The sequence below is a fragment of the Oceaniferula flava genome, from assembly GCF_016811075.1.
Lineage (GTDB): Bacteria > Verrucomicrobiota > Verrucomicrobiia > Verrucomicrobiales > Akkermansiaceae > Oceaniferula > Oceaniferula flava.
Genome location: NZ_JAFBGL010000007.1, coordinates 173,014 through 265,618, shown reverse-complemented (window position 1 = coordinate 265,618; position 92,605 = coordinate 173,014). Strand labels below are relative to the sequence as shown.

Here is a 92,605-nt window from a genome sequence, read left to right as displayed (position 1 = left end):
CGTATTGATCCCCTCGGATCTAACAAGTCATTGCGGCCGACCGGATACCGTCCCTAGTCCGAGAAACATTCTACACGCATGGGACATTCTACATACTCGACCATTGATTTATCGGCGGCCGAATTATACGTTCGGCTATAATAAGAATAATATGACTCGCGGATCTGCGATATTATCCCATTTTTTAGCATGGTTCCCTTTGGTGGCTATGCTTTTGACCTTTGGCTACATGAAATGGTTTAGTTTATCTCAACGTGGTCTTGAAGTCATTGTATTCAATCAGTATGTATTGCCCTTCGTAGTCGGCTCATTAGTATCAGCTATCTGTTTGGTCATCAGTTTTTTCAGATCCAGCCCTAGATCAAGGTCAGTGTGGTTCGTGCAATTCGGGTTCTGGTATCAGGGTTGTTTGGTTCTACTGGCAGTAGTCGCGTTCTTAGTGGTGCGTGCACATAGCTGAAGGATGTTGCCGAACAAGTCATTGCCATCGACCGTTAACCGTTCGCAGTCCGAAGACGTTTTACAGTTAAACCCATGAGTGGTTGGCGAGTGTTTTACACGCGGCCATGGAATTTTACGTTCGACAATAATAATGAAGATTGATGTAGAGTTTCGAGGTGAGGTGATAGGTAGCATCGATAATGCCATATCTGATATGTGGTATTACAGCGGTGAATGGGTTAGTAACGATTCTGGTTTCGCTGCTGAATTCACATCGCTCGCAAGCTCATTAAATGGCACTCAGGTAATGCAAGATATAGAACGGGGCATTATCATTAGGTATCGCGAAGGCGACGAGAACTACTTTCATTTTGGTGTAGCTGTTTGCCTAATCGATGGGGATTTATGTTTTCGTATGATGGGTTCAGGTGAAGCACTAGAATGGGCGTCTAAGCGGTATATAAAGTCTTGAAGAATGTGGTCGAACAAGGCGCTTCATCCGACGCGATACCGTTCGTTGTCCGAGGAAGTTGCAGAGCTAAAAACGTGTATGGTGCGAATCTATTTTACACGGCGCGGTTGAGCTTTACGTTAGGCAAAATAATAATAATGAACTACAAACGCATGGGCCTACTTCAAGCAATCATAGTGGTGATTGGCTTCGGTGGCTTTTGCGTTGCATATCTGTATAAATGGTTTTTCGGTGCTGGATTTAGTCTCGAATATACAAACAGCGTATATTATGGCCCCATTTTGGGCGTTGAGATATTAATATTTTTAGGCATGGCGATATATACCATTGGTGCGATAATTGCACTGCGGTCATATATACGAGATTGGTTGGAGAGGCGTAAGTTTCCTGAATCGAGTGATGACCTTGATTGAATTAATCGAAAAAAATTGGCCTAACAAGTCGTTGCCATCGACCGTTAACCGTTCGTAGTCTGCGGATTATCTATAGTTAAAACCTTGAATGATTGGCAGCTGTTTTACACGCGGCCATGGAACTTTACGTTCGAGCAAGAATAAGAATATTGAGATCCGGCGTTCACTTGCTGTGAGGCTTATAGTTTTAGCGTAAGGCGGCCCAGGCTTAAGCCTCTCTCATGTATTGGAGCGATTCTTTGGCATTGCCGGGTGCTCAGCAGGGGATCTTCATTCGTTGAGTGCTTGTGTGCTTGGGTTGATTACTCAAGAATGTCGTCGAACAAGCCGGAGCACACGACCGTTAACCGTCCTTGGTGCGCAGGCGTTTTACAGTTAAGAATTCACTTGGATTATCACCGGTTTACACGCGGCGGTTGTCCTCTACGTTCGGCAATAATACTAAGACTATGGCAGGTGAATCTGAGAGCGAGACGTTTTTCTCGATCATCGCGTTACTCTCCAAGCATTCTCCGTTACCTGAGTTGGAGCTTGTTGAGTGTCTCGACGTGTATTCAGATGGCAAGTTTAGTCGAGAGGAACCTGGGCATTTTTATGCAGCAGTTATTCCTGAACTTCAGTATTTGGTGTTCATGAAGGGATGCGGTTTGACCATCCACAACTACGCACATCAGTATTTTGATGGACCAGAGGTGGCGACGCATATCTCAGATTCTTCCTTAGCGAATGCTGTTGCTCATCACACTGGATGGATATCGGTAGATTGGACGCACGGAGAGGCGGAAGTGAAGGATAAGTGGGATACAATAGGTAATGTCCTTGCCCATTTGCCGCTAGATCATTGCATTGGGATATTCATTCCGGATGAGGGAATCGTAATGCCGATTCATGAAGGAGTCAGGGCAGCCTTGGGTGGATCTGATGTAATGAGTGATCTGGGCTTTAGCTAATAATGTGGCCGAACAAGTCGAAGCATCCGACCGTTAACCGTCCTTAGTCCGAGTCCGTTTTAGACATAAATCCATGAATGATTTGCGGCGTTTTTACACGCGGCGGTTGTTCTTTACGTTCGATATAATGAATACAAGGAAATCACTAATCACAGTCTCTCTGGTGATATCCGTAGCGTTCTTTTGTATTGGGTGGTCGCTATTTGATCCGATGTTAAGTTACGTTGGGTCCAAGGGCGGTATAGTTTTTTCAGCGCTCAGCCCGCAAGAAGGATTTATGTATAGAATGCATCTAGGATTATCCTTAGCTATAATTGGGCTTGTTGCCGGTATCTCAACGATGGTTAGCGCTAAGTTTGCGTCACGGTGCAACTATGCTCCAAGATTCATATGCATTACAGCTGTTGGTGTGATCACGGCTTGGTTAACAATCTACATTACTTCGATATGTTTGGCTGACATTTCGGAACACATAGATTCATTACGCATTAGCAATTCTACAGATGACCTTCTGTGGTCTGTTTCCATGGTGCCTCTGTATCGCATGGGGTTATACGCTTCTATGGTGTGTTTATCTATAGGGTGGGGAGCATTTTTATGGAATCGCAAGAATATATAAAACTTATCGAACAAGACGAAGCATCCGACAGCTAACCGTTCGGCAGTCAGTGATGTGTAACGATTTAAGATTTCGATCAAGCGCTGTCCTTTTGTGAGGGCTGTCGGTTGTTCTCTACGTTCGGTAATATAATGAAGATACTATCAGCCACTATAATAAGTATAATTGCGTTCTTTGTATATTATGCCGGAAGCAGGTCTCCGTCTTTAGCTCATGTCGGTGTGGGCTTAGGACTGTTCATTGGTTTTTTCGTGCCTGCGATGTTTATCCGAAGCAGAAAGCAGATGGTTGGGCGTAAATATATTATAACAGTTTTAGTGATATTGGGAACTGCTGTTACTGGTGCGTATAAGGCCGAATCCTCTATTAAGATAAATTTTTGGAATATGTTTATGTTTATTCTGCCTTTCGGATACGCAGTATTGGTTCTGGGATTGTTGGCACATGTGCTCTTCGTTGAATGGATAGACGGAATGATAAAAAAACCGAACAATTCGCTGCATCCGACCGTTAACCGTTCGTAGTCCGGAGACTTTTTACAGTTGAGACCATCCTTGGTTTTTGACCTTTGACCCACCGGCGGTTGAGCTTTACGTTCGATAAGAATAAGAAAAATTGACGATACCGAATTCTAGAGTAAAATTATGACCATGAGCACCATCGAGGCCATAGAAGAAGCAGTAGAGCGACTCAGCAAGAATGAGCTTGCTGCGTTTCGTGATTGGTTTTCCACTTACGAGGCAGCGACGTGGGATGCTCAGATCGAGAGAGATATCGTGAGTGGCAAGCTAGAAGGCTTGGCATCAGAAGCCTTGGCAGATTTTAGATCTGGGCGCACTAAGGAGCTATGAAGCACGTAGCGACTTCAAAATTTTGGAAGGCATACAATTCTTTGCCAGCGTCTGTGCAGAAGGTTGCAGATCGTAATTTTGAACTACTGAAGGGCGATCCTTTTCATCCTTCCCTGCATTTTAAGAAGGTGGGGAGTTACTGGTCTGTGAGAGCAGGTATCCATTATCGCGCTCTAGGCATCCAAGATGGAGATGCAATGGTATGGTTTTGGATAGGTAACCATGGCGAATACGACAGGCTGATATCGTAGCAAAAATTTGATCGAACAATTCGCTGCACCCGACCGTTAACCGTTCGTAGTCAGCAGACTTTTTACAGTTGAAACCATCCTAGGTTTTTGACCTTTGACCCACCGGCGGTTGAGCTTTACGTTCGACAAGAATATAGAATATGAGCCCACAAGCGAAAGAGTTAATCCAGATTGTACAGAATGCCGCTTTAAGACATAGCATTTTTCAAAAGCGAGGTCCTGGTGAGGGGAATCGAGTAACTAATGCTGTTATGGGCGATGCGAATAAACAAGTTCGATTGATATTCGGTGATTCAGCAGTTGAGCAGGCATTTGTCCCAGGTGTTAGACAATCGATTGATTATTATTTAGAAGAGACGGCTGAGGCAATTGAGGTAGAATTTTCATTGCCTAATCCGTATCCGTGTCTTGAGAAAGACTCCTTTAAGGTGCTTCTCGCACGCGAAAGAGGAATTAACGTTAAGAGGTTGATTCTAGTTGGCCCACCTGGATCAAGATCACGACTTTCGGCACCGGCACCAACGGCGATCATTGCGTATTTACGTGATGAACACGATCTTGAGGTTACGGTGTGTGAACTAAATAATGTGGTCTAACAAGGCGCTTCATCCGACGCGATACCGTTCGTTGTCCGTGGAAGCTGTAGTGCTAAAATCGTGAATGGTGCGAAACTGTTTTACACGGCGCGGTTGAGCTCTACGTTAGGTAATATAATAAGAAGAGTGAGCAATAACGATCCAGATTGGTCAACCTTTGATACATATAAGGGCCCAGACGAAGACCCTAGATTACCCCGCTGGTTATTGGTGATGTTTCACTACTTCATGATCGCTGTTATTCTTGTGATCATATTTACGATAGGTGGATTCATAGGGTTCATTCTGGCCTACGATAGAAGGGCTCGTATCGTTGACTTCATCATGGCAGAGACGCCCGAACAAGCGTGGACTAGGTTTATTATAGGCGGTTTAGTCGCAGTGTCTTTAGTGCTATATTGGCGTTTCCGGCGAATCAAATAATGGACCTAACAAGCCGGTGCTGACGACCGTTAACCGTTCGTAGTCCGCAAGCATTCGACAGCTATAAATACACTCGGTTTGCTCACGTTCTACACGCTGCGGCAGACCTCTACGTTCTGCAAAAAATGAAACGCAACCCATGTAAAAAAGTCATAATTGCGGTATGCACTGTTATCAGCTTTGTTCTTATTTATGCATTTCACGCTAATAGGAGACCATTTGTAGCGAATAATGATTTCTCAGTGATAGCCACAGTTGATGGTCAGGCTGTTGAAGCTAAGTTATTCAAGCCGATGAAGATGGAAGATGTTTATTATATCCATCTCGAGGATAATTCTGAAGGGAGGTATTCATGGTTTGTATTTTCACCACGCCGTCAAATGGTAGCAGATCCCATAGGTGTATATCATTCATGGTTAGGCTATTCCTACACTCATGCAGATCAAGCTTCTGGAATTTGGCTCATAGATGCTAAACTTGAAGATAACTGGAAGGTTGTTTTTGATGGAGATCGTATTGACTTTAGTAATTCAGATTATCAGGTCGAAATAATTCGTAAGTAACAACTAGCAGAACAAGCCGGATCATCATCGTTCTACACGCTGCGGCAGACTTCTACGTTCGGTATAATCATGAAGAAAAGAGCCAAGCATATTTCTTACACGGTATTATCTCTTGTGCTCGTTTTGGCTGTTATCGGTCTGCTCGTATTCTTCCAGTTATTTCGGCCACATCTTCGGTTTGCGGCGGAATCGGATAAGGCACAGATGGGAGACAGTTCTCTTTCGCAGACTGAATGGCGAGATCTGTGTCATGACTGCATTCGTTGGAGAGATCATCATGATGCCTACCTTCGGCTAATCGAGGTGGGAGACGATACTTCGATTCCTTACCTTATCGATGGGTTGAATAGACTTGGAGACACGCAGATGTGTAGCAGGTCACATTGCATCGACGCTCTAGAGACTATCTCTGGTGAGAAGTTCGGTGGCGATGTCAGTGCTTGGGAGAATTGGTATGCAGATCGATAAACTTGCCAAACCATCCATTGCTGGCGACCGTTATCCGTTCGTTGTGGCGAGACATTTGACAGTTGAGAGCCTTCTAGGTTTTCGTTCCTTGAGCCACCGGCGGTTGAACTCTTTTTTCGGTCATCAAAACTAAAAATGATTTATTTCAAAGATTTTAGGCCTGCCATCACAGGTCAGGAGAAGGTTCTGTTTATGACGGTGTCCAACTATGATGGGATCTCTGAGGTCATGCCGAAAGTGAATGAGTGGGTTGCCCGGAACAAGATTGAGCCGATCAATATTGAGACTGTCGTGTTGCCGAATATCGACCTCGAGGAGGGTAGGAACGATTCTCATTTACGTGCATCAGGGGAGATGTCGACGCATTGGTTTCAGGTGGTTCGTGTTTGGTATCAGGTAGAAGATGGTAGGCCTATTCCATCAGGCTAGCAGAATACCAAACAGACCGGTCAAGCGCGTCTAGGCGACATTCTCCGGCGTCCTACTTTTCTTGGGCCTGAAGTTTTGACGCCAGGTTATTCGCCTCGTTGCTGGGGCTCTGTCGAGGTGCTCAAGATTCTGCCATCTGATCAATGCTCAGATGTGGCACTTTCCGCAGGTGATGGATGTCACCAAGTCGTGAATAGTTCCATTGATGATTATTATAATGCCACTAGCGTGACCTTTGGAGCCGGCTATTACTATGACGGTGACAGCTCCGGTCGTTGTACGCGTAGTGGTGATCTGCAATTTGACATCAGTGGTCTCACGAGACGGTGAGTTCGGCGACCCTCAGCTTCTTCGTCGTTTCTCATGCTCGCCCTCGGAGCTCTTGGGCTGGCGTTGAGGAGCTCGCGGAAATAAAAATGATGGCTGCTTGCGTGGCTGTCGATTGTGCATCGATTGCAGCAAGCGGAGATGATTAGAAAAATCATGTCGGACGGTCTCGAGTTCCGGTTTCTATCAAAATGGCCGCCGTCCGACTCGTCTCTCTCATTCGCTGACGGGGCCGCTATTTTCCTGCGCCTCGGCGTTGGCTTGTTCGAGGTGGATCGCGTCGATGATTGCGCTTAGCGGACTGCCTGATTTGCGCAATGCCATTTGGTAGTGCTGTTCATCGTAGCATTGGTGGTTTTGCCAGCAGCGGTAGACGATGCGAATCCACTTGTATGCCAGGCCGCGGAGGATGGCATTGTGCGCTTGTCCTTTGGCTTTTTGCTGCCGTTGGTAGGCCTTGGCCTAGGTGGACTTATTGATCGTTTGTCCGGCCCATTCGACGAATGTTTGGTGGGCAAACTTGGGGCAGGAATAACGCCGGTGCACCACCCGGTGCTGGCCGCTTTGCTTGGTGACGGGCGAGATGCCACTGTGGTCGAGCACCGCGTTGACGTTGCGGTATTTGCTGCGGTCGTTGCCGAAAAAGGCGAGCAGGCGCGCGCTTAACTGGTCGCCAGCTCCGGGCAGCGATTGGAAAATGTAGGCGTCCGGGTGGGAGTCGACGGTTGCGCTGATCATCTTGTCGAAAGCCTGGATGTTTTTGCTGATGGTGCTGAGCTGCTCGGCGAAGGCGACCGTGAGAGCTGAGTAGGGCTCGATGATGCTGGGGTCGTCGGTGATGGAGATGGCTTGGTCGATGAGCTTGAGGCGTCTCTCGATCAGATAGGGTCGGCGGCTCGAGTGCTGGATGTAGAAGCGTTCAATGGATGCCGGCGTGGCTTTTTGGATGGCTTGCAGTGATGGCCACTTTTTTAAAAAGGCGCAAGCGAGTGGAGCGTAGATGGTTTTGCCGTAGAGCTCGAAGGCCTGGGGGTAGTAGTCCTTGAGCAGCTGGATCAATTTGTTGGAGATGCTGCCACGTTGCACGACGAGTTGCCTGCGCTTCTCGGTGAGCACGGCGAGCTTGGCGGCAGTGGGATCGCCCGCGTGCCAGGGTTTCAATACGTTGTGTTTCTCGAAGAGCAACTTCGCGAGGTGGTGGGCGTCTTTTTTATCGTCCTTGGCCTTGGAGATGTTGAATGTTTCCCGGTAGCGTTTGAGGATCATCGGGTTGATCAGGTAGAGCTTGAACGAGGGGAATCGACGGAAAAATCCGGTGAGGTTGATACACGGTTGCTCGATGCAGAGGGCGGCGCTGGTGCCTGCCGGTAGCAGATCGAGGATCTCGTTGGCCCAAGCGGTGAGCGAGTGCGGGTCGGTCAGGATTTGGGCGTGACTGTGGTCGTTGCCCTGTTGGTCGAGCAGGTGGACATCGATGCATTTGTCCGAGCGGTCGATGCCGATGAATAGGCTGATCATGGTGACGGTTTTGGCTGTGGAGCTGGCTGGGCTATGGCATGTGCCATGCCCCCGCAGCCTGACAACTTGTTGATGTTCATCTTACTGAATGACGGTGCTAAGTCATGATCTGCGGAGGCATGGCGGTTCGTGCATGGCAACGTTGCGAAGGCTTTTTAGTGCAAATTCTAACCGAATCACTGCCAAAACATCACCAGGTGGCGACTTTTTCATGACCGTGGGAAATAGGCGCCGCTGACCAGCTGCCAGCAGGCGGATCGAGTGGGGTGTCGTGGCGCGAAGCAGACCAAAGTCCGGACTAACGATCCGGGCTTTTTTTGTTTGAGCTAACGGAGGGCTTGGCGGATGATGCATCACTTCTTCGGGAGATCGTTTGGAATGCTTCCCGAGGTCGGAAAAATCACAAAATCATGAGCTGGAAATTACACAACGCGATGTGGCCTGGATTGGTCGGTAAGGAAGAGGGATCGGCCGAACCGCCTATTTCCTTCGAGAAAATGTTAGGCATGACGGCTGCGGCCGAGGTCAACGGTGGCGGATATGACGGCATCGATATGTTCCTCTATTTCCCACACTTGGACATCGATGCTCCCGAGGATGAGATCAGAAAATTGGCCGACAGCATTGCCGAGAAGAACCTGAAGGTCGGCACCGTGGTGGCTCCGATCTGGCAGGAAACGGGCGGTGGCAGCTCGATTGGTGGCCGCGAGGAGCGCGCACGCTTTGTCGGTTCCGTGGCCAAGGCCTGTCGTTATACCGGCATCCTGAGAGAGCACGGTGTGCGCAGTTACGGATCGATCCGGATTGACTCCGCCGTGGGGGTGAAAGACTGGGCCGACAATCCGGCGGCGAATACCCGACTGATGGCCAAGACCTTCCAGGAATGTGGCAAGGTGGCGGCGGACCACGACGAGGTGCTGGTGGCTGAGGGCGAGATTTGCTGGGGCGGCATGCACTCGTGGAAGGACATGCTCGACCTGCTGGAAGAGACCGGCATGCCGGGCCGGGTGGGATTCCAGGCGGACCTGGCACACACCTACCTCTACCTGCTGGGGTATAATGCCCCTGAGCATGCTCTGCTGAGCGACTCCCACAGTGACGATGAATTCTGGTCGGCCTACCAAGCGATGACCGACAAACTTCGCCCGTGGACTTACGATTTCCACGTGGCGCAGAACGATGGCACGGTGCACGGTTCAGGATCGCACGATAAAACAGGCCGCCACTGCCCCGCCGATGATCCGAATGGCAAGCTCGATGTGCCGCGCTGTTCTGGCTACTGGCTGCTGGATGAAAATGGCAAGCAGCGTGAGGAAATTCAGCACATTTGCTGGGACGGCTGCATGTTTTCCAATGAGGTATTGCTCAAGCAGGAGACCTGGAATACGATCCTCGGCACCATGCAGCAGGTGAACGGCCTGTAGGCGCTAAAACGATAGCTAACCTTCTCTAACACAGTCTTTATGAAAATAGGAATGAACATGCATCTCTGGTCCACCAACGTGACCAGTGAGCACTTTGCCGATATTGAAAAACTCAAGGAAATCGGATACGACGGGATCGAGATCTTCCTCGCTGAGCCGGAGCGCGCGAACTACGAGGAGGTGGGTGCCTTTTTGAAATCCATCGACCTCGAAGTGAACGGCTGTCTTGGCCTGGGGGCCGAGCAGAACCCGATCTCCGAGGACGCCGCGGTGCGTCAGGCCGGGCTGGATAAGATCAAGGAGGCCATCGACAACATGCATGCCGCAGGAGGCAAAAACATCTGCGGGCCATTCCACTCTGCCTTCGCCACCTTCTCGCGCAATTCTCCCCAGGAAGAGGAATACAAGCGCAGTGCCGAGGTGCTGCATGCCGCCGCCGAACACGCAGCTCAGGCAGGCATCACGCTGACGCCTGAGGCGCTGAACCGATTCGAATGTTATCTGGTCAACACCATGGCGCAGCTGAAGAAGCTGGTGGACATGGTCGATCACCCGAACTTGCGCGGCATGTTCGATCCGCACCACGCGAACATCGAGGAGAAATCCTTCGCCGACGCCATCGAAACCATCGCGCCGGTGATGACTCACGTGCACATCAGTGAAAACGACCGGGGCACACCCGGCAGCGGCAACGTCGCCTGGGACGAGGTCTTCGGAAGCATTGCCAAGACCGGTTACGATGGCTGGTATTACATCGAGGCCTTCTCGCGCGACGACCTCGACTTTGCCAATGCCATCAACGTCTGGCGGGAGTTCAATCCACGCATGGACATCTGCCGCGACGGCTATGCCTTTACCAAGGCGATGATTGAAAAACACGCACTCTAACCCACAGACAACGATGAGATTTGGCAATGAATGTTACACCTGGTTCATGAAGGAATCAGGGGCTTACTGGGACAACCAGCTGGCGCACATGATCGAAGTCACCGCCAAGGCGGGCATGGAAGGGATCGAGCCGATTTTCCCATGGATGGGTGATCTGGCCGATGCCGATAAGCTGGAAGCCTGCCTGGATCAACACGGCATCGAGCTCGCTGCCATCGCCTTTGTGCAGGACTGGAATCATCCGGAGGAAACGGCGCAGGAAAAGGAAGACGCCGAGCGTGCGATCAAGCTGCTTAAGCGCTTCCCGGAGGCTGTGCTCTGCACCGTGCAGATGCCGACCGGTCGTCACGATCTCGAACAGCGCCGCCAGAACCTGGTCAATAATGTCAACGCCGTCTCCCGCCGCGCCGCGGATGCCGGCATCACCTGCAGTTTTCACCCGAACTCACCGGAGACCTCGATCAATCGCACCGAGGACGACTACTCGTTCATCATCGAGCGCCTGGACTCCACCGTCACCGGTTGGACCCCGGACGTCGGTCACATCATCAACGGCGGCATGGACCCGCTGACCAAGATGAAGGACTACTCGGAACTCATCAACCACGTGCACTACAAGGACTGGGACGGAAATCCCGAGTTCGCACTGATGGGCGAGGGCAAGGTGGATCTCGAGGGCGTGACGCAGTGGCTCTACGAGGAGGACTACGATGGCTGGATCATCTGCGAGGACGAAGCACCGCAAGCGGTCGATGATCCTGATGGTGTCACCTTGCACGATGGCAAGTGGATCGAAGAAACGCTCATGCCGCTTCTGGACTAACTGAAAAAGCTGATGCCTGACTTTGTAAACAACGGGTTCAAGATGCACTACGAGGTGCATGGTGAGGGCGAGCCGGTGCTCTGTATCATGGGCATTACCGCGCCGAATGCGGTGTGGGAAGAGCACGTCAAGGTGTGGAGCCAGTCGTTCCAATGCATCACGCTGGATAACCGCGGCGTCGGCGAGAGCGATCAGCCGGAAGGCGATTACACCTCCGCGATGATGGCCGATGACTGCGCGGCTCTGCTCGATGAAGTGGGCGTGGAAAAGGCTCACATTGTCGGCTGTTCGATGGGTAGCATCATTGGCCAGCAGCTCGCCTTGCGCCATCCGGAGAAGGTCAAGAGTTTGGTGCTGATGTGCTCCTGGGCACGATGTGACGCCTACGCCACCGCCACCTTCGAGCACATGAAGCAGTGCAAAGAGCATCTCTCGCCAGCCGCCTTCATGGAGTGGATTCAGCTGCTGATTTTCAACAAACGCAGCTGGGACGACCCGGAGGTTTACCAATCGATGTTAGAAGCCCGTCAGGATGCCGAGGAGGCGGAAAATCCGCAGCCGCTGCACGGACTGAAGGGACAGGCCGCGGCCTGCATTTCCCACAATACCTTGGACCAGCTGAAAGGCATCGAGCTGCCGGCCCTGGTGATTGGTGGCGAGGACGATATCTTCACGCCGCGATGGATGGCGGAGGAAATTCACGCCGAGCTGCCGAACAGCACGCTGCATCTCTACCCGCAGTCAGGTCACGCCTTCCACTGGGAGAACTTGGACGATTTCAATCAGCGCGTGGCTGACTTTATCTCTACGAACTGTTAGTCATGTCACACTACGCCATCGGTCTCGACTACGGGACGAACTCCTGCCGTTCGCTCATTGTGGATCTCAGCAATGGCCGTGAGCTTGGCTCCGTGGTCTATGCCTATCCATCCGGCGAGCAGGGGATTCTCACCGATCCCTCGGACCCCCACGTAGCACGCCAGAACCCGCAGGATTATCTCGATGGCTGCGTGCACATCATCCGCGGTGCCATCGAACAAGCGGTGGAAAATGACGCCAGTTTCTCCCCGGCAGACATCATCGCCATCGGCGTGGACACCACCGGGTCGACGGTTATTCCCGTCGATCAGTCCGGCACGCCACTCGCCCTAACAGAGAAGTGGCGGGATAACCTGAACGCCCACGTCTGGCTCTGGAAAGATCACACCGCCCACCAAGAAGCCGCGCGGATCACCGAGCTGGCAACGGAGATGCGGCCGGAGTATCTGGCGAAGTGCGGCGGCGTCTATTCCTCCGAATGGTGGTGGTCGAAAATCCTCCACCTGAAGAACATCGATGCCGAAGTCTTTGACGCCGCGTTTTCCTACGTCGAGCACTGCGATTGGATACCGGCGGTGCTGTCGGGAAATACCAAACCGTTAGAAATGAAACGCTCGATCTGCGCGGCCGGCCACAAGGCGATGTTCAATGCCGATTGGGGCGGACTGCCGGATGCCGACTTTCTCAATGCCCTCGACCCCGCGCTTGGCGACCTTCGCAGTCGGCTCTTCAGCGAAGCCCACGCCTCGGACAGCCTCGCCGGCACACTCTGCCCCGAGTGGGCGGAAAAGCTCGGCCTGCCGGAAGGCATTGGCATCGCGGTGGGCGCATTTGACTGCCACATGGGGGCAGTCGGTGCCGGGGTGAAAAAAGGAACTTTGGTGAAGGTCTTAGGAACCTCCACCTGCGACATCACTGTGGCCGATAAGGATGTGGCCGATGTGCCAGGCCTCTGCGGCCAAGTCGACTCGTCGGTCATTCCCGGCATGGTGGGCATCGAAGCCGGGCAGTCGGCTGTGGGTGATATCTTCCTCTGGCTGGCGAACAACCTCGTGCCGGACAGCTACGGTGCCGACCTCGGTGCCAAGTTCTCTGCCATGGAGGAAAAAATGAGCCAGCAGGCACCCGGAGCCAGCGGGCTGTTAGCGCTCGATTGGAACAACGGCAACCGCACCATCCTCACCGATGTGCGACTCAGCGGTCTGGTGCTGGGGCAAACCCTGCACACCCGCGCCGATGAAATTTACCGCGCCTACATCGAAGCCACCGCCTTCGGTGCGCTGACCATCATCAACCGCATGGAAGAGCATGGAGTGACCATTTCCGAGGTGGTGAACACCGGTGGGCTGTCACTGAAAAATGCCACCCTGATGCAGATTTACGCCGATGTCTTGGGCAGGCCGATGAAGGTCTCCCGCAGCGAGCAGACCTGCGCGCTCGGCGCCGCCATCCTCGCCGCTGCCGCCACAGGCCATGCCGATATCGCGACCCTGCAGCAGAACATCGTCAGCTACACCGACACCATTTACCGCCCGATCCCAGAGAACCAGAAAGTCTATCAGCAGCTATACGCTCTGTATAAAACGCTGCATGACGCCTTCGGCACGCAAGACTGGTCGGGCAATCTCGAACACGTCATGAAGGACCTCATCGATCTCCGCGAACAACAACGAAGCGCATGAAACAAGAGCTCAAACAACAAGTGGTGGAAGCCAACCAGCGATTGGTCAGCTCCGGTCTCGTCGCCCTGACCTGGGGCAATGTCAGCGCCATCGACCGCGAGTCAGGCCTGGTCGCCATCAAACCCAGCGGCGTGGATTATGCCGCGCTGACGCCTGAAAATTTGGTGGTGGTGAACCTCGCCGGCGAAGTGGTGGAGGGAGACCTCCGGCCATCGTCTGACACCAAAACCCACCTCGAGCTCTACCGCAGTTTTCCGAACATCGGTGCCGTGGTTCACACCCATAGCTCCTGCGCCACCGCCTTTTCCCAGGCCGGCGTGGCGCTGCCATGTCTCGGCACCACCCACGCTGATCACTTCTACGGCGATGTCCCCGTTGCCCGAGCGCTCACGCCCGAGGAGGTGGAGAGCGATTACGAACACGCCACCGGAGTCAGCATTGTGGAGCTGTTTCAGCAGCAAAACCTGAACCCGTTAGAAATGCCCGCCGTCTTGCTCAAGCACCACGCTCCCTTCACCTGGGGCAAGGATCCGGTCAAGGCCGTGGACAACAGCATCGCCCTGGAAATGTGCGCCAAGATGGCCTTGATGACCTGGCAACTCCAGCCGGACGCCGGCGAAATGCCACGCCACATCCTGGAAAAACACTACCAGCGTAAACACGGCAAGGACGCCTACTACGGGCAAAATTGAGGGATTTGATATCTCAGCCTATGAGCACAAGTGACTCCTCACCGGGTCGCTTTTTTTGTGGCTGGAAACATCAATCGGACTCGATGTCGAGGTCTGGGATGTGGCCGAAGGAGATCCGCATCGGGGCGTTTTCCATCGCGCCGTGGGAGCCTCCGAGGTAGAGCGATTGCCTACCGAACTTGCCGACGATTTGATCCATCGCCGCAGTGACCGCCTGTTTTTTGATCGGATCCGTCGCCTCCGGATCGGGGGTTTCATCTTCCTCTTCCATCAGGGTGGAAAACAGGGAAGGGGTATGGTTTCCCGCATGGGTGAGTCGACCTAACACCATGGAGATTTTCAACAGCGATTCGGCATGATGCGGGCGCATGCGCCAGAGCTGGCTGGCGATGCGTGCCAGCGACAAGGCGTCATCGGTGGCCTCGATCTTGACCTCCTCCACCCAGTGACCGCCGCGCAGATACTGCAGGGAGAGCTGAAAGCTGCGCGCCAGCATGCCGTGGCTGCGCAGTCGTTGCCCGGCCTTCTGGGTGAGTTTGTGTAGAATCGTCAGCGCTGGATCGGGCGCGCGTTTGTCCGGTGGCAGCACGTGGCTGTGGCCAATGCTGCGACGCGTGGTCTCAGAGTCCGGCACCTCGTGACCACGGAGTTGGAGCCAGAGCCGATCCCCCTCGATGCCGCCCCAGGCGGTGTGCAGTCGGTGCCGATCCAGCTGGCAGAGACTGCGCACATCGTGGATGCCGTGGGCATGCAGGCGCAGTTCCATGCCGCGTCCCAAGCCGTGCAGATCGCGCAGATCGAGCTCGTAGAGGATTTCCGGCAGGTCGCTGGCGTGGATCACTAACAGCCCGTTCGGCTTGCGCATTTTCGAGGCCATCTTGGCGAGCCAGCGGTTCGGTGCCACGCCGATCGAGCCGTTGATCCACGGACCGACTTGCCCGAGAATGGCGGCCTTGATGTTGGCGGCGATCTTGAGCACGGTCTCGGTTTCCCGTAGGTTGTAGGGCAGCCAGCACCACATCTCATCGATGGAGAGCACGGCCTCGACGTGGATGCAGCTTTCCACCGCGGCGACGAGGCGGTGGTGCAGCTCGACATAGCGCGCCGGTTGCGCCTCGACAATCTGGATGCCGGGGCAGAGCTTGCGGGCATCGCTGACGCGGGTGCCGGTTTTGATTCCGTGTGCCTTCGCCTCGTAACTGGCGGCAATGCAGCAAGAGCTCTCCGCCAGCACCGGCGCCACGCCCACCGGCAGGCCGCGAAGCTGCGGGTTCATGTGCTGCTCCGCCGAGGCGAAGTAGGCATCGAAATCAACAAATAGTGCGCTCAAATCCATATACGTTCACATGAACAGTATTGGTAAATGAGGCAGCTAGCAAGTGAAAATGCTGAGTGGATATCTGGGGATGCCCCCAGGCGGGTGTGATTTTCCCCCGCGGGGAGGTGGCTGGTCAGCTTGCGCGCTTGTTTCGGTGACTATCCCAAGCGCTTAATAGCGGGGAATCAGCAGGCTTTTGCCGATTCTGAGATTGGTGCCTTTCAAGCCGTTGGCGCGCTGGATGGCGGTGACGCTGGTGCCGTATTTGCGTGAGAGACCGTAGAGGGTGTCGCCTTTTTTGATCACGTGACGGATCGGTGGTTTGCTCTTGGGTTTGGTGCGAGCCACCGGTTTCGGTTTTGGCTTGGGTTTGGAAACAACCGCCGGTCTGGGGCGCGGTGTGGGGGTCGGGCGAGAGGTGCCAACGGGTGGGCGTGGCTGATACGTGGGGCGTGAGGCGGCGGCAGGACTTGGGGTGACATTGGAGGCAATGACCGGAGGGGCCACGGCGGGTGTGGTCGGTTTCTTGGTCTCCGTTTTCGCCACGGCGGACTCCCTGACGCTGGAGCTACGCCACCAGCGGCCTTTACTTTTGTCATCGGCCCATTTTTCGACGTAATTACCCCGACTGTCGAAGGGGCCAACGCCCGGGTTGAAGCCGCGGTTGGATCGGTTCTCAGAGACACTGCCGCCACCACTGCTGCCGCAGCTGTTGAGTAACAAGGGAAGCAGGGCCGTGGCGGCCATCGCTAAAATCACAGATCCTTTCATGCGCGGCAGTATGTCACACGGGTGGTGCTTGGCAAAAACTTAGTGTCATGATGCACAGATTTTCCACTTCCTGCGGAGGATCTGGTGAGGATTTACCCATTCTTAACAAAAGAACACGAGACTGCAGCCAGCGTGGATGGTTTATAAATGATGATGAAAACAGCAATGATCAAATTCACCGCCGTGCTGGCATTGACCGGTGCGGCATGTGCCCAAGGGCCGAGACCGATGGATCTGGGGGCGAGTCAGCAGGAAATGGGAAGCTCCGGCGTGATGTGGTATGCCACCTGGGATACGGCAGTGGCCGAGGCAAAACGCAGCCAGCGCCCGATCTTCTTCATGGCCGCCGCCGCGCAGTGCGATGGCATTTCCGGCGTGTTCTGACCGGGCTACTCGAAAACGCAGAACAGTTTGTTCGCAACCCAAGCATTTATCGCCGCCTCCCGCGCCTTCGTCTGTGTGCGCATTGAGTCATTCGAGAGCAAGGAGAACCAGGACATGGTGCGCAAGTTCCTCAATGGTCGCTTTGAAAATACCGCCTTCTGTGTGCTGGCACCCGATGGGAAAACGCAGCTCTCACGCACTGGCAGAAGTCCGCAGATGGGCTTCGGCATCCGTGGTCGGCCTGAGGCTGGCGGTGCCGAGGAGAAGGCACAAAATGCTGCCGTGCTGGCCGCCATGACCAAGATTGCCAAGCAATACCCGGCCAAAGCCAGTGCCGAACATGCCGTGGTGGAAGATTTCAATAGCTTCAAGCAGGGGCTGAATATCAGCTCGGGCGATCAGCGCTTGTTCGTCTTCACCGTGGCTCCTCTGAAGCAGCGCGAGGCACTGAAGAAAAGCATGCAAAAGGTCGCCAACCACAAGGAAGTCATCGGGAAATACCACTTCGATTTTGCCGACAAGGTGGACGCCGAGTGGAGCAAGGTGATCGAGGGCGACAAAAACAAAACCGGCATCTTCATCATCCAGTCCGGCGAGTTCGGGCAGACCGGCAAGGTGCTCGCCGAGCTTCCCTTGGACACGAAGGCGGAGAAAATCAGAGCGGCCTTAGGCAAGGCGAACCAGGCCTTTGCCTCCTCGGAAAAACGCAAGGTCTACGCCACTCACGTGCGCAAGGGGCGGGCCGAGGGGGTGAAGTATGAGGACAACATGCCCTGGGGCGAAGACCGCGACGGTGACGGAAAAATCGACGAGCGCCCGCAACGGAGAAGGCGCTAATCGATGGAAGCTTCAAGATAATGGCGATCGTGAATGCGCGGTCGCCATTATTTTTTGTGTCCGCCCGGCTTCAGCGAGAGAATGGCGTCCACCATCTGGCTGACCTGCTCTTCGTTGTATTGGGGGTTCGGTGGCATCGGGACTTTGCCCCAGGCGCCGACGCCGCCTTTCATGACCTTCTGCGTCAGTAAATCAGCGGCGTTTTCTTTGTCGCGATAGAGATCGGCGACATCGGAGTAGCTCGGACCGACGGACTTTTCCTGCGTCTGGTGGCAGGACAGGCAGGTCGACTTCGCCAGCAGCTGGGTGCCGGGGTGGTCTTTCTTGAGACCTTCGAGTCGAGGGTCCAGGCCATCGTTTTTCACCACCTGATCACCGGCCTTGGTGAAGGTGACACGCTTGAGTTTGCCGTTCTTGCCGTTGTACCATTTCGAGCCGTATTCCAGCACATACATGCTGCCATCCGGGCCGAGTTCGACATCTGACGGGTGGATGAATTTCTTGCTGTGCAGCCAGTCTTCCTTCCACTCCATGTTGCCCTCCTTGTCCAGCTTGGTGAGCTGCATCCGGCCGTTGTTCCAATCGTAGGTGATCAGGCAGCCGTCGAGTCCGCGGGGCAGTTTTGCGGCGGAGTTGCTGAAGTCATCGTAGTAATACACCGGGCCGGCGCAGTAGCAGGACCGTGGCTGGAACCACAGCGGCTCTTGGGCGGCCGGCAGGGTTTTCAGTCCGGTGTTCAGGCGGGATTCGTTTTCCGGCGCGGTGGCGATGAATTTGTCGCCGGTCTTCTTGCTTTCAAAATCGTAGCGCGCGTAAGCCTGGTTATCGGCGACGAAGTAGGGCCAGCCGAAGTTGCCGGGTTCCTTCGCTTGGTTGATCTCACAGTAACCGCGTGGACCACGGCTGGTATTCTTGCGGGCATCCGGGCCGACTTCGCCCCAGTAGAGGTAGTCGGTGCGCTGGTCGACGCCGATCCGCCACGGGTTCCGACAGCCCATCGCGTAGATTTCCGGCCGTGTCTTGGCAGTGCCTTTGGCAAAGAGGTTACCGGACGGGATGCTGTAGCCACCGTTGGCGGTCGGGCGGATGCGTAGCACCTTGCCGCGCAGGTCGTTGCTGTTGCTGGCGCTGCGTTGGGAGTTTTCGTGTTCGTGTCCCTTGCGCTCGTCGAGCGGTGGGTAACCTTTGGCGGGGAATGGCGCGGCGTTGTCGCCGGTGGAGAGGAAGAGATTGCCTTTGCTGTCGAAAGCCAACGATCCGCCTTCGTGGCAGACGCCTTCTTTACGCGACTGGGGGATTTCCAGCATCCGCTTTTCGTCCTTCACCTTGCCCTGGCTGAAGGTGAAGCGCGACAGGCGGTGCACCTCGGGGCTTTTCGGTGAGTAATACACGTAGAACCATCCGTTTTTCATGAAATTGGGATCGGCGGTGATGCCGAGCAAGCCGGTCTCACGCGAGGTGCCTTTCTTGGTTTTCACCGAGACCTCGAACTTCTTGATTTCCTTGGTCTCACCGGTCTTCGGAGAATACCATTTCAGCGCTCCGGTCCGCTCGGCAATAAAGACATCACCGGTCGGCAGCACGGTGATCTCCATGGCGTCCACCAGGCCCTCAACCAGGGTTTCGACTTTGAAAAATTCATCTTTCGGAACGGAGGGGGCGCAGATCCCCTTGATCGACAGGGCGAGAGCAAGAGCTAAGTGTGGGATTTTCATAAAGTTACCCAAGCAGCCTAACGGAGGTTCCGCCGGCTGAGAACTCAAGTTTGTGACATGGAAACTTCCTTTGAAACCGAGAGGAAGAGAGCTTGGCAAGCTCTCGGCTGGCCCCGTGTGCGCATCACGCGGCCAGGCATGCCCTACTTCGCCAGCAGCTCGTTGAAGGCGGCTTCGTCGAGCACGGCGACGCCGAGGTCCTCGGCCTTGGTGCGCTTGGAGCCGGCTTTTTCACCGGCCAAGAGGTAGTCGGTTTTGCCGGAGATGGAGCCGGAGACCTTGCCTCCCTCGGCCTCGATGATCTTTTTGAACTCGGGGCGAGGTTTCGACAGGGTGCCGGTGATGACGAAGGTTTTGCCCGCGATGGCGGAGTCGGCGTGCTCCAGCGCGGATTTCTCCGGATCGTAGTTATCCGACGTGGGATTGAGTCCGTGCGCTTGCAGTTTTTCAATCACCAGCTTGCCGCCTTCGCTATGGAAAAAGGCGGTGATGTGTTGGGCGGAAACGGGGCCGAGCTCGGACTCGATCTGATACTTGGCCAGGCGCGGATGGTTTTCCTTTTTACGTTTGGAAACAGAGAGTTCTTCGAAGTCAGGGAGCTCGGCGAGGTCTTGCAGGATCGGCGAGCTGGCAACTTCGCGGAGGTCCTTGTGCAGTCGGGCAATCTCGCGCGCGGCCGATTCCCCAATGTGCGGAATCCCCATGGCGTAGATCCAGCGCGAGAGCGGTGCCTTGCGCGCATCGTTCAGCGAGCTGGTGATGAGGGCGGCTTTTTTCTCACCGAGACGGCGCGGTTTGCTATCGCCGAATTCGAGTTTGGCGGGGTCTAACAAAAGGTCGGCCAACGAGTCGGCTTCGAGGTCGAAAAGGTCGAGCGTGGTGCTGACGATTTGGTTTTCCACCAGCTTCTCTGCCACCGCAGTTCCCAGTCCATCGATGTCCAGCGCCTTGCGTGAGGCGAAGTGTTTGATGCGGGTGACCGCTTGCGCCGGGCAGGCGAAGTTGACACAGCGCCAAGCGACAAATCCCTCCTCCTGCTCGATCGGTCCGTGGCAGGACGGGCACTGGCCGTCGACGTAATCGTAGAGAGAGAACGGCTTGCTGTCGGCGGCGCGTTTGGCGGTGATGACCTTGACCACGGCGGGGATGATTTCGCCGGCTTTTTCGATGATGACGGTGTCGCCCAGGCGGATGTCCTTGCGATCGATCTCGTCCTGATTGTGCAGGGTGGCGCGGGAAACCGTGGTGCCGGAGACAAAGACCGGTTCGAGCTCGGCCACGGGGGTGAGCACGCCGGTCCGCCCGACCTGAACGGTGACTGACTTCAGCAGGGTCTCTTTTTGCTCCGGCAGAAACTTGTAGGCACAGGCCCACTTCGGGTGCTTCGAGGTGGCACCGAGCTGGGCGTGCAGGGCGAGATCATCCACCTTGATCACCGCGCCATCGGTGGCGTAGGGGAAGTCGTGGCGATCCTGATCGAGCTTCTGAATGCACTCTAACAATTCATCCATGGTCGACGGCTGGTGGAACCAATGCGTGCTCTTCAGGCCGTATTCTTTGAGGGTCTTTTGGAACTCGCTGACGCTGCTGTAGGGCGCGTCCTCGACCAGGCCGTAGGAGTGGAAAATGCAGTCGAGCGGTCGGCTGGCGACCAGTTTGGGATCGAGCTGCTTGAGGGTGCCGGCGGTGGCGTTGCGTGGATTGACAAAGGCAGGCTCGCCATTTTCATCGCGCTGCTGGTTCAGTTTGGCAAAGGCGGCGTTCGGCATGAACACCTCACCGCGAACCTCGAAGAGGGCGGGAGCGCCGGCGGGCAGACGCAGGGGGATCGATTGAATCGTCTTAATATTCTGAGTGATATCGTCGCCGGTGGCACCATCGCCGCGGGTGACCGCGTAGTCCAACACCCCATCGCGGTAAACGCAGGAAACGGCAACGCCATCGATCTTGGGTTCGATGGTGAGACGGACATCGGAGTGGCCGAGCGATCGCTGAAAGCGCTTGAACCACTCGCGCAAATTCTCGGCCCGGGTGGCCGCAGGCTTGGTGGCTTGCAGCTCCTCCAGCTCTTCCGGTTTCAGCTCGTGAATATCCTCGATGGAAAGCATCGGCACCAGGTGCTGGCGCTGCTCAAATCCTTCCAAGGGAGCGCCGCCCACACGCTGGGTCGGAGAGTCCGGCTTCGCCAGGGACGGGTGCTCTTTCTCCAGTTGCTTCAGCTCGCCCATCAGGGCATCATACTCGGCATCCGAGATTTCCGGCTCGGCTTCTTGGTAGTAGAGCTGGTTATGGTGCTCCAGCTGACGAGTCAGCTCTGCGATGCGCTTGTCTGGCGCTGGTTGTGAAAAGAGATCGTCCATGGAGAGAAAAAGGTCGTCTAGGTCTTATCAGTCCTATGATTTAGTCGAGAAACTTCCCAGGGTTTAGAATGTTCGTAGGGTCTAAGGCTTTCTTAACCGCAAGGTGGGTTTGGATAGAAACCTCCCCCAGTGCTTGGCGAATCCAGGGTTTCTTGGCCAGGCCGATGCCGTGCTCGCCGGAGATGACGCCGCCATTTTCGATGACCCAGGTGAATAGTCGGTCCAGCGCGGCGTCGGCGACTTTTTTGGTCGCTGGATCCGCATAGTTGTCGACCATGATGTTGGTGTGGATGTTGCCATCGCCGGCGTGGCCGAAACAGGCGACCGGGATGCCGGTGTCCGCCTGCAGCTGCTGGGCGAAGTTCACCAGATCGACCAATTTGGAACGTGGCACCACGATGTCTTCGTTGAGCTTGGTCAGGCCGGTGTGTTTCAGGGAGTAGGAAAAGTCACGGCGGAGCTGCCAGATGCGTTCGCAGGAGGGTTCGTCCGGTGCGGTATCGATCCGTAGGGCTTGGTGCTCCAGCAGGAAATCGTGCAGGGCCGGCAGCTCGCGGGCGACGGTCTCGACGTTGCCATCGATCTCGATCATCAGGTAGGCGTCACCGGGCGGTAATTTATCGGCTCCGAGATAATCGCGGGCGGCGGCCATGGTGAAGCCGTCGGTGATTTCCAGCGCGGAAGGAAGGGTGCCGGAGTCGAGAATGGCCTGCACGGCGGCAGCGGCGGCGGTGAAATCGGGGAACGAGGCACCGAGCATGGCGCGGGTCTGCGGGTGCGGGATCAGTCGCACGGTGATCTCGGTGACGATGCCTAACATGCCTTCGCAGCCGACGATCAAAGAGGTCAGGTCAAAGCCGGTGGAGTTCTTGTGACAGCGACCGCCGGTTTTCAAAATCTCACCTGACGCCAGCACCACGGTGAGGCCGAGCACATACTGCTTAGTGACGCCGTATTTCAGGCAGCGCGGGCCGCCGGCGTTGGTAGCGATGTTACCGCCGATGCTGCACTCCTTGAGCGATGCCGGATCGGGCGGGTAATACCAGCCGTGTTCGCGGACGGCATTTTGCAGCTCGCCGGTGATGACTCCCGGCTGGGTGACGCAGACTCCGTCGGACGGATTGATTTCCAAAATCCGATTCATCCGCATCACGGAGAGCAGGATACCGCCGTGGACCGGCACGCAGCCGCCGGTGTGACCGGTGCCGGCAGCGCGGGTGTAGACCGGGATCTTATTTTCAGAAGCAAACTTCATCACCGCCACCACGTCCTCGGTGGACTCGGCGAAGACGACGACGTCCGGGAGCGCGGAGGCATGCCACTTGTCGGTGCCGTGTTCGGCCCGAACCTCATCGGCGGTGGAAATCTGATCGGCGCGTAGAAGCGTGCCGAGGCGGGTGCTTAGCTCATGACTGGTCACGTGGATTTTTTAACCACGGACGCGACGGAATACACGGAAGATTTTAGAGAAATCAGCGAACTAGCGCCGACGTCTGAGCAGTAAGCCCATGGCACCGAGGCCGAGCAGGGTGATGCTGGATGGTTCCGGCACAGGATACTGGCTGAAAACAATGCCACTGACGCTGCCGCTGGAGTTGTCGAACTTGATGTCCACTTGGCTCAGTTTCTCACCCGTGCTGAGGGAGAGTTCGGGCAGAGAGTTGATGAAATTGTCGCCACCAACGATGCTGGCATCATATCGGGGGTTGGTGGGATCAGTGAAATCGGAAAAGCTGTATGTCTCAATGGTGCCATTGATGCCGTAGAGGGTGGTGGAATAGCTCAGGCCGTCCTCTTCAAAGTCCGCAAGGGTGACGCTGAAGTAGTGGTAGTCGAAGAGGTTTTCGTTGATGTCGAAGGAGATGGTGCCGCCGCTGGCGTTATCGTCCGGATTGTAGTTGCTCGCAGAAGTGATTTGGTTTTCCCCAGAGCCATAGGTTGGAGCGCTGGCTAGGGCGGCATTTTCCTGAATGATTAGCAGGCCGCCGGCATTGTAGTCGGTGCCCAGGTTACCACCATCCCAGCCGGTGGGGTTGCCCGCGCTTGAGAGGCGTTCGAGATCATTGTCCGCACCATCGATCTTGTCTCCATTGATGCCACCGAGTTCAGAATCGTAGACGATGCCGATGTTCTGGCCGCCATTGACGCTGATGGTGATACCGAGCGGTGCGTATTGCTCATCAATGACTGTGCCGTGCGCGTAGCTGAAATCCAGGTTCGCAACACTCTGAGCCAACAGACAAGGCGCAGAGATAAGTGCAAGCAGTAAGGGTAAGGTGTGTGTGGACATGCAGGCGCACAATTATGTAAAAGTTAATTATTGTCAATAATTCCTGATATTCAAGCTCTTCAAATGTAACCTTAATGTAACTGTTTGGTGGTTTTTTATAAAAAATCACCTATCTCATGACGACCCTTGTCCGGGTTTTGTTTAGCGCAATAGCAGCGGCTCGAGCCAGAGCCCCCAGTCTTGCCCGGTGCCATCGCCACTGTCATCGGTGATGAGTTCAATTTGCTTCACGCCACTGAGATCGATGGAGAATTTAGGATTCTGGCCTGCTTTCACGGTTTTGGACTGCCAGACGACCTTGCCATCGGCTTTGATGAAGAATTTCACCGAGCCTCCCATGCCTGCGGCCAGACCACAGGTTCCGGTGAGCTTTTTCCATCGACCATCGAGAGAGTAAGTATGCCTGGCGGGGGCGTGAGCGTAGATTCCGTGCTCGTAGATCTGGTTACCCGAGTTCAGCAGGACATCGGCATTGGGGAGGCGATTGTAGGTGGGGTGGAAATAGCCGACCTTGGCTGCTGTGGGGGTGGTATCGGCGAGTGGGATATGGGTGAGATCATGGGCGATCTTGTCCGGCGTGCTGTGGCGCTGGTGTTTCCCGAGTAGGCGCTGGGCGATTTTGGCGAGTTTCTGGTCTTCGCCACGGCTGAGTCGTTCGAGCTGCTGGGTGACCTCGGCCTGATTCCGCTGCTGCATGGCTTGTTTGACCGCGGCGAAGTGTGTGATCTGATGCAGGGTGCTGAGATCCGGCTGTCCGTCTTTTCCCACGGTGTAAGGGTAGGTGTAGGGGCTGTGGCTACCGATGTGCGAGGTGGCATCGCCATTGGCGTAGAGAATGATCAGTCGGAGCGAGGCGGATTTGCCCGCTTTGAGATCGGTGCAATTGAGCGTGAAGTGGCCGTGGCTGTCTGGCACGGCAGTGGCGGTGGTGGCATCGTAGTTGCTGCCGCCGGATGGATCGGTGTAGGCGATCACACCGTGAACCGGCGGGCTGTCAGCTGCGGTTACGACTTTTCCACTGATGGCGATGGCGCGGTCTTTGGCAGTGAATTGAAGCTCTTCCAGGTGGGCTTTCCCCGGCAGGTGCATGCCTTTGATCGAGCCGGTGAACATCGGGTGTGAGGCGCAGCGAAGGGCGCTGGCGAGGGTGAGGAAAGACGGTTGGCCCTCGCCGCGAAGATCGCGCCCGAAGGTGCGGTTGCCATTTCCCATCAGGGCGATGCCATGCGCTGCACGCTCGTCGGCACGCTCGCAGTTGTGGGGTAGTCCAAGTGCGTGGCCCAGCTCGTGAGCGACACCGCCAACGAAGATCGAGTTGTATTTCCCAACAGAGATCTTGCCGTATTGGCCATCGTGGATGATGGGGGATTTTTTAGCGAGTAAATCGGAATCCAGCAGGGCGGAATCCACCTGCCAGGCGGTTCCTCGTCGATGATCACCACCCGCGTAATACGGGCTGTTCTGGCTCATGCGCAGCTTTTTAGAGTCCCAGTTCGACATGTTGCAGAAGATGACAACGGTCTCCTGGTCCGCATAGATGCCGGCTTTTTCCAGCGTCGGCAGGCATTCCTTGCGGATGCGTTGACCATCTGCGGGGCCATAGTCGGCGTAAGGTTTGGGGGCTTTGATGAGGTGGATTTTCAGCAGCTTGTCATCCTCATAGGTGAGGTTCACCGTCTGGGCACCGAAGCCAATGGTGTTCATTTCCTGCGCGTAGAATTTCTGCACCGACTCCATTACCCTGGTCAGGCGCTCGCGATATTGCGGTGCCGGTTCGCGGTCGGCCGGGGTCCAGTAAACGATGTGCAGGATGCGTTCGGCATCGGTGGGTTCACCTTTCTGCCACGACTCGATGATGCTTCTGGCCTCAGCGGCTTGATTTGCGGCGAGGTCTTTGGGGGGAGTGGCTGCGGGCAGTAGCGATGTGCCGAGAATGGAAGCAGTGAAAATCAGAGACAACTTCATATGAGAAACCTATACGTCGCGGCTAAGCCTGGCGTATCACGGAAATGGCTTCAGCCATGTCTGGGGCTTTGAAGGTGGAGGATCCGGCGACAAAGACATTGGCTCCGGCGGCGGCCGCGACAGGAGCGGTGCTGGCATCCACGCCGCCATCCACTTCGATGTGGTAGGCCAGGCCGTGCTCGTCACGATAGCTGGCAGCGGATTCCACTTTCTCCATCATCTCATGCATAAACGACTGCCCACCGAAACCGGGCACGACGGTCATGACCAGAAGCATGTCGATTTGGTCGAGATAAGGCAGGGTATCGATGAATGGCGTGGCGGGATTGATCGCCAGACCAGCCTTGCAGCCTGCTTCGCGGATGCGTTTCAGGGTTTCAGCCACATCGTGTTCAGCTTCGAGGTGCACGGTGATCATATCCGCTCCGGCTTCGACAAAGCGTGAGAGGAAGTGATCGGGACGGGAAATCATCAGGTGCACGTCGAGGAAGACGTCATTGGTATCATGGATAGCCTGAATGATGGCGGGACCGAAGGAAATGTTATCGACGAAGTGTCCGTCCATGACATCGAGATGCATCCAGTCGGCACCCGAGTGAATAGCACGGGTGGTTTCTTCTTTGACCCGACCAAAATCGGCGGCGAGCAAGGACGGGGCGATGATTCGATCGGTGGGGAGCCATTTCTTCATACGAGTGAGATTGAAGTATTCGGTTTGAAGTTTGAAGTTTTATTGTCAGATTACTGACGTGAGCGACGATTTAATGGTGGATTTTCAGACCGATGGCTTTTTCATGCAGCAGGCGCTGCGCGAAGCCAGGAAGGCCTATGCGGCACAGGAAGTGCCAATTGGTGCGGTGATCGTGAAGGACGAAAAAATCATCGCGCGGGCGTGGAATCAGGTCGAGACGCTGAAGGATGCCACGGCGCATGCCGAAATGCTGGCATTGACGGCGGCGCAAAATGCCATCGGCGATTGGCGACTGGAGGGCTGCACTCTCTATGTCACCAAGGAGCCCTGCCCCATGTGCGCCGGCGCGATTGTGCACTGTCGGCCCGATCGCGTGGTCTACGGTCTGCCCGACCCCAAAGGTGGCGCGGCCGGGGGCTGGATCAATTTGCTCGAATCCAACCCGCCGCTGAACCACCGCTGCGACACCGAGGTCGGGGTGATGCAGGATGAATGTCTGGCACTGCTGCAGAGCTTCTTCCGCGAAGCCCGTGAACGGAAGAAGGAGGAAAAACGTCTACGCCGCCTGGAAGAGCAGGCTTAGAAGAACATTTGCGTCCAGTGGCGGTTGTGTCGGCCCATGCCGATGACCTTCCAATTTGGGCGGAACAAGTTGCGGTGGTGGCCCGGTGAGTAAAACCAGGCTTTGTTCGCCGCCAGTGGGCTTTCGTTGCCCATGTAGATGTTTTCGCCATTGCCGCGGGTGCCGAAATTCTTGGCGCGGTCGCCTGGTGTGCGTTTGCCTTTCACTGGTGACATGTGGGCGAAGAAGTTGTGCGTCTCCATGTCCTTCGAGTGATCGCGACCGGTCTCGCAGAGTTTGGGATCGATCTCCAAGGCGGTGTAGCCGGCGAGCAGGCGCATGAGGTTGGCATCAGCCACACCAATGCGCTCGGCTTCCGGGACTTTCTTTCGTTTTGCCACCTTGAAGTTGCTTTCCATGACCTTGAGGCCTTTGCGGTCGAGTCCTGAGATTGAGCGGGTCACCGACTGCTCGGCCTCCTTGAGTTCGGCCATCGAGCTGGTGGTGCTGGGGATGATGGCGGCTTTGATCAGGGCGTCACGCAGGCCGGCGATGGCGACCAGGGTGCGGCGCTTCTTCTTATTTTCGGCATCGGTGGTGGCGAGCACGTCGGCAGTTTTAGGGAGCAAGATCTTACGCAGTTCGTTCAAGATCGGCATGCCGCGCTTTTTCAACACCGTTTTCATCGGCCCGTCTTCGAGATCTTTCATGGCGGCCAGTTCCTCGCGCAGCTCGCGGACGTATTTTTTCTGATCGGATGACTTGCTGGAGGAGTCCTTGGCAAGTCGGCTGAAGTCGGAGATCCAGGAGTCGCGCATACGAGGCCAGATTTTGTCGATTTTCTTAAAGAGCGCATTGACCTCGTTGATCGGAAGATCGTCCACCGAATCGTAGATTTCATCGAAGTCGCCTTCGCCATCGACCTTCTCTTTCAGCGCAGCCATGACTTCGTCCCCTGTGGACATGGCGTGAAGCGGAGAAATAAGCAGCAGTGGCAGGAATAGGAAATGGATGAGTGGACGTAATTTCATAGGCAAAAAGAAAGGTTAGATAATTCTCTCCGCCCACTTAAGCGACGCCCATGCCAAGATGCATGCAAAAAAAAGGAGAGCCACGCGGGCCCTCCTTAATGGGGTGATTATGTAGTTCAGGCTTATTTAGCGGCAAATGCGGACGCTGCCATGAGGTCCTCTGATCGTGATGCCGCGGTGGCTACTGTGACCACGGTGGGAATAGTGGTGACGTGTGCTGTGACTGCGGTGCGAATAATGACTGCGACAATTGTGCACAACAGGCACACTGTAGTAGCGATACACTGGGCGGCGGTGGCAATCGTAGGAAACGATGACGCGACGGGTGTAGGTGGCGCAGCCGCAAGAGCTGTGACCGCTGCGGTAGGTGTAACTACTTCCAGTATGGCCGTGACCAGGACGGGCTTCAACTTTTTCCGGTAGGGCGACAAGTCCTACGAAGATAGTGGCGAGGGTAGCGAGTATTGTTTTCATAACGTGTTGTTTTTGGTGTTCGCATACTTCGACTCCTGGCCATCGGGATTTATTCAGAAAAAATCTTAACGAATAATTAACGCCAGCTGAATAAAGGTTAACAGATCAGCTCATTTCAAGCAGCACCTTGCCGTTACGCCGACTCTCTTGGGCGCGTGTAAGGGCGCTTTGGATATCGGTCAATGGGTAGCGACTATCAATGTCTTGGACGATTTTTCCCTCCACAATCCATTGCGCTAGCTGCTGATAAACTCCCTCGACCATGCCGGGCTCTTGTTCCTTGATCCATTCCGACATCCAGTAGCCGTGAAGCTCGATTCGTTTGAAAATCAGGAACTTGTTAGGCACCTTGAGACTCTTCATGCTCATGGCTCCGTAGGTGACGTGGGTGCCACGCTCGCCGAGGGCGTCCATTAGGCGTAGTGCGCTATCTCCGCCGACGGCATTTAAAGCCAGGGCGGGAGGTGCGTCCTGGGTGACTTCCTTGACGTGGGCGATCGATTCGGCATTGTCTAACAACACAAGGTCGGCGCCGAGGTCCATCAGTCCGTCAACCAGCTCTTTGCGGCGAACCAAGTTGATGGTGCGCAGACCAAGAAGTTTGGCAATTTGGATTACACAAGTGCCCACACCTGAGTTCGCGGCATTCTGGATCACCCAGCTATTTTTCGGAAGGTTGCGGAACTGGGTAAGCATCGACCACGCGGTGAGGGGATTCACCTTGAGCATGGCGGCCTGATCCATGGGCGTCTCGGCAGGGATCTTCAATGCATTTTCAGCAGGGCACACCATCTCCTCGGACCAGGATCCGACACCGCGAATGAAGATGACTTTGTCGCCTTCGCTAAATCGGTCCGAGCGCGATTCTAACACCTCGCCTGCGCCTTCGATACCAGGAGTGCACGGTAATTCAGGACGGATGCCGTAGTTCCCTTGGATGAAATTGATATCGGCGGGGTTGATGGGCGCGGCGACCATGCGGACACGGATCTGGCCATCGGTGAGGGCGTAGGGGATGTGCTCCTCGAGCTCGATGACATCGTTGGCGCGGCCGAAGCTTTGGTAGGTGGATCGGATCATAGAAAGTTGTAGGAAATGGATTAAGGGAACAGACCGCGGGTCGCTTTGACTTTGGCGACTTCATGGACACCGAGGGCGAGCGCGGCGACGCGGTGAGACATCTGATTGGTCTCTGCGAAGTGCATGACATTTTCAAATGCTTTTTCTAACATCGTCTCCAGCTTACTGAGCACCTCCTGCTCGCTCCACTGGTAGTGTTGCAGGTTCTGCACCCACTCGAAGTAAGAAACGGTGACACCGCCGGCGTTGCAAAGTACATCGGGGATGAGGAAAATATCGCCGCGTTCCTCGAGGATGGTATCGGCCTCTGGCGTGGTGGGGCCGTTGGCGGCTTCGGCCAGCACGCGGCATTGCAGCTTGCCGGCATTGTCGGCATGGATCACCTGCTCGAGAGCGGCCGGCACCAGTGCATCGCAGGGCTGGGTCAGCATTTCTTCCGGGTCGATGGCATCCGCGCCAGGGAAATCTTTGACGCCGTGGGTCTTGGCGACATGTTCGGTCAGTTGATTGATATCAATGCCCTTCGGGTTCCAAATCGCGCCGGTAATGTCTGAGATCCCGGTGATGGTGACGCCGTAGCGTGCGAGGGTGTAGGCAGCATGCGCACCGACGTTGCCAAAGCCCTGGATGATGGCCGTGGCCTTGGTGTCCTCAATGCCAAGTTTGTAAAATGCGCGTGAAATCGTGAATGCCACGCCGTGCCCTGTGGCCTGCGTTCTTCCCTCGGACCCTAACAATTCGACCGGCTTGCCGGTGACGATGCTGGGAACGAGGTGGCCAGCATGGGTGGAGTAGACATCGGTGATCCAGGCCATGGTCTGGGCGTTGGTGCCCATGTCCGGAGCCATGACATCGGTCTCCGGGCCAATGAAGGGCAGCATCTCGGTGGTGAAACGGCGGGTCATGTTTTCCAGCTCGCGGGTGCTCATCGATCTGGGATCACAGGCGATGCCACCTTTACCGCCACCGTAGGGCAGTCCCATGAGGGCGCATTTCCAGTTCATCCACATGGCGAGGGCGGCAACTTCACCGATGGATACGTTCGGGTGAAAGCGGAGACCTCCCTTGACCGGGCCACGTGACAGGTGGTGTTGCACCCGGTAGCCAAAGAAGACTTCGGTGTCGCCATTGTCGCGTTGCACCGGCACCGTCACGGTGATCAGGCGCTTCGGCCACTTGCATCGTTCTCTAACCGATTGGTCGAGATCCAGGTAGTCGGCGGCGCGGTCGAACTGGGTGGATGCCATTTGAAAGATATCGTTGGCCATGAGGTCATTTTGCATAGTTCTATGTAGGTGGGGGTGGGTGGTTTGACAAGTTAGCTTTGCCATTCTCCATGCACATCGCGGGGATGGGGAGTTGCAAGATGGCGGGGAGAGGTTAGAGAGAAGGGCATATGGCCGACTATCTCCCCATCATTGGTTCCAGCCTCGCCTGGATCGTCACTGTCTGCTTGCTGATTTCAGGCTTCATCGGGACCTTGGTGCCATTTTTGCCAGGGCATCTGATCATTTTCCTCGCTGCCGTAGGCCACTGGCTGATGCTGCGTGAGGATTCCGGCGTCGAGTGGTGGACCTTTGCCGTGCTTGCGTTGCTGCTGATTGTGTCCCAGGTGCTCGAATTTCTCAGTGGAGCGATGGGGACACGCTGGTTCGGCGGTAGTCGCTGGGGTGCTGCGGGCGCACTGATTGGTGGGATTGTGGGGATGTTCTTCATGCCCTTCGGCCTGATTCTCGGACCACTGATCGGAGCGATGCTGTTTGAGTTTTCCTTTGCCAAGAAGGAGGTTCGGGAATCGACCGTGTCGGGCGTCGGCTCCGTGCTCGGCACCGTGGCCGGTCTGATCGTGAAAGTCATCGTCGGGGTGATGATGATCGTCTGGTTCGTCGTCGATGTGTTCTGGATCTCCGCTGCTTAGGCTGGCGTCCGGGACACAAAAAAACCGGAGAGGTTGCCCTCTCCGGTTGCTTGAATGTTTAGGTGAACGTCAGAGTCTTACTCAGCGTTGATAACCTCTGGAGTTTCGTCACCCCAGACAGAGTCGTCACCGGTGTCGAACAGAGTGTTACCGGAAGGAAGCTTGGCTTCGAAGGTTTTGCTCAGACGCAGAGTCTGCACGGAACCGTCAATACGAAGAACAACTGCCTTACCACCGTATGGATCTTCCTTGAACTTGCTGGTGCTGTCCATAGGAGCCATCAGGATTGGGATACCGGAGTTACCGCTGGTGGACTGGTCTTTCACGTAGGAGAAACCACACTCACCTGCTTCCAGGGTCTTGCCTTTGGTGTTGTAAACGTTATCTGGCTTTTTGTTGGTGTCAGAAACGGAACCGGATTTGGCGTAGAAGATCTCTTCAGACTGGACGTAGCCACCTGCGAGGAACTGGCCAAGGTAGTCGTTAGAGTAAGTTCCGGTGTAGCCGTTCAGGTCGACATCCGCAGCAGCGGTGTCGTCACTTGGGAATCCGCCGAAGTCATCATCGAACTCAACCATCAGCAGGAAGATCTGCTTGGCGTTGTTGGTAGCCGTTGTCATGTCGGCTTTCTTCTTCTGTTTCATGATGACGGGAGTCGCCATGGCTGCGAGTGCCGCGATAATGGCAATCACAACGAGAAGCTCCACCAGAGTGAAGCCCTTGCTCATATGTTTTTTAGTTAGTTTCATTTACTTATTTTGGTTATGTTTTGTTTTTTATGTATCAGTTAGCCGAGACACAGCGACACCGCATAACGATAACTGATACTGCAAGTTAACGCTCTGAGACGCCTTCGCAAGATAAAAAAGGGTCAGAAGGGGGAATTTGCTGTTACGGACGTTTGAAGCTGTCAGCTAAGCTTTTAAGGTCGGTTAAGGATGCCTGGTCCGCGTCCAGAATGGCTTGTTTCTGCAGCGCGGTGATCTCTTTCACACCCTTGCGCGCGAGGCTGAGCATGGCTGCCATTTGTTCGTCGGTGAAAACCGCTTCTTCACCACTTCCCTGCATTTCCACGAACTCGAGGTCCTCGGTCATGACGACGTTGAAATCGACGCTGGCGTCCTTATCCTCCGGGTAATCGAGATCAAGAATGGCGGTGTCCTGATAAATCCCAGCGCTGATGCCGGTGATCAGTTTTTTCATGGGGAAGGTTTTGATTTTGCCATCGGCCATGAGTTTGTTCAGGGCGATGGCGATGGCGACGCAGCCACCGGTCACCGAGGCGGTGCGGGTGCCGCCGTCGGCCTGTAGCACATCACAATCGAGCCAGATCGTGCGGGGGCCGAGTTTTTTCAGATCGACCACTGCCCGCAGCGATCTTCCGATCAGGCGCTGGATCTCGGACGAGCGACCATCGAGGCGGCCGGTGGAGATGTCGCGCTGTTTGCGATCGAGGGTGGAGTAGGGGAGCATATTGTACTCGGCGGTGAGCCAGCCACCGCCAACTTTTTGATACTTCATCCAGCGTGGCACATCCTCCTGCACGGTGGCTGCGCAGATGACGCGGGTGTTTCCAAATGAGACTAACACGGAACCGGTGGCATTGGGGGCGATACCGGATTGGAAGGAAATGGGGCGGAGTTGGTCGAATTCACGGCCGTCGGGTCTAATCATAGATGAACTTTCCAGTTTGAAGTTCAATCTTTCAAGTATATAAGAACGGCGCGCATGGGAGAATCGCTGCAAGAACTGGAACAATGGGGCACCGATGTCATCTTCGGCAGGGCTCGTGGTTTCAGGGCGACTATGATGCGCCTCTTTCTTTGGATGCTCTCCGGGATTTATCGCGCCGGAGTGGCCTTTCGCCTCAGTCGTTTCCGCCGGGGCGCGGTCGATCAGCAATATCTCGGCACCCAGGTGATCAGCATCGGAAATATTACCGTGGGTGGCACGGGCAAGACGCCCGTGGTGGAGCTGTTTGCCCGCACGTTACGTGAGCGCGGTCGGAAGCCCGCCATTCTCAGCCGTGGTTATAAAAGTAAAAAGCTGCCCGAGCCCCAGGAGTGGATTGCCAAGGAAAGTGGCGAGCTGATCCCGGACGATGAAATGCCCAAGGTGGTCAGCGACGGTGGCGCACCCCGACTCAAGGTCGCCCACGCCGGCGATGAGCCATGGATGCTGGCGAAGAATCTTCCCGGCGTATCCGTGGTGGTCGATAAAAACCGGGTCAAGGGAGGCAGCTTCGCCGTGCGCGAGCTGGAAAGCGATATTCTAATCCTCGATGACGGCCTGCAATACCTCAATCTGGCGCACTCGATCGATGTGGTTCTGGTGGATCAAAATGCCCCTTTCGGCACCGGCCAGATGCTGCCGCGCGGCACCCTGCGCGAGCCGGCAAAGAATCTCTGCCGCGCCGACTATATCTTCATCACCAAGTGCGATGGCAGCTCGAACGAAGAGCTGATCCGCAAGATTCGCCGACACAACCGCCATGCGGAAATTATCGAGTGCACCCACGGGCCGCAGCATTTGGAGAACTTGTTCACCGGCGAGCGTGTGCCGCTGGATTTCCTCGATCAGAAATACGTCGCCGCCATTTCCGGCATCGCGGTGCCGGAGAGCTTCGAGAAGATCCTAAGAAACCTGGGCGCCCGGGTGGAATTCCACCGCGTGTTCTCCGATCACCACTCGTTCAATCAAAAGGACATCGATAACTTCATGAACCGCTGCATGCAGCGCGACATCGAGATGATTGTCACCACGGAAAAAGACGCCGTCCGCTTTATGAAACCCACCGAGCTCGATGTGCCGGTCTATTTCCTCCGCATCGAGGTGGATATCCTCAAAGGGCAGGAGGTTTGGGAGCGGATTGTCGATCGGATTTGCGGAGAAAAAGCCGCCATCGACCCGCTGTTACTGCGCGCCATGGCGAGTTGAGCCTCTGATTCGCCTCCTCACGGCTGAACCATCTGCAGCACTTCCTCAGGGGATGCTCCGCGCTCCCTGAGTGTCTGAATGCTGAGCGCCTTGTCTCTTTTTGCCAATCGTTTGCCTTCGGCGTCGAGGATCAGGCGGTGGTGATGGTAGATCGGTTCCGGCAGGCCCAGCAGCTCCTGCAGCAGGCGATGCACATGGGTCGATGCCAGCAGATCCTCGCCGCGGGTGACATCGCTGATTTCCTGCATCGCATCGTCCACCACCACGGCGATGTGGTAGGAGGTGGCGATGTCCTTGCGGGCGAGAATGACATCTCCCAGCAGGGATGGATCGACGTCGATCTTGCCTTGGATCCGATCGGTAAAGCTCAGTGGTCCGGTCTGTTCCGCGGCAGCCATCGTGTCGAGTCGCCAGCAGTGCGGCTCGCCAGCGTCGATTCGGTGCTGGCGCTGCTCCGGGCTGAGATTCCGACAGGTGCCTGGGTAGAGAGGCCCTTCCGGTCCCTGCGGAGCGCCGTCCATGGCTTGGATTTCCTCCTGAATCTCGCGGCGGGTGCAGAAGCAGGGGTAGACGACGCCGCGCGCTTTAAGCAAGTTGATCGCCATGGCGTAGTCGGTCAGGCGATCGGTCTGGCGCAGTGGGGTTCCGTCCCATTGAATCCCTAACCACGCTAGATCGCGTTCGATATCCAAGTAGTATTCATCGCGCACGCGGGTGCCATCGATGTCTTCGTAACGGAGTAAAAAAGCACCGCCCTGTGAGTGAGCCAGATCACGGGCGAACATCGCCGCATAGGCGTGGCCGAGGTGGAGGAGGCCAGTGGGTGATGGTGCAAAGCGGGTGGTCATAGTTCATTTCTAAGCAAGCCGGCGGTGGTGAAAAAGCACCAAAAGGGAGACGACAATATTTTATAATGCAAAAAACTTGCATTAGCGGCCTGTGTGCGTTAATCATCTCCGCGTGATGAAAGCAAGCAAGGTTTTTCAAGTCGTTGTGGCAACGTGGTTGCTGCTGGTCGGTGGGGTTTCTGCGCAGATTAAAGTCGCGAGTTTGCACCCGCTGATTTCCGATGTCGCTCGTAATGTAGGTGGCCAGCACGCCACGATCGTGCAGCTGATCGAGCCCCATGCCGATCCCCATCATTTCCGCCCGACGCCCAAAGACCTGACTAAGGCCAGAGGCGCGGTGCTCTACTTGGCGAGTGGTAAGAATCTCGAAACGTATTTGGATAAACTTCGCAGCACCCTCGGCAAAGGCGTCCCCGTCATTGAAGTGGGCCGCAAGATTCCCTCGGAGAAAATCAGCGGTCGCAATAGCCAGTATGTCTGCTGCCCGCAGCACGCGAATGGCTCAATTGATCCACACTGGTGGCACCGTGTCAGCAACATGCAGAAAGCTGCACGTATCATCGCCTCTGAATTTGGCAAAGTGGATCCTGCCCATGCCAAAATCTACAAGGCAAACGCCGCCGCCTACTCCCGTCGGCTCGAAGCTCTCGATGCCTGGGTGAAACGCGAGGTGAGCAGAATCCCCCGCAGCAACCGCATCCTGACCACCGCCCACGCCGCCTTCGGTTACTACTGCAAAGAGTATGGATTCAAGTCCCTGCCGGTGAAAGGTCTGACCGCCAGTCACAAAACCAGCGCCGCCTATCAGGCCCAGGCGATTCAAGAAATCCGCAAGAATCACGTGAAGGCCATCTTCCCAGAGCTGCGGGCAAATCCAAAAGCCATCGCGGTGATCTCCAGAGAGACTGGCGTGAAGTTGGGCGGCAGCCTCGTGGCTGACGGTGCATCGAACTACGAGAAGATGATGCGCGATAATACCAACAAGATCGTAGCAGCACTGGCTAGATAATAAGTTAGCCAGGCAGACATTTCCGATCCATTCGAAGAAGCTGATACTTATCGATCATGCGAGGTTCTCCGGTTCTACAGACGATTGTTCTGTTAGTTGTCATGTTGTTAGCTGGATTCGCCGGAGAACGTTACCTGCACAGCGCGTCTGATCGCGCAGGGGCGGCGCCGGTGAACGAGGTCGAGAAAAGTGCTACGGCCGAGGAAATGGTGGATGCCGAGGTGGAATTCATTTTTTCAACCACTCCCAAGTTTTACACGCTAAAACAAGCACCGCTATCCCATGATGGAGAGCCTCAGCAGCTCTTGACTGAAGATGAACTAACGGAAAATCCCGCCTATGGAGATATCTCCATCCCGCCACACCAGACGGTTACTTACTGGCTGGATGTGACCTGGGCGGAGGAGCCGGCCGATGGCCAACGCCACTTCGTGCAAATGCGCATTTCTCCGAACTACGGCGAGACCAAGGAGGTGGCCTATTCGACGACGACTTCGATCATCAGCCAGACATTGGATTACAGCAGTGGCGGGGAGCACGACGATGAGTAACTGTAAACATCAGCACGAAGACGGCCAAACGCATCAGCTGGATGTGGAGGGTGTCTGTGTGTCGTATCGAAAAAACCGGGTGCTCGAGGACATCTCGTTCAGCACGCGCTGTGGCAACTGCCTCGCACTGGTGGGTCCGAACGGGGCGGGGAAAAGCACTTTGTTGAAAGCCATTGCTGGTCTGGTGAAGCGCAGTCACGGCAGCATCCGCTGGTCGGGCGAAGATAATATGAAATGCCGAGGCGGTGAGTTTGCCTACCTTCCCCAGTTCGAGGAAGTCAGCTGGGATTTCCCTATCACCGTGCGTGGTGTGGTGGAGATGGGGCGTTACCCCCAGCTCGGACCATGGCGGAAATTTGGCGAGCAAGACAGCGCCGCCGTGAACTCCGCCTTGGAAATGATGGAGATGGATGGCGAGCTGGCCAATCGCCAGATCAACGAACTCTCCGGCGGCCAGAAGCAGCGGGTGTTCATCGCCCGGGCAGTGGCGCAGCAGGCGCATGTTTTGTTGTTAGACGAGCCGTTCACCGGTCTCGACCGCAATCATATGGCCAACCTTGCGCGCTTGCTGAGAATGCTCGCGGGTGAAAACCGCCTGGTGATCGCCTCGCACCACGATCTGAACTCGGCGCACGAAATCTTTGACGAAGCCCTGCTGTTGAACCGGACCATGATCGCTCAAGGCCCATGCGCCAGCACGCTGACGGAGGAGAACCTGGATCGCACCTTCTCCAAAGACAACTAACAAGAACCATGGATCAGTTACTGCAAATATTAGACATGCCGTTCTTTAAGCGCGCGTTGTTGGCGGCCGCGCTGATTGGCTTTACCAATGGCTTTGTCAGCGGATTTGTGCTGCTGCGCAGAAGCTCGCTGGTGCTCAGTGCGCTCAGTCACACCATGCTGCCCGGCATCGTTGCCGTGGTGTTGATCACCGGCACGCTGAACCAGGGCGGAGCTTTTGTCGGTGCCCTGTTAGCGGCGCTCGCGGTGGGTTTGGGGTCGGTAATGGTCACGCGCAAGACCCGTCTGCCACAGAGCACTGCGCTGGCGATTTTCTTCACCTGTGCCTTCGCCCTGGGTGTGGTGATGTTAGAATACGCCGAGACCGCGCAGAACCTCGAAGAGTGGCTGTTTGGCAGCATTCTCTCAGTGGGCGATAACGATCTGCTGGTGTTCTTCGGCATCGCTTTTTTCACCCTCATCGCATCCACCCTCTTTATGCGGCCGATCTTGCTGACCTTGTTCGAGCCGAATGTGGCAGCAGTGCAGGGGGTCTATGTGCGTGGAGTCAACTACCTGCTGTATGCCATGATGATTGTGGCCCTGATGGCCAGTTTCCAAGCAGTAGGATCCGTGCTTTCCATCGGTTTAATGGTCGTGCCCGGTGCGATCGTCTCTTTGTTCACTAACAACACCCGGTGGCTGTTCTGGGGCGGTGGAGCAATTGGTTCCATCGGCTCAGTGGCCGCCGTGGTCCTCTCGGTGATTTTCAATATTCCCACAGGGCCGGCCATCGTGCTGGTGCTCGGTGCGCTCTTTGCCGTGGCATATTTCGTGAATCCTAACAGCGGCTTATTCAGTCGTGCTCAAGAACAACCTCTCCAACCAAAACATCAATTATGACTAAAAACAACATGATGATCACTGCCGCTTTGGCTGCATGTGTGAGTGCCGTGACTGCCGAAGAGGCAGTTGACACGCCCGTCTCCGTTGTGGTTCCGGCAATTCCGGAAATCCGCATCGATCCTACCCTGCACCTGAGAGCAGTGCATGGATCTACGACACTGGATTCAGGTGAAGCCGAACGTGGCGGACACGACCCATTCCAAGATGGATTCAACCTCCAGGGCATGGAAATCGGAGCCAGCATTTACGCCGGCGAATACGTCCGTGGTTTCTTCACCACCAACGTTTACAAGGTGAACGGTGGCGACTTTGAATCTGAGTTCGAAGAAGGCTTTATTAAATTCGTCAACCTTCCTGGCGATTTCGAAGTCCGCGCCGGTCGCATGCTGGCTAGATTTGGCGATCAGAATGCCCGCCACTTGCACGGTTGGGATTTCGTCGATGGCAACATGGCTGGCGTCCGCTACCTCGGTGAAGACGGCTTTGCCTTTGAGGGTGCTGAAATCACCTGGATGCCACCGACATCATGGACAGATTCCTTGAGCATCGGTCTCGGATCCGCTGTGGTGCACGATCACGAGCACGGTGAAGAAGAGGAAGAAGATCATGACGAGGACGACCACGATGATGACGATCACGCCGATGAGGATCTCGACGACCACGAGCACGATGAAGAGGCTGAGATGGCTCGCCCAATCGACAACATCGTCACCGTGCGTTATCAGGCACAATTCGGTCCTACCGATTTCCACCGTTTCCAAGTTGGAGCTAGCTACCTCACCGGTGACAATGGCCACGGCTTGACGACCGATATTTACGGTGCTGACTTCACCTACACCTGGCGTGAAAATGGCTACGAACCTGGCGGCAAACAGTTCCGCTGGAGAACTGAGTGGATCATGCGTGATGTGGAAACCGACGAAGGTGGCTTCGAAGACAACGGTTACAACACCGCTGTCATGTATGAATTCATCGAAGGCTGGGAAGCTGGTCTGCGTTATGAGTGGATGGAAGGCGTTGCCGATCCTGAGCTTGCTGAGCGCACTCGTATCTCTCCTTCACTGACCAAGCACTTCCGCTTGGACAACGACATCAGCGCTTTGGTCCGTCTGCAGTATAACCACGATGATATCGATGGTCACGGCACGGAGGACAGCGTCTGGCTTCAGTTTGGCTTCGATTGGGGCCCTGGCGAAGTTCGCTAATCCGGGCTTTAGTCTGGCACATCGCTAGACTTTCCGATCTGATCAAGCTGGTGCAGGTTTCTGCACCGGCTTTTTATGTGCTCATGGCACGGCTGCAATACCATGACGATCAGCGCGATGAGCGAGATGCCGACGATAGCATCTGCTTACCATGTTGGTTCGATTCGGGCGCCGGTGGTCATGTCCATTAAGCCCGTCACCCTGAAATCATGGCTATGAAAATGGAAACAATCGCACATATCAGAACCTGTTACGGAGAAAAGTTCGGCGTCCCGCGGCAACCGGGATTGGTCAAGGACGCTTGGGGCGAGTTGGTGTTTGAGCCGGAGTTCAGAAATGCGGATGCGCTTCGTGGTCTAGAGGGATTTTCCCATGTCTGGCTGGTTTTTATTTTCCATCAGGCCTTGCGCTCGGACTGGAAACCGACGGTCCGCCCGCCGCGCTTGGGAGGCAACGAAAGGGTTGGTGTTTTTGCCACACGCTCACCATTCCGACCGAATCCCATCGGGCTCTCGGTGGTGAAGTTAGACGGCATCGACCTCGATCATCCGGACGGACCGGTGCTCAAGCTCAGTGGTGTTGACCTCGTCGATGGAACTCCGATTTTGGACATCAAACCATACATCCCCTACGCCGATGCCTTACCGGATGCCGTGGGCGGATTTGTCAGCGGGGCTCCCGATTGTTTGAGTGTGCAGTGGCACTGCGCGGTGCCGGCGGAGATGAGCGATGCGAACCGAAGATTGATTGAGGCCACGCTGGCTGCCGACCCCCGACCGGCCTATCAAAGGCAGGAAAGCGGCCGCGAGTATGGCTGCCTGATCGATGGCTGCAATGTCAGGTGGACGGTGGAAGACGGCTGCGCTACGATCGTGGCTTGTGAGCCGGGCGATAATCGGGCGTGAGTCGATCACGTCACGTGATTTCTCGTGGCGCGCTCTGGGATAGGCCGTATAGTTAACACTGGTCTATGAACTACCGAGCTATAATTTTTGACTTCGACGGCACCCTGGCGGACACCTTGGATGAGGCGTTCCATATTTATAATAAGATGGCGAAAGAGCACGACTTGCGTGCCGTCAGCGAGGATGAGATCCCAGGGCTCCGCGATATGAAGCTCAACCAGTTTCTTTCCCACCTCGGCATCCCCAAACGCCGTGTGCCCAAGTTGCTCTATCAGGGGACCAAGCAGCTGAAAGAAAGCATCGGTTCGCTGCCATTATTCGAGGGCCTGGAGCACGTGCTTCCGGCGCTGCGAACCAAGATCGAACACGTCGGAATCCTGACCTCAAACTCGGTGGAGAACGTGAATTTGTTTTTGGAAACCCACGGTCTGGAAAATGTCTTCACCTTCGTTTCGTCGACTTCCAAGTTGACCGGAAAAGCGAAGCATCTGCGCGCTATTCGCAAGACCTTCTCGCTTGAAGCATCCGAGATGATTTACGTGGGCGATGAGATCCGTGACATCGTCGCTTCAAAAAAGGCCGGCATTCCCGTGGCCGCCGTGGGTTGGGGGTTCAATTCACCGGAGGCTTTGAAAAAGGAACAGCCTGATCACTTCTGCGACAGTGTCGAGGAACTGCTGATGCTGTGCCCGAAACATCTCAAGCAAGCCTAACGATTTTCCTCGGACGAATGCCGAAAAAAGCTCACCCCGCGAAGAGGTGAGCTTTTTCTTGTCGTGGCATTTCTTCTCTCACCAAGAAATGCCAACAACCCAAAAAAATGTGTGTTGAGACGCTTTGCTGTGAGTGGAATTAGCGAACCATTGCTTGCGCCATGGTGTAGGCAGGCACCCGTTGTTTGTATTTCCTGTCCTTGCCAGTCGAGGGTTCTTTAAACATCGGGTGGTCGAGAATATCGGCGACGCTATCGAGCACCAGGTCAGGCGAATAGGCAAAGTCATCGAGGTCCTCGCGTGAGGTGCCGCCAGACATCACTAAGACCGTGCGGTAACCGAGGCCGACGCCACCGAGGATATCAGTCTCCATGGTATCGCCCACCATGATGGTTTCCTCACTGGTCAGGCCGAGTTGTTTGCGCGCGGCCCGCATCATCACCGGGCTGGGTTTGCCCACGGAGAAGGCTTTTTTTCCGGTCGCGCTTTCGATCATCGCAGCGATCGCGCCACAACCGGGGCGAATGCCGTCTTCGGTCGGGCAGTTGGGGTCGAGATTGGTAGCGATCAGGCGGGCTCCATTGGCCACAAGACGAACCGCTTTTTCGATCATTTCAAAGGTCATCGTCCGCCCTTCGCCGACGATGACGTAGTCAGGATTGTCCTCGACCACGGAGTAGCCATTCAGGTGCAGAGCATTGAACAGACCGCCCTCGCCAATGACATAGGCCGAGCCGCCGGGTTTCTGTTGAGCGACAAATCGAGCGGTGGCCATGCTGCAGGTGAAGATATCGCGATCGGTCGCCTCAATGCCCATGCGGCAGAGTTTCATTGCCACATCACGGCGTGTGCGCTGGCTGTTGTTTGTGAGGAAAAGGAAGCGGGTATCGGTCTCACGGAGGCGTTTGATGAACTCCTTGGCACCGGGGATCAATTCGCTGCCGCGATAGATCACGCCGTCCATGTCGAGTAAGTATCCGTATTTCATACTTGGCGATGTCAGCACAATGCGTGCCAGCTAGTCGATCGGTCGGGAGAGAATTTGTCACATGATCAACACTCATTTGTGTCATTATTGCACTTTCTGGCTGGGCATGCTGGCAAGTTTTTCCGTTGCCTCACCAGCGTTGATCGATGAGGCTGCATCATGATTAGAGAGTATGCATGCCTCGGCCTTGCCGCCGTGATGATGAGCCTGGCGCCCACGGTCGTCGCCCAGAAGAATGACTCAGGCTATGATGCCTCAGTGCCGAAGCCGACACTCACCGCAGTGCGCTATGGTGAACATCCGCGCCTCATCATGGACTTTTGGAAGGCAAAGGCTCAAGGTCCCACGCCGGTGGTGATCGTCATCCACGGCGGCGGCTGGAATGGCGGCAGCAAGGAGCGCCTGCACCGCTTTGTGGATGCCCATAAACTGCTCGATGCCGGAATTTCAGTGGCGGCCATCAATTACCGCCTGATGAAACATTCCAAGGACCTCAAGCCACCGGTCAAGGGGCCTCTCAGCGACGCCGCCCGGGCCGTCCAGTTTGTGCGCAGCATGGCTGAAAAGTGGAACATCGATCCGTCACGGGTCGCCGCCTCGGGAGGATCCGCCGGCGCATGCTCCAGTCTCTGGCTCGCCTACCACGACGACTTGGCCGACCCCCAAAGCTCCGACCCGGTGGCCCGGCAATCAACCCGTCTGAATTGCGTCGCGGTGACCCGACCGCAAACCACGCTCGATCCGCAGCAAATTCGAAAGTGGATTCCTAACTGCACTTACGGAGCGCATGCGTTTGGTATTAAAGGTTTTGATCAATTCCTCGCCCAGCGCGATGCCATCCTGCCGTGGATCAATGAGTATTCTCCCTACGCCTTGTTGGATAAGAGTGATCCGCCGACTTACATGAGCTTTGCTAAGGCTCCCAATAAGAAGGGCAAAGAGACAGATCCGACCCATTCACCGATTTTCGGCATCAAGCTTCAGGAACAATGCCGTGAACTCGGCGTCCCCTGCGAGGTGGTTTACCCGGGGGCCCCGAATGTGAAGCATGCGGATGTGGCCGACTACTTGATCGCCACGCTGAAACCGGAGCGGAGCCGATAAGGGATGCTATTTCCCAAGCAGCATCCTGGCACCGAAGACTAACAGCACGACCCCAAACAAGCGCGTCAGGTGCTGGTTGCTCAGTTTGTGCATCAGATCGGTGCCGAACCATGCGGCGAGGGCTGCGGCTACGGCGGCCAGGGCGACTACTTTCCAATCGATCAAGCCGCTTTGGCGGGAGTTGTTCAGGGTGGAAACCGCGGCGATGATCACGATCACTGCCAGCGAAGTGGCTACGGCCTTTTTCTGTTCGAAGCCCAGCACGGTGACAAAGGCGGGCACCATGACGATGCCTCCGCCCACGCCGCAGAGTGCACCTAACAATCCAGCGGTGACGCCGACGGCTGCGGCAATGATCAGTGTTTTCATGAAGGGAAAAAGGGAGAGGGCTCAGGAGCAGAGGGTGGCGATCAGGCGGTGCAGCACCACCCGTTGATCCAGCCCTGAGGTGACCAGGGCGCGGTCGGCATCCAGCGCAGCCTCCATGGCTTTGCGAAGCTTGGGCAGGCCGAAGTTACGCACGCTCTTGCTGGCTAGGAAGAGCGGGTAGGCATTGACGCCGCCGGCTTTTTTCTGCGGCAGCCACGCGCGTTCGTGGGACGGTAGGGAATCGAGTGCCGAGGAAAAGGAATTGTAGTTGCCGGTGGGGATGTTTTTGCCATCGCAGGCGGCGGCCGCCATGAACAGGTTTCTCACCGTCGGGATGATGGAGGCGCGGAGGATGCCCACAGCGGTTTCCTTGCGCGCGAGTTGTTGATCGACCAGTTCGATGGCGCGCGAGCCGTTTTTCTTCTGGATCGCATTGCCAATTTCAAAAACCACCCCGGCGCGGCTGAGGGGGACCATCAGGCGGACGTCCTCCTCCGTGACCTCGCGGCGATCACCGAGGTAGAGGTCGATTTTTTCCAGCTCACTATTGATTTGTCGGGTGTCTTCACCGGCGAGCATGACGAAGAGCTCCAGCGCATCGCCCTGGAAGCTGAGTCCCAGCTCGGTGGCTTTGTTGCGCACCAGGCGGGCCACCTGGTCCTGCCAGCCGTCGCGCGAGACGTCTGGTTTGTCGTAGATGTCGAGTTTCGCCTCCTTTTTCAGATACTTGTAAAAGGCACGGCGTTTATCGAGGGCCGTGCAGCTGATGAGCAGGGTGATGTCGGACGAGATACCGGCTTGCAGGCAATCGAGCAATGCCTCCACCCCCTTCTTGGTTGCTTCCGCCTCGGAGGTGCGATCGCTGCCGAGGAAGGTGGCATTTTTCAGCCAAACAGTCTTGCCTCCACCGAAAAAGGGAACCGTCTGCAGCGATTGGATGACCTGGCTGCAGGCACTGTGCGCCTCGTCCGCATTGGCGATCGTGCCGTTGATGATCTCGTTGGAAAAATCATCGCCACCCTCGGGTTTGATTTTCTCGAAGGTCTTCAGGGCCTCCTCGGACACGGTGCCCTCGTCGCTACCAGTGATGACGTATATCTGACTCACGGCGCGAGAATCAGAGATCGCGTGACAACAAGCAAGAGGGAAAAGCGATTTGATCCCTGGGCGCCACGATCATCGAGGCCGTGGTGTGGTGCTGAGGTCGAACCAAGAACCCAACTTGCGAGCTCAACTCGACTCAGCTAACCAGATGCCGACCGCTGAAGCCGACGGCTGAACCACCAGTATACCTCTGCCCCTTAGTGCGTGATCAAGCTACGCTTGTCGCTCTGGGTAAGGCTCTTCTGGACGCCGCTGAAGCGGTAGTGGCCGATGACTTGGTATTCCAAAAGCTTGTCTTCCCACTTGGGTCCGTTGCCGTTGTTGTGCACGATCCAGCGCTCGTTGCGGCGATCCTGCGGTCCGGGAACCACGATGCCGATGTGAGTGGCTCCATGGGGCAGACGCCAGGCAACCACATCACCGTATTCGAAATCACTGCCGGTGAGAGCGGATTCATCGCTGAAGGCGACTTCTTCACCGTAACGGCCGAAGAAGCGCTGCAAATTGGGCACCCGACGGTGGTCGATGCTGCTGTCAGTGGATTTCATGCTCCACAGCTGCGGGTAAATGCGGAAGTTCTTTTCCATGTCCTCGTGGACCAGCTGCTGGAGGTCGATTCCCAGCGCGCGGTAAGAGCGGATCACCACGTCAGTGCAGACGCCACGATCTTCCGGCACGTCGCCGTTGGGGTAGGAAATCTTGTAGTAGGCAGGATCGTAAGTGATTTTCTCGTTGGTGCGCTCCAGAGCGGCGCTGGCCAGAAGATGGCCGAACCCATCTGCCCTTGCCAGCCATGCGACGGTTTCCTCGACGATCAGCTCATCGGTGGGAGACTCCTTGGCGAGGATGTCCTGAATGAAAGGTTTTGCCACGATACCCACGCCGACAACGACCAAAAGAATCATCAACCAGCCTCCACCCCATGGCTTGCGGGCGGGTTTTTTAGGGCGGGGTCCGATGTATTCGATGGCATCCATATTGTGCGTGTTAGATTTAGCCTTAGGGCTGTATGGGTTCTTAGAGTTTTGCGCTTAAGTTATTAACAACACATACGTGCCCTGATTTCCAGCATATTTCACAAAAAGCGACAAAAAGATTCATTTTTGGCAAAGCACCGAATCGGCACTTAAAAAATCGCCCTTTTTTAGCTTTGGCAAGCCGCACCAGCACAGGCACATTCAGGGCCAGATGCTGATCGAACACAAAAAGGAAAAGCTCCAATGGGGCGCACTGGATCTGGGACTCTTCGGTCTGGAAAAGGACTGGTATGGCGAGAAATTGACGACCCCCGCAGGCTTCGGTCTGGCGATGGATGACAGCTACCTCTGGTTCGTCACTACCCGCCGGGAACCTGCCGCCCTGCACCCGAAAGCACGACCCGGCGAATTCACTCCGGAGCTGTGGAAATACGACACCGCCGAGCTGTTCATCAGCCACCCGCCATCCGGACGCTATCTGGAGCTGAACCTGGCATCGAACGGCGCCTGGTGGTCGGCCGAGTTCACGGCACCGCGTGTTCGTGCCAGCGAGGAGGAGATTCCTGTGCCCGGCCTGCACACCTTCGGCGAACTCTCACCCGACGGCTCCTGGCTGGCGGCCGCCGCCATCCCGTTGGACGTGCTGCGGGCCCGACTGGATTTCGGCCCCGAGTCCGCGATGAATGTCACCTTCATCGTTGATTCCCCGGAGCAGAAGTTCCTCACCGCCGCGCCGGCGCTCGAGGGCGAGCCTGATTTCCACCGACCCGAACTGTTCCAGCCCGTGCGCATCGTCGATGGCGGTCTGACCTTCGACCAAACTGCCCCCGAACCGAGCGCCTAGCACGCAGAACTCTTTTTTATCTTATGAGCACGATCAGAAATAGCCACGGTGAGCGACTCGATGTCGCCATGCACGATGCCGAGAAATCAGACTGCCTGGTCATCATCGGCCACGGCGTGACAGGGAATAAAGACCGCCCGATGCTGGTGGAACTGGCCGATGCCCTGGCGGAAGCCGGATGGCCATGTTTGCGGATTTCTTATTCGGGAAATGGCGAGTCCGAAGGATCCTTCAGCGATTCCACCATAAGCAAGGAAGTCGCGGATCTCTCTGCGGTGATCGATCAGGTGGGCAGTGGCAAGCGCATCGCCTTCATCGGCCATAGTATGTCTGGTGCCGTAGCGGCCCTGTTCGCCGCCCGTGACGAGCGGGTCAAGGTGATGGTCTCCCTCGCCGGCATGGTGCACACCGCGGCATTCCACGATCGCGAGTTCGGCGACGTGACACCGGGCGAAGGCTACATGTGGGACGATGAAGATTGTCCGCTGTCGCAAACCTTCCTCGATGACATGCAACAGATCGGCAGCACCCTCGATGCCGCTCGCGATCTACGCACCCCGTGGCTGCTGCTGCACGGCAGCGATGACGATGTGGTGCCGGTCTCGGATAGCCACGATCTCAAGGAGGTGCTGCGTGGCCCCGTGCGTCTGCTCGAAATCCAGGGCACCGGCCACATGTTCGATGGAAATTACAGCGTGCTCGCCTGCGAGGTGTCCGACTGGTTGGAAAAACATCTTTAGCCTCTATTCCTTATTGCTTCATCCCCGATGGATGACCTAAGCTATGGTTTACCATGAAGCCGAAGCATCCGAGCCGACTCGAGCTAGCCCTGCAGGCCTCTAACGAGGGAGTCTGGGACTGGTATGTCGATGAGGAAGAGATCTACTATTCCGATCGAGTGTTAGGCTTTCTCGGATACCCGCGCGACGAGGCTCCGAACATTCTGAAGCACTCGGATCGTTACATCCACGAGGACGATCAGCCGGAGTTGCAAAAGGCAATCAGTGAGGTGCTCAGCGAGTCGGCGCCGGACACCCTGGCCACCGACTGCCGCTATCGCCATCCGGACGGCAGCTGGCACTGGCTGCGCATCCGCGGGGTGCTGGTGCCTGCGGAAGATGGCAGCTCGGACCGCATCGTTGGCTCCGTCATCGATATCTCCCGTAGGAAAAATGCCGAGACTGCCCTGGATGAGGAACGTCACCGGCTGCACGAGCTTATAGAGAACATTCCGGTCAACGTTTACTACAAGGACACGGATTCCAAATTTGTGTTGGCCAACAGCTCGACGGCGAAAAAGCTAGGTGCGGAATCGGTGCAGGATCTGATTGGCAAATCCGACCACGATTTCTTCGATGCCCGCCACGCGGATGTGGCGCGGGCGAATGAGCTGGAGATCATGGAGACTCAGAAGCCGCAGATCAAGGTGATCCAGTGTGAAACCTGGGAAGATCGGGAAAACACTTGGGCGGAAACTTCCAAGCTGCCGTGGCTGGATCGTAAGGGCAACCTGCGCGGCACCTTCGGCGTGACCAGTGACATCACCGATCTGGTGCGCTCGCAGCGCATGCTCACCAGCCTGGCGGAGGAGCTGCAATCTCGCTACACCGCGGTGGAGGAGGAGCTGCACCTGGCACGCGAGATCCAGCAGGCACTCTTGCCGCAAAGCTTGGAAGGCCTGACCCTGTGTGATTCCTCCCGCGAGGTGTCCTTCGGTTGCCGTTACGCTCCCGCCTCCGAGATGGCGGGGGATTTTTATGAGGTGATCCCTATTTCCCAACATTCCATCGGCTTTTTCATCGGTGATGTCATGGGCCACGGTGTCCGGGCCTCGCTGGTGGTCTCGATGCTGCGCGGACTGATGGAGAAGGAACGCGAGGCAGCGACCGATCCGGAATGGTTCCTCTACGGGATCAACGAAGGCCTGGTCTCCATCCTCGAGCGCGCCAACGTCACGCTCTTTGCCACGGCGATTTACTGCGTGGTGAATCTGAAGGAAGGCACGCTGCGCTACTCCTGCGCCGGCCACCCGACACCGATCACCGTGCGTCTGGGAAAGGCACAGCAGCTGAAACTGCAGGGCAAGGAAACGAACCCCGCACTGGGTTTGATCCCCGGCACGCCCTTCAAGGCGGAGAAGTTGTCGCTGGATGAGATCGATCGCTTGTTAGTCTTCACCGATGGGCTACACGAGGTGGAAAACGAACACGGCGAACCCTACGGCGTGGAGCGGATTATCGCCCAGCTGGAGGATCATGCGGACGAGGAGCTGTCGACCTGTCTCGACCGCATCATTGCTGAAGCCAAGGCATTTTCGAAGACCAATGAGTTCGATGACGACGTCTGCCTGCTGGCGATGGACGTCGGCTCGGGTCTCTAGCAGGTCAGCGATCAGGCGTCCACCGCGTGAGCACCATCTACCGCAGTCGTCGCGAAGATTTCCGGTTCAATACCGGTCTTCTCCTGATAGACCGAAGCCATCGTTGCGATGATCTGCTGGGCATCATCCTTGCGGGCCAGGGTGACTGTGGAGCCGCCGAAGCCACCGCCAGTCATGCGGCTGCCCAAGACCCCACCGGCCGGACCAATGTCCCAGGCGGCTTGCACCATGATATCGAGTTCCTCGCAGGAAACTTCGAAGTCGTCGCGCAGTGAGCGGTGGCTGGCGGCCATGAGTTCCCCCACGGTTTCGGTTTCGCCACGGGAGAGAGCGAGCGCCGCCTGCTGGGTTCGATCGATCTCGGTGACCACGTGCCGTGCCTTGCGAAACACTTGCTCGCTCATGGCCGATTGTTTTGCTAGCAGATCATCCATGGTGACCTCGCGCCATGAATCCTTGCCGAGCACGCTCAGGGCGATCTCGGTCTGCTTGCGTCGATTGGCATAGCTGCCGTCACTGAGCTCGTGGGCGACGCAGGTGTTGGCAATGATGACGGTGACGGAGTCGTCAGTAAATGGCACTGCCTGCGCCTCCTCGGAGCGACAATCGATCAGCACCATATGGTCTTTTTTTCCAAAGATGGAGGCAAACTGATCCATGATGCCGCAGGGCACACCGGCAAACTGATGTTCGGCGGCCTGACAGAGCAGACCTTTATTTTTCGGCTGAATTTGCAGTCCGGAGACGGACTCGATCATCGTGGCAGCGGCGACACCAAGTGCGGCGGAGCTGGAGAGTCCGGCGCCCAGGGGCACGTTGCTGTGCACCAGGGTGTCAAATCCGGGGATCGGCCAGATGTCTTTCTGGTAAAATCCGTAGAAGACGCCGCGGATGATGTTTGCCCAGCTGGGTGAGCCTATCTTGGGGCGCTCGTCCAGTGGGATGACGGCCGGCTGGTCAGGCAGCATCAGTGAGGTGAACAAGGCTTCGTCCGTGCCATTGGGGGAGGCCGCCATCATCACATGGCGATCGATCGCTAAAGGCAGGACAAATCCATCGCAGTAATCGATGTGCTCGCCAATCAGGTTGACGCGTGCGGGCGCCGCAACAAACCACAGTGGCTTGGTTCCGTATTGGTTTTCGTATTCAGTGATGAGAGCAGCTTTGAGCTCTTCGTAGCCTAGGGCGTTTTCTTGGTTCATGCGCAAAAGTGTGTGGCGGTATTGATAGCGAGTTCCTGTAAGGCATCCAGACCAAAGTGCCTGCATGCCACCGGTTCTCTCCAGCCTGAGAGCTCAGGAGTTTCCGTGTTGAAGTTTAAGATTTCCAAAGTATTATAGGCGCATGCACTCCCTCTATTCGTCTTTGTTGTTAGGTCTTGTTGGTGCCGCGATGGTGTTGACCTCCTGTGGTGGGAAAAAAGAACAGGCGGTGCAGGAGCTGGAAACCTCCGGCTATCAAGCGACCCCTGAAGATTTTCTCCGCGCGGCGGAAAATGGCGACGTCAAGGCGCTGCAATTATTTGTGGAGCACGAGATGGACCTGACAGCCACCGATGACAACGGCTGGACTGCCATGCACCTGGCAGCCCGGGCGAACCGGCAGGAATCGATCGCCTTCCTTCTGGACGCCGGCATGAAGGTGGATACCACCGGCCTCGATGGCGTCACCCCGCTGATGTTAGCTTGCCGCGAGGGCAATGCCAGCATGGCGCGCTACCTGCTCAAGCAAGGCGCCAAACCGGAACTGAAGGACGATAAGAAAAGGAGCGCTCTGATCCTGGCCGTGGACGGGGGGCATCGTTCCTGCGTCGAGGAGGTGGCTCCTTTTTCACGCAGTCAGCTGGACACCGCCCTGCTCTATGCGGCGTCGAAAGGAAAACACCAGGTGATCGATACCCTCACAGCTTACGGCGCATCCGTCTACGTGCGCCACACCGGCGGTATGACCCCACTGATGCTCGCCGCACAGCATGGTCATCGCAAAACCGTGCAGGCCCTGCTGGAAAGTGGCTCGAACCGCTTTGCCGTGAACGAGCACGGCTGGACCGCTGCCCAGGTCGCCGCCGCTTCCGGAAAAGATCAATTGGCGAGCGAGCTCAGCGGCGAGCCGGATGCCTACGAACTGGCACTCGATGAACCCAGCGATGAGGAAGGAGTCGAGTGGGCGGATCCGGCAAGCATCGAGACGGATTCTCTCCCCGCCCCCGCGGAGACCGGCACCACGACCGAGGTCGCTCGGCAAGACCCCGCAGCGCCGCAGGAAACGGAGACCGTTGCCGAAGCTGAGGCCACTCCCGCGCCGCCTACCAATACCGGCCAGTCCCTTGCCAACGACACCCCTGCAGCAGCTACCCATCAGTCAACTGTGGCAGCAACCCGCCGCCCCAGAACTCAGGAAAAGCATCTGCCATTCATTGCCGGCAAGAAAATCGCCACCCGGGCGGAGACCCCCGCGGCCGTGGCGGAGGATTTGAAAATGGTGGACTACCAGCAGAAGCCGCTGCCATTGATGGTGGAGAATACCAGTGCTGCAGCAGGTGGAAGCGGTAGCAAGGCGCAGCTGCGCAAACTCTACGGAAGCCAGGAGAAGGTCGAGGTAAGCGAGGGCGAGATGATTCCCGACACCCGCTTCAAGATCGTCAGCATCCGCCGCATGCTCAACCACTCGAAGATCACCGATGGCCAACCGGCCGATGTCTCCGTGGTTGAAATCGAAGATGTGAAAACCGGCCAACGACGGAGCATGACCGCCAAGATTCCCGCCACCGCAGCCGAGCCATGGGCGGTGCTGCGTAGCCAGAGTAGTGGCGAAACCTACGCCGCGCGCGCTGGCCAGAAATTCACCACCGCCAGTGGTCGCCAATTCACCATCACCGATGTCCGCCCGAATCAGCTCATCATTACCGCCGATGACAGCGGCGAGGTGAGCACCATTCCGCTGGGAAGGTAAGTCGCTGATGGCCCGGGTCATGCGATGCGCCGGTCGGCCGTGGACTGCGAAAGTCGCGGAAAAGCAGGTCCGTGCGATGGCCTAACGGTGGCGGCCTAAAAATTACGAGATGCACGGCGAGCCATTTGACCTTAAGTTGGAAGGTCATGAATAAAAAACTAACAACCTGCATCGCATCCTTGTTCATCGGCCTGAGCGCACTCAGCCAGGCGGATGAGTTCACCCTTGTGGATGGGAACCTGAATGGCTTCGTGCACATCAGGGAGCACAACGAAGAGGGGAAACCCGACGACCTCTATATCTCCAGAAACCAAATCCGCACGGTCCGAGCTGTGGAATTGGAGCAGAAAACAGACAAGGCGTCAGCCGAGGTGAAAATCACCGTCGGAGACACCGGCACTCTCGTGCACATCTACTACTTCAGCGACTACGCCAAGGCCAAAGCCTTCGCCGAACGCGTGGTGGAAGGGAGTTAGAGCGTGAAGGATTTCACTCTGCCAAGCAACTTACTCTGACCACTCGGCGAGGCCGCGTTCCAGGGCGGCGCATTTTTTGACGCGTAGTTTTTCGCTGGCTTCGATGGTGGCGCGTTTGCCGGTGCCGCTCTGCAGATGAATTTCCACGGGGGTGTCTCCCGGGTGTTCCTGGAGGACTTTGCGGATGCTCATCAGATCGTTTTCGCTGTGGCGGGCAACCCAGAGGGTGACTTGCACCGCACCATTCTTGCCGCGCTTGCGAGCCTTCAGTTCCTTGATCTCTGAGCCGGTGAGGCGCAATGTCTCGGTGCGCTCGTCCACTTGGACGTTGGCCTTGAGGCGGATGACGTTGCCAGACATCAGTAAGCCGGCTTCGCGCGCAGGCATGTAGCTTTCCGACCAGCAAACGACCTCACAGTCACCGGTGAAGTCCTCGATGTAGAGCACGCCGAAGGGTTTGCCCTTGCGGGTGACCTTGTGCTCGACGTGGCGGATCATGCCGGCGAAGGGGTAGCGCGCGCGCTTGTCCTTGGTGTCGAGTTCATCTAACAATCCGATCTTTTCAAATCGATCGGAGTCGATCACATCGCGATATTTATCGAGCGGGTGCCCACTGGTGTAGCAGCCTAACAACTCCTTTTCATTGGCCAGTCTTTCATCCTTGGACCACTCGTCAATTTCCGGCGTATCGCCACCTTGCTGTTCCTGCGCAGGGGCGGCGCCGGCGAAGTCCATGGTGTCGAAAAGCGAGACCTGCCCCTGGGCGCGGTCGCGCTGGGCGGAGCTGGCGGAGGCCACCACTTGTTCGATGCGGTGGAACATGGCGGCGCGGGACTCACCGGTCCAGTCGAGTGCTCCGGCTTTCACCAAGTTCTCGAGGATACGTTTGTTGACGCTCTTGGAATCGAGTCGATTGGAAAAGTCGTCCAAGCTGGAGAACTCCCCATTCTTTTCGCGTTCGGCGATGGCGGTGCGCATGGCACCCTCACCGACGTTTTTGATCGCGGCAAGGCCGTAGCGGATGGCCATCTTTCCGGACGGGATTTTTTCCGGAGCGAACTTCAGCTGGGACTTGTTGATGTTCGGTGGCAGCACCTCGATGTCCATGCGGTGGCACTCGTTGATGAAGATGCCAATCTTGTCGGTATTATTTAGCTCGTTAGAGAGCAGTCCGGACATGAACTCGACGGGGAAATTTGCCTTCAGGTAGGCGGTCCAATAGGAAATGTGACCGTAGCAGGCAGAGTGGGATTTGTTAAAACCGTAGCCGGCAAACATCTCGATCTTATCGAACAGCTTGTTCGCCAGAGACTCCTCGATGTTGTTGGTCTCCTTACAGCCGTTCACGAAGTTAACCCGCTCCTTCGCCATCTTGGAGGGGTCCTTCTTACCCATCGCACGGCGCAGAAGGTCGGCGCCGCCGAGTGAGTAGCCGGCGAGCATCTTGGCCGCATTCTGCACCTGCTCCTGGTAGATCATTACGCCGTAGGTATCACCGCAGATGGTTTCTAACATCGGGTGCTCATACTGCACCTTGGTAATGCCTTTTTTCACCTCGATCATCTGATCGATGAACTGCATCGCCCCCGGACGATAGAGGGCGAGAAGGTCAATGATGTCCTCGATTTTCTCGATGCCGTATTTCTTACAGGTCTCGACCATACCGCCGGATTCCAGCTGGAATACCCCCATGGTCTCACCCCGGTTGAGTAGGGCGAGCGCGGGGCCGTCCTCGAGCGAGACGTTGTTGATATCGAAATCCGGAGTGTGCTTGCGGATGTGGTTCACCGCGTCCTGGATGACGGTCATGTTTTTCAGACCGAGGAAATCCATTTTCAACAATCCCAGCTCGGTGATCGCACCCATGTCGCACTGGGTGACCACCTCACCTTCATTACCACGGGTCAGCGCGCAGTGTTCATCGAGCGCGCGGTCACCGATCACCACCCCGGCGGCGTGCACCCCGGTGTTGCGGTTCAGGCCTTCGAGCTTGATGGCGTAGTTCCAGAGTTCTTGCCAGGTTCCGCTGTTCTGAATGATGTCGCGAAGTTCTTCTTTTTCATCGTATTCCTTCTGCAGCTTCACCCCTGGTTTTGCCTCGATCATTTTCGCCAGCATGTCGGCATCGCCGTAGCTAATGCCCATCACGCGGGAAACATCGCGAATCACCGACTTCGCGCCGAGCGTTCCGTAAGTGATGATGTGAGAGACCGATCGCTCACCGTATTTTTGTCGCACGTATTCGATGACCTCTACCCGGCGGGTCTGGCAGAAATCGATATCCACATCGGGCGGGGAAACACGCTCTGGGTTGAGGAATCGTTCGAATAGCAGGCCGAAACGCATCGGGCAGATGTCGGTGATGCCCATGGTGTAAGCCACCAGCGAGCCGGCGGCGGATCCACGGCCGGGACCCACGGGAATGTCGTTATCGCGGCCCCACTGAATGAAGTCGGCGGTGATCAGGAAGTAGGAGGCGAAGCCCAGCTCGTTGATGGTGCCGATCTCGTAATCGAGTCGCTCATCCAGCACCTTCTGCATTTCCTCCGGAGTAATATTCTGGATCTTGGCAACCTCTTCGAGCTTGCCGTTGGCGTAGCGCTTTTCCAGTCCTTCAAAACAAACTTTGCGGAAATACTCCTCACGCGGTGAGCCATCGGGCGACTCGAACTGCGGGTATTTCTCCGAGCTGGTGGGGTCCAGCACGAGCTCGACGTTGCACTTGTTCGCGATCTCCAGGGTGTTGTCGCAGGCGCCGGGGAAATCGGCGTAGAGGGTGCGCATTTCCTCGGGTGTCTTGAAGTAGTGGTCGACCGGATAGCTCTTCCGATTCTCGTCTAACAGGAGCCGTCCCTGGCCGATGCAGATCAGCACGTCCTGGGCTTCGGCGTCGTCCTTGTGCAGGAAGTGGACATCGTTGGTGGCCACCATCTTCAGCCCGAGCTCTTCGGAAAAGGCTTTCAGCTGGGTGTTGATGCTTTGCTGGATCTCCAGACCTTGATCGTTTAGCTCGAGGTAAAAGTCATCGGCTCCAAAGATATCGCGCAGGGTGATGATTTCCTGGCGGGCGGATTCGATGTCGTTTTTGTGCAGCCACTCGTTGACGCTGCCGTTGATGCAGCCGGAGAGGCAGATCAGGCCTTCGGCAAACTTGGCGAGGTGCTCGCGGTCGACCCGTGGCTCGCCGAGGTAGTCGCCTTCGAGGTGGCCCACTGACACCAGCTTCACCAGGTTCTTCCAGCCGGTTTCATTCTTGGCCAGCAGGGTGAGGTGGGTGGAGTCCTTACGGCCCGGCACTTCCTTTTTATCGTGAAGGCTGGCCGGGGCCACGTAGACCTCGCAGCCAAGGATGGGTTTGATGCCGGCACCGGTGGCATTTTGGTAGAATTCGATCGCGGCGTAGAGGTTGCCGTGGTCCGTCATGGCCACCGCGGGCATGTTCAGCTCCTTGGCACGGGCGACAAGCTCTTTAGTGCGAACGGTGGAGTCGAGAGTGGAATACTCGGTGTGGACGTGAAGATGGACAAAGGAATCGGACATGGCGCAGCGACACCTTAGAACGCATCCGCAGCTTGGCAATGCTATGCGTATAGCGGTAAGAAATTTCTTCATCGCTGAGTAATTAAGTCTGCCGGATGATCTACCCTGCTTGGTTGACATCGCTTGCCGGGCTGCTAGAATTCTACGGCCAGCCCACAAACACTGGAACTATGCAGACTCCCCCGATGATTACCTTTCACTGCCCGAGCTGTGGCATGAAACTCCAAGTGCCTGAGCAAATGGCAGGCGTCACGGGGCCATGTCCGCAGTGCTCGGCCACCATCACAGCGCCCCAGCCAGATCCAAAGCCTGCGCCTCAAGCAGCGCCGAATCCTGCGCCTCAGCCGACGGCGCCAATTCAGTCGCAGCAGCCCAGCCAGCCTGTGCCTCATCCTCAGTCACCGCCTCAGTCCCAGCCAACGGCGCCGCTCCATTCACAGCAGATGCAGCAGCCACCGCTTGCGCAGTCGGCCGAGGTTCCTGTGCAGCCTGCGATGACTTCGCAGCCACAAGTCTCTCACCAACAGCCGCCACAACAGCAGGCTCCCGCGCAGCCGAGTCAGGCCCCACAGCCAACTCAGCAGCAAGCACAAGCTCCCATCCAACAGGAAGTAGCACCCGCTCCTTTAACATCAGCGCAAGCCACCCAGCCAGCCGTGAAGAATGAGCCGGAACCCGCTCAAACTGCTGCGCCCATGGTCAAAGAGAGCAATCGCTCATCGGATGCTCCCGTACGCCGAGGCCGCTGGATGCGCGTCGTCTTCCCACTGGTCTTCCTACTTCTTGCCGTGCTTCTGATCCTGGCGGTATTGAATGCGGCAGGGGTATTGAATTTATGGAATCTCGATGAGCTGAAATCCAAAGTTTCCGGCACGCCGTCGATGGGAAATCAACCTCCCGCCGCGGCTCCAGCAAGTGTTCAACCTAAGGTCGACCCTGATCCTGCCTCGCCTCCAGCCGAGACCAAGGAACCCGCCGGCACGCCGAACACGCCATCGCCAACTCCTGAGGAACCAAGCATCGAGGCTCCCGCGGATGTGGCACCAGCCAAGCCGACTCCGGTCGAGCACCCGAAGACTATGCAGTCGCCTCCCGGCCAGAACCGTTCTGAATCCTCGGAGGGTGAGTTTCCTGATCTCATGCCGCCATCGCCTGCCAGCTCGACTCCCGCACCTCCGGATGCAGTGACCGAGACCAGCGCGGAACCAGCGCCTACTACCGACCTCAAGAGCCCGCCACAAGCGGGTTCTTTGGTGAAAGATCAGCGCTTTCTGGCCAATGAAGTGCTGGATCAATTCCTCAATGCGAGCACTCTCGAAGAGCGCTTGAAGGTGATGACCCAAAGCCGATACACGCCCGAGCAGCTGGCCAATAGTGCGCTGGCGGGGAAATTGAAGCCGATAAAATCCAACTACTTCGCCGATATGATCCCGCGCTTGGAGGACGAGATGCGGCAGTATCGCTATTACGTGACGTTTGAAGATGAGGAAGAGCTTCGCTCACGGCAGCGCCTGGTGTTGCAGGTCGTCGAGCGCCCCGGCATCCATCCTCCAAGAGTGAATGGTGATGCCTTTCTCGAGCATTATGAAAAACGGCTCAAGAGCTTCGGTCTGAACCCGACGAAGAAAACCACCACTTTCCACTGCGTCGCGGAGGCCCGGACGGCCGATCTGGCGAAAAACCTGCCAGAGGATTTAAAAGATGGAATGATCCGATTCGTGATCAAAGACCATCCGCGCAGCCAAGCGGCTTTTGATGCCTTTCTCAGTAAAAACTCGCCCATGATGGACCGCATCGGGCCGCGCGCCGATTTCCCTTATGTAGAGGCACGCTACTGCATCATGTCGTTTCGCTGGAATACCAGTCGCCCGGACCAGCCGTTCATCGAGCTGATCGATATCGCGGCCATGGGCTGGGAGAAGTAACTGTTTGCGCAGCGATGAGGTTACCATCTTTCGGAGCACAGCGCTACGGCGCTACGCTCTCTTGCCGGCTTCTCGATCTTTTCTAAAGCCCAGCCTGCCAAACTACTTGGCACGGCGCACACAGACAAATGCCTGCTGCCGCTGGTAGCGTTTGATCTTGGCATCCGTGGTGAGTTTAATCAAACCAAAGGCTGGGCTGCTGACACCGCTTGGAGTGACGATGAGTTCATACTCCTTGCCCTCCTTGACGGTTTTCAAGGTGTAGGGGAAGCTCTCGTTTGTGCCGCTGTGATTGGCGATATGGATCGGCTGATCATGGTTCACCTTGATACTGATCACCTTTGCTTCCTTGCTACCATTTTGGTCCCAGAACAGTGTCTTCGGACTGATTTCAAAGAGCACTGGAATGTGGATCTTGACGGTGAGAATGATGGATGGTTTTTCCGGGCTGTCGTCCTTGGTCCAGAGCATCACGGTCTTTTCCTGAACACCGGAAAAGCTACCGAGTTCGAAGTCGATCAAGATCAGCCCTTTGTCGCCGGGCTGATAGGTCATTTTCCCATCCTTGATGCGGGCGTTGAGGCAGGAGCAGGCAGAATCCCAGCGGGCGATGGTAACGGCTTCCTGGCTCTTGTTCTCGAACTTGAACGGCACCGTGGTGGTCAGAGCATCGGCCTTCACCTTGATTTCAGTGCTTTGCTGATCGAAGCTGAGGCCACTTTTGGCTTGGCTGCTGAGACTGGCAAGAAGTAGGAAACAGCAGGGCAGAAAACGGCGGAAAAGGTGGTCCATGATGGTGTGTTATTGGCGATTCAGTGAGATGAGTTCCACAGCGATGATCAGCCGGCCTTCGCGCCACTTCGGTCCGAGGATATAGAGTGGACGTTTCGGGTGCAGCACCGGATCGCTTTTCATCACCTTACGGCGATGTTGCCAAAGTTCAAGGTCGAGCCGTAGGCTGGTCTTTTGGGTCACCCCACGCGACTCAAAGCTAAGCATGATCTCCTCCGATGGCTTGAGTGGTGATACCCAGTTCTCGTAACTCCGCAGCACCGGTTGGCTATCGCTTCCCAACTGGCGGTAGTGACTGAATTGAAACTTCTCGATCTTGCCGAGTTTATCACTGATGGCTTTCGGCACCGGGGTGGCATTTCGTCCCAAATTTTCTACCGAGCCGTTGGTGCCGTAGTAGACGGTGGCCTGGATCTTACCGATCTTTTCCTTACCGGCGTCATTTTTTGAGTCCTTGGCGGCGGCCATGCCGGATCCCAGCCCCAGAAGAACGGGGAGAAGGAGAAACAGGAGATAGGTCTTGGCGAACATGGTGGTGCGGGGAGAGGTCGCGGTGAATAGCGTCGTGCTTAGTAGTAGTTCTCGGTATTGACCATGACTCTGTTCGGGTCCTGGATCGGTCCGCCTGCCATGTTCATGTCATCCGGCACATCCTCGAGTCCCTCGAGCACGATGACGGTGGTTTGCTGATCTCCGGCGACGAAAATGTTCGATTCCACGCTGCTGTCCGGAGTGTAGACGGTGGATGGGGCCGGTGTGTTGGTGCTGGCCATTCCTGCATCGGTGGCCGGGCTGCTGACCTGGGTGCCGAGGTAGAAACAAGCAGCCATGGCACCTGCAGCCAGTGGGGCGGCAAGCCATTTCCAAATACCGGCACCACCACGTGTGGGGGCTGGGGTGGTGGCTTCGGCCGGGCGTTCGGCTTCGATGGCGTGGAGGATGCGTTCGTTGAAAAAGTCCGGATAAGGAGGCTCCACGCTGGCGGGGATGTTCTCTTGAATGCTGCGGCTCATGGCCTGCACGGCATCGCGCTCGGCGAGCAGTTCCGGGTGCTCCTTAGCATAAGCTTCCATCTTCTGGAGCTCGTCGCCGTGCAGCTCACCGTCCATCCAGAGGGTGAGTGTGGTTTCATCAGGTGCTTTGTTCATGGCTTGTGTGTGGTTGGAAAGTGGGGGGAGTTTAACGGGTGGTGAGGATGGCTTGGAGCTTTTTCCGAGCGTAGTGCAAGCGACTCATCACGGTGCCGAGCGAGTTGTTGGTGATGTCGGCGATTTCTTTGTAGTCGAGCCCCTGGACCTCGCGCAGGACGATGACTTCGCGGTGTTGATCGGAGAGCTTGGCGATGGCGGCTTCCAGTTGGCTGCGAAGTTCGCCACGTTGCATGGCCTCGTCAGGGCGGGCATCGTGGTGAGGTGTGGTGGCCGCGCCGGGGTCGATTTTTCCTGCGTCGAAGATCTCATCGTTGAGCTCTCCGTCGCCTTGGATCTTGCGCTTGCGCAGCCAGTCGTAAACGACGTTGTGGCTGATGCGGAACAGCCAGGTGGAAAAGCGGGCCTTGCCCTCGAATTTGGGCAGTGCACGCCATGCCTTGATGAAGGCCTCTTGCGCGAGGTCCCAGGCATCGGCATCATTTTTGACCATATTCAGGATCATGGCGTAGATTTTTCCTCGGTGTTTACTGACGAGTTGATCGAAGGCGCGGGTATCGCCTGACTGGGCCTTACGGACCAGTTCGGCATCCTCCGCAGCGTCCATCGCGGCATTGGTTTCGGGGGTTGTGTTGCTTGGTCTTTCTTGTTGTTGGTTGTGGGTTATGGCTTCAGACCCGCCTCCCGACGCCACGTCACTGTTGCCACCGCTGGCCGGTAGCGGGCCGGATGCGGAGTCAGGCGGAACGGGTCCATTCAGCCGGTTGGACGTGAGGTGGCGAAATATATTCATATGAAATGACCAATATTTGAATGAGTTGCAGAATGAGGCGGAGAAGTCCGGTTGACAAGGCGGGGTTTTAGCAAAAAAAAAGCAGCAAAAAGCCCCGCAGGAGTGTCTCCGGCGGGGCTTTGACGGATGAGTTGATCTCTTATCCAGCGATTTCGATGGCGTGGAACGCCTGCCAGTCGTCGAGGTTGTTCAGGTTGATGGCATCGAGGATGCTGCCATCGTCTTCCATGCCACAGGCGGCAAGGATTTCGGCGCGGGTTTCGTCTTTGTGGATATAGCCGGTAATGCTGTCGTTCAGCTCACTGACGGCTGCGGCATTGAGCGAACCTCCTTTTTGCTCGAGAATCCACGCTTCCAGCTGGGGGTAGGTGGGTTTGCCGTCCATGAAGCTGATGAAGGCGTCGCGGTCGATTCCGAGGCCGTCGAGCACCATCTGATCGTAACCTTGGCCGGTGCCAGGGTAGTCAGGGTGGATTTTTCCGACCTTGGCCAGCGAGGCCTTCTGCCAGAGACGTGGCAGGTGAAGCACGCCGAGTGGGCCGGCGGTGCCGGAGCTGATGAGTGGGACAATTTGGGACATAATGTGGTATTCGTTGTTCTGGTTTTGAAATACGCCACCGTCAGGGCGGCGAGCGAGATTGAGTTTTAGGATGCGTGGCCTAGCTCCGCCCTTTGAAGGTCAGTTCGGAGACGGCGGACTTGTCGAGCTGGCCTTTGCCGACTTCGATGAGTTTATCGTATTGCGCCTTGGTGGCGTTGTTGAGTGGCAGATTGAGGCCGGCTTGCTGGGCGAGGTCCTGGGCGATGCCGCTGTCTTTGGATGCGTGTTCCGCCATGAACCAGGCTTCGTGATCGCGGTCGATCATGTCCTCGGCGTCGGTTTCCAGCACACGGCTGTTGGCGCCGGTGTTGGCGAAGACTTCGCAGATCATTTTGAGGTCGAGTCCGAGTGCATCGGCGAGTCCCAGTCCTTCGGCGAGGGCGGCGGTGTTGATGTTCATCACCATGTTGACCAGGGCCTTGACTTGGGACGCTTTGCCAATTTCTCCAATGTACTTCAGCTTGACGCTCATCTGCTCGAGGATCGGTTGGGTTTTCTCGAACACGGCGCGGTCGCCGCCGATCATCAGGTAGAGCGTGCCGTCGCGGGCTTGGCTGATGCTGGATGCCATGCTGCCTTCGATGGCAGATGCGCCCGCGGCCTCGGCAGCCTGAGCGACCTCTTGCTGTAGGCCCGGTGAGAGGGTGGCGCAGTTGATGAAGATCTTGCCTTCGGCTTCGGTGAGTAAGTTGTCGCCCTCGCCCATGAAAATCTGGCGCATGGCGGCATCATTGCTGACCACGGTGAAGATGATATCCGCGGCGGCGGTGACTTCGGCGAGCTTCGTGCAGTTTTTCGCACCGATCTCTTCGGCGAGCTCAGCCGCCTGGTCCGGGTTGACATCGTTGACGGCGGTGATCTGGTAGCCGCAGTCGTTCAGTCGGCGGGCCATGTTCGCGCCCATGCGCCCGACGCCGACAAAGGCTATTCTTGATTGGTTCTCTGTGTTACTGCTCATAATGGTGAGTGATGTGCTGGGTGTTACTTGCCGCGACGTTCGATGTGATTCTGGAATTTTCCAAGTGATATCTTGCGAATTTTGGGTCGGGGGTTCTGCAGCCGATGAGGGGGGCGGCGTGCGGGCGGAAAAAAATCGGGAATGGTGAGTTTTTCTTTTCGCATTTCCCCCAGTGGCGTCTAGGGTGATCTCAGCGATGCAATGCGACTACTGTGATAGCAAGGCCACTGTCTTTTTTACTCAAATTATCGACGGACATTCGAAGAAATCTTGTTTGTGTGAGAAGTGTGCCATCGAAAATGGTGTGACCGATCCGTCGGGCTTCCTGCTGGGTGACATGGACCCGAACAAGCTGTCCGCGAAGGCGGCGTCTGCGGCCGAGGCTTCGGATGTGGGCAAGCTCTCTCTCGGCGGTCCGATGGGAGCTGCTGGACGCCAGCTGGGCACCGGCACCTGTCCGGGCTGCGGATTTGCCTTTGACGATCTGAAGAAGACCGGTCGGCTCGGCTGCAGTCAGTGTTACCAATTTTTCCGCGAGGAGATTAAACACAACCTCGGCGGCATGCACAAAGACACCTGTCACGTCGGTCGAGTGCCGGCGGGCATGATGGAGGCCTTCCAAAACAAGCAGAAGATCGATCAGCTGCAGCAGGAAATGAATGGCGCCATCGCCAATGAAGATTACGAGAAGGCTGCCGCCCTGCGCGATCAGCTGCAGAAGCTCAGCGATGAGAATGCCGCCAGCTCCGAGCAATAAGCAACGCCACTCAAACCACGCATTCTAGCCATGATGAGATTTTCCACATTATTGAAGCACCCGGCCGATTGGATGACCGGTGCGGACTCGGACAGCGCCGTGGTGCTGACCAGTCGCATCCGCCTGGCGCGCAACGTCAGCGACACACCTTTCCCCGGTTGGGCACGCAAGCAAGAGCGCATCGAAATCCTCTCGGACCTGCGCGCCGCCATCGAAGAATTGCCCGAGATGAAGGCCGCATTTTCCCACCAGCTCAGCGAGTTGAGCTCGGTGCAAAAGCAGGTGTTGGTAGAGCGCCACCTGATCAGCCGGGAACAAGCCGCCCGCAGCGAAGGAAGTGCCGCGGTGGTGAACCGCACCCAGACGCTGAGTGTGATGATCAACGAGGAGGATCACCTCCGCTTGCAATCGATCCGCTCCGGCCTGCATCTTCAGGAAGCCTACGAATTGATCACCAAGGTGGACGAGCAGCTGGAGAAAAAGCTGACCTACGCCTTCGATCAGGAGCTCGGATACCTCACCGCCTGCCCCACCAATGTCGGCACCGGCCTGCGCGCCTCCGCCATGCTGCATCTGCCCGGTCTGGTCATCAGCGATCACATCGGCCAGGTGATCCAGGCCGTTGGAAAACTCGGCCTCGCCGTGCGCGGGATCTTTGGCGAGGGCACGGAGTCGCTCGGGCATTTGTTCCAGATTTCCAATCAGTCGACCCTCGGCGAAAGCGAGCAGGACATCATCAGTCGACTCGAACGCGTCATTCGCAAAGTGCGCGATCACGAACGCAACGCCCGACTTAAATTAGTGGAGGATGACCCACAAATGATCGCCGATAAGATTGCCCGGGCATACGGATTGCTACGCTATGCTTATGTGATCGATTCCAAGGAAGCACTGACCCACCTGTCCCTGGTGCGCCTGGGTGCGGATATGGGATGTTTCCCGAAGGAGACATTGCAGCTCTGCGACTCGCTGCTGATGGATATCGAACCTGCGCATTTACAACACCACGCAAAAAGAAAGCTGAGCCCGGAGGAAAGAGACACCCTGCGCGCTGAAATCATACGTAGCAGGTTGCAATCCCTCCCAACACCTGTTATCAGTTTTATTAATCATACAAACCCAGAAGACACGCCCCCGGCGTAACCAGCAAATATCATGAATAATTTCACTCCAAGAGCCCAACAGGTCTTGACGCTATCGCGGAAAGAGGCCGACCGCTTTAACCACAATTACGTGGGCACCGAACACATCTTGTTAGGGCTCATCAAGCTGGGACAGGGCGTCGCGGTTTCCGTGTTGCAGAACATGGGGCTTGATCTCGAGACCGTGAGGATCGAGGTCGAAAAGCAGGTCGGTTCCGGACCTGAGCAAAAGATCAGTGGCAATATCCCTTACACCCCACGGGTGAAAAAGGTGCTCGCGCTTTCGAACAAGGAAGCCCAGCAGCTAGACCACTCCTACGTCGGCACCGAGCACTTGTTGTTAGGACTGCTGCGCGAAGGTGAAGGTGTGGCCGCCCGGGTGCTCAGCAGCCTGAACGTCGATATCAATCAAACCCGCCAAGAAATCCTCGCCGAGATCGATCCGAACTTTAATCCCGAAGACATGGAGGACGAGTTCGATGAGTTCGACGACGATGGCGATGACACTGAAGACAGCACCGATGCCGAGGGCAAAACCAAGACACCTGCGCTGAAAGCCTTCGGTCGTGACCTCACCAAGCTTGCCGATAAGGACAAGCTCGATCCGGTGATCGGTCGCGAGTCCGAAATCGAGCGCGTCATCCAGATCCTCTGCCGCCGCACCAAGAACAACCCGGTGCTGATCGGTGAAGCCGGCGTGGGTAAAACCGCCATCATCGAAGGGCTCGCCCAAGAGATTTCCAGTGGCAACGTGCCTGAGCTCCTGCGCGACAAACGCGTGGTCACTCTCGACCTCGCCCTGATGGTCGCCGGCACCAAATACCGTGGCCAATTTGAAGAACGCATCAAGGCCGTGATGGATGAAATCCGCAAAGCCGGTAACGTCATCCTGTTCATCGACGAGCTGCACACCATCGTGGGTGCCGGATCCGCCGAGGGCGCCATGGATGCTTCTAACATCATCAAGCCGGCACTGAGCCGAGCCGAGCTGCAGTGCGTCGGTGCCACCACCATGAACGAGTATCGCAAGTTCATCGAAAAAGACTCCGCCCTCGAGCGCCGCTTCCAGAAAGTGAAGGTCGAGGAGCCCTCCGAAGAGGATGCCGTTGCGATCTTGCAAGGCCTGCGCAGCAAGTATGAAGATCACCACAAGGCACGCTACACCGAGGAAGCCCTCGCCGCATCGGTGAAGCTTTCCTCGCGCTACCTCTCCGATCGCTACCTGCCGGACAAGGCCATCGACGTCATCGATGAAGCTGGCTCCCGCGCCCGCATCGGTCAGATGACCCGCCCCCCGAAGGTCAAGGACCTCGAGGCCGAGATCGTCAAGATCCAGGAGGAAAAGGTTGCTGCCATCAACGATCAGAACTTCGAGGAAGCCGCGTCAATGCGCGATGCCGAGAAGAATGCCAAGAAGGAGCTGGAAGACCTGGTGTCATCCTGGAAAGCCGAAAGTGAGGAAACCATCGTCGAAGTCGGCGAGGACGAAATCATGTCGGTCATTTCTAAATGGACCGGTGTGCCACTCCAGCGCATGGAGCAGAAGGAAGCCGACAAGCTTCTGAAAATGGAGGAGAAACTCAAGGAGGCCGTGATTGGTCAGGACACCGCTGTGGTGACCATTTCCAAAGCCCTCCGCCGCTCCCGCGCCGACCTCAAGGACCCGCGTCGCCCGATCGGTTCGTTCCTCTTCCTCGGACCTACCGGTGTTGGTAAAACCTACCTCGCTCGCAACCTTGCCGATTTCATGTTCGGCGATCCTGACAGCCTGATCCAGATCGACATGTCGGAGTACATGGAGAAATTCTCCACCTCGCGCTTGATCGGTTCGCCTCCCGGCTACGTCGGTTACGAAGAAGGTGGCCAGCTTTCCGAAGCGGTTCGCCGTCGTCCCTATTCCGTGGTTCTTTTCGATGAGATTGAAAAAGCTCACCCAGACGTCATGAACCTGCTCCTGCAGATTCTGGAAGAGGGCATGGTGACGGACTCGTTTGGTCGCAAGATCGACTTCCGCAACACCATTATCATCCTCACCTCCAACGTCGGTGCCTCCAGCATCAAACGTCAGACCTCCCTTGGTTTCGGCGCCATGCAGGAAGATGAAAACGACTTCGAAGGCATGAAAGAGAAGATCCTGGAAGAGGCCAAAAGGCACTTCAAGCCAGAGTTCCTCAACCGTCTTGACGACACCGTGGTGTTCCACATGCTGGAGAAGAAAGCGCTCAACGTCATCGTCGATCTCGAGTGCTCCAAACTCTTCGATCGCCTGCAGGACAAAGGCATCAGCCTGACTCTCGACAAAGGTGCCCGCGAGCTGCTCATGGACAAGGGATACGATCCCAACTACGGGGCACGCCCCATGCGCCGTGCGGTGGAACGTTACCTCGAAGATCCGCTCGCCGAAGCCCTGCTTCGCGCCGACATCAAAGAGGGCGACACCGTCAAGGTCACCCGCGTGAAGGACAGCGAAGAGCTGGTCTTTAAGCCGGTCACACCAAAAGGCAAAGGCAAGGCCAAGGCATAAAGCGCCCAACCCAAGCATCAATCACCCAGCCGCCCGCAGATCCCTGCGGGCGGCTTTTTTATGGAGTGCGGAGATGCAATCACCGCTTTCCATATTCCAAAAAGCTTCACCCCAAGGTCAAGTAGACATTACTCCAAAACCCCACCCCGCATGGGTCCATCGTAAGACCATCTCCAGCCGTCTGAACGAAACCACCACCCACGAGTATCCAAAGCGGTGATTGCATCCCCGCACTCCGAAAAAATAACGCTCTGACTATCAGTGACTTTGCTGATTGAGTTCCTCGGGCATTTGTGTGCATGTTAGTGAGTCCGAACCGTCGATAGCACGGTTAGGACCATTTATCTAAACCCCACAACAACCACCCACTAAGTCCATGGACCTCAATGAAGAAACCCAAAAATTAGGCGGTAACGCTCTGTTCCGCTACGCCCTCGTCCTGCTCGGCCTGCTGCTATTTTTACTGAGTCAGGGGATCCTGACTTGGAAGAGCACCTCCGCGCGCGACGCCTCTGGAAAAGTCGAAGCCGTGCAGTTTGAAATCGCTATGCTCGAGAAAGACATCGAGGAATCTGAGAGCTCGGATGACAAAAAGAAGATGCGCGAGGAGATCGACGACCTGCGCAAAGACGATCTGAAAAAGGCACGCATGGAAGCTGCCGAGGAAAGTGTTGATGCGAAAACTGGCATCTGGTTCTGGAGCATGGCCCGCTTGAAGGCCGTCGGGATCATGTGCCTTGGCTTCCTCGTCATCGCCGCCGTGGGTAGCAGTCACGAGAAAATTGGAGCGCTGGTTGCCTTTGCTCTGTTAGTGACCAAGCTGTAAGTCAGCTCACTCCCTCAGCGGAAACACGCCGGCCCTGTTTTTGCAGTGGCCGGTGTTCGGTTAGGCGCGGTTTGCCTGGCGGAATTCGGTGGGAGTGACACCTGCTTCGCGCTTGAAGAAGACCACAAAGGCGCGTCGATCCATGAAGCCGACCAATGGCGCAAGCTGGGCCATCGGCAGGTCGGTGGTCAGCAGAAGTTCCCGTGCCCAATCGAGCCGGACGCTGCGGATTTCCTGCGCCGGCGATTGTCCGGTGAGGGCGATGAAACGTTTTTCAAAGGTGCTGCGGGAGACATTGATCTCGCTGACCAACATATCCACGGTGATTCCTTCGCGGGCGCGCTCGCGGATGATGCTGCGCGCACGGAGGATTTCGAGGTCGCCCTTACTTTGGCCGAGTGTGGAACCTCGCACGCGGACGCCGTGCACAGGCACCAGCTCGTGTTCGGTGTCCAGTGGCTCACCGGCCATGAGCTTTTCAAGCTTGGCAATCCCACGCGCCCCGATCTGGATGTCGCGGAGCACGATGCTGGAAAGTGGCGGGTCGCAGAGCTTGGCATCCACAGAATCAAAGCAGCCCAAAATGGCAACTTCCTGAGGGATCTGAACTTTTTTGCTGACCAGGTAATCGGTGACCAGACGACCGCGAAGGTCGTGCAGGGAGAAGATCGCCAGAGGCTCGGTGCGGTTCTCCACACAGTCTTCAAGAGTAGGGCAGATTTCTCCGAGGTTGGCAACATCGTGGCCGCCGAGACCGTCGGGCATCGTGGCGCGTGTTAGTTTGATGCCGCGGGCGTCGCAGACGGGTTGCATCAGATCGGTCATGCTTGGCACGATGGTGAAGCCTTCGGTATCGAGGCAGAGGATGTGCTTGAAGCCGAGGCTATCGAAGTGTTCCACGACGGTGGCCACCAGTGAGCGCATATCGGTTCCCACCGACGGGTATTTATTCTCAGGTGTGCCGGTCATGTTCACCACCGGGATATCGAGGTCCTCGAGCCAGTGGTTCGGTTTGGAATAACAGGTAATGATGCCGTCGGGTTTCCACTCATCGGTGAAGACATCTTCCTTGTCGATTTTGTAGATCGAAAATTTGCGGAATGCGCAGCGTTCGCGGACGCCGGGCGACGATAGAATACCGTCGATTAAACGAAATGGGCGTTCGTAATCGTCCTCTAAAATAATGGCTACATTCTTACGTGTTTCAATCACGCCACAGAGCTATCCTAAGTGCGATGCAAATGCAACCATTCAAGATGAGCGCTCTTGACCTGCCGGAATCTTCGCGGCACAAATGGCCATGATCAAATTCCTACACACCCGTATCCGTGTTTCCAATCCTGAGGAAAGCATCGCATTTTACGAGAAAGTCGGCTTCGAGCTCGGCGAACAAAAAACTTCACCGCAGGGGAACCAGCTGGCCTTCCTTCACCTGCCGGGCAACGAGCATTTCCTCGAGCTGACCTACTCACCGGACTATGAAGTAAATGTCCCTGAAGACCTGATGCACACCTGCGTGGGCGTTCCGGACATCATCGAATACTGTGAGAAACTGGAAAACGACGGCATCGAAATCTGGCCATCCGGCTGGAAGGAAAAATTCACCTCCGGCGAGCGCAAGATGGCCTTCATCGACGATCCGGACGGCTACGAAGTGGAAATCCTCGAGGTTTCCTAGTGCCTCTCTAACCCACCTCGACTTCTCCGTCATGAATCAGGCGGAGAAGGGCGGGGTTCTTCTCTAACATCGGGTCTTGCGCGAGCACCGTTTCGGCCAGCTCCCTCGCTTCGCGGATCAGTGCGGTATCGGCGAGGTAGTCGATGAATTTCAGGTTTGCCAAGCCTGACTGCTCAGTGCCGAGAACATCGCCCGGGCCACGCAGGCGCAGATCGGCTTCGGCAATTTTGAAGCCGTCCGAAGTGTCTGCCATGACTTGGAGTTTTTCCATGGCGTCGGCGGATTTGCCATCGGTCGCCAGCACGCAGTAGCTTTTGTGTTCGCCCCGGCCGATCCGGCCACGCAGCTGGTGCAGCTGGGCGAGACCAAAGCGCTCGGCATTGTAAATGATCATGGTGTTGGCATTGGGCACATCGACACCAACCTCGATCACCGTGGTGGCGACGAGAACATCGAGTTCACGATCGCGGAAGCGGGTCATCACCTCGTCTTTTTCTTCCGGTTTCAGCTTTCCGTGGAGCAGGCCGACCTTGAATTTGCTGAGGCGCTTCACCCACTTTTCATACTCCACCGTAGCCGCGGCGGCCTTGAGGGCATCGCTTTCCTCCACCAGCGGGTAAACGAGGTAGACCTGTCGCTCTTTTACCAGCTGCTCTTTGATGAACTTCGTGATGTCGGTGACCTTGGGCTTGGCGCGGACCGCTGTGATGATTTCCCCCCGACCCGCAGGGCGCTCGTCGAGGATGGAAACATCCAGGTCTCCGTAGATGGTGAGTGTCAGGGTGCGGGGGATCGGTGTGGCGGTCATCACTAACACATCGGGCATGACACCTTGCTGGATCAGCGAGCTGCGCTGACCGACGCCGAACTTGTGCTGCTCGTCGATGACAATCAGCCCAAGGTCAGCAAACTCGACCCCCTCGTAGAGCAGGGCGTGGGTGCCGATGATGATTTGCGGTTCTCCCTCCATCTCCATGTGGGCGTTTTCCTGTCGAGAGCCGGTGCGCAGCGAGATGCGCAGGTTCAGCGGGGCGAGCCACTTCTTGAAAGTGAGGTAGTGCTGCTCGGCAAGAATCTGGGTGGGGGCCATCAGGGCCGCCTGAACGCCGGACTCCACGGCTAACAGCATGGCGCACATGGCGACAAATGTTTTCCCCGATCCCACGTCGCCTTGGAGCAGCCGACTCATCGGATAGGGCGCGCGCATGTCGGCGAGGACTTCTTTGACGCTGCGTTTTTGTGCGCCTGTTAGGTCGAATGGTAGGCTGTGGTAAAATTCGGTGAGCAGCTTGGTCTTCTTCCCTAACACCCGCCCCTGGTGCTCGCGGACACGGGCGCGCTTCCACACCACACTGAGCTGCAGGGCGAAGAACTCTTCCAAGGCGAAGTAGCGCTTGGCGGCTTCTGCCTGTTCCAGTGAATCGGGGAAATGCGCCTCCCTCAGGGCCTCGTGGCGCGGGTAGCTGGGATCGACATCATAGATCGGCTTGAGGCTGGAAACATCGGTGGTTTCCAAGAGCTTGTAAATATGCTCGCGGAGCCGGCGCTGGGGGATACCACTGACACCCTTGTAGATCGGCACGATGCGTTCGAGGTGGATCGAGACCTCATCACTATCGCCAACAATTTCGAAGTCCGGGTGATCGATCACCATGCCGCCTTGATACTCTTTCGGTTTGCCGTAGAGGATCACCTCGTGGCCCTCGGCGAGGGCATTTTTCATCCACGGCATGTTGAACCAGCGGCAGGTGATTTTGTTCGAGTTGAGCGCATTGCTGCCGCCCTCGAAGACGACTGCTTGATAGAACTGCTTCCTGCCGCCGAAACGTTTCACCTGGGTATCCACCACAGTGCCGCGCAGGCAGAGTGCGGTGCCTCCTGCTTGTGCCGGAAAGGAATCGAAGACGCGGCGGTCCTCGTAGCGCTTCGGTAAGCGGTCGAGCAACTCGCCGGTGGTGTTCACCCCGGCGCTGCCGTAGGCGAGCACATCCTTGGCGACAATGAAATCCACCGAGCTCAACGGCTCTTCGCAGCGATGCCCATTCATGACGGTTGCTAGTTTGGCTTAGTCTTCTTTCTGATGCGCGCGCACATCTTGGATCACAATTTGCAGGCTGGTGCGACCTCGGAAGACGTTGCGATTGATCGTGAATGCGATGTCCCACGGTTGCTCGGGAAGCTTACGCTGACCGGCGCTAAAGAACATCGCCGATTTCCAACACTCCTTCTGTTTCATCGATAGTCGGAGGTGATGGTTTTTCAGCTCCTGGGGAGGTTCCGTGAGCCAGACTTCACGGGTCATGAACAGGGGCTCCGGGTTGGCGGAGCCGAAGGGTTGCAGGAGTTCGTAGCTTTTGAGGAAATCGAGCGAGAGGGTAGGGAAGTCGATTTCGGCATCGATGTGCAGCCGTGGAAGGCGGTCTTCCTCGCTGACATGGGTGGTGACGAAGTCGGCGAATCCCTGCCGGAAGGCATCGATCTTGTCCTCGTGCACGCTGATGCCGGCGGCCATGGCGTGACCTCCACCTGCTTCTAACAGTTCACGATTGGCGTTGATCGCGTCCATCAGCGAGACGCCGCCAATGCTCCGCCCACTGCCTTTTCCGATCCCTTGGGCATCGATAGCGATGATGAAGGTGGGTTTGTGAAAACGCCGCATCAAACGCGAGGCGACGATGCCGACAACGCCTGGGTGCCAATCGCGCGATCCTAACACGATCACCGGGTCGGATGGATCGTGCTCGGCTTCCAGCTGTTTGAGCGCAGCCTTGTGAATGCGCAGCTCTTCACCCTGGCGGGTTTTATTATGACCGTCCAAGGTTTCCGCGAGGGCGGCGGCTTCGTCGGCGTCGGTGGTGGTCAGGGTGGCGAGGGCGTCTTCGGGTCGATCCATCCTGCCGGCGGCATTGATCCGCGGCCCGATCCGGAACCCGACGTCGGCGCTGGTCAGCGGACCTTTCACCTGGGCCACTTCCATGAGGGCTTTCAGGCCTTCGTTCTTGGTGTTGGCCAGAAACTTGAGCCCGTGGCGTACTAACAAACGGTTCTCATTCACCAGCGGCACGATGTCAGCGACGGTGGCCATCGCTACCATATCGAGGTGTTCCTTGAGATCGAAGCCGTCAATCATCCGGGTCTTCAGCAGCGCGTGGGCGAGCTTGAAGACGACTCCGGCGGCGCAAAGGTAGTCGAAGCTGTCGCCTTCACGCTCTTGAGGGCACTTCGGGTTCACCACGGCGATGCAGTCAGGTTTCCCCTGCGGTGGCGGCTCGTGGTGGTCGACCACAATGACGTCCACGCCATCGGTAGTGAGGGCGGCAATTTCTGTCAGCGATGCGGTTCCGCAATCGACTGTGACTAACAAATCCGGCTTGTCGCCTTCCGACATGCAGCGTTTCAGAGCGGCCTCGTTCAGGCCGTATCCTTCCGGCCCGCGACGTGGGATGAAGCTGCGGGTTTTCACTCCGTAGGCACGCAGCACGCGGGTCAACAAGGTGACTGAGGTGATGCCATCGACGTCGTAATCACCGTAGACGCAAACGCTCTGGTTCTGGTCGATGGCGGTGAGGATGCGGTCGACGGCCGGGCGCATGTCGGGCATCAGAAAGGGGTCCTGCAAGTCCTGCAATCGAGGCTGCAGGAAGCGTTTCATGTCACCGATTTCTACGCCCCGTTGACACAACATACGGACGAGGATTTCCGGCAGGGTATCATCGATATCCGGTGGGATTTCGGGGACCTCTGCGAGGATCCATTGGGACTGCTTTTGACTCATAGGCAGAGGCTAGAGGTGGTGCTTTGTGACCACAAGGACAGAAAAGGATATCCGGGTTTTGTTTTACATCCACTTTACACACGGACCTTGGAAATGGGGATAGTTTCACACCATCAGCTACCCCCAACACCCATGAAACGCAGAGAAATTGTTAGAATCCTCGGAGGCACTGTGGTCGCCAGCGCCATCACCCCACACGAACTTTTGGCCCACAGCCTGCCCGTTCACAGACACCTGCCCATCATACCGCACATACGGCCGATTCCTCAGCGTCCGATGCCGGTGCAGGTGAGCAAGGTGGAGGTGGCCGTGACGATCATCGATCGCTTGGCGGTGACTACCATGACGATGACACTTTCCAACCCGGGCCACCGTCAGCAGGAGTCCGAAGTGTTCATCCCGGTGCCAGGCTCAGCGGGGATCCGTGAGTTTGGGCTGGAGGGTGCGCAGGGGAAATTCCCCGGCAAGCTGATCCCCCGCGACGAAGCTCGGAAAATTTACGATGACATTGTGCGCCGGTCGCTCGACCCCGCTCTGTTGGAGTTTGCCGGTCATGGACTGGTGAAGTCGAGCGTCTTCCCCGTGCCAGCACGCGGTAGCAGCCGGGTGCGGCTGGTTTACGAAGAACTGCTAGAGGTGGATGGCGAACGGGTGGATTACCTGCTGCCGCGCACTGAATCGCCGGCCTACCGGGTGCCGTGGTCGGTGGAGGTCGATTGGCGACTCCAAGGAGGCATCGCCGCCGTGTATTCGCCGAGCCATGTCATGGATGAGCAGCGTGTGGGAGCGTCGCGGGTCAAGCTCAAGAACCGTGGAAAGATGCAGCCCGGTTCGCTGCGCCTATCCGCCACCCGCAGGAAAACGGCCCACGCCACAGCCTCGATCATGGCTTACCCCGAGGCGAAGGACGCCGGCTATTTTCTACTACTGTTATCCCCGCCGGCGGTGGCACGGCAGGAGCTGGTGAAGCGAGAGGTGACCCTGGTGATTGATAAATCCGGCAGCATGGCCGGCGGGAAAATCGAGCAGGCACTCAAGGCTGCCAGCCAGATCATCGAGGGGCTGGACGATGGCGAGGCGTTCAACGTCATCGTCTACAACGAGGCCGTTGAGCAGTTTTCCGCCACGCCGGTGATTAAGTCGCGCCAATCGTTGTTAGCGGTGCGGGACTACATTGCCGGCATTCGCGTCAGCGGCGGAACGAACATCCACGACGCCCTGCAAGCTGCCGTCTCACAGCAGCCGGTCGCCGGCATGTTGCCGCTGGTGCTTTTCCTAACCGACGGCGTGCCGACCATCGGCCAGACCCAGGAGAAAAAGATCCGCGATGCGATCTCGGCCGGAAACCGTCACCATCGCCGCATCTTCACCTTCGGCGTGGGGGTGGATGTGAACACGCCCCTGCTGGCACGCCTGGCCGATGACAGCCGTGCGCGCGCCACCTATGTGTTACCCAAGGAGAACGTGGAGCTGAAAGTGGCCCGCGTGTTCAGCAGGCTGTCAGGGCCTGTGATCAGCGAGCCGCAGCTGCGCGTTGTCGATGCCCAGGGGCGGCCGGTGCCGGGTCGGGTCCGCGACATGCTCCCGGCTCGCTTGCCCGATATGTTTGAAGGCGAACAGCTGGTGGTCATGGGGCGTTACCAGGCCAAAAAGCAGCTCCGTTTCGAACTCACCGGCAGAGACCACCGCGGGCAGCGGAAGGATGCCTTCAAGCTATCGTTGAAAAAGGCAAGCCGGGGAAATGCCCACGTCCCCAGGCTCTGGGCCACCCGCAAGATCGCGGTGCTGACCGAGGCGCTGCGTGACCTCGGCGCCGAGCGGGGATCGACCGTGAACATGCAAGATCCCAAAATCCGCGAGCTGGTGGATGAAATCGTGAGGCTCTCCACCGAGCACGGCATACTCACCGAATACACCGCCTTTTTAGCCCGCGAGGGCATGGTCTTTGGCAACGATGCCCACCGCCGCGCTGTCAGTCGCGCCAGTGCCGAGATTCAGGGGAAAGCTGTGCAGAAGCGCTCCGGCGCTGCCTCCGTGAACCAGGACTGGAACATCGCTCGCTCGAAGTCCGCCAGCCAGCTGAACCGCAGCAACCGCTACCTCGATGAGAAGCTTCAGAATAGCGAGGTCGATGCCCTCTGCCAGGTTGCCGACAAGGCATTCTACCGCAGTGGCGAGGAGTGGGTGGACGCCTCATTGGTCGGTCAAAAAGCCCAACTCGAGAGCACCGTCACGGTGAAGGTTTCCAGTCCCGAGTTCCCCAAAATCGTCACCCGCCTGATCCCCGACCACCGCCAAGGCTGCCTCGCGCTGGGCGACAACATCCGCATCCGCATCGATCAACAAAGCTACCTCATCCAGGCAGGGAAATAGGCCCTGTCAGAACTCTCTATCATCAACCCAAACCAAAAACCCAATACCACCATGAAAACACCAATCCACATCACCACCCTCGGCCTGGCTGCCTTGCTCGCCATCCTTCCCGCCAGCGCCAAAGAACAAACAAACCCAGCGGTCAAGGAGGCCAAGGCCAGCAGTGCAAAAATCGCTGCCCCGACCGAAAAACCTGCCCAAGCGAAAGTCCAACTCGCCATCTTGTTAGACACCAGCAGCAGCATGAGCGGGCTGATCGAGCAGACCAAGACGCAGCTGTGGAAAATCGTCAACACCTTCATCGATGCCAAGCAAAACGGTCAGGTGCCCTACGTCGAGGTGGCGCTCTACGAGTATGGCAAGTCGTCGCTCGACCAGGAACAGCACTGGATCCGCCAAATCCAGCCGCTGACACGCGACCTCGATGAGATCAGCAAGCAGCTCTTCGCCCTCAAGACCAATGGCGGTCAGGAATACTGCGGAGCCGTCATTCAGCGCGCCGCCAGCGATCTGAAATGGGACCCCTCCAGCCAGGTTTACAAAGCCATCTTCATCGCCGGCAACGAAGCCTTCACCCAAGGGCCGATCAATGCCAGCGACGCCGTGAAGAGCTCGATCGCTCAAGGCGTCATCGTCAACACCATCCACTGCGGCAGCGAGCAGGCGGGGATTTCCGGAGGGTGGAAAAATGGGGCCATGCTCGCCGATGGGAAGTTTCTCACCATCGATCACAACCTCGCCGTGGTGCACATCGAGGCGCCGCAGGATGCCGAGATCGTGAAGCTCAATGCGGAGCTCAATAAAACCTACCTCGCCTACGGCACACGCGGTGCGAGTAAGAAGCACGATCAGGTTGTCCAGGATAACAATGCGGTGGCCAAGCGTGCCAGCGGTGCCGCCGTCCAGCGTGCAGTCGCCAAGGGCAGCGCCAATTACTGGAATGGCAATTGGGACCTGGTGGACGCCTCGAAGAAGAAAGACTTCGATCTCAATCAGGTGAAAAAAGAGCAGCTGCCGAAGGAAATGCAGTCGATGACACCCGCGCAGCGCCTTGCACACATCCGCAAGATGAGTCAGCAACGTGCCACGATCCAAAAACAAATCCTCGAGCTGAATCAAAAGCGGACCGCCTACGTCGCTGCCAAACGCAAGGAGCTCGCCGAGAAAGAGGGCGGTCGTGCGGAGCAAACACTCGATGAAGCCGTCGCCGCCACCGTCCGTGCCCAGGCCGAGAAAAAAGGCTACGCATTCAAAAAATGATGCTGGTCTGGGCAGGGGATGGTTCTGGTTTCATGCCAGCTCCCATGGCCTCTGACTTGTCGATCAAGCCGCAGGTGACCAGCCTGCGGCTTGTGTCATCTACTGCCTTCACTCTGTGTCATACTAGCGTTTAACCTTGGGTGCCTCCAGATGGTGAGATATACTGTTTGGTCCAAGATTAACCATTCGATCATAATGAAAGCCAGACCTCTCTTACCCACCCTATGCGCGGCCATGCTGGCCAGCGCCCTTCCTCTTTCTGCAGCCATTCTTTGGCAGTCGCCGCAGTATATCACCGATGCCGTGTCCGATGTTTCCACCTCGGGCACCTTGGAGTATGCCTATGCGCTCAATAATACCGATGCCACGGTGAATGGTGTCCTTTTCCTCGGGGGATCACCCACTCATAATGCCGGCTCTCAGAATATCGGCTCCGGGGATCTCACCAGTGACACATTGGTTGCATACCACGCATCTGCCTTCAACGGTGGGACGGCATCGCCATGGAACGAACTCTCGACCGACTACAAGCACCTCTTGGATAGCGCGATTTACGTTAACTCCGGTGATGCCATAACGGTGACTCTTGGTAATTTGACGATTGGACAAGCCTATGAAGTGCAAGTCTGGTTCAACGATTCACGCAGCGGCCGCGATAACCGTGAAATCACGCTGAACGGGAGCAACGAGGTCACCGCGGATTACACCCCGGTGGATACTCAAGGTGGCTTGGGGCAGTATGCGCTCGGAACCTTCATCGCCAGCGGGACCACAGAAGATCTCGTGATGACTTCGAGCTCGAGCTCTCCTCAGCTGAATGCCATTCAAGTTCGCGCAGTTCCAGAGCCATCGACAACTTCCGTGCTCGGTTTGACCCTGCTTGCAGCGCTCGGCTTCCGCCGTCGTTCCAGCTAAGCTGTTACTACCTCCCGCTGAAGAGGAGGAACTATTCTCGGCCGTAAACTCATGCAGGGTTTACGGCCGATTTGTGTTGCTGAGGCGAGCGGTTGTAGCACTCGCCACTCTTCCTCAGGCTGTTCTGTAGGGGCTTCCGAATATGCAGATGAAGAAGTTTTGAGCATTCTAAAAGTGCACGGTTGAATGGCTCCTGATGGTGTGGAATTGAAATCCATATCTCTATGAGTATCAGTCATATGACGCAAGATCGTTAGCCCCGGATCTGCTTTTCAGCTTCGGAGGTAAATTTTTTATTTCCCGTGATATCGGGCGAAATGACGGATATTTGCTGCCTGCAGGCATAAAATTTATCCTGGAGGCATAAAATTTTTAAAATCTGGGCCAGCCACGTCAGTTGCAGTTAGGTGCTCCAATTTTTTTGAGCCCCAGCGCTTGGGTGTCGCGTCAGTATGAAGTCGGATAGAAATGCTTCGAAGTGGTTGATTCCCTAGGGCTGGGGGTTTCTCAAGGGAAATTGTCATTTTTATGGAAATGGGACAAAACCACAACATGTGGGGTTGTTAATAATTTGTGGATACCATATGGACAGATTTGAATTGACCATTTGAGCCATTTTCGGTCACTATCGCAAGGCTTCGCGACTGAGCGAACTTCCCAGAAAAGCGCGCTCAAACCCACCGCATTTCCGCCACATTTTCAGTATCTTTCCCCCCACTTTTCACCCTTATATCATGGCTGACACCATCACAATCACTCTCGGAGAACGTACATTCAATCTCGATCGCGAGAAGGCCGAGGAGGCCTACGCGGCTAAAAAAGTGCTCAACGGCCGAAATTCGATGTTTTTCAACATTCTGCCGCTGAAATACAACTGGGCCTACGCGCTCTACAAGGAGATGAAGAACTCCCACTGGGAGCCTGCCGAGGTGGCGATGAACACGGATGCCGCGCAGTGGGGGAACCTCGGCGCGTCTTGCCAGATGCTTTACAAGACCGCCCTCGGTGCTTTTGCCCGCTCGCAGGAGCTGTTCCAGTCGCACGGCATCTACACCGTGCGTGATCTGGTCACCGCGCCTGAGCTGAAGCTGGTTTTCGGTCGTTTTGTCCACGAGGAGAACACCCGCAGCGATGTGCTGGTGCACCTGCACGGCTCGCTGAGAATCAACCCGATGGAGTGCGCCGAGCTGGCCGACATTCCGGCGATCAATGCTAAGAAGGACTTCGTCACCTCCAAGCTCAGCCCGCTGAACCGCAACACCGATACCACCACTACAGCTAACAAGCAGGCGGTGGCACGGAACATTTTCCTGATCAACCAGTGCATGGAAGGCACCCAGTGCTTCGCGCTCTGGGCCTCGTTGTTCTCACTCTCCGCACAGAACAAAACCCCCGGCACCGGCAAGGTCTTCAACAAACTCATCGGCGATATCACCTTCCGCCTCAGCCTGTTCGATCAGCTGCTGCAGGAAATGGTCGGCGAGAACCCGGACATCTGGACCGATTCCTTCAAGGCCGAGCTCACCGAATACATGGTGACTGCCGTGCGCTTGGAAAAGGACCTCATCGCGGCCTTGCCAGTGGCCGATGCCGGGCTCGATCCCGCCGCACTCGGCACCTACATCGAGTTTCTCGCCGATGAACGTCTCGGCGCCTGCCAGCTGCCGCGCCAGTTCCACCACGCGTCCAGTCCCTTCCCATGGCTCGACGAACAGCTCCACCTCGCCAGCAAACACGCTGCCGCCGTTGCCAGCTCCACCCTCGACACCTCCTTCGACGACGACGATTTGTAAGCTGAAGTTTGTTCTTTTGTCACTTTGCCGGTTTTCAGCGGACTGACCTATCCATACTGAAAACTGCCACACTCACCACTTACCCAACATTTTCCATGACCACCGCCACCCTCGATAAACTCACCATCCCCGTCGATCCTGTAAAAGCCGAGCAGATCCTTGCTCAGAAAAAGGTCATCGGCGGCGAGCGCATTCCCGGATTCGGTCTGGCTCCGCTGAAATACCCATGGGCCTACGAGATCTACTCGAACATGCGCGCCAACCACTGGGAGCCGGAGGACATCCCCATGCAGAAGGACGTCGAGCAATGGCGCTCCGATGAGATTTCCGACGTCGAACGCTGGATTATCAAAATGGGCATCGGCTACTTCTCCGCTGCCGAGGGCATCGTGGGCGATAACATGATCCACGTGATCTGCGAGTTCGTCACCGCCCCGGAGCTTGAGCTCGTCTTCCGCCGCCACGCGCATGAGGAAAACATCCACGCCGATTCCCTGGTCTACATGGTCAGCTCTCTCGGCCTGAACCCCCACGAGTGTGAAGCCATCTTCGAAGGTGTCCGCACGGTGCAGGAGAAAACCGACTTCGTGGTCGCCAACTCCCGCTCTCTGCGTCGCGATATGGACATGTCCCTGTTGGAAAACAAACAGGCACTCGCACGGAATATCTTCATCTTCGGCCAGTGTATGGAGGGCACCCAGTTCTATGGGCTCTTCGGCATGATCCTCAGCCTTTACCGCCAGAACAAGTTCCCCGGCATCGGTCAGATGTTCCGCTACACCCTGCGTGACGAGTCGAACCACATCGAACTGCTGCGCAACCTGCTGCGCGACATCGCCGCCGAGAACCCCGAGATCTGGACCCCCGAGTTCAAGGAGGAGCTGCGCCAGACCATGGCCCAGGCGATCCAGCTGGAGAAAAACTTCATTCGCGACTGCCTGCCAGTCTCTGCCGTCGGCCTCAACATCGAGGACTTCCACCAATACATCGACTACATCGCCGATCGCCGTCTGGTTACCTGCGGCCTCGAGCCCCTCGTCGGTAACGTCTCGAACCCCTTCCCATGGCTCGCCGAGATGATCGACATCAAGAAGGAGCAAAACTTCTTCGAAGGCCGCGTCACCGAATACCAAAAATCCACCGCCCTAGGAAACATCGATGACGACGAGCTGTAGCGCTTCGCTTAAATTCCAAACACCAAGAAAAACAGCCCGGTAGGGCAGATTGGCCTCAATCTGCCGCCCCCACAACCCCAGCCAAAAAATTCGCAAAATTAGCCAGATTCGCGGTCAAAAAACTCCATATCCCAAGGAATAATCAACCCAAGCCACAACCCAAGTCTTCTTTCGCGTAATTAGCGTATTTCGCGGTCAAAAAAGCCACCCAGTCCTAAAAAAAACCCTAAAACCCAAACTGCTCACACCATCATGTATCGTTCCATCTCACTCGCCGAAGACCTCGCCCTGAAGAAAGTCATTACCGACCGCGCCATCAAAGCCAGCAACGAAGATCCGTCCGCCAAGGAAGATCGATTCGATTGGTGCGGCGTCCTGGGTGAGAAATCGGCCGAGCGTGTGCCGTCGATCATCGTCACCACCGGCAACGAGGAGGAGGAACTCTCGCTGGCCAAGGTTGCCGATACCATCGGTAATGCCCTGGCCGACTTGCTGGTTTCCCGCCAGACTAAGGAGGACAGCATTTTCAACGATGAGAACCGGACCTTCGTTTCCAATGTCGCCCACAGCGTCGCCACTTCCCTCACCGAGCAGGTGAAAGAGGGCGGTCAGCTCCGCCTTTCCCAGAACGATCTCTACCTGCTGATTGAAAAAGCCCTGATCGAGAACGATGCCCACGATGTTGCCAAGTCGCTGGTCTTCTCGCGTTCCTTCGAGGAAAATGGCGAGGTCATCGTCTCCGAGGAGCCGCACACCATGCCCGTCCGCCTGATCCGCCGCAGCGGCAATGTGGTGCCATGGTCGCAGACCAAGATCGAGATCGCCGTGCGCAAGGCCTTCCTCTCCATCCACGAGGACCCGGAGCCAGCCGTGCAGATTGCCAATGCCGTCACCGAGGCCGTCCGCAATGGCGACTCCGCCTTCGCCCACATCGAGAGCGTCCAGGACATCGTCCAGGAGGAGCTCATGCGTCAGGGGTATTTCAAGGCAGCCGAGGCCTACATCCTCTACCGCGCCCAGCGCGCCCAGATGCGCATCGATGAAGAACCCGCCGAGGACCCGAACCAGGAGTCCATGGTCGTGGTCACCGATGCCGATGGCAACACCGAGTTCTGGGACGGAACCGAGCTGAAGAAGCGCATCCACTTCGCCACCATCGGCCTGGAGCTGAACCTCAGCGACTCCGAGATCGAGCAGGAACTCCGTCGCTCGATCGGTGCGGAAATCACCCGCGACGCCCTGAAGTCCACCATCATTCTCAATGCCAAGTCGCTGATCGAAAAAGACGCTGACTTCGCCAAGTTTGCCGGCCGCATCCTGCTTTCCTACATCTACGAGGAGGTGCTGAACTGGAACATCCTCACCGATGGCATCCGCGCCCTGAAGAATGCCCACCAGGCACAATTCAAGAAATACCTCCAGCACGGTATCAAGATCAAACGCATCTCGCCGGAGGTCGTCGCCAAATACGATCTCAAGAAGCTCGCCGAAGCGCTCGATCCCACCGCCGACCTCGATTTCGACTACTTGGGTATCCAGACCCTCTACGATCGCTACCTGATCGTCGACAAGACTGGGGAAAAGCCACGCCGCCTTGAGACTCCGCAGTTCTTCTGGATGCGCGTTTCCATGGGTTTGTTCCGCGCCGAGGAAGAAGGCCGCGAGGACTGGGCCATCCGCCTATACAACCTCTACAAAGGTCGCCGCTTCTGCTCCTCCACACCCACCCTCTTTAACTCCGGCACCCTCCACTCCCAGCTCTCCTCCTGCTACCTCTACAAGGTGGACGACTCCATTGAGTCCATCATGCAGCGCGGCATCGCAGAGAACGCCTACCTCAGTAAATGGGCCGGCGGCCTCGGCGGATCATGGACCGCAGTCCGTGGCACCGGCGGCTACATCCAGGGCACCAACGGTGAGTCCCAAGGCATCATCCCATTCCTCAAGCTGCACAACGATCAGCTCGTCGCCGTTAACCAGGGCGGAAAACGCCGCGGCTCCGGCTGCGCCTACCTCGAAAGCTGGCACAACGACATCGAGGATTTCCTCGAACTCCGCAAGAACACCGGTGACGAACGCCGCCGCTGTCACGACATGAACACCGCGAACTGGATTCCCGATCTGTTCATGAAGCGCATGGAAGCCCGCCAGGAATGGTCCCTCTTCCGCACCAACGAAACTCCCGACCTGCACGATCTCTACGGCAAGGCCTTCGAAGTCCGCTACGAGGAATACGAGAAAATGGCTGCCGAAGGAAAAATCTGGACCCGCAAGGTGCCAGCCATCGAACTCTGGAAAGGCATGCTCAAGATGATCTTCGAGACCGGTCACCCATGGATCACCTTCAAGGACCCATGCAACCTCCGCTCACCGCAAGACCACTGCGGCGTCATCCACAGCTCCAACCTCTGCACCGAGATCACGCTGAACACTTCAGACGAAGAAACCGCCGTCTGTAACCTCGGCTCCGTCGTCCTGGACACCCACATCACCAAAGACGGCTCCCTCGATCACGACATGCTCAAGGAGACCATCACCGTGGCCATCCGCGCGCTCGATAACGTCATCGACATCAACTTCTACCCCACCGAAGCCGCCAAGACAGCTAACAGCCGTCACCGCCCCATCGGCATGGGAGTCATGGGCCTGCAGAACGCCCTCTACAAAAAAGGCCTCTCCTTCGCCTCCGATGCTGCCGTTGAGTTCAACGATGAGTTCATGGAAGCCATCGCCTACTACGCCTACAATGCCTCCAGCGAACTCGCCAAAGAGCACGGCACCTACTCCACCTACAAAGGCTCCAAGTGGGACCGCGGCCTGATGCCACAAGACACCGTGGACGCCCTCGAAGACGAACGCGGCGTGAAGATCGATGTGCCACGCGGCGCCAAGATGGACTGGACCCACCTGCGCGAGAAGATCGCCCAGCACGGCATGCGCAACTCCAACGTCCTCGCCATCGCCCCGACGGCCACCATCTCCAACATCATGGGCACCACCCCATGCATCGAGCCGAACTACAAGAACCTCTACGTGAAGTCCAACCTCTCCGGAGACTTCATCGTGCTCAACCGCGAGCTCGTCAACGACCTCAAGAAAGAGAACCTCTGGAACCAGGAAATGCTCGATCAGCTGAAATACTTCGACGGTGAACTCACCGACATTGAAGACATCCCAGATGCTCTCAAGGAGAAACACAAAACCGTCTTCGGAGTAGGCTACGAAGCCATCATCGACGCCGCTGCCCGACGCCAGAAGTGGATCGACCAATCCCAGTCAGTCAACCTCTTCCTAGCCAGCCCAGACATGAAGACCCTGTCCCACATGTATCGCCGAGCCTGGCACACCGGCCTAAAAACCACCTACTACCTCCGCACCCTCCAAGCCAGCAACATCGAGAAATCCACCGTCGACGTCAAACAAGCCGCCCAACAAAAAACCTACACCGCCGCCGAGAAAAACGCCTGCTCAATCGAAGCCATGATGAACGGTGGCGAGTGTGAGGCTTGTCAGTAAGATATAAATCTTAAACCAAGTTGTTAATTCAAAAATAAACTCCTAAACAATACTATTATCTAATCATGAGTGGATGTACAGCACCAGTAAGAGGCCATCATTCAGCAAGTGCTGCTGCGAATTGTCCTGCATGCCGAGGCCGAAATAGGGGCTATGGTGGCTATGGTGGCTATTCGTCATACACTGCACCATCGTACCATACATCACACACAGGCAGCATGGGTGGTGGTGGTGGATCCAGCAACGCACAGCCGAGTTGGTCGTCAGCCAGTTCAACCGTAACTTACACAAGTGCCGAGGTGCGTGCCCTAACCCCAGTTCGCCGCACTGTTGAAACTCGAGCACCCAAGCCAGACACGCGAGATGTCTTTCTCTGCCACGCGTGGGACGATAGGGAAGGTGCAGCTACGCAGTTACACGATGAACTGGAGTCAAGTGGGGTCTCAGTTTGGTTCAGCCAGAAGGATGTGCTTCTCGGCTCTAGCTTACTCCGCGAAATCGATAAAGGGTTGGCAAAGTCGAGAGTAGGAATTGTGTTGGTAACTCCATCCTTTCTCGATCGTGTTCGCGGAGAGGGCATTGCCGATAAAGAACTTTCAGTTCTCCTAGCTCGTGATCTTCTCATTCCTATCGTTCATAATACAACGTATGAGGCTCTCCGTGATGTGAGTCCGCTACTCGGCTCGCGAACGGGCCTAAACACAGGAGATGATTCGATGGAGGTAATCGCGACCAAGCTTGCCGAACTGGTGACTGTCGATCTATGATGCAGACTCTAAAACCAATGGAAAACTGTGGAGCCAAGCTGATGGAATTAGCGTGGTGATTCGCGCGAGTCATCTATTATTTTAATTATATTATGAGTTTACCAAGAACGTTTGTTGGCTTCAGTAGCACTGACATTAGGTACTACCGACTTATGCAGGCTTGGAAGGCTAACACGCATATCGACTTCAGTTTCACCGACTGCCAACTTGGAAATGAAATCAATTCTGCAAATGAAGCATACATCAAAAGGAAATGCAGAGAGCGTATTAATATGGCCGGAACTTTTGCAGTTCTGATAGGTCAGGATACTCGAACGAAACATAAATATGTTCGTTGGGAGATGGAAGTCGCTATCGAAAAGAACTGCCGAATAATAGGGATAAATCTAGATGGGTCGCGAAGAGTTGTTGATACTACCTGTCCTCCAATCATCCGAAATATCGGCGCTATCTTTATTCCGTTTTCTCCAAAAATAGTTGCATTTGCACTAAAGGATTACGTGATGAAGACTGATGATGACTATCACTATAAAGATTCAGTCTACGATACCCTCTGATAAAAGTGAGTGGAAACAATAACCTTATTCACCCTCAATAACATCTCGTGCAGCATCTAGAATTGCGCGAAATGCGATACCCTCGTTCGCAGCATAAGTTTCATCGCTGCCGTCAAGTTTCGGAATATGTCCACCACCAGCGTGATGAACAGCAAAGAGGTCCCAATCATCAGTGAACACTGGACTCCCAGAGCTTCCACCTTCAGTGGGAGCTCGGTAATGAAGTAGATGGTCTTGGTGTCCTAAGACCTTATTGTCATGCAGGGAAAATGATAACCCTCCTCCTTTTGGGTGACCGATAATATAGACTCGTGAATCATTATCAAAAATGGGATGAATTTTTGTGATTGGCAGTTCATCTTGGAAATCAGGATTGCCGGTGAAAGTCGCTATGGTACAATCCAACTTACCACGTCCTGAGGAAAAAAGAACCTCCTCAATAGTGTATTCGCTAGGATCGTCTCTTGCCTCGAATGTCACGATTACTTGCGATGGATGCAATGCTTTTGTCGTGGAATTAACAGGATTTCTTTCGGCTTCTTCCTCACTCATTACGTGAGCGTTCGTAACCAGTACCCATTGTGAGGCAATCTTTTCTGAGATGAGACTGGCTTTAATTACAAAGCCGGTACCGAAGCATTCGTCCATACGATTAGAGACTTTGACGACACTTGCTGCTCGTTGCAGGCCCTTGCGATACCAGCGAAAGCTTTTGAAACGTTCAGTGCCTAACACCGCTTCAAAGTTCATGTCTTCTGATAGCTCGTTAACAGATTTTAGTTCACGTCCTAGTGAGGTAAGATTCACTTGGCCTCCCTCCTGACCCAGCAGAACAGAGCGTAGCAGGTGAAGAATCCTAGATTGATGATCGTCATCAGGAGAAAATTGCCAGATTTCCTCTAATTGTCGAAGTGTGCTGGCGTATTCGAAAGCGTCGATGTTGAACTTTTCCCGTAGTTTGTCAGCAGTATAAGCGAGAACAAATTTTAGAGCCGTCTCGTAATCACCAAGCGCAATGCAAGCTTCAGCCGCTGTTGCGCACTGCCAAGGATCAGCTTCTGGATTTGATTCATAAAATCCATCAGGAAATAGTGACTTGAGGGTGTTAGAAGCTAGCGCATCCGGGGTTCCGAACTCAGCGCTGATTGTCACACCATTTCGCTCAGCCCATTTCAGGAGAGCCACGACATTGATGCCATGCCAATAGTGTTTTTCAGGATCTGACTGGTAGATAGCATGGTATTCCTGAATCGCCAGTATGAGATTATGCTGAAATGTAGGATTTGCCGGTTGAGAGTTAGTAAGCTCTACAAACGTCTGCTTATAGGCCCGTCCCAAGAGGCCACGTGCTTCGCTGTACTCAGAATCGTTAGCTGCCTCTAGACAATCCACAGATAGCCTTTCCAATACATCGATCGCCGTAGTTAGCAAACCAAGTTCAATCAGAGCTTGAGCAAAGATTCGCCTGGACTTTAACGTAGAATAGCCAGTTTGGCGTAGAGCTTCAGCTAGACGAACTAACAGGTCAAAATAGCGGCGTCCTTTAAGAATATTAAGTGGCCTAATCCACTCGTTTTCTCCCAAGGCTGAGTTTACAGGTTGATCACTCCTGAGCCATTCGATTAATTCATCGGTTAGTTTGCCAACAAGCAAGCGATCAAACTCATTTGCAGCAGTCTCTAATTCAGCAATAATATCATTCCATTCTCTCACATTATGAATTTAAAGAATCTCCAACGACTTGGCGAGGGCAGAACATAAATCATTCTGGCCAAAATATTTCCATGCACTATGGCGCCATCGCCCCGAGTTACTAACTGATATATCCCTGATCACCTTATCCCCGTTTAGTCGATAATCATTTGAAAGTTTTGCATCTAGTGCGACTGGATCAAAGCGGTCACAAACGTTAACCCATTCTTGGCGAACCCTTTCAGAAGGGAAGCCGTTATCTTTGGAGTAGCCAGGGCCTAGTTCATCGTGGACTTCACTGATACCCAAAGGACTGCCAACAGTAAACAATGAGTCAATCGGTGGACACTCCGGCACATTCTTCAAGCAGTCATAAGCGATGACAGTCCCCATACTGTGGCTGAGCACGATATGCTTGCCGCCCCGTTTGGCATTCAATTTAGCATCTGCTTTCAATTGATCGACAAACAATCCGCGAATGTGATCACGGACGCGATAAGTCTCTCTTGGGCGAGGGGAGTAATCTTTATTGAAAAGATACAGATGAACATCTTTCAGAAATCGTTTCATGATTCGATTTCGAACAGGCTTAGGGATCAGTCCAAATGCCTCCAAATCAGAAACCTTTTTGTCTACTTCCTCGTCGTCACCATTAACTTCGGAGAATTCCTCGTCCAGTAAGGCTCGGAAGTCCCCATTCCGCGCGGCAAACTTAAGAGCAAGTGATTTCATTGTCTCGATTTCGTGCTCTGTTGTGGAAGCTCCCAGCTCAAGCGAAGGTATATCATTTTCTAAACCCAGGCCATCACCCACGCTCTCATAAGCTTTAGCTTGCTCCTCTGGGTCAGGATAGACAACATCAGCCCAGTATACCATAGACGTGGTCACTCCTTTCGCTGCGAGATTGAAGTCGCCGTCCTTGAAGGCATCTTTCCAGTCCCTGAGAAGGATATTTTTTTCAGGTTTGTTAGCTATTCCGTGGATAAATGTTACGTGTGGCATATAATGAAAAAGGTGGAAGATGACTGTGATTTATTCATGATGTTTTACAGTGTGAAATATTATATCGTGTATTTTGAAACGAAGTTGATGAGTGAAAAATTAGTTTTTAAGCCTCCTAGTTCTAGTGCCTAATTTTGAAAGCCCAGTAGCTTTGCTAGTTGCTTCCAGCTTCGACATGGGGTGCTGATCTTGGAATTCATTATAGATTGTGAGCCAATATTTAGTAGGTTTCCATTCGGATCTAAAGTGCAGCCTGAGAAATGCTGTAGTAACTCTGGGAGCATTGTATAATGATTTAAGTCACGTGGTGTAGGACACCATATCATTGCGGGTCTCTCATTAGATAAAGACACTGCTGCATCTCCATTTTCGGACATTGTCGTACTCATTCCGCTGTAGCCGTGGTCTAAAACTCTGGATTGATCGTCTGAAAGTATGATGAGGCGGCCCTCGGAACCACGAGCAGCCCAATCTGAAGAAATTTCACAGTATTTGAGTCCTTTATGTCCCTTGTGGAGTGTGTTGTAAATAGGTGCGAAGACATCATCTCTTAGGCCAGTCGCGTTCATAGCTTTAGATTCAGTGAGGTTATTGGGCACGTGAACAAAAATTTGCTGAGTTTGATCATATTTTATTTCAAGATTTTCATAAAGTTGTTGGAATTCCTGTAAGCTCAACATTCGGAATTGTGCTGGGTGCTGGATAGGGATTTCAATAAGATCTGAATTAGAAGACAGGTATATATGACTATCAGTTACTGATATATCAGGAGCGGCGGTGATTTTTTTGGGAAGTAGAATTGTGATAAGCGAATCTTTATCTTTAATGTCGGTGAACAATTCAATTTTATATGATTCTTTGTTTATACGCCTCGCTCTTAACATCCAAGATTCTGAATCTGAGACCCAAAGGAGTTCTTGGCGGGTATGTGTACTGTAGTTAATCACCTTTTTTTTATTGATGTCGAACAGATAAATTTTGTATGAATCTTGATCGACAATGTTAGCACTTTCTAAATTTGTCCCCATGAACCAACTACCGTCAGCTGCTAATCTATTATCGTAAGTTAGATCTTTTATGAATGGATAGTCTTTAGCATGAAAAGTCACTGAGTCATTCGCATTAGTCGGGAAATTCGAGGTCTTGATTTTTGAGATCGATTTATTTTTGCCATAACTTGTAATAGCAAACTCTCCTGAGATAGAATAGAATGTAGTCTCTTCATAATTTTTCGGGTTGCCTACCTGCCATTCTCTATCGATTGAAATGCTTTGGAGGTTAAATTCGAATACTCCTGTAGTCGTAAGTAATTTACCCATTTTATCATTATTAACATTACTTAAATCAAGAAGCTCACCACTGACAGATATGATGCCTTCGCTATTTTGGACGAAATCATCATATCCTCGTCGACCATTGCCTTTTTCAAAGCCTTGCCATTTTTTGAGGCTTGCTGTTTGCATGACTGTAACTTCACTTCCTCGTTGAATTGCGAAATAATTATGATCAGCCGAGAGGGCTAATGTCATCGGATCACCAGGAGATGTAGTAAACAGATCAACGACGAACGGTTTATCAGCCCCCATGATCAAAGCTTCTATGCTATTAGACCCGTAGTACCCCTCCCTCTCAATGAATAGCACTTGTTGTGATTTCGCATAGTGGTATTTGTATACTGGTCGTCCATCTAGCCATCCAAATTGTTTTTCATTAAGTAATATTAAGGTGGATCCAAATCTTGAAGTGCTGACAGATTTCAAGATTATGTCGTTACCTTTAGACTGTTTAAAGTATTTAGAAAAATTTTCCTGATGGTTTGATGGAATATCAAGTATAGTGAGAACGCCGTCAGTGGCATATCCATCGACTATTTTATCAGATTCAAGTTCCTCAGTTGATTCAAACTCTTCTAAGATTTCATCTATTTTTAAACTTTCAAGGCTTTCACTTTTTTTATCTTGGTCAATTTGGAATGGCTTAAATGTTTCTGTATCGATTGCTATAGAATTATTCTCGGTTAGGATATTGAGACGCTGAGAGTCGCTAGATTTTGCAGCGACAAGATAAGCATCTTCATCTTTAGGTAGCTTGAACTGTATTATTTCTTTTTGGTTACCCGTGACGATATCCTTTGCGAAAACAGAGCCCGAATTGTCAATAGCAGTAACTGAGTCTGCTGTCTTACTGAAAACCCCTCCTATGAGGGAATTATCGAATGCAACACATTGATTCGGAAAATAAACACCTCCTCGGTTAACGATGGACCAAGCGAATTGAGCAGCCTCGATATCTTTTGGGTTGTTCTGTAGTGAGCGTGTAAGATAAGCTAGACTGGTTTTATAGCTACGTTTTTGCCAATTTTCATAAGCTAAAAGAAAATCTGATCTAGCTAGGTTCTTTCTGGCTTGAGTTTCTTTTTCTTGGGCATTATCTCTCTGTTCCTCAGCTAACTCTGCATTTTTCTCATTAAGATACCCAAAGTATCCAGCAGCAATAGCTAGTAGAGAAATAGCAGTGATTACAGATACTAAAACTTTCTGTCTCTTCTTTGCTTTGAGTAGTTGATATGCCTTATCTCTGTCGCGTATCGTTTCTAAAGGGACACCTAGTATACCAGCTATGATTTTTAATTTCATCAACTGAAGACGTTCTTCATATTGATCAGCCTTTTTGAGAGCTTCTTTTTTTGGTAGATTTTTTAGGATTAGCTTTTTGTAAGATTCGGCAGAGGTGTAGCCTTCGGAGCCATCTAGTAGACGGAAGTCGGCCGCAATAGGTTCGATGTGTTCACCATTTTTGTTTGCTATCTTACGAATGGGTTCGGGGAAGCATTCGTTTATAGGGTGTCCAGGTTCACCTGCTATTATTCCTCCGATTATTCGGTCTCCTTTATCTGTGTTTTTAAAATGTTCAATCTCTTGAGCGACATATTTGCTCTCTACGGCGCGGGGCGAACAGAGAGCGACGAGAAATCGTGAGTTATTAAGGGCCGCGGTAATAGAATCATCCAGATTAGAGTTTGCTGGCAGCGATTCTTCATCTCGAAACACTGGATAAATGCGGTCAGGTATAATATCACCGTGGTCATTTTTTGTTCCAATTAGCTCGGCTGGTACATCATAAGTCTCTATAGATTTATGCAACCAAGATGCCCAGTCACGATCTAACTCTTTATTGTCAGAATGTCGATAGGATATAAAAGCCCAGTATTTTTTAGCTGAAGATGACATATTAATTATATTAAATAAATAATACCTGTTAGGTTGTCAATCTAAATTGTCTTCACGAGCCTGGTGTAACTTTTTTATAATCTGAAGATATCCTAGGCCGTGTGGACAAATTGATTATCTGATCCAATCCATTAAGGAAGCTAGACATACGAAGGATATTTAGCTTTCAGCGCGTCGATCATAGCGGGTGCCCACTCTGCGGAATCGTTTGTAAAGCAGCTGAGAAAAGTCCGGTAGGATCATTCTTGGCATCATTTGTCTCGTCCTCATTGCAGCCATAGTTTACTACAACATGCGCGGCACTTAGACCTTTTGCCGTATCATTGTTATAAAGGCACGCACCCTTTATCACTCGAGTCGAATGAAATATCTGACCATCCTTACACTAGTTCTCCCCCTCAACGCGGCCACAACATTAGCCCCTGCCACGGTTGGCTCCATCTCCCTTGAAAGCGAGAACGAACCTCCGCCCACCTTCCCAGGAGAGCGAGTCTTCAGCGGTTCGGTCGACTTCACCCCAGGTGCATACTCCACCGGAGTAACTAGCACCGTAACCGTAGGTCAAGCGCCGAACGGAGCAACCATCTCCACCAGCCAAGGCAATTTTAGCTACGGCTTCTTCGAGTTTGATATCACCTCCCTGCCGGAGAACATCCATCAAGCTACCCTCAATCTCACCCTTCCTGCCAACGGTCTGGCAGGAAGTGCCCCTACTTCAACTCAAACCATCGATATAAGACTCTCCGATTTCGACACCAGCAACTTCCAGTCAGCCTATCCAGACGCACTGCCACCCGATCTTCTAACTGGCAACATCTTCGCCGCCACTC

At 55.5% G+C, this 92,605-nt stretch carries 79 protein-coding genes (1 of these 79 cut by a window edge); 45 read left to right on the top strand and 34 right to left on the bottom strand.

What is annotated here, in order from left to right; all coding sequences use genetic code 11:
• The first annotated feature begins 1,775 nt into the window (after positions 1-1,775).
• From JO972_RS12110 to JO972_RS12090, 6 genes are all read left to right on the top strand, one after another.
• Complete coding sequence (locus JO972_RS12110) at positions 1,776-2,276, top strand: hypothetical protein (protein ID WP_309490318.1); 501 nt, start codon at positions 1,776-1,778, stop codon at positions 2,274-2,276.
• Positions 2,277-3,545: 1,269 nt separating this feature from the next.
• Entirely contained in the window at positions 3,546-3,746 is a 201-nt protein-coding gene (locus tag JO972_RS12105; RefSeq protein ID WP_309490317.1) for a hypothetical protein, read from the top strand.
• Entirely contained in the window at positions 3,743-3,997 is a 255-nt protein-coding gene (locus JO972_RS16810) for a ParE family toxin-like protein (protein ID WP_343221585.1), read from the top strand. The genes JO972_RS12105 and JO972_RS16810 overlap by 4 nt, the downstream gene beginning before the upstream one ends.
• 140 nt (positions 3,998-4,137) lie before the next feature.
• Complete coding sequence (locus JO972_RS12100) at positions 4,138-4,593, top strand: hypothetical protein (RefSeq protein WP_309490316.1); 456 nt, start codon at positions 4,138-4,140, stop codon at positions 4,591-4,593.
• A 548-nt stretch (positions 4,594-5,141) separates the two neighbouring features.
• On the top strand, positions 5,142-5,579 hold the full coding sequence (locus JO972_RS12095) for a hypothetical protein (protein ID WP_309490315.1): 438 nt from the start codon (positions 5,142-5,144) through the stop codon (positions 5,577-5,579).
• Positions 5,580-6,182: 603 nt separating this feature from the next.
• Positions 6,183-6,476, top strand: a complete 294-nt coding sequence (locus tag JO972_RS12090; RefSeq protein ID WP_309490314.1) for a hypothetical protein — start codon at positions 6,183-6,185, stop codon at positions 6,474-6,476.
• Between the two features lie 789 nt (positions 6,477-7,265).
• On the opposite strand, the gene JO972_RS12085 is transcribed toward JO972_RS12090, so the two are convergent.
• A complete protein-coding gene (locus JO972_RS12085; RefSeq protein WP_309490313.1) occupies positions 7,266-8,321 on the bottom strand; it encodes an IS110 family transposase in 1,056 nt (351 codons plus the stop codon).
• Between the two features lie 410 nt (positions 8,322-8,731).
• On the opposite strand from JO972_RS12085, the gene JO972_RS12080 reads away from it, so the two are divergent.
• Genes JO972_RS12080 through JO972_RS12055 form a run of 6 tightly spaced genes read left to right on the top strand, consistent with a single transcriptional unit; the run spans position 8,732 to position 14,649 of the window.
• On the top strand, positions 8,732-9,745 hold the full coding sequence (locus JO972_RS12080) for a TIM barrel protein (protein ID WP_309490312.1): 1,014 nt from the start codon (positions 8,732-8,734) through the stop codon (positions 9,743-9,745).
• A gap of 57 nt (positions 9,746-9,802) precedes the next feature.
• Complete coding sequence (locus tag JO972_RS12075; RefSeq protein WP_309490311.1) at positions 9,803-10,633, top strand: sugar phosphate isomerase/epimerase family protein; 831 nt, start codon at positions 9,803-9,805, stop codon at positions 10,631-10,633.
• A 46-nt stretch (positions 10,634-10,679) separates the two neighbouring features.
• Positions 10,680-11,456: a sugar phosphate isomerase/epimerase family protein gene (locus JO972_RS12070; protein ID WP_309490310.1), complete on the top strand. Its 777-nt coding sequence runs from the start codon at positions 10,680-10,682 to the stop codon at positions 11,454-11,456.
• A gap of 12 nt (positions 11,457-11,468) precedes the next feature.
• A complete protein-coding gene (locus JO972_RS12065) occupies positions 11,469-12,275 on the top strand; it encodes an alpha/beta fold hydrolase (protein ID WP_309490309.1) in 807 nt (268 codons plus the stop codon).
• A gap of 2 nt (positions 12,276-12,277) precedes the next feature.
• Positions 12,278-13,957 carry a ribulokinase gene (locus JO972_RS12060; RefSeq protein WP_309490308.1) on the top strand — a complete coding sequence of 560 codons (1,680 nt, stop codon included), beginning with the start codon at positions 12,278-12,280 and terminating at the stop codon, positions 13,955-13,957.
• Positions 13,954-14,649: an L-ribulose-5-phosphate 4-epimerase gene (locus JO972_RS12055; protein ID WP_309490307.1), complete on the top strand. Its 696-nt coding sequence runs from the start codon at positions 13,954-13,956 to the stop codon at positions 14,647-14,649. Before JO972_RS12060 ends, JO972_RS12055 begins: the two co-directional genes overlap by 4 nt.
• A 70-nt stretch (positions 14,650-14,719) precedes the next feature.
• Here the strand turns inward: JO972_RS12055 and JO972_RS12050 are convergent, their stop codons facing one another.
• Together JO972_RS12050 and JO972_RS12045 are read right to left on the bottom strand one after the other, a co-directional pair.
• Entirely contained in the window at positions 14,720-15,985 is a 1,266-nt protein-coding gene (locus tag JO972_RS12050) for a DNA polymerase Y family protein (protein WP_309490306.1), read from the bottom strand.
• A 153-nt stretch (positions 15,986-16,138) separates the two neighbouring features.
• Positions 16,139-16,738 (bottom strand): LysM peptidoglycan-binding domain-containing protein, encoded by a 600-nt coding sequence (locus JO972_RS12045; RefSeq protein ID WP_309490305.1) that lies wholly within the window; start codon positions 16,736-16,738, stop codon positions 16,139-16,141.
• 165 nt (positions 16,739-16,903) lie between these two features.
• Between JO972_RS12045 and JO972_RS12040 the strand changes: the two genes are divergently transcribed.
• Entirely contained in the window at positions 16,904-17,122 is a 219-nt protein-coding gene (locus JO972_RS12040) for a thioredoxin domain-containing protein (protein WP_309490304.1), read from the top strand.
• Positions 17,123-17,149: 27 nt separating this feature from the next.
• Positions 17,150-17,959: a hypothetical protein gene (locus JO972_RS12035; RefSeq protein WP_309490303.1), complete on the top strand. Its 810-nt coding sequence runs from the start codon at positions 17,150-17,152 to the stop codon at positions 17,957-17,959.
• A gap of 47 nt (positions 17,960-18,006) precedes the next feature.
• On the opposite strand, the gene JO972_RS12030 is transcribed toward JO972_RS12035, so the two are convergent.
• The 6 genes from JO972_RS12030 to rpe all read right to left on the bottom strand — a co-directional run bounded on the left by JO972_RS12030 (position 18,007) and on the right by rpe (position 26,980).
• Entirely contained in the window at positions 18,007-19,674 is a 1,668-nt protein-coding gene (locus tag JO972_RS12030; RefSeq protein ID WP_309490302.1) for a PQQ-dependent sugar dehydrogenase, read from the bottom strand.
• A 143-nt stretch (positions 19,675-19,817) separates the two neighbouring features.
• Positions 19,818-22,034 (bottom strand): NAD-dependent DNA ligase LigA, encoded by a 2,217-nt coding sequence (gene ligA / locus JO972_RS12025; protein ID WP_309490301.1) that lies wholly within the window; start codon positions 22,032-22,034, stop codon positions 19,818-19,820.
• Between the two features lie 40 nt (positions 22,035-22,074).
• Complete coding sequence (locus JO972_RS12020) at positions 22,075-23,454, bottom strand: FAD-binding oxidoreductase (RefSeq protein ID WP_309490300.1); 1,380 nt, start codon at positions 23,452-23,454, stop codon at positions 22,075-22,077.
• A gap of 60 nt (positions 23,455-23,514) precedes the next feature.
• Complete coding sequence (locus JO972_RS12015) at positions 23,515-24,324, bottom strand: PEP-CTERM sorting domain-containing protein (protein WP_309490299.1); 810 nt, start codon at positions 24,322-24,324, stop codon at positions 23,515-23,517.
• A gap of 141 nt (positions 24,325-24,465) precedes the next feature.
• Positions 24,466-26,289 (bottom strand): NPCBM/NEW2 domain-containing protein, encoded by a 1,824-nt coding sequence (locus tag JO972_RS12010; RefSeq protein ID WP_309490298.1) that lies wholly within the window; start codon positions 26,287-26,289, stop codon positions 24,466-24,468.
• 22 nt (positions 26,290-26,311) lie between these two features.
• A complete protein-coding gene (gene rpe, locus JO972_RS12005; protein ID WP_309490297.1) occupies positions 26,312-26,980 on the bottom strand; it encodes a ribulose-phosphate 3-epimerase in 669 nt (222 codons plus the stop codon).
• 73 nt (positions 26,981-27,053) lie between these two features.
• Between rpe and tadA the strand changes: the two genes are divergently transcribed.
• Positions 27,054-27,563, top strand: a complete 510-nt coding sequence (gene tadA / locus JO972_RS12000) for a tRNA adenosine(34) deaminase TadA (protein ID WP_343221587.1) — start codon at positions 27,054-27,056, stop codon at positions 27,561-27,563.
• Here tadA and JO972_RS11995 read toward each other — a convergent pair.
• The 4 genes from JO972_RS11995 to JO972_RS11980 form a co-directional block, all read right to left on the bottom strand.
• Positions 27,560-28,573 carry a CAP domain-containing protein gene (locus JO972_RS11995; RefSeq protein WP_309490295.1) on the bottom strand — a complete coding sequence of 338 codons (1,014 nt, stop codon included), beginning with the start codon at positions 28,571-28,573 and terminating at the stop codon, positions 27,560-27,562. The genes tadA and JO972_RS11995 overlap by 4 nt on opposite strands.
• A 126-nt stretch (positions 28,574-28,699) precedes the next feature.
• Positions 28,700-29,047, bottom strand: a complete 348-nt coding sequence (locus JO972_RS11990; protein ID WP_309490294.1) for a hypothetical protein — start codon at positions 29,045-29,047, stop codon at positions 28,700-28,702.
• A 105-nt stretch (positions 29,048-29,152) separates the two neighbouring features.
• Positions 29,153-30,127, bottom strand: coding sequence for an MDR family NADPH-dependent oxidoreductase (locus JO972_RS11985; RefSeq protein WP_309490293.1), 975 nt, complete (start codon positions 30,125-30,127; stop codon positions 29,153-29,155).
• A gap of 20 nt (positions 30,128-30,147) precedes the next feature.
• Positions 30,148-31,395, bottom strand: coding sequence for a Glu/Leu/Phe/Val family dehydrogenase (locus tag JO972_RS11980; RefSeq protein WP_309490292.1), 1,248 nt, complete (start codon positions 31,393-31,395; stop codon positions 30,148-30,150).
• A 128-nt stretch (positions 31,396-31,523) separates the two neighbouring features.
• Here JO972_RS11980 and JO972_RS11975 point away from each other — a divergent pair, with 128 nt between their 5' ends.
• Positions 31,524-32,045 (top strand): DUF456 domain-containing protein, encoded by a 522-nt coding sequence (locus tag JO972_RS11975; protein WP_309490291.1) that lies wholly within the window; start codon positions 31,524-31,526, stop codon positions 32,043-32,045.
• A 77-nt stretch (positions 32,046-32,122) separates the two neighbouring features.
• Here JO972_RS11975 and JO972_RS11970 read toward each other — a convergent pair whose 3' ends face one another.
• Together JO972_RS11970 and rph are read right to left on the bottom strand one after the other, a co-directional pair.
• Positions 32,123-32,794, bottom strand: coding sequence for a type II secretion system protein (locus tag JO972_RS11970; RefSeq protein WP_309490290.1), 672 nt, complete (start codon positions 32,792-32,794; stop codon positions 32,123-32,125).
• 142 nt (positions 32,795-32,936) lie between these two features.
• Complete coding sequence (gene rph, locus JO972_RS11965; protein WP_309490289.1) at positions 32,937-33,719, bottom strand: ribonuclease PH; 783 nt, start codon at positions 33,717-33,719, stop codon at positions 32,937-32,939.
• Between the two features lie 54 nt (positions 33,720-33,773).
• Here rph and lpxK point away from each other — a divergent pair, with 54 nt between their 5' ends.
• Complete coding sequence (gene lpxK, locus JO972_RS11960) at positions 33,774-34,982, top strand: tetraacyldisaccharide 4'-kinase (protein WP_309490288.1); 1,209 nt, start codon at positions 33,774-33,776, stop codon at positions 34,980-34,982.
• A gap of 17 nt (positions 34,983-34,999) precedes the next feature.
• Here the strand turns inward: lpxK and gluQRS are convergent, their stop codons facing one another.
• Positions 35,000-35,830 (bottom strand): tRNA glutamyl-Q(34) synthetase GluQRS, encoded by an 831-nt coding sequence (gene gluQRS / locus JO972_RS11955; protein WP_309490287.1) that lies wholly within the window; start codon positions 35,828-35,830, stop codon positions 35,000-35,002.
• A gap of 115 nt (positions 35,831-35,945) precedes the next feature.
• Between gluQRS and JO972_RS11950 the strand changes: the two genes are divergently transcribed.
• The 7 genes from JO972_RS11950 to JO972_RS11920 all read left to right on the top strand — a co-directional run bounded on the left by JO972_RS11950 (position 35,946) and on the right by JO972_RS11920 (position 41,842).
• Complete coding sequence (locus JO972_RS11950; protein ID WP_309490320.1) at positions 35,946-36,839, top strand: metal ABC transporter substrate-binding protein; 894 nt, start codon at positions 35,946-35,948, stop codon at positions 36,837-36,839.
• A 56-nt stretch (positions 36,840-36,895) separates the two neighbouring features.
• The gene (locus JO972_RS11945; RefSeq protein WP_309490286.1) at positions 36,896-37,390 is read left to right on the top strand and encodes a hypothetical protein; all 495 of its coding nucleotides are present in this window, start codon (positions 36,896-36,898) and stop codon (positions 37,388-37,390) included.
• A complete protein-coding gene (locus JO972_RS11940) occupies positions 37,383-38,135 on the top strand; it encodes a metal ABC transporter ATP-binding protein (RefSeq protein WP_309490285.1) in 753 nt (250 codons plus the stop codon). Before JO972_RS11945 ends, JO972_RS11940 begins: the two co-directional genes overlap by 8 nt.
• An 8-nt stretch (positions 38,136-38,143) precedes the next feature.
• Positions 38,144-39,016 (top strand): metal ABC transporter permease, encoded by an 873-nt coding sequence (locus tag JO972_RS11935; RefSeq protein ID WP_309490284.1) that lies wholly within the window; start codon positions 38,144-38,146, stop codon positions 39,014-39,016.
• Complete coding sequence (locus tag JO972_RS11930) at positions 39,013-40,224, top strand: hypothetical protein (protein ID WP_309490283.1); 1,212 nt, start codon at positions 39,013-39,015, stop codon at positions 40,222-40,224. The genes JO972_RS11935 and JO972_RS11930 overlap by 4 nt, the downstream gene beginning before the upstream one ends.
• 209 nt (positions 40,225-40,433) lie before the next feature.
• Positions 40,434-41,129, top strand: coding sequence for a tRNA (N6-threonylcarbamoyladenosine(37)-N6)-methyltransferase TrmO (gene tsaA, locus JO972_RS11925; RefSeq protein ID WP_425498310.1), 696 nt, complete (start codon positions 40,434-40,436; stop codon positions 41,127-41,129).
• Between the two features lie 65 nt (positions 41,130-41,194).
• Positions 41,195-41,842, top strand: a complete 648-nt coding sequence (locus tag JO972_RS11920) for an HAD-IA family hydrolase (protein WP_309490281.1) — start codon at positions 41,195-41,197, stop codon at positions 41,840-41,842.
• 139 nt (positions 41,843-41,981) lie between these two features.
• Here JO972_RS11920 and JO972_RS11915 read toward each other — a convergent pair whose 3' ends face one another.
• Complete coding sequence (locus JO972_RS11915) at positions 41,982-42,830, bottom strand: TIGR01457 family HAD-type hydrolase (RefSeq protein ID WP_309490280.1); 849 nt, start codon at positions 42,828-42,830, stop codon at positions 41,982-41,984.
• Positions 42,831-42,989: 159 nt separating this feature from the next.
• Here JO972_RS11915 and JO972_RS11910 point away from each other — a divergent pair, with 159 nt between their 5' ends.
• Entirely contained in the window at positions 42,990-43,934 is a 945-nt protein-coding gene (locus JO972_RS11910) for an alpha/beta hydrolase (protein ID WP_309490279.1), read from the top strand.
• 6 nt (positions 43,935-43,940) lie between these two features.
• Here the strand turns inward: JO972_RS11910 and JO972_RS11905 are convergent, their stop codons facing one another.
• From JO972_RS11905 to JO972_RS11895, 3 genes are all read right to left on the bottom strand, one after another.
• On the bottom strand, positions 43,941-44,303 hold the full coding sequence (locus tag JO972_RS11905; protein WP_309490278.1) for a sulfite exporter TauE/SafE family protein: 363 nt from the start codon (positions 44,301-44,303) through the stop codon (positions 43,941-43,943).
• Between the two features lie 21 nt (positions 44,304-44,324).
• Positions 44,325-45,410, bottom strand: a complete 1,086-nt coding sequence (gene holA / locus JO972_RS11900) for a DNA polymerase III subunit delta (protein ID WP_309490277.1) — start codon at positions 45,408-45,410, stop codon at positions 44,325-44,327.
• 194 nt (positions 45,411-45,604) lie between these two features.
• Positions 45,605-46,384, bottom strand: a complete 780-nt coding sequence (locus JO972_RS11895; RefSeq protein ID WP_309490276.1) for a DUF1287 domain-containing protein — start codon at positions 46,382-46,384, stop codon at positions 45,605-45,607.
• A 211-nt stretch (positions 46,385-46,595) separates the two neighbouring features.
• Between JO972_RS11895 and JO972_RS11890 the strand changes: the two genes are divergently transcribed.
• From JO972_RS11890 to JO972_RS11880, 3 genes are read left to right on the top strand one after another with little or no spacing between them, the layout of a single operon-like run.
• The gene (locus JO972_RS11890; RefSeq protein WP_309490275.1) at positions 46,596-47,228 is read left to right on the top strand and encodes a DOMON domain-containing protein; all 633 of its coding nucleotides are present in this window, start codon (positions 46,596-46,598) and stop codon (positions 47,226-47,228) included.
• Between the two features lie 23 nt (positions 47,229-47,251).
• On the top strand, positions 47,252-47,968 hold the full coding sequence (locus JO972_RS11885; RefSeq protein ID WP_309490274.1) for an alpha/beta hydrolase: 717 nt from the start codon (positions 47,252-47,254) through the stop codon (positions 47,966-47,968).
• A gap of 53 nt (positions 47,969-48,021) precedes the next feature.
• Positions 48,022-49,608, top strand: coding sequence for a SpoIIE family protein phosphatase (locus JO972_RS11880; protein WP_309490273.1), 1,587 nt, complete (start codon positions 48,022-48,024; stop codon positions 49,606-49,608).
• Positions 49,609-49,619: 11 nt separating this feature from the next.
• Here the strand turns inward: JO972_RS11880 and galK are convergent, their stop codons facing one another.
• Positions 49,620-50,810, bottom strand: a complete 1,191-nt coding sequence (gene galK, locus JO972_RS11875; protein WP_309490272.1) for a galactokinase — start codon at positions 50,808-50,810, stop codon at positions 49,620-49,622.
• A gap of 142 nt (positions 50,811-50,952) precedes the next feature.
• Between galK and JO972_RS11870 the strand changes: the two genes are divergently transcribed.
• Complete coding sequence (locus JO972_RS11870; RefSeq protein ID WP_309490271.1) at positions 50,953-52,560, top strand: ankyrin repeat domain-containing protein; 1,608 nt, start codon at positions 50,953-50,955, stop codon at positions 52,558-52,560.
• A 146-nt stretch (positions 52,561-52,706) separates the two neighbouring features.
• Complete coding sequence (locus tag JO972_RS11865) at positions 52,707-53,036, top strand: hypothetical protein (RefSeq protein WP_309490270.1); 330 nt, start codon at positions 52,707-52,709, stop codon at positions 53,034-53,036.
• A gap of 30 nt (positions 53,037-53,066) precedes the next feature.
• Here JO972_RS11865 and dnaE read toward each other — a convergent pair whose 3' ends face one another.
• Positions 53,067-56,576 carry a DNA polymerase III subunit alpha gene (gene dnaE / locus JO972_RS11860; protein ID WP_309490269.1) on the bottom strand — a complete coding sequence of 1,170 codons (3,510 nt, stop codon included), beginning with the start codon at positions 56,574-56,576 and terminating at the stop codon, positions 53,067-53,069.
• Between the two features lie 215 nt (positions 56,577-56,791).
• Here dnaE and JO972_RS11855 point away from each other — a divergent pair, with 215 nt between their 5' ends.
• A complete protein-coding gene (locus JO972_RS11855) occupies positions 56,792-58,501 on the top strand; it encodes a hypothetical protein (protein ID WP_309490268.1) in 1,710 nt (569 codons plus the stop codon).
• A gap of 102 nt (positions 58,502-58,603) precedes the next feature.
• On the opposite strand, the gene JO972_RS11850 is transcribed toward JO972_RS11855, so the two are convergent.
• From JO972_RS11850 to JO972_RS11825, 6 genes are all read right to left on the bottom strand, one after another.
• Complete coding sequence (locus JO972_RS11850) at positions 58,604-59,293, bottom strand: DUF1573 domain-containing protein (RefSeq protein WP_309490267.1); 690 nt, start codon at positions 59,291-59,293, stop codon at positions 58,604-58,606.
• A 9-nt stretch (positions 59,294-59,302) separates the two neighbouring features.
• Entirely contained in the window at positions 59,303-59,824 is a 522-nt protein-coding gene (locus JO972_RS11845) for a hypothetical protein (RefSeq protein ID WP_309490266.1), read from the bottom strand.
• 38 nt (positions 59,825-59,862) lie between these two features.
• The gene (locus tag JO972_RS11840) at positions 59,863-60,441 is read right to left on the bottom strand and encodes an anti-sigma factor family protein (protein ID WP_309490265.1); all 579 of its coding nucleotides are present in this window, start codon (positions 60,439-60,441) and stop codon (positions 59,863-59,865) included.
• 31 nt (positions 60,442-60,472) lie between these two features.
• Entirely contained in the window at positions 60,473-61,234 is a 762-nt protein-coding gene (locus JO972_RS11835) for an RNA polymerase sigma factor (RefSeq protein WP_309490264.1), read from the bottom strand.
• 139 nt (positions 61,235-61,373) lie between these two features.
• Positions 61,374-61,814, bottom strand: coding sequence for a DUF5069 domain-containing protein (locus JO972_RS11830; protein ID WP_309490263.1), 441 nt, complete (start codon positions 61,812-61,814; stop codon positions 61,374-61,376).
• 79 nt (positions 61,815-61,893) lie between these two features.
• On the bottom strand, positions 61,894-62,850 hold the full coding sequence (locus JO972_RS11825; protein WP_309490319.1) for an NAD(P)-dependent oxidoreductase: 957 nt from the start codon (positions 62,848-62,850) through the stop codon (positions 61,894-61,896).
• Between the two features lie 247 nt (positions 62,851-63,097).
• On the opposite strand from JO972_RS11825, the gene JO972_RS11820 reads away from it, so the two are divergent.
• From JO972_RS11820 to JO972_RS11805, 4 genes are all read left to right on the top strand, one after another.
• Positions 63,098-63,550: a UvrB/UvrC motif-containing protein gene (locus tag JO972_RS11820; protein WP_309490262.1), complete on the top strand. Its 453-nt coding sequence runs from the start codon at positions 63,098-63,100 to the stop codon at positions 63,548-63,550.
• A gap of 30 nt (positions 63,551-63,580) precedes the next feature.
• Positions 63,581-64,693: a protein arginine kinase gene (locus tag JO972_RS11815; protein ID WP_309490261.1), complete on the top strand. Its 1,113-nt coding sequence runs from the start codon at positions 63,581-63,583 to the stop codon at positions 64,691-64,693.
• A gap of 12 nt (positions 64,694-64,705) precedes the next feature.
• Positions 64,706-67,216 carry an ATP-dependent Clp protease ATP-binding subunit gene (locus tag JO972_RS11810; RefSeq protein ID WP_309490260.1) on the top strand — a complete coding sequence of 837 codons (2,511 nt, stop codon included), beginning with the start codon at positions 64,706-64,708 and terminating at the stop codon, positions 67,214-67,216.
• A 376-nt stretch (positions 67,217-67,592) separates the two neighbouring features.
• On the top strand, positions 67,593-68,042 hold the full coding sequence (locus JO972_RS11805; RefSeq protein WP_309490259.1) for a hypothetical protein: 450 nt from the start codon (positions 67,593-67,595) through the stop codon (positions 68,040-68,042).
• A 60-nt stretch (positions 68,043-68,102) separates the two neighbouring features.
• On the opposite strand, the gene JO972_RS11800 is transcribed toward JO972_RS11805, so the two are convergent.
• Positions 68,103-69,254, bottom strand: coding sequence for a helix-turn-helix domain-containing protein (locus JO972_RS11800; RefSeq protein WP_309490258.1), 1,152 nt, complete (start codon positions 69,252-69,254; stop codon positions 68,103-68,105).
• Positions 69,255-69,342: 88 nt separating this feature from the next.
• Between JO972_RS11800 and JO972_RS11795 the strand changes: the two genes are divergently transcribed.
• Positions 69,343-69,720, top strand: coding sequence for a VOC family protein (locus tag JO972_RS11795; RefSeq protein WP_309490257.1), 378 nt, complete (start codon positions 69,343-69,345; stop codon positions 69,718-69,720).
• 7 nt (positions 69,721-69,727) lie between these two features.
• On the opposite strand, the gene recG is transcribed toward JO972_RS11795, so the two are convergent.
• Together recG and recJ are read right to left on the bottom strand one after the other, a co-directional pair.
• Complete coding sequence (gene recG, locus JO972_RS11790; RefSeq protein WP_309490256.1) at positions 69,728-71,767, bottom strand: ATP-dependent DNA helicase RecG; 2,040 nt, start codon at positions 71,765-71,767, stop codon at positions 69,728-69,730.
• Positions 71,768-71,785: 18 nt separating this feature from the next.
• On the bottom strand, positions 71,786-73,495 hold the full coding sequence (gene recJ / locus JO972_RS11785; protein WP_309490255.1) for a single-stranded-DNA-specific exonuclease RecJ: 1,710 nt from the start codon (positions 73,493-73,495) through the stop codon (positions 71,786-71,788).
• A 132-nt stretch (positions 73,496-73,627) separates the two neighbouring features.
• Here recJ and JO972_RS11780 point away from each other — a divergent pair, with 132 nt between their 5' ends.
• The 8 genes from JO972_RS11780 to JO972_RS11750 all read left to right on the top strand — a co-directional run bounded on the left by JO972_RS11780 (position 73,628) and on the right by JO972_RS11750 (position 85,851).
• Entirely contained in the window at positions 73,628-75,868 is a 2,241-nt protein-coding gene (locus JO972_RS11780) for a VIT and vWA domain-containing protein (RefSeq protein ID WP_309490254.1), read from the top strand.
• Between the two features lie 51 nt (positions 75,869-75,919).
• On the top strand, positions 75,920-77,128 hold the full coding sequence (locus JO972_RS11775) for a vWA domain-containing protein (RefSeq protein WP_309490253.1): 1,209 nt from the start codon (positions 75,920-75,922) through the stop codon (positions 77,126-77,128).
• A 195-nt stretch (positions 77,129-77,323) separates the two neighbouring features.
• Positions 77,324-78,043, top strand: a complete 720-nt coding sequence (locus tag JO972_RS11770; RefSeq protein ID WP_309490252.1) for a PEP-CTERM sorting domain-containing protein — start codon at positions 77,324-77,326, stop codon at positions 78,041-78,043.
• Positions 78,044-78,777: 734 nt separating this feature from the next.
• Complete coding sequence (locus tag JO972_RS11765; protein WP_309490251.1) at positions 78,778-79,836, top strand: ribonucleotide-diphosphate reductase subunit beta; 1,059 nt, start codon at positions 78,778-78,780, stop codon at positions 79,834-79,836.
• Between the two features lie 95 nt (positions 79,837-79,931).
• Positions 79,932-81,011 (top strand): ribonucleotide-diphosphate reductase subunit beta, encoded by a 1,080-nt coding sequence (locus tag JO972_RS11760; RefSeq protein ID WP_309490250.1) that lies wholly within the window; start codon positions 79,932-79,934, stop codon positions 81,009-81,011.
• Positions 81,012-81,263: 252 nt separating this feature from the next.
• Positions 81,264-84,527, top strand: coding sequence for a ribonucleoside-diphosphate reductase subunit alpha (locus JO972_RS11755; RefSeq protein WP_309490249.1), 3,264 nt, complete (start codon positions 81,264-81,266; stop codon positions 84,525-84,527).
• 65 nt (positions 84,528-84,592) lie between these two features.
• On the top strand, positions 84,593-85,294 hold the full coding sequence (locus JO972_RS16805) for a toll/interleukin-1 receptor domain-containing protein (RefSeq protein ID WP_343221582.1): 702 nt from the start codon (positions 84,593-84,595) through the stop codon (positions 85,292-85,294).
• Between the two features lie 92 nt (positions 85,295-85,386).
• A complete protein-coding gene (locus JO972_RS11750) occupies positions 85,387-85,851 on the top strand; it encodes a TIR domain-containing protein (RefSeq protein WP_309490248.1) in 465 nt (154 codons plus the stop codon).
• 24 nt (positions 85,852-85,875) lie between these two features.
• Here JO972_RS11750 and JO972_RS11745 read toward each other — a convergent pair whose 3' ends face one another.
• The 3 genes from JO972_RS11745 to JO972_RS11735 form a co-directional block, all read right to left on the bottom strand.
• Entirely contained in the window at positions 85,876-87,564 is a 1,689-nt protein-coding gene (locus JO972_RS11745) for a serine protease (protein ID WP_309490247.1), read from the bottom strand.
• Between the two features lie 9 nt (positions 87,565-87,573).
• Positions 87,574-88,545 (bottom strand): hypothetical protein, encoded by a 972-nt coding sequence (locus JO972_RS11740; RefSeq protein ID WP_309490246.1) that lies wholly within the window; start codon positions 88,543-88,545, stop codon positions 87,574-87,576.
• 128 nt (positions 88,546-88,673) lie between these two features.
• Positions 88,674-91,775 carry a toll/interleukin-1 receptor domain-containing protein gene (locus JO972_RS11735; protein WP_309490245.1) on the bottom strand — a complete coding sequence of 1,034 codons (3,102 nt, stop codon included), beginning with the start codon at positions 91,773-91,775 and terminating at the stop codon, positions 88,674-88,676.
• Between the two features lie 361 nt (positions 91,776-92,136).
• Here JO972_RS11735 and JO972_RS11730 point away from each other — a divergent pair, with 361 nt between their 5' ends.
• Positions 92,137-92,605, top strand: partial view of a hypothetical protein gene (locus JO972_RS11730; RefSeq protein ID WP_309490244.1) — the 5' portion only. 230 nt of this gene lie beyond the right edge of the window; the window shows 469 of its 699 coding nt (coding positions 1-469); it begins with the start codon at positions 92,137-92,139; the stop codon falls past the right edge of the window.

What these genes read in the sequence shown, in the direction of transcription:
- JO972_RS11980 (WP_309490292.1), bottom strand. Translation starts at nt 31,395, where the DNA reads ATGGCCAACGATATCTTTCAAATGGCATCCACCCAGTTCGACCGCGCC.
- JO972_RS11890 (WP_309490275.1), top strand. Translation starts at nt 46,596, where the DNA reads ATGCTGATCGAACACAAAAAGGAAAAGCTCCAATGGGGCGCACTGGAT.
- JO972_RS11945 (WP_309490286.1), top strand. Translation starts at nt 36,896, where the DNA reads ATGCGAGGTTCTCCGGTTCTACAGACGATTGTTCTGTTAGTTGTCATG.
- JO972_RS12060 (WP_309490308.1), top strand. Translation starts at nt 12,278, where the DNA reads ATGTCACACTACGCCATCGGTCTCGACTACGGGACGAACTCCTGCCGT.
- JO972_RS12015 (WP_309490299.1), bottom strand. Translation starts at nt 24,324, where the DNA reads ATGTCCACACACACCTTACCCTTACTGCTTGCACTTATCTCTGCGCCT.
- JO972_RS11935 (WP_309490284.1), top strand. Translation starts at nt 38,144, where the DNA reads ATGGATCAGTTACTGCAAATATTAGACATGCCGTTCTTTAAGCGCGCG.
- JO972_RS12085 (WP_309490313.1), bottom strand. Translation starts at nt 8,321, where the DNA reads ATGATCAGCCTATTCATCGGCATCGACCGCTCGGACAAATGCATCGAT.
- galK (WP_309490272.1), bottom strand. Translation starts at nt 50,810, where the DNA reads ATGAACCAAGAAAACGCCCTAGGCTACGAAGAGCTCAAAGCTGCTCTC.
- JO972_RS11805 (WP_309490259.1), top strand. Translation starts at nt 67,593, where the DNA reads ATGGACCTCAATGAAGAAACCCAAAAATTAGGCGGTAACGCTCTGTTC.
- JO972_RS11765 (WP_309490251.1), top strand. Translation starts at nt 78,778, where the DNA reads ATGGCTGACACCATCACAATCACTCTCGGAGAACGTACATTCAATCTC.
- JO972_RS11915 (WP_309490280.1), bottom strand. Translation starts at nt 42,830, where the DNA reads ATGAAATACGGATACTTACTCGACATGGACGGCGTGATCTATCGCGGC.
- JO972_RS11840 (WP_309490265.1), bottom strand. Translation starts at nt 60,441, where the DNA reads ATGAACAAAGCACCTGATGAAACCACACTCACCCTCTGGATGGACGGT.
- JO972_RS11985 (WP_309490293.1), bottom strand. Translation starts at nt 30,127, where the DNA reads ATGATCCGATCCACCTACCAAAGCTTCGGCCGCGCCAACGATGTCATC.
- JO972_RS12095 (WP_309490315.1), top strand. Translation starts at nt 5,142, where the DNA reads ATGAAACGCAACCCATGTAAAAAAGTCATAATTGCGGTATGCACTGTT.
- gluQRS (WP_309490287.1), bottom strand. Translation starts at nt 35,830, where the DNA reads ATGACCACCCGCTTTGCACCATCACCCACTGGCCTCCTCCACCTCGGC.
- JO972_RS11740 (WP_309490246.1), bottom strand. Translation starts at nt 88,545, where the DNA reads ATGCCACACGTAACATTTATCCACGGAATAGCTAACAAACCTGAAAAA.
- JO972_RS11865 (WP_309490270.1), top strand. Translation starts at nt 52,707, where the DNA reads ATGAATAAAAAACTAACAACCTGCATCGCATCCTTGTTCATCGGCCTG.
- JO972_RS12080 (WP_309490312.1), top strand. Translation starts at nt 8,732, where the DNA reads ATGAGCTGGAAATTACACAACGCGATGTGGCCTGGATTGGTCGGTAAG.
- JO972_RS12065 (WP_309490309.1), top strand. Translation starts at nt 11,469, where the DNA reads ATGCCTGACTTTGTAAACAACGGGTTCAAGATGCACTACGAGGTGCAT.
- rpe (WP_309490297.1), bottom strand. Translation starts at nt 26,980, where the DNA reads ATGAAGAAATGGCTCCCCACCGATCGAATCATCGCCCCGTCCTTGCTC.
- JO972_RS12100 (WP_309490316.1), top strand. Translation starts at nt 4,138, where the DNA reads ATGAGCCCACAAGCGAAAGAGTTAATCCAGATTGTACAGAATGCCGCT.
- JO972_RS12055 (WP_309490307.1), top strand. Translation starts at nt 13,954, where the DNA reads ATGAAACAAGAGCTCAAACAACAAGTGGTGGAAGCCAACCAGCGATTG.
- JO972_RS12040 (WP_309490304.1), top strand. Translation starts at nt 16,904, where the DNA reads ATGATCAAATTCACCGCCGTGCTGGCATTGACCGGTGCGGCATGTGCC.
- JO972_RS12045 (WP_309490305.1), bottom strand. Translation starts at nt 16,738, where the DNA reads ATGAAAGGATCTGTGATTTTAGCGATGGCCGCCACGGCCCTGCTTCCC.
- JO972_RS11895 (WP_309490276.1), bottom strand. Translation starts at nt 46,384, where the DNA reads ATGGATGCCATCGAATACATCGGACCCCGCCCTAAAAAACCCGCCCGC.
- JO972_RS12050 (WP_309490306.1), bottom strand. Translation starts at nt 15,985, where the DNA reads ATGGATTTGAGCGCACTATTTGTTGATTTCGATGCCTACTTCGCCTCG.
- recJ (WP_309490255.1), bottom strand. Translation starts at nt 73,495, where the DNA reads ATGAGTCAAAAGCAGTCCCAATGGATCCTCGCAGAGGTCCCCGAAATC.
- JO972_RS12110 (WP_309490318.1), top strand. Translation starts at nt 1,776, where the DNA reads ATGGCAGGTGAATCTGAGAGCGAGACGTTTTTCTCGATCATCGCGTTA.
- JO972_RS11775 (WP_309490253.1), top strand. Translation starts at nt 75,920, where the DNA reads ATGAAAACACCAATCCACATCACCACCCTCGGCCTGGCTGCCTTGCTC.
- JO972_RS12070 (WP_309490310.1), top strand. Translation starts at nt 10,680, where the DNA reads ATGAAGGAATCAGGGGCTTACTGGGACAACCAGCTGGCGCACATGATC.
- JO972_RS11835 (WP_309490264.1), bottom strand. Translation starts at nt 61,234, where the DNA reads ATGAATATATTTCGCCACCTCACGTCCAACCGGCTGAATGGACCCGTT.
- tsaA (WP_425498310.1), top strand. Translation starts at nt 40,434, where the DNA reads ATGGCTATGAAAATGGAAACAATCGCACATATCAGAACCTGTTACGGA.
- JO972_RS11750 (WP_309490248.1), top strand. Translation starts at nt 85,387, where the DNA reads ATGAGTTTACCAAGAACGTTTGTTGGCTTCAGTAGCACTGACATTAGG.
- JO972_RS11885 (WP_309490274.1), top strand. Translation starts at nt 47,252, where the DNA reads ATGAGCACGATCAGAAATAGCCACGGTGAGCGACTCGATGTCGCCATG.
- JO972_RS11850 (WP_309490267.1), bottom strand. Translation starts at nt 59,293, where the DNA reads ATGGACCACCTTTTCCGCCGTTTTCTGCCCTGCTGTTTCCTACTTCTT.
- JO972_RS11795 (WP_309490257.1), top strand. Translation starts at nt 69,343, where the DNA reads ATGATCAAATTCCTACACACCCGTATCCGTGTTTCCAATCCTGAGGAA.
- JO972_RS12090 (WP_309490314.1), top strand. Translation starts at nt 6,183, where the DNA reads ATGATTTATTTCAAAGATTTTAGGCCTGCCATCACAGGTCAGGAGAAG.
- JO972_RS11970 (WP_309490290.1), bottom strand. Translation starts at nt 32,794, where the DNA reads ATGAAACTAACTAAAAAACATATGAGCAAGGGCTTCACTCTGGTGGAG.
- JO972_RS11910 (WP_309490279.1), top strand. Translation starts at nt 42,990, where the DNA reads ATGATTAGAGAGTATGCATGCCTCGGCCTTGCCGCCGTGATGATGAGC.
- JO972_RS16810 (WP_343221585.1), top strand. Translation starts at nt 3,743, where the DNA reads ATGAAGCACGTAGCGACTTCAAAATTTTGGAAGGCATACAATTCTTTG.
- JO972_RS11940 (WP_309490285.1), top strand. Translation starts at nt 37,383, where the DNA reads ATGAGTAACTGTAAACATCAGCACGAAGACGGCCAAACGCATCAGCTG.
- JO972_RS12030 (WP_309490302.1), bottom strand. Translation starts at nt 19,674, where the DNA reads ATGAAAATCCCACACTTAGCTCTTGCTCTCGCCCTGTCGATCAAGGGG.
- lpxK (WP_309490288.1), top strand. Translation starts at nt 33,774, where the DNA reads ATGGGAGAATCGCTGCAAGAACTGGAACAATGGGGCACCGATGTCATC.
- dnaE (WP_309490269.1), bottom strand. Translation starts at nt 56,576, where the DNA reads ATGTCCGATTCCTTTGTCCATCTTCACGTCCACACCGAGTATTCCACT.
- JO972_RS11780 (WP_309490254.1), top strand. Translation starts at nt 73,628, where the DNA reads ATGAAACGCAGAGAAATTGTTAGAATCCTCGGAGGCACTGTGGTCGCC.
- JO972_RS11920 (WP_309490281.1), top strand. Translation starts at nt 41,195, where the DNA reads ATGAACTACCGAGCTATAATTTTTGACTTCGACGGCACCCTGGCGGAC.
- JO972_RS11810 (WP_309490260.1), top strand. Translation starts at nt 64,706, where the DNA reads ATGAATAATTTCACTCCAAGAGCCCAACAGGTCTTGACGCTATCGCGG.
- JO972_RS11735 (WP_309490245.1), bottom strand. Translation starts at nt 91,775, where the DNA reads ATGTCATCTTCAGCTAAAAAATACTGGGCTTTTATATCCTATCGACAT.
- JO972_RS11815 (WP_309490261.1), top strand. Translation starts at nt 63,581, where the DNA reads ATGATGAGATTTTCCACATTATTGAAGCACCCGGCCGATTGGATGACC.
- rph (WP_309490289.1), bottom strand. Translation starts at nt 33,719, where the DNA reads ATGATTAGACCCGACGGCCGTGAATTCGACCAACTCCGCCCCATTTCC.
- JO972_RS11975 (WP_309490291.1), top strand. Translation starts at nt 31,524, where the DNA reads ATGGCCGACTATCTCCCCATCATTGGTTCCAGCCTCGCCTGGATCGTC.
- JO972_RS11990 (WP_309490294.1), bottom strand. Translation starts at nt 29,047, where the DNA reads ATGAAAACAATACTCGCTACCCTCGCCACTATCTTCGTAGGACTTGTC.
- JO972_RS12010 (WP_309490298.1), bottom strand. Translation starts at nt 26,289, where the DNA reads ATGAAGTTGTCTCTGATTTTCACTGCTTCCATTCTCGGCACATCGCTA.
- JO972_RS11855 (WP_309490268.1), top strand. Translation starts at nt 56,792, where the DNA reads ATGAAACTCCAAGTGCCTGAGCAAATGGCAGGCGTCACGGGGCCATGT.
- tadA (WP_343221587.1), top strand. Translation starts at nt 27,054, where the DNA reads ATGGTGGATTTTCAGACCGATGGCTTTTTCATGCAGCAGGCGCTGCGC.
- JO972_RS12105 (WP_309490317.1), top strand. Translation starts at nt 3,546, where the DNA reads ATGAGCACCATCGAGGCCATAGAAGAAGCAGTAGAGCGACTCAGCAAG.
- JO972_RS11880 (WP_309490273.1), top strand. Translation starts at nt 48,022, where the DNA reads ATGAAGCCGAAGCATCCGAGCCGACTCGAGCTAGCCCTGCAGGCCTCT.
- JO972_RS11830 (WP_309490263.1), bottom strand. Translation starts at nt 61,814, where the DNA reads ATGTCCCAAATTGTCCCACTCATCAGCTCCGGCACCGCCGGCCCACTC.
- JO972_RS11995 (WP_309490295.1), bottom strand. Translation starts at nt 28,573, where the DNA reads ATGAAATTACGTCCACTCATCCATTTCCTATTCCTGCCACTGCTGCTT.
- JO972_RS11905 (WP_309490278.1), bottom strand. Translation starts at nt 44,303, where the DNA reads ATGAAAACACTGATCATTGCCGCAGCCGTCGGCGTCACCGCTGGATTG.
- JO972_RS11930 (WP_309490283.1), top strand. Translation starts at nt 39,013, where the DNA reads ATGACTAAAAACAACATGATGATCACTGCCGCTTTGGCTGCATGTGTG.
- JO972_RS11770 (WP_309490252.1), top strand. Translation starts at nt 77,324, where the DNA reads ATGAAAGCCAGACCTCTCTTACCCACCCTATGCGCGGCCATGCTGGCC.
- JO972_RS11760 (WP_309490250.1), top strand. Translation starts at nt 79,932, where the DNA reads ATGACCACCGCCACCCTCGATAAACTCACCATCCCCGTCGATCCTGTA.
- recG (WP_309490256.1), bottom strand. Translation starts at nt 71,767, where the DNA reads ATGAATGGGCATCGCTGCGAAGAGCCGTTGAGCTCGGTGGATTTCATT.
- JO972_RS11845 (WP_309490266.1), bottom strand. Translation starts at nt 59,824, where the DNA reads ATGTTCGCCAAGACCTATCTCCTGTTTCTCCTTCTCCCCGTTCTTCTG.
- JO972_RS16805 (WP_343221582.1), top strand. Translation starts at nt 84,593, where the DNA reads ATGAGTGGATGTACAGCACCAGTAAGAGGCCATCATTCAGCAAGTGCT.
- JO972_RS11870 (WP_309490271.1), top strand. Translation starts at nt 50,953, where the DNA reads ATGCACTCCCTCTATTCGTCTTTGTTGTTAGGTCTTGTTGGTGCCGCG.
- JO972_RS11755 (WP_309490249.1), top strand. Translation starts at nt 81,264, where the DNA reads ATGTATCGTTCCATCTCACTCGCCGAAGACCTCGCCCTGAAGAAAGTC.
- JO972_RS11950 (WP_309490320.1), top strand. Translation starts at nt 35,946, where the DNA reads ATGAAAGCAAGCAAGGTTTTTCAAGTCGTTGTGGCAACGTGGTTGCTG.
- ligA (WP_309490301.1), bottom strand. Translation starts at nt 22,034, where the DNA reads ATGGACGATCTCTTTTCACAACCAGCGCCAGACAAGCGCATCGCAGAG.
- JO972_RS12075 (WP_309490311.1), top strand. Translation starts at nt 9,803, where the DNA reads ATGCATCTCTGGTCCACCAACGTGACCAGTGAGCACTTTGCCGATATT.